The following is a 106,854-nucleotide window of genomic DNA, read 5'->3' as shown; positions in this document are numbered from 1 at the left end:
CATCGACCCGGCGGCCATTAGGCCAGCCGACATCAGCTGCAGGTTCGCCACGGACATGGTGCCGATGCCGGCGATGCCCATCGCCGTGACCTGCAGGCCAGCCAGGGCGCCCACGCCCGTAGCCATCAGCACTGCGCCGCCGATAATGGCGCCGGCCGTCTGCAGGGCCTTACCCATCGAGCGTCCTCCATGCGCAGTAGCCCAGGCCGTCGCGCGCAAAGCCCGTCGGCCCGGTCAGGACTTCGGCGTTCGGGCTGTGATCGGTGAAGGCCAGGTAGTTGCTGTTGCCCATCGCCACGGAGATGCAGCCGACGTCGTGGTCGGTCTCCAGCGCCACCAGATCGCCCGCCAGAGCGCGAGCCGGAGCGATCCGGGGGAAGCCCAGGCTGTCGATCGCTTCGGTCAGGTTGGCGAAACCCACCGCCTTGAGCGCGCGAAGGCCCTCGGCCTCGTTTCGCCACTTCAGGCCCTTGGCGAACGGCACCTTGATCCCGAGGCCATGCAGGACATGCAGTGCCATTCTCGGGCAGTCGCGTTTGCCCGGCTCGTAGGGCAGGCCCTGGAACCGTCGGCGGGTCGCCTGTGCCGCCTTCATCCGACGCTGCAGGTTCTTCACGCGGCGCGCGTGGTCGATGTCGCTCATACTTGGCTCGCCACAATGTTGGAGCTTCCGCCACCCCCGCCGCCGCCGTATCCCCCGCCGCCGCTGATCGACCCGCGCGGCTCGTTCTGCCGCCAGTAGACCTTGCGGCCGAGGCCGGTGACGTGGCTGAGCCCAAGCTCGCCGGGCCAGACGGATTGGTGGAAGGGATGGGAGAGGCGCCGGTCCTCGTTCGGCTCGTTCAGCCGGGCCTCTTCGGTCCCGCATTCGAGGATCAGTTCTTCGGTCTCGCCGATGATGAAGCGGGCGAAGTCGTACTCGCCCTGGAACAGCAGGTCGGGTTCGCCCCACAGCAGGCCCGTTTCCGGGTCGAGGGCGCAGTCGTAAATCTCGACCTTGGCGTCCTGATGCTTGCGGTCCGCCATGGCGACGAGAGCGTCATAGCTGGCCGGATAGAAGCCGATGTCCACGCGCGTGGTCTGACCGTCGACGCCGTCCTCGAAGGTCGGCAGGTCGCTGATGACACCGTAGGTGCGGTCGCGCTGGGTGAAGAGTTCGCCGTTCCAGACGAGGAAGCCGCCCGTCGTGAGCCGAAGGGTGAAGTCGGCCGTGGTCAGGCGCAGGATCTGCACCAGCCAGCGGGCCTTACCGGATCGCCCGGCGATGGCGGCAGGGTCCACTATTCACGCTCCTCGATGGTGAAGCGGAGGCGGACCAGACGGTCCACGGCGTCGATCGCGTGGGCGTCCTGTTCGAGGGTGGCCCACCCTTCCACCTTGGGCTGGGCGATCTCGATCACGGCGTTGTTGACTAGGGGGTAGCGGATCATCGTGCGCAGCGGGACGGCCAGATTGCCGGACCCATCGGCTGTCGCCGCGGCGCGCGACTTGTAGGCGTAGCGCTGATCCTGGCTGATCACCGACAGCCACTGGCCCTTGCGGAAGACGTAGCCTGGGGCCACGCCCTTGAGGTGCAGGGTGCGGCCGGACTGCATGGCGCCGTTGACCAAGGGCGAGCCGGGATCACCGATGGCGAGGCCCGGCTGCAGAATGTCCGCGACGATGGTCTCGTCCTCGGTCAGCAGATCGTCGAACGCCAGACTGTCGACGTACGACATGGGCGGGTACTCGAAATCCCACGCCCAGCGCGTGCCCGGGCGCAGGTTCCGACCGACAGGCCCGCCGTAGCCCGGCCGGGTCTCATTGCGCGCAAAGACGGGCCGAGGCGTCATCTTCGACGGCCTCGGGGAGGTCGGCAGTATCAAAGGCATGGAGCTTCCCTACGAACCGCGTCGCTGGCGTCCGACCGCCTGGCGCTGCTGCCGGGCCGTCTGGCTCATGGTGAGTTTGGGGGCGTCGTTCATGGCGCGGCCGTAGGCTCGGGCCTCACCGGCGGCGATCTCGCCTTGGATTTGTCGCCAGAACTCAGGCGTCATGAGGTTGCCGGAGAACTGGTAGGTGTTGCCGCCGGCCATTTGCGGCTGGCCGGACCCGCCCGACGACAGCGCGCCCAACGGCACCGCAAAGCCGTTCTGCGGCATGAGGATGTCCTCGGGGCCATGCTCCCCGACGCGATACCAGTTGCCGCCGGACATGGCGCCACCGGTCGCCCTGCCCCCGCCGAAGCCGAAGATGGAGCCGATGCCCGACCAGAAGCCGCCGCCTTCTTTGCCGAGCCCTTTTGCGGCTTCGCTCAGGAGGTCGAACAAGTCGTCCGCCAGATTGTCCAGCATCCGCGTCGTGAAGCGGTCGGCCAGGTTGTCGAAGAAGCCGCCCAGGTCGCCGTCGATGGCGGCCTTGATCCCATCGGTGAAGGCGTAGCGGAACTCGTCACGCATCCGGCCCGTCTGGTCGGCTGTGTCCAGGCGCTGCCATTCGTTCTCGGCTTGGGCGCGGCGCGCTTCCGCCGTCAGTTCGGGCCGCAGCGACAGCAGGTCGTTGATCCGCTGTTCGATCCAGAGTTCGCGCTCCCGCTCCTTGATGCGGTCGGGGTCGCCTTCCAGTCGAGCAATCTCGGCTTCAAAGCCCAGGCGGTCGAGGAGGAGGTCGTTCTGGTGCCTGGCCTGCTCTCCCAGCTCCTTCCAGAACTCGATGCTTTGCTTCTCCCAAGCGGCAATCTGTTCATTCTTCGCCAGCGCCTCATTCATCGCAGCGACCTGCGCGGTCGCCCTGAACTCGGCGTCTTCGTAACCGGCCCGCTCGAACGCAGCCGTCAGGCGGGCGATGTCGAGCTTTTCCTCCGCAGCGCGGATGCTCGCCCTGTCGCCCTTGGCCCGAGCGAGATCCAGTTGGTTACGAAGCTCCAGTTCTTCACGAATGCGGGCTTGGTCGCGGGTCCGGTCGGCTCGCTCAGCAACACGGCGCGGGGCCGTTGGCGGAAGGGTGATGTTGCCGCCGTCCGAGCGGTCGGTACGCGCAGGCGTCGCCCTGTTCCCGCGATCCATCAACTCCCGGCCATAGGCCAGACGCCGAGCGTTTAGAGCGTCGAAGTGCTCCTTCGCGTCGATGTACTCCGGAGGGTTGAGAGGGTTGATCCGCGACGACGAGGGCAGGTTCGGCGCCCCTCGGGCCAGCACGCTTCCCGTCTCGCGGGCCGACAGCGAACGGTACGACGCGCCTTCGACCTGTCGAGCCCGGACAATCTGGCCCGTCATCTTGTCCGGTGAGCCGTAGCGGCTGATGAGAGCGGCCTGCTCCTCGGCAAGCTGCTGATCTTCTCGGCGGATGCCCCGGGAGGTCTTGTTCTCTAGATCGCGCCAAGCATCCATGGCGTCGGCAAGCGTGCGAGCCAACTCAGCCACCAAGCTGATCGCAGTCAGGATGACCGGCGCCAGATCAATGAAGGCACTCTTCAGGTTCACGTCGATGACCTGGGCCAGCGTATCGAACTGGCCTTGGGCTTCGCTGGCGCGCTTGACCATCTCCTGGTCCATCACGATGCCAAGCTGGCGGGCTTCGTCGCGCAGGGCGGCCACATCGACGGCGTTGTCGCGTAGCGCGGCAGACAGGGAGCCAAGGCCCAAGGCTTCAGCGACGGCCGCGCGCTCCGCTTCAGTCTTCAAGCCCTTGATGCGATCTATGACGGTGTCGAGCGCCTCCTCAGTCGATTTGAACGACTTCAGTTGCTCAGGGCCGATCTTGATGAGGTCAAACGCCTTGTCGGCCTCTTTCGACGTGCCAGCCGTCGCCTGAGACAGCTTCTTCGCGAAGGACTCAAGCGCCCGATCAGCAGCGCTCGCGTCTTCGCCCGCCTGCTTGGCGACGTAGCGCCACTCCTGAAGGGCGTCCGTTCCGATCCCTATGCGCTTGGCCGCGTCGGAAATGTCGTTGGCCATCTTCTGGCCCGCAAGGCCCAAGTTGAAGGCGCCCGCCACAGCGAGGCCCAACACCGTCACGAGCGCGGTCACTGCGGTGGCAGCAGCGGCGGCCATGCGACCAATCCCAGCTCCGATCCGCGAGGATGAGCCGCGGATGTCCTGTTCGGCCTTCTCGCCAAAGCCTTTGAGGTCGGCCTCCGCCTGGCGAAGGTCGTCCTTCATCTTCTGGCGGGTCGCGCGCAGTTCAAACTCTGCGCTGCCGACGACATTGCCTTCAGCCATGGAGCCTCCAAAGAAAAAGGCCCGCCGGAGCGAGCCTCGGGGCAAAGAAAAAGGCCCGCCGGAGCGAGCCTTTTTTTGGATAGAGATCACGCAGCTACTGCCGCGCTGCGGACCTACTTGGAGCTGGATGGCATATCGTAGCTCACCCTGCCCTCAAGGAAGAATTCTAGAAGCCGCTTTCCTCGTCGAAAGACGGAAAGTGTAACCTTAGCCGCAATGAGGGCATTCCCGCCCGCCATCTTCAGGATACCCGGATACGGATAGGCTTCCATTGCGTCGGAAAGGGCTTTGGTGCTGATCTGGATCTTATCAGACAGCGGGCCCGTCGAGGGGAAACGATCTGAAGGCATACGCAGCAGATTGTGCTGCCTGAGGAGATCATACAACGCTTTGTAGCGCTCCTCGATCTCCCCGAGGTTCTGCTCCAGATGCCCTACAAGTTCTCTCACCTCTGAGAGAGGTTTAGTTTGACCTTTGACTTTGACGTAACCCGGCGAATGATACTGTATGCCTTGAACGTCCAAGCGGACGCTACGCGGTTGCGTCGCCGTCAACGATTTGTACAGACTGACGTAACTGCCCCCACCCTCGAAGGGCTTAAGGAACGCCTCCTGGATTGCTCGCCGCTTATCTAGAGAGGCTTGCTGGTCGAGGAACGCATCGACGCTGCTAAAAACCGCGTAAAGATCAGTAACTTGGCCGTATAGTTTGGAAAACTCTTCGAGATCCCACTTCCCATCAATGCCGAACGTTTCCTCAGAGCGCCCGGACAAAGAAGGAAGCTTCACGGGCTCCGTGTGTTCTCGCGCAAAAAGACCAGCGTCAGGGAACAGATCTTCGTGTTCTTCTGGCGTGGGCTTGTGCCGGGAAAGCTTTACTTCTCCAGAAGCCAAGGTAGCCATATCGAAGATGAAGTGACGCTTCATGTCAGGCTTCATCAACAGGTAGCGTAAATCGAACCGCTCCCTTATGTAATCGACGAACTGTTCATCGGTCACCAGCGCCCCGAAGAACGGAAGCTCCATATTCTCTCTGTCGATTGCAACGCCCACCACTTTCGACCCAGCCGGCCCCGAAAGCAGGACGACTTGTGGCTCGCCGGCAAAGAGCAGCACTTGCTCGAACTTGGCCTTTAGAGTTTTTCCCTTCAAAGCCATCTTAAATGCTCACGATGGTATGGGAGGTCGCCGCAGGGACGAAGTCGGCGTACGGCCAGAAGTCGATGTGGTTACCACTTGTCTTCTTTGATTTTCCGGCCCCTTCTGGGATCGAAATCCGCACTGCCCATTTGCACTTTTTGAATTTGGGCAACTTCTTCATCGGCTTCACGTCCAGCACGAGCGAGCAGGAAGCCCAACGGCATGGATCAACATCGGGCCGGCACGGCTTTCCCTTGGCCGCGTGAGACGCGAAGGCTGGCGGGGCCAGCGAGGGACCGTCGAGCAGACGATAGACCTCAATCCACTCCACATCTTTGGCATCCGTCGGAGGACATTGCGCGGGCAGATCTTCGGCGAAAATAGTCAGGCCCCCCTCTATCATGCCGCTTCATATCCAACGGTGAGGATTGGTGCAACCGACGTTATCTCGGCGGCGAGGTTCCGAAGTCCGTTCCCTTTCAGTGAGTCTCCCTCGCCTCTTCCTCGGTCATGGTGATCTCCTGAGCACCTGATAGTCTCCTGCCATGGCCATCGACCCCGACGACCGCTTCGCCGATCTGAACAAACGCATCAGCCGCCTAGAGCGGCCGCCGTCGCCGCCCCCACGCAAACTCGGACCGCGAGAACTGTTCGCCCGGCGATGGTTTCGACGCGCGGTGCTCGCGTGGTGCCTGCTGCTCTGGGCCCTAATGGTCCTGCAAGGAAAGGGCGAGATGTCGGTCGTGACGATGATCCTGACCTTAGCCCTTTGCATCGCCGTCGGCCTGGGCATCAACGTGCTCTATTGGGACTATTGGGAGTTCGGGAGAGGCATCGTCAGTCGCATTCTAAGGCGGAAGAGGGATGCTCCGTGAGATCGACCGCAGTGAAGGTGATCGCCTGGGGCTCAACGATCAGTCAGGATTGAGTGGCGAACCCTGTACCACCAGAAGGAAACGGCTCCGACTACAGCTCCGCCTGACGTGTAGCCCAGGAGAACCAGCAAACCTGAGCCAGGAAGGAAAAACAGGCTGGCGCAGGCGCCCATGAGCGCACCGTGGCCCGCTGCCAGGCTGATCATAGCCCTCTGCGTTACAAAGCCGCTCAGGATGATCTCGAACACGAGGATCATGCATAGGCAGAAAAGAGCGCCAACACCGAAGAGTGGATAGACCCTTTCGCCTACGAACATGCCGCCTGCACCTGCAAAGGCCACGGCCAGCACCGCAAGGACGACAACGGTTGGGCCAATGAAGCGGGGGATGGGCTTGGTCATGCCGAAGCGAGGCTAGGCGGCATCGGGGGCTCGCTCAACCTCAATCCCCCATCGACGCCGCCATGCGATGGAGCTTAGCCCGCGCCGTGGTCATCTCCTAGGGGCGGTTGCCGGTGCGGCCGTTAGCCTTGTAGCCTGCGGGCGCCGGCGGAGGGAATCATGGCGGGGCTTCTCGTGATCATCATCTGGATGGGATGCGTGTATCTCGTCCTCAAGGGCATCTCGATCCTTCAGATCGGCATGGCCTCGAACAACGCCAGCCGCGGCGGGCTGATAGCGATCGGTTTCGCCGCGCTCACCGTTTCAATCATCGCAGCGCTCTTCTTCCTCAGAGCGTCGGGCGAGCAAGCCTCTGCGCTTTCAAGCCTCGGTGGATTCTGAGGCATCGTCTTCGACGCCCAGGCCGTGCATCATGGCGAAGCTGGCGATCAAGGCGTCCCCATCCGAAATGGCCTCTTCGACGGGGTCCAGATAATGCTTGAGAGAAGACAGCCGCTGCTCTCGGGCGAAGCGTTCACTCCACCACCCCATCGCCATTGCCCTCTCCATGGCTTGCCGGTGCGCCTCATGGACGAGGGTCCGCGCCACAAAGGGGGTGCAGCGCCAAAACCTGTCTTCGGTGATCCCCGCTCCTAGCGCCGCGAGAAGAAACGCCTCCACCACGTCACGCGGCGCTTCTGAGGGTTTTCGGGAGCCTCTTCGGCAGACCTCCCATCCGGGCCGTACTGAGCCAACTCCCAGGCCCGCCAGAGAGCCTTCATCGTGTCGGCCATCGGATAGGCCGCCACCGGCGCGCGGGCCACCTCTTCGGCCGTGATCGCGCCGCTGGTCAGCGCCTCCAGAAGCTCGGCGCGCGCGGTCGCTGAAGCTTTCTTGCCCTTCTGGAGCGCCCGAAACTGCGTGATGAACCAATCGTGCCCGTGTGCGTCGAGCACCGCGAACGTCAACTGGAGGGCTACCGCCCGCCCGCCCGGCAGGGGAAGGCGGACGATCCCTTCGCGAAGGTCGGAGGCGTCGCTCATCAGACAGCAGCACCGCGAACCGGCGCCGCCTTCGGCATGATGCTGCAATCGCACATCATCTTGCCGTCAACGCTGTGGCTCTCGCCGATGACGACGCGGCCGACGAAGACGGTGGCCTTGGTCAGTCCCTTCAGGCGCACCTTCACGTCCTCGGCCGAGGCGTAGGCCGCGAATAGCAGCTCCTGAGTCGCGTCGCCGGGCTGGAGGTGCATCTGGAAGGTCAGGGGCGGGTTGGTGCGGGCGCCGTACAGCGTTTCTGTCTCGCCAACCGGCGTGTCAAAATCGGTGGCGTCGGTCTCGCGCGGCGTGCCGCCCGTGTACGAGGCCGTGGTGACGCCGGGGATCACCTCCCAATCGGGCGTTTGGGTCGTCGAAGTGTCGATCTCGACCTTCACAGCGCCTTGGACAAGAGTTGCCATTGCTCAGTTCCTTTGCAGGCATGGAAAAGGCCGCGCACAGCCTGCCCTGGGCGCGTTGGGGATGGACTCGCGACACATTGTTCGGCGAAATACTCGCCTCTCAAATCAAAGCCGGAGGTTGTGGTGGGGGTTTATGCGGTCAGCTTCGAGCTCAAGTCCGACAGCGACTACAGCGAGCGATACGATAGCTTGATGGAGCAGCTGAAGCTGAAGGGGAAAATGTGGGACGAAACCACGTCGTTCGCCCTCGTCGAGACGGATGAGAGTTTGGACAGCTTCGAGAACCGGCTCTACTTCAAGTCCAAACTGAGCAACACGAGGGACAAGCTGTTTGTCGTTGATGTGACCGACAGACCATGCATCGCCAGGGGCGCATTCGTAATGCCGTTCACCCTGAAATCGATCATGCCAAAGGTGGTTCAGAAGTAGCGCTGATGCACTTGGATCGGCACACGGAACAGCTGCGTGCCGATCCACATTACGATGCGCAGGCGCATGCTCTTGGTGCGCGATAGAGCCATTTCGATCTCCAGTTCGGGGTTCAGGTGTTGACGAGATCCAGGCGGATCGTGACCCGGCGGCCGGTGTAGGCCTCGTCCGTCGTCGGGGCTTTGACCGGGCCGGTGACGCGGGCCACGTCGCAGCGACCGCCGGTGACGACGGGGCTTTCCGGCGAGTTGTGGAAGAGGTCCCTCACCTGCCGCATCAGCGTGTCCAGTTGGGCGGCCGAGCCGGTGCGCCGCTGATAGCCGCGCACGTCCTGCACGATCAGGCGCCCGGTCTCGCTGAAAGTCTCCAGCGCCACGTCAGAGGTCGGCACGGCGATGATCAGGAACGGCTTCGAGGGCTTCGGCTCCTGGTCGAGGAAGTCGTCGGGCGCCGTCTCGTTGAAGATGGCCGGCTGACCGTTCCAGGTGGCCAGCGACGGGGCGACGGCGGCGAGGCGGGCGAAGATCGTAGCGGTGGAGTTCAATCCCTCGCTCCCTCGATAAAAGCCTGCCGCAGGTCGTCGGTATGGTCGGTCGCCAGCAGCCCGAGGAATGGGCGCGGCGCCATGCGCTCGGTGCCCTTCTCCAGCGCTTCGGCATATCCAGCGTTGGCTACGACTCGCCCCACCAGATCGTCGCCCTCCTCACGGATGTTCGGATCGGCGTTGGTGTTGGATCGCAGGTTGTTGGTGTCAGGCGCGGGCGGCTCGCCTGGAGCCGAGGCTTGGTGCTTGCCGTAGATCTTGCCGGAGCCGGGCCGGCGCAAGATGTCTTCCTTCAGGATCGTCTCAGCCTTGCCGAGCGCGCCTCGCAGACCCCGTTCCCCTGCATCCGCTGCGATCCGGGCGAGAACGCCGTCGTAGAGCGTGACCTTGGCCATCAGCTGGCCTGCAACTTGTAGAGAGCGCTGGCCGGGTCGCCGGTCTTGGCGATAACGTCGAAGGTGCGCATGGCCCCGCCGTTGGAAGGGTCCGGCGCGGTGATCTTGTGCCCCTTGGCCGGGATCACGCCTGCAGGGAGACTCCCGCCGAGAACCAGCACCTGCCGATCTGTCGCGGGGATGCCGAGGCTGATGCGGCGATAGTCGCTGTAGTCGGTGACCAATGCCTTGCAATCATGCGTCACCGGAGCGCCCGGCACCCACCCGCCCTGACCGTCGGAAGTCGCCTCCCCTGGCACGGTCAGGACGCCGTCTTCAAAGTCCTCCGCGAAGTCCTCATAAGCGGCTTCGGCTTCACCGGTGATGATGCTCATGCCGCCCTCTTGATCGAAATGCTCTCGTCGCAGCGGCAGGCCACGATCTCGTCAGTCCCCGCCCCAAGGGATGCATCCCCCGGATACATCATCAGGGCGCCGCTCGGGCTCTGGAATGGCGCCGTCAGGCCGCGCACCATCTGACCGCCCATGGCGTCGTGCGTGTCCCGGACACGGCGGTCTCCGGCGTTGTGCCAGGCCCGCTCGATCTCGGCTTCGGTGATACGGCCGCTGTCGACCAGTTGCTGATAGGCTTCCTTCTTGGCCGCCCGGATGGCCGGAATGCCTTCGGTTCGCGCGATGATCTCGCCGCGCAGTTGAAGCAGCCGCCGCTCATAGGCGGTGATCGCCTTGGCTGCGATCTCGGGGTCCACGGCCCGTCCTTCCCGGATGGCCTTGGTGATGGAGCGGTCGAAGCGCCGATCCCGGCGCCCCCGGCTCAGATAGTTCTTCAGAAGCCCCGGATCGGCCGAAGCCAACTCGGCGCGCGCTGTGGCAACATAGGCCCGCTGCGGGGCCGAGAGCCCCATGAGGCCGCCCTCCCGCTTTCCGGTCACTCGGCTGATGCGGCCGACCAGATCGAGCCCCACCGCCCGCGGATGCGCCCCGCGCGCCATGCCCTCGGCGATGAACTGTCGGGCCTGCTCGCGTTCGGTCTCCAGCAGGCCGGTGATGAGACGCCCCGCGGTCGCACGGATGATGGCGGAGGCGCGCTGGTTGCCGGGGTCGAAGCGGAAGCCGACGGCGACGCTGGCGGGCATCGACGACGTCGCCGCCTGCCCCCCGGCAATGAAGGCCTCGTTGATCTTGGCTTCCAGGGCGTGGAAGGCGGCTCGGTCGAGGTGCAACGCCTCTATCGCTTCATTCAAGTTGCCCTGCTTGATTGCAAGCTGAAGGCGCTGGAACTCAACGCCCGCCTTCAGCTCAGACACCACAGCGGCGAACGCCTCTGCGACCTCCACGCCAAACTTCGCCGCCAGCTCCGCGAAGAGCTGTCGTTGGGTCGGTCGTTTTGCCATGGGCTTAGGGCCTCAGCTGCCCTGCGTGGTGCGCGGCCTCTGCCATGAGGTCGAGGTAGGATTCAAACTGCGCCTTAGCGAGATCACGATAGTGCTGGACTTCGCTCTGAGGCTGACCGTGAGCGATGGCCTGATGCATCTGACCGGCCGTCGAGGCGCAGTCCATGATCGTCTCCGTCGCTAGCGCCATCGGCATGCGATGGGCAGTCAAGCGCGGATCATCTGCGTCGATGCGGCGGGTCACGATCTGGACAGTCGCACAGGTCATGTCAGACCACAAACACAGCGATCTGCGGGGCGGAGAAGTACGGCGCGAGCAGGCCCTCGACGGCGCTCAAGCGCAGCGTGTTGTCGGCCACGGCGTCGCCGCTGCCTTCGAAATATTCCTTCTCGATGACGTCGATCTTCTTACGCTTCAGGGCGCCGGCGCTCGTCGCTGTAACCGATAGGGAGCCAGGCTTTAGCGCTTCCTGGAAGGCGGCCGCATAGGCCGCATGCTCAACGGCCACGGGAATGATGTTTGAGGGGATCGGCTGACCATGCGCGCATGCGCCAACACGAGGCCAAGCGCGATCCTGGGTAACCCCCCCGGTCGGCTGGCCGGAGAAGCGGGAGCCGTACAATCCGTCGATGTACTGGCTCCCGCGCTGCCGAAGGATGGCGGGCGCAGGCGCGCTCTCGGGCAGGACATGGCCGTTCATGGCCAGCCATTCCGCAAAGCCCTGGTCAGTGCCATAGCCCGCCATCGTTCAGCCCTCGGCCTTCGGGGCAGCAGCGCCGCCCTTCTTGCCGTCACCGTCGTGATCCAGGGGATCGCGCGCCTTGGCCTTCTTTTCGGCTACCTTCACCCCATCACGGGCGAAGGCGTCGATCTGCTCTTCGGTCAGGGGCCGCGCATTGGCGACCTCAGCCTCGGAGTTGGCCGCGACGACATGGAAGCCGCCGCGCACCTTGAAGGCCTTGTCGAGGGCCGAGCCGTTCTTCACGGCGTAGGTGGTGAAGTCAGCCATCACTTCACCCCCTTACGCAGGACGTCCGGACGTTGGCAGAAATACAGCGGGTAGCTGTACAGCTCGCCGCGGGTCCACGCCTGACGGTCCCGGTCAGGGATGTTCATGGCGTAAGTGTCCTGGCCCAGCGTGTTGACGTACGGCCCGAACTCGGCCGGAGCCATCGCCTTCTTGAAGACGTCCTTGGCGCCGACCGGGAAGAACTTGGCCTCGTCCGGATCGATGGCGACGGTCGAATTGTCGTCCGTGCCTCGGTAGTTGTGCCAGGTGATCCCGCCGTAGGTGAACGCCTGCCAGGTGCGGTCCTGACGCAGGTCCGCAGCAGCCGCCCAGTTCTGGTACGTCTTCTCGACTTCCGGGTTGGTGACCAGGGAGTCGTAGAAGCCGTCGCCGGTCAGGGCGTGGATGGTGGTGCCGGGCGTGAAGGCGCCGCCAGCCGAACGCGACATGGAGCGGGTGACCTCGGCCGTCTTGAGCCGGATCGCGCCAGTGGCGGGACTGGCGTTGTCCAGGTCGAAGTCGATGGCCGGGGCTTCCGTGACGCCGAACTCGGTGAAGTAGTTGTAGATCACCGTGGTGCCGTCCGCGTCCAGCAGGAGGCCCTGCAGGGCGCCCAAGCGGTGGAACTCGTGCGTCAGGTCCATGTCGTCGCGCACGGAAGCCATGCGCTTCAGATACTCGGCTTGAACCTGGGCGAACTCCGTCTCGGAGCCGAAGGCGCGGATGCCCTGGATCTCCTCGGCGTAGAGGGTGAAGCCCTCGGCCAGGCGGGTGGTCTTCAGCGGCACCGCGTTGCGCGGGTCCACGACCAGCTCCTTGGGCGGAGCACCGACAGGACTCGACGGGATCAGCGTCAGCTTGCCCTCGCGGCGGTCCACGAAGACCGTGCGGGTGCGAACCGGCATAGGCTCGAAGATGTTCAGCGAGCCCAGCAGCTGGGGCTTGTAGCCGACCTTGTTGACCGCGCCGGTGAGCGAAGTCATCGAGAAGGCCGACGAGTTGAAGATGTCCATGGACGCCATGGGTTCAGCCCTCCTTAGCGGACGATGATGCCGAGAGCCTTCAGCGCCGCGTTGGCCGTAGCCTTCGCAGCGTCGTTCGCCCCGTTCTGGTAGATGAGATGCGCGCCGTTCACTTCGGCATCGCGCACGACGATGGTCTTCTTGACCGTGCCGACAGCCGCCTCGAACAGGATGCCGGCGACCGTTTCAGCCCCAGTCGACGCGGCCGGGTCGTAGCGGACGAAGTTGCCGCCCGCGGTCAGCTTGCCGAGGATGGTGCCCGGAAGCAGGCCCGGCGCGGCGCCCGCAGCCACAGTGCCGACGTCACGCGAGCGGTACATGCCGTTGGCTTCCGACACGATGAAGTTGGCCGTGCCGCGGTTCTCGTTGAGTTGAGCCATGGCTTAGGCCCCCTTCTTGATCAGATCGACGCCGGCGCGATCGAAGACCGCGTCGTTCCAGGCGTCGTTGGCGTTGATGGAGTGGTCCTGCGACTGGATGGCGTGACGCACCGTGTCGTCCTTGGCGTCCACGATCTTCAGGTCCCAGGCGGCGTCGACGTAGGCCTCGGACTTGTCCTTCACCGTATCGCCCAGGACCGCGCGCTTGATCTCGGCGATGGACTTGCCGTCGGTGACGACCTTCGGATCCAGAGCCTTGGCCTTGGTGACGACGGCGGCGCGGTCAGCGACCAGCGCGTCCAGAGCGGCGTCCTCGACGACCTTCTTCTTGGTCTCTTCGAGTTCGACGTCCTTCTTGGCCAGTTCGGCGTCCTTGTCCGCGATGGCCTTGGCGTGGTTGGCGTTCGCGGTTTCGAGGGCCTTGGCGGACTGATCCAGCAGCCCCTTCAGCTTGTTGATCGCGGCCTCGCCCGCGTCCGTGGTCTCGACCGGGAGGCCGTCCACGATAATGGTCTTGAGCGTCATGCGACGGTCTCCATGGTGGCTGGGCGCTTTGGTGGAGCCGGTCTCGGGGGCGCCCTGGTCCCCGATGCGGCATTCCGATCCGGCCCGGCCTCGCGCCACGATGGCGAGGTGGTTGCCGCGGATGTCTGTTTGGATGGCGTCGTAGGCCTCGCCCTGGGGCGTCGTGCCGGCGTCGAAGACGATCTTGCTCTGGTAGCCGCAGGACAGTTCGCGCTTGCCCGCCTTCACGTCCTCAATGGCAGCCTGATCCATCACGACCATGGGGACGCGGATGAAATCGCCGTCGCGGGCGATCTCATTGCCCGTCATGCCGACGCTGTGCGCCTTCCAGTTGGTGGCGGAGACGGCCTCGGCGGGGTGATCGTTCGTCACCGGCCGATGGGCGAAGCTGGCCAGGGCGTCGGACGAGAAGACCTCGTTCTCAGGACGGAACACCCGCACGATGGCCTTGTCGCGGAACCCGGCCTTGTTCTCCGGATCCACTTCCTTGCCCGTGTAGAGCTGGATGCCGGTGCGGGCGATCTTGGCGTCAGCCACGAGGTATCCATCCCGCGTGAGCCGAGGCTCGCCGAGGGTTACGGCGTCGAAAAGTTGCATCGTGGCCCTCGTTTCGCTGTCCAAGCCTTGAAGCTTGGCGGAACTGCGTTCAGTGTGATCTCGGGAGGACGTTCAATGGCTAAAGAACCAAAAAAACCTGGTCACTCGGAGTCTATCGAGACCTTGGCCGGCAAGACCCTGCAGGATCCTAAAGCGAATGCTCGCGAGAAGAAGCTGGCAGCAGCGGTGCTGGCTCACTCCGACGGAAAGCCGAACAAACCCGCGCCCAAACCTGCTCCAAAGCCCGCCGCCAAGCCGAAGGCGAAGCCGAAGGCGAAGCCGAAGACGTAAGGCGCCGACGGCGGTAACCGACCCGAAGCCAAAATCAGAGACCGAGAAATGACCGAGACGCAGGGCTGGATCGTCATAATCTTGTTGGCGGTCATCGCGACAGCGCTCTATCCGCTGACAAAGCAAATCGAGCGCTTTATCCGCGTGGTCGTACATCAGCGAGAGCTACTCGTGCAGGCGCTCACCCACTTCGACGACGACAGCCTCCGCTTCGAGCTCAAAGTGTTTCTGGAGGAGGCGAACAAACCGGCGCATGAAGCAACCCGCCGCTCCCTCGAAGAGCGCGGCATCACTCTTCCTGACCGGTAAAGCGAAGCTAGGCGTCCTTGGCATCAATGCGGTTTAGCTGCTGGCGGTCGGCAGAAGGTAGGCTAACCGCGGCAGCTTCCCCGTCCCCGTCATCGTCCTGCTCCCCGAGCTTGCCGTACTCCTCGATGGCGGCTTCCAGACCGGCCAGCGAGCCATCCTCGACCAGCTCGTTGACCAGGGCGTCCGACAGCGCCTCGATGGGCATGAGCGGCTCTGACGTGCCGCCGTTGCCCGCGATGGTGCGCGCCGCGTCCGACTTGGTCTTGAAGATGTCGGCCTTGTCCTTCTCGGACAGTTGCCAGAGCGGGTTCCAGTCGTAGTGGATGGCCGGGTCGCGCGTGCCCGTGGCCGAGCGGATCAGGGCCTCGTCCAGTCGCGTCAGAGCCGGTCCCATCTCCAGCGTCTGCCCGGCGGCGATGCGGTCGTAGTAGTTGCGCAGATCGCTCTCGCCTGCGCTGTTCAGCCCGCCTGGCGACATGCCCATGAAGCGGGTCATCGGAATGTCTGCGGCACCCGCGGCGTGCTGGTCGTAGCGGTCGAGCAAGTCAGGCAGAGAGGCGAAGCTGACGGCCTTGCGGGCGTAGGTGTTCTTGGCGTCCAGAACGAGGGCGCGCAGGTTCGACTTGGCGTCCAGGTTCAGCTTCAGCAGATCGCGGACCTTGTCCTCACCGCCGGACATCTTGAGGATTTCGGCCAAACCCTCGATCGACACGACGTCGACGTTGGCCTCGAAGATCAGGCTGTTGATGTTGGCCGAGGCGCTCTCAGCCTGCTTCACCGCGGACATGACCGACACAAGCACGCTGTCGCCCCAGCCGAAGGCGCTGGAAGCAATGTCACGGTCAGGCAGTTCGGCGCCGTAGAAGGTCGTCAGCCGCGAAGGGTGGATGCGGGCCTGCCCCGTGGCGCCGCCCGCGACGGTGAACTCCTTCGGCATCCCGAAGAATTCGGACATCGGGTCCGTCTCGATGTCGCCCGGCACAAGCTGGCGCGGCGTGAACACCGTAAGGAACCGGATGCCGCCCTTCTTGACCCGCTCCAGGTCCAGCGGTTGGGAAGCATCATCCCCGAAGTCCGCATAAACGGCAGCGCCGCCGAACAGGCGAGCCTTCTTGCGCGCCTCCAGCACCTTGGCCTGAACGTTGAGACGCTTCTCCTCGGCCTCGATCAGTTCGATCTGGCCATCTGCAGCCTGCCATGCGCGCCATTCGCGGCAGCTATCCAGCGCCGGGATGTCCACGATCTTCCGGGCCATCCAGGAGCCGCGATAGGCGTTGACCAACTCCTGCGGGTCGATGGTCGGCTCGGCGTAGTAGGTCGACGCCGCCTTGTCGCGCTCCGTGCCGAGACCGGACAAGGCATTGGCGAGGCCGTCGCCGATGGTGATCACTTCACCCATGGGTCTGACCTCACACTAGCGCCGAGATATCGAGTACCGGGCGATCGACAATCCGCAATTCGGTCACGGCCCACACCAGCGCATCCATGCGGTTCGGCGAGTCGTCGCCTTGGTATCCGGCCGGGGTGGTCATCAGCATCTCAGCCTCCATCAGCGAGAACTGCTCGCGGTGCCTGATCCGCTTCTGATCGTAGAGAGCAGCTACCGGCTCGGCGCGGACCTGCTTGCCCCGACTGGCGGTCACCATCACGACACGAGTTCGGACGCCGCCAGCGCGCAGGGTGCTCTCCACCATGTCGCCGCCGAAGTTCTTCTCAGCCACCACGCAGTCGGCGCCCCAGCGATCCACAGCCTTCGCTACAGCGGTCGCCCAGGCCATCGGTGAGGTCGCCGGACAGGTCGCGTCTTCCAGGACAATCGCGCCGTCGCCATACTCAGCCGCCACGACAATCCCGACGTCATCGCCGCCACCGGAGGGGTCGACCCCCACGACCACGCGACCCCAGCTTCCTTCCGGGGCGTTGCGGCCCTCACGCCAGGCTTCGTCTAGCCCTTCGCGATTCCAGATCGCGCCCTGCACCGAGGGCATGTACGCGCCGAGCCAGATCCATGCCGCCCGAAGCTTGTCCTTCGCGAAGTCCAGCTCCATCAGCTCGCGCAGAGCGTCAGGGAAGTGAGGGTTCTGGTCGTAGTTGATCTTGCGGACGATGGCGCGCTTCGGCCTCACCGCGCCGCGAAAGAAGACGTCGATCGGATCAGTCTCGAGGCGTGGGTTCCAGATGGCCCACAGCTCGGAAATGGCGGTCCGCAGCACAGTGGGGATCAGCACGTCCAGCGACGCCTGCCGAACCTCCTGAGCCTCCTCAAGGATCGTCAGGCCCGCGCCTTCCAGCGACTTGATCCCTTCCGGCTTTCCGCCCTTCCAGAGGCCGATGAACATGATCTTCTGGCCGCCGAGGCCGACGAATGTCCCGTCCACCTCTCGGAAGTAGGTGCCCAGCAGGCCGAAGTGCTCCAGCCGAGAGCGGACCAGTTCGAGCGACGACTCCTTCAGGTTCGCCATCACCTCACGAAGGAAGATGACCCGGAGCCGGACGGTCGTGACCGTGTGAAAGATCGCGGCGTCAACGACCGACCAGGACTTGGCCGAACCCCGCCCCCCATGCGCAGCCCGAAAGCGATAGGAGCCCAGCGGCTTTTCGGTCAGGTACCGGAACGCCGGAATGGGTTCGTAGATCACTCGCCTGTCTCGTAGTCCTCCGGGCTGGCCGGGGCCTGGGTTTCAGCGGGGGTGACGTAGGTCACGGACAACCCGACGTGCTTGTGCTGGTGCTCGCCCTTCTCAACGACGAGGCCGTTCAGCTTCGCGGCGCCCATGAGGCTGGCGCGGGCGGCTTGCAGCATCGGTGCATCCCCGCTCTTCTCGGCCTTGGTCGCAATGGCCAGGAGCCGCTCAGTGATGCTGGCGACGGTGATTTCGGTACGGACGGCGGCGCGCTCTTGCAGTTCCGCGACACGCTCTTGCACCTTGTCATTACTTGTCAGGCGAGAGGCGTTGGGCTCGCTCGGTTTGTAGCCAGCGTCGGCGTACGCCTCGGCTTGGGTCATCCCTTTGGCCAGCGCCTGGGCGAACCGTTCGTGCCTGGGGTTGGAGAGAGCGGGCATATGGTGCAACCCTTGCTGCTCTGAGGGAGGCATTCGATGGACATCGCAACAGGACTGGCCGCGGCGACGGCCGCCTTGACCACGGTCAAGCAACTCGCCGAACTCGACAAAGCCCTTAGTCAGGCCGAGCTGAAGCTAAAGATGGCGTCGCTCTATTCGGACCTGGCCGATGTGCGCATGGCGCTGACCGATGCCAAGGAGACCATCGCTTCGCTTCAATCGTGGAGCACCGATGCCAGCGCATACGTCCTTACGGCTCCTGAACCGGGAGCCTACGTCTATGCTCCAGTCCAACCGTCTGAGACTATCCCCCCGCACTGGCTATGTGCACCGTGCTTCGAGCGGAAGACCAAGTCCTACCTTCAGTCCCAGGGGCATGTCGGGCCAAGGGGAGAGCGCTTGGAGAAGGCAACGTGGGGCTGCTCAACCTGCAAGGCTACGATCAAGGTATTCTACAGCCGCAAGCCCGCTTATCCGACCGCTTGATCTAGCCATCCCGTAGGGCCGAACATGGTCGGAGGGCAAAGAAAAAGGCCCGCCGGTTTCCCGTGGGCCATGTTTCCGGACGCGCGAAGCGACCTTGTCTTTTCGTACCCTGCTTCGACCGGTCGGGCAATGACTGCTCCTAACCGAAGTCCGCGCCCCTGAACCACGTCAGCGGCTTCTGGTGCGGTTCGAGCGGAACGGCGTCGTTCGCCACCTCCTTCGGCTTGGCCGTGGCGACGCCGCGGGCGTGGATGAGGTTGTCGCCCAGCGCCCGGATACGAGCCGTCTGTCCCTCGTCGGCCGTCTCCCCGGTTTCAGCCTGGACCGTGGCGCGCCAGTTCTTCGCCAGAGCGCGATCACCCGTCATCAGCGCAGTGAGAAGGCGAGCATCCGAGGGGCTTAGCCCTTGGAGGGTCTTCTTGACCCGCGTGGCGCCGTCGATGGCCTCCTGCGTGATGTTCTGTCCGGGCGCGCCATCGGACGTGGCGCGGATGTAGTCCGGCCTGCGTTCGCCGCCCGTCGCGCCGGCGGAGATGTGGATGTCCAACTCATGGGCGCGGAACGCTTCATAGGCCCGTTGCGAGAGCGAGGGCTTGCCCTTGGGGTAGCCCTCTGACGGCTTGCCATAGCGAGTGCGCAGGATCGTGAAGACGTCCCGACGCCACGCAGCCAGGATCACCCCGGACCGTTTGTCTGCGTTGACCTCAGCCCCTTGAGCTTTCAGACGAGCGATCTCGGCCCGGCGATCGCGCAACTGATCATTCGAGATGACCGGAGCCTCGGCCGTCTCGACGCTGGCGACTTTGCGGAGCGTGATCTTCTGTTTCCTCTTCCTGCTCATGTCGCTGTTCCTTCTAAAACGTGTTGCTGGTTGGAGAGAGCCTGAGCGGAAGGCATAGGACGACTAGCCCGGGCGTCAGTCGACGACCCGAGCTAGTCCCTATGCCTCCGCGATCTTGCTGGCCGGAGCCGAGCCGTCGCATTGGCCGATCCAGTGGAGTGACCATCCCCGGATCGTTGAGAGCTACTTGCGACACGTCATCGTCACCGTGCCGGGGATCGCGCTTCTCTCTTTCGGACTGCGCTTCGCCTGTGATCCCGCCCCGTGGTAGGCTTCCGGTGTCTGGCGCCACTGTCTTCAAACCGTCCGCCAGCCCGGCCCTGCGTTCCTCGAGAGCGCAGGGTCTCTCAATCATCCCATCGCCTCCCTGAGGCGCAGGGCGACGGCCCTCAGGCCCTCCCGCTGGTGCATGTCGTTGAAATCGTCACCGAGAGCCGGAGGCATGACCCATGTCCGGCCGGAGCGGCGCGCGTAGAACTCGCCGGCACCGAGCCCCTCGAGACTCTCCACCGGCTTGTCGTGGTCAGCAGCGATCCTCGAGCCAGCGATGGCTTCAGCCACCTGACCGACGTTGGATGCCGAGAAGGCCGAGAGGACCGTCGCAGAGACGCCTAGGAGGCGCAGCGCAGCCCGCACGGTCATCGCCGTGGCGATCCCCTCGCAGACCCATGTGTCGCGCCCTGTCGCGATCCTGTGTGAAGCGCCGGACATGACGCCCCTCAGGATGTTCTTCTTCGTGCCGTCCGGTGCAATGAACTGGAGCGTGGTGATCATCTTGCCGACGCGGCCGGGGATGATCAGGAGCGGTCCCTGGGCGTCGGGCAAAGCGTTGGCCAGCATTTCGCCGAGCCGTCCTGACGGGAAGAAATCTCGCGGGTCGTCGCAGACGAGGCCCCTCTCCTCAGGGAAACCTTTCGCCTTCAGGTAGGGATGCACGTCCGTCCGGCAGCCCCGCACTATGTCGACGCAGATGCGTTCGACCTGGCGACGCTCCGCCTCGCGCTCGGCTTCTCGGGCCCGCCGCTGGGCATCGATCTTGGGGTCGGCTGGGCGGTTGTCATTGGCGCCGTCGATGCGGAACTTCTGCCCCTGAGCCGTCTGGTAGTTGTAGACGAAACCGCCCTTCTGATCGTCATCGATCTTTACGGCTGCATCGTTCTTGCCGTTCTTCCCGAGCGAGTCCGTACGGGTCCATCGACCCGGCGAGCATCGACGTTTGGGAGGAGCAACCTTCACGGCGTCACAGGCCCGGCGCATCGCCTCGTCCAAGGAAAGAGCGATCATGCGGCCCTCCGCAGATTGCTCTGCTTGCGGAAGCGCTTCACCTCGCGCTCGATAAGCGCATAGGCATTCGGGTCGACAACGGCGGGGACCGCCATGTCGTACCAGCCAAAGGGCAGCTTCGCGCTTGGGTAGATGCCGCGCCAGGATCCGTAGGCCCATCGGCGGGCGTGATCTTCGCCCTTTCGCGTGGACTGCGCGCAGTAGTGGAGCGCAGCTTTCCAGACCTCTCGCGGGCTCTTCAGGCACTCTGCCCGAAGGCCGGCGCGCGCCTCGATCCCCAGCGTTGTGGGGTCGAACTCCTTCAGCTCGCCTTCCACGGCGTGGATATGCGAGCGGGCTGGTCGCTCCCACCCGCAGGACATGCAGGTGTTGCCGCTCAGGCCGCCCGAGCATTCCGGGCAGACGACCTTCTCTCGTATCTGAGGATCGCGCTCGCGGGCCATGCTGTCGCGCTTCTCAGCCTTATCCAGCTCGCCTGGGCCATTCTCCCAGACGTCGTACATGTCGAGGGCGAAGCGTTCGAAGTTGCCGCTATGGTCGAGCCACAGCGCCTTCTTCTCCTCGCCGGGGATCGTGCGCATGACGCGGCCGATCTCCTGCATGTGGCTGGACAGGCTCTTGCGGTAGGGCTTGCAGGAGACGCCGATCCGAACGTCAGGAACGTCAAAGCCTTTCGTCAGAACGCCGCAGGACACCAGGCCGTGAATGATGCTGTCCGGGCGCCGGAACTCCGCGATCTTTTCGGCGCGAGCGTCGTCGTCCTTGTCGAGGTAGCTGATCTGCTGGAAGTTGTATCCTGCTGCGGCAAACGCCGCGCAAAGTTCCCGCCCATGCTCGACGGTGGGGCTGAACACGATGGTCTTGGCAGGCCCGCCGAAGTGCTCCTGCGTCTTGACCTCCCACTCCTTGACCACATCACCGACAATCTTGATCCCGGCCGAGGCGGCGCTCTCGTCAGAAAACTCGCCGAAGCTGTTGCGGGTCAACTCGCTCTCATCGGGGCTTCGCGCGATGTAGATCTTGGGCTCGACCAGATAGCCCCCCGCGATGAGCTGGCGTGTGGGTATGACGTTGACCATCCCGTCCCAGTGGTTGCCCATGCCTTTGGTGAAGGGGGTCGCCGTCAGCCCGATCTTCACGGCGTCCGGATAGCGGGCCATCAGGTCGAGGGTGGACTGATACTGAGCGTGGCATTCATCCACGATGATCAGGTCGGGCTCCCGAGGAAGACCGCGGCGAGCCAGCGTCTGGGCAGAGCAAATCTGGACGTGCTCGCGCGGCGACCAGCGCCGATTAATCCCCTGGATGACGCCATGCTCGACGCCGTACTCGTCCATGACCTCAGACGTCTGATTCACCAGAGCGACACGGTCGACGATGAAGAGGGCATAGCTCCCCTTGCGGCTGGCCTCCTTTAGGAGATGAGCAGCGCAGATTGTCTTCCCTGCCCCGGTGCCGGCGCACAGGATCAGCCGCCGGATGTGTGCGCGGATGTTCTCTCGCAGCGACTCAATGGCGCCGTCCTGATAGGGGCGCAGAACGATCTCTTTGCTCTCGAAGAGGTTCAGCATGCCGCGACCTCCGCGTAGGCGGCGCGCTCGGCGTCGGCTCGCGAAAGCCCGCCGTCGAATTCCATAATGGCCGCGCGCTCTTCCCACAGGTCGAACAGCGGCCAGACCTCACGGCACACGTCGGCCCAGCGCGCGCGGACCCAGGCAACCGCCTCTTGGGTCAGGCGGCCGCGACGGAGAGCGAAACGCCACTCATGACGGACCACGTCGCCGCCGTTGGCGCGAATGCGAGCGAGGATGGAGGTCATGCTGGCACGACCTCCATTTCCTCCAGTTCCTTGACCCGGGCCTCGGCCTTCCTAAGGCGGTATTCCAGCCGCTTCACTTGGGCCATGTACTCGTTCATCCGGCCGGTAGCGGTGTCAGCCCGGCGCTGCGCATTGCCCAGGGCGCGCCCCAGATCAGCCGACGTGGCTTCCTTCAGCTTGGCCCTCAGGTCGTCCCGCTCGCGCGTAACCGCGTCGGCCTTCGCCTTGGCGTCGTCGAGGTCGGCTCGAAGTCCAATCACCTCATCGATCAGGCCGTCCGTGGTCAGCCGCGCCAGTTCGCGCCGCATCTTGGCGTCGGGGCCATCGGCGGCCGTCTCTTGCTCGATATTTGACGCAGGCGGGCCCTCCGCTTGGCCTGCGGATTCTACAGGTCCAGCCTCCGGAGTTTCAGGCGCGCGCGTAGCTTGATCGGCTTTTGACGATGCGCCGATGTTGGACGTCTGCATCGTCGCGGTGGAGCCGTGCTTCGTCGTGTAGGTGCGCTCATTCCTCACTGTGTCCGAACCACAGTGAGCCTTTCTCACGTCACCGACGAAACGGTTTCCAACCCCTACTTGACGAGCAATCTCTCGATCTGACCATGCCGACCACTCCGGATCGTTCAGCAGGGTCTGGACGGCGCGGCGCTTGTCGTCGTTCGTGCGGCGCAGGCCGTGCGAGGCGTTGGCCCCGACGCTGAACAGGATGGCGTCGCGCTGCGTCCCCTGCCGAATATCTGCCGGGGCGTCATAGACTTGGGCCAGCGCATAGGCCTCGTAGCGGTGGAAGCCGTCCGCGAGCCAGTAGGATACTCCGTCGAAATAGACGGTGATCGGCGGGAACGTGGCGCCGCGCCTGATGGCGTCGGCATATTCCGAGACGACCCCGCGATCGATGGCAGCGCGAGACTGCGTTCCACCGTTCACCCGGACATCGGCGATGTTGATCGTGCTCACGCCATGCCCTCCAGCTCGTCGGCCAAGGCGCGCAGGCTCTGTGCCGTCTCAAGCGGTTGGAGCCAACCGGCATAGAGCGCGGCTTGGCGGGTGAAGAGACGGGCGACTCTGATGCTGTCTTTGCGATCGGTCGCCAGACTGGCGATCTCGCCGGTGACGACGTCGGAGATGCGGGCGACCTGCTCGGATGGCGCGAGAGCTGCGCAACGCTGAGGGTTCAGGGGGATGATCTGGGCGCTCATGCTGCCACCTCGACCAGACGTGCGAGAATGGCAGAGCGGCCGGGCTCAGGGATGGCATACCCGGCGCGATCTCGGTCTCCGGCCGTGACGACGAGACCACCAAGACCGACATCGTCCATCGTCTCCCGAAGCAGGCAGATACGGGTCTTGATGACGTTTCGTGTGTCCGTGATGGCGCGATCCATCCACGGACGCGCCTCGGCCAAATGCTCGACGGTGACGGTCCGGCCGCCTGCGTCGAGTAAGGCGCACAGCGTCGCAGCCTTCATTCGGCTCCCGAGGAGCTGGAACGCAGCGACCTCCAGGCCCAATCGCTCCAACGGCGTCATGCTGCCCGCCCCTGCTTGATCAGGTTGCTGATGTAGGCCTTGTCCCGAAGGAAGATGCCCTCGAGCTGGATCAACGTCAGGCTCGGAAAAGCCGCCCGCACGGTGGCGACGCAGGCTCGCAAGGCGCGCATGTTGCTGACGCCCTCGCGCTGCCCATTGGCAGGGTTCGGGCGAAGCGCCTTTGGCGTGACGCCGTGCTGGCGGCAGACGGTTTCGATCAGGCTGCGAACGGGCGCGTCACAGGCGCCCAACGGCCAAGCGGGCGCGACGTCGTTCGCGGGCTTCGTTTGAAACAGCGCGCGGATTTCAATCTCTGACCGGCCGTAGCGGATGGCCAGGGCCTGCCACGGAGTCGGCCGGTCTTTGGCTCGGTGAGCTTCGATCTCGCGGATTTCCTCGTGGGTGAGCCCGCCCCGGCGACAGGTGGCGAAGACGCCTGCATTGCCTTGGGCCCCGGCGTTGGTGGTGCGGGTCATCCGATCACCTTGCCGTCGCGCACACGCACGTCGGTCCCCGGCTGGACGAACTTCGGGGAAAGGGCGGAATAGACCGACGACCCGACCCGGTACGTGACCAGATGCTGGCCGTCCCGGCGCAGGGTACAGGTCTGGACGTTGACGCGCTGGGTCATTGCGCCACTCCAGCATTGGGGCGACGGCGCAGGCTGGCGACGTCCATCTCTGCGCGCATCTGAGCATTCCGCGCTGCCCGCAGGTTGGCGCCAGCAATGCCCATGCGACGGGTGTCCTGGCGCTGATACGCCTCGTTCCACTCGTCTTTGCAGCGGAGGAAGTCGGCCTCAGCGACGGCGAGGCGATAGCGAGCCCTTAGGGTGCGAAAACCAAACATCAGCAGGCCTCCCGAAGGCGCGTGACGTTCGTGGCGACAGCGCGCAGTTCGCGGGCCTCGTGCTTCACGCGGTCGAGTCCGTCCATCAGGGCGTCGATGGCGGCCAGATCACCCGCCTGAATCGCCGAGGCGATGGGGAGGATGGCGGCCGCAGCCTGAACAACGTCGTGGGATTCCTTGATCGGACACGCAGTCGTGGCGACGGCGGGTGGCTCGATCTCCGCGGCGAAGGCTCCGAAGATCACCGACTGGCCGCAAGCGTCCTCCAGGGTCCACACCTGTTCCCACGTCGGGATATCGCGGGCGTGTTCGGGATTGGCGCTGCACAGTTGCGAAACGCGCTGGCGGCTGATGCCAAGGCGCGCCGCAGCCGCATCTTGTCGGCCGACCTTCACGACCAGCTTAGCGAAGAGGGCCTTGAGCCTAGCGTGGTCGAATGTTCTGTCTTCGTTCATTGCGCTTATCCAGCAGCTTGCAAGGTGACGCTTCCTCGGGCGGGGCCTATTCAGGCCGCATGCAGTGGAGGCTCGGGGTCGGAATCGTTGGCGGGTTGGGGAGGAGGTTCAGGCGACGGGCGCAGGACGCTCGGATGCAGCGTCTGCACGAGGACGCCGTGAACGATCTCCGCAATGCGGGCGTATTCGGCGTCGGTCATGAGGGTGCCCGCCGGAGGCTAGCGGGGGGACGGTGCCCCCGGCGGGCTGTCATCGCGTGGGAGGGACGCGATTTCGGAGAGGCGCGCATGGTCTACGCAGCCTCCGTCCGGGCGAGCAGGCTCAAGGCGAGAGCGGCTGCACACAGCAGATTGAACAGCGAAATGACCAGCCAGCGACGCTTGCGGGTCTGCAGGGCATTCCCGAAGCAACCGCCAGCGAGGAACGCATTGATCACGAGCAGCACGGCCGAGAGCATCTATGCAGCCTCCGATGCGGGAGACGTGTCGTTGGCAGGCGAAACCCAACGCGCCGGAGCAATGCCCAGCACTTGTTCAATTTTGACGGCCAGCCGGAGTGAAGGCGTCCGTTGGCCGTGGGCAATTTCGTGAGCGTAGCTTGTGCTAATTCCGACGCGATCTTTCAGCGCTTTGGCGAGCGTCGACTTTTCGCAAATCTCGGTCTGGGTCATGCGAGATATTTCGCACATAGCGAAAATCTTCGCAAGGTCGATTTCGCTATGTGCGTAGGGACGCCGCCCCGCATTCTATCGCAGACTGCGAATATGTCGGACGTTCAATGGTTTGCTCGGGATTGGCGCAAGGAGCGAGGCCGCACGCTCGAGAGCGTTGCGGAAGAACTTGGCACGTCGGTGGGCTATCTCAGCGACATGGAGAAGGGGAAGCGTCGCCATAATAGCGACTGGGCCGAACGCCTTGCCCGCGTCTATGCCATCACTGCACAGGACCTTTATCGGCATCCCGATCGCGCGGTCGCGGGTGTTACGACCGATTCTGTCCCAGTCGTTGGCTTAGTGGGCGCGGGGTCTGTCGCGACCCTGTTTGCTGAAGGCCAGGGACCGTTGGACTATGTCGAGCCGCCGCAAAACGCGACGCCACACACTGTCGCTCTCCACGTCAAAGGCACGAGCCTTGGTCCTGCTTGGGATGAGTCGATCATCTATTATGATGACGTCCGGTCGCCAGTTACGCCTGACCTTCACGGTCGTCTCTGCGTGGTCGGACTTCCTGATGGGCGGGTGCTTGTCAAAATATTGAAAGCCGCCGGTGATGGGACATTCCACCTTCTGTCGAACTCGCTCGAAGAACCGCTTCTGAATGAGGAAGTGCTTTGGGCGGCTAGAGTGAAAGCGGCCCACCCTCGTTGATTGACTTCCCTCCCGCCCCCTGAAAAGAACAGCGTCATATATGCTGCAAACTCGGGGGCGAGATGAGCGAAGAAAGACAGCGCGAGATCGCAGAGCTTGAGGCGCGCTTAGCAAAACTCAAAGAGCAGGGGGACCCACCCACTAAGGCCTCCGGACGCCAGTCGGCTCAGAAGTCTGATAACCGGGTCTTATTTGCCGTCGCAGTCGCTGTAGGTCTGATATGCGTCGTGGGGTTCGCAGTGTCTTCGCGTTCGCCCAGCTCCCTGAGCGCGGTGCCAGTCCCGTCCAGCGAAAACGCACCGGCATCCTCGCAAATGACGCCTGAAGAATGGGCCGAGATTGACAAGAGGCGCCAAGAGAATGAAGCGGCGCGTCTTGCGGCGATGACTCCTTGGACATACCGAGATGACGTAGATCCGATGACGGACAAGCTCACGCGCTGGGCCTGCACCACTTCAACGAACCGCGCACTCCTAGAGCGGCCCTATGAGCCGGTCACCGCTGATCTATGCTTGCGCCAATCGCCGCGTTACGGGCTAGACGCCATTGTGCAATTGAATGGATCGGGGCAAATTCTATGCCGGTCCTATGACGGCTGCACCCTCAAAATTCGCTTCGGCGATGGAGCTCAGCAGAGCTTCAGCGGAGCCTCGGCCGCCGATGGGTCGAGCAACGTCGTGTTCATCACGAATGCCTCTAGGTTCATCACCGCCACGAAGAATGCCCCGACGACCAAAATCCAGATGACCTTCTACCGGGCTGGAGACCAGGTTCTAGAGTTCAACACCCAAAAGCTGGAATGGCCGAGACCGGCCAACTGACGGGCGCTCAACATGCGAAAAAGAACTATCGCAGCCATCGGCGCCGCAGCCGTCATCGGCGGCGCCTTCGCGGCTAGCGCCATTCTCAGTCCGGAACCGACGGTCCCAGCTTCAACACAGGCAATGCATGAAGTGGGGCCCGGCTTCTTCGTTGTCGCGGTTCAGCCCAATGCCGATCCAGCAACGTTCGAGGATCTCGCCAGCCTGAAATGCCTGGACGTCGACAACTGCATGGTCGGGTTCTGGAAGCGGGGCGAGGAGCCCACGGCCCTCCCCTTCACCGAGGCGCAGATCAAGGCCCAGCTCTTTGCCTATGCGGTCAACCGCGAGACGGGGTTCCGGCGGGTGGCTTGGGATTGTGCGGCCTACCCGGCGACGCCCCGCAAGGACTGCATGGCTAAGGCTGGGTGAGAGAACCTGAAGATTGTTTGTAAGCGGGCGTTTGGACAGCGCAAAAACTAATCCGTGGGGAGGAAATGGAGTTCAACGCCAGTTCAACTGCGTACCCAATCACTAATGGCCGCACAGATGCGAGGACCTTCAGCGCCTTCGGTGAGATATATGCTCGCGCACAAAGCTCAAGCATCGGGCCCTATTCACTCGACTGCACCAACTTGATGTTTTGTAATAGCAATTTGGCAGCCGCCCTAATGGCGATCCATCGACAATTGGGCCAAACGGGACGCGGCCTGTCGTTTCTAAACTTGCGGCCACGAGTTAGTAGCATCTTGAACGATTCTGGGCTTTTCGGCGTCGCCACTCAAAGACCTCGACCCAGTGTTGTACCATTGACGCCCTTCAATCACAGCGAAGGCGACAGGTTCGACCTATATGTGCGCCGAGGTTTAGCCAACAAAGGCCTCCCGGACATGTCGCCGGGGCTGGAAAACGAGTTTTTTACCGGCATCCACGAGCTCTTCACGAACTTCGAAATTCACTCCCAGAGTTCCCTGGGAGCCTGGGCGGCGGGCCAGCTTTTTCCAGTGAATGGCCGCGTAGAAATGACTTTGGTGGATGCTGGAGTGGGAATCCCCTCTCGCATCATGCAGAGGGGCTTTGCGCAATCCCCACATGCCGCCATTGACTGGGCGATGACAGGTTCAAATACGACCCGAGAGCTAGATGTACCGGGCGGACTGGGCCTAAAGGTGCTAAGAGAGTTTATTAGATTGAATCAGGGAGAGTTGACGATCGCATCACACGGCGGGTTCTGGCGAGAAGCGGGCGGGCGAGTTGATATGCGCCCCTTAACGCATCCATTCCCGGGAACCGCAGTTACGGTTGTCGTTAATACGCAGGATAACCGCTCGTATCAGTTGGCGCGCGAAGTTAGGCCAGGAGACATCTTTTGATGAACCAGCCAGTTAGGGTCAGCATAACCGAGATCGTTGGAAGCAGCATATGCGTCTCGATTGATGATGGAAATAGGCTCCACGAGCAGATCATCGAGCACATTCACAAGCATCGGCCAGTAGCACTATCCTTCTACGGCGTTAACCGTCTTACAACCGCGTTTTTAAACGCCGCGGTGGGTCAGCTCTACAACGAGTTCACCGAAGATGAAGTGAGGGCGCGTCTCGCTCCGCCTCAGGACGCTTCCCCCGAGCAGCTAGCTCTACTGAAACGCGTGGTGGATAATGCCAAGCGGTTTTTCCAAGAGCGTCAACGGATCGCGGACGTCATGGGGACCGTTCGGGGAGATGGCTGATCGCTACTATCTGGCCGGCCCGAACAAGAATCTTCACAAGTGTTCGAACACTGCGTTCTTGTTTGACGCCAACGTCTGGCTCTCCATCAGCGGCCCGTACGAAGACCGGATTTCTCAAAGAGCTAGCGCTTATAGCAACTTCTACAAGCGCGTCCTCGCATCCGGTGGACGAGTGGTGCTTCCGAAGGTCGTCATCTCGGAGTTCGTCAACAAAGCCGTTCACATGCAGGCGATGGTGGCAAAATTTGAAAAGGCTCGTGGTGTGAAAATCCACGACGCTGCCGCATACGACGAGTGGATCAAAGAGGCATGCGATCTCACATTTCACATCGTCAACGACAATATTCGAGTTCCTGACGGTTTCGACAGCCTCGATATCTCAGCGTGCATCAATAGAGCCGAGGCTGGCGGGATCGAGTTCAACGATGTTTTGATTGCAGAGCTCTGTAGGAGAGACGGATACGTTCTAGTAACTGACGATGCAGACTACTCTGGATATGATATCGACATTGTCACGTTCAACCAACGCCTAGCCTGAAGTCCTCCACCAGGCGTGATTTTGCTCTCAGACTAGCTCTAGCTGCTGCTTCAGCACCTCAACAGCTTCCGCCGTCAGGTGGAACGGCATCTGATGCGAAATGCCCTCGATCAGGAACGAGATGACGACGCCGCCCATGTCGTCGCCCAGCAGGTCGAAGCCGTCGATCTCCAGGGCGGTGACGTTTCGCTCTTCCGATGTGCCGGGCGTCTGCTTAGTGGCGTAGGCTATAGCGAGACCGGCAAGGCCTGGGAGCTTCTCGCGCGGAATCGCCAGCGCGATCCGGCCAGCCTCTTTCGTCTCGAACCGGAATAGCCCCTGGTCTTCATCCACAGTTGGAGCGGCTGCGAGCGAAGTGACGATATGTGCGTCCATGAGCGGCAGACTAACACCAGCAGCGGAATTGGAAACGGCGGCCCCGGATGGAGCCGCCGTTCTTCGTTTGCGGTGCCTGAGATTAGACCGTGCACTGCTTCGTGCGCTGGGCCTCTTGGATGCCCTGGATCCGCGCACGGATAGCCTTGTCGGCATCGGACTTCGCCATGGCATTGCCGATGCCGTAGTCGCCCAGGAAGCCAGCAACCGAGCGCCAGTCGAAGTCGGCAGTCTCAGCCACTTGGGTCTGGATTTGGTTCGCGCGGATCAACTCAAGGCGCAGGTCGTTGCAGTCCATGGCTTCAGCCTCAGCCGACGACCATTGCGTGGCGATGGGATAGCGCTTCGTTGCGCAGGCAGACGTGACGGATGCGGCGACGACCAGCGCCGCCACGATGGCGATCTTCTTCATTCGGGATGCCCCAGAGATATGCGTCCAAGCCCCCTGCCCGGACATAACGCCGTCATATCACGTTGTTTTCATCCGTCTAGATAACGGAGGTCAGTAACGGGCGTTTTCCATCGATACCGATGGCTTCCCCACCCGGAACAGAACGCGTGCGAGAACAGATTTTCGCACATTGCGAAAATAATGCTTGACGACAAACTTCGCTATCTGCGAAATATCTCCCATCACCGGGAGACGAACGATGTCACTCAAGAATGAAATCACCCACGATCCGAAGGCGGCAGCTTGGTCAGCACTGAGCGCCTTTCGCGCCACCTTCCCCGCTCCGACCGCAGAGAACCGCGCGATCGAAGCGCGCTTGGAAGCCGACCTCACTGCCCTGCGCGAAGCGGATGGTTCGCTGTTCGATGATCGTGCCGACGAGTTGATCCGATGGGCGGACAAGAACGAGGCGCTGGCCGATCAATACCCGTCGGCCGCGAAGGACTATCGCCACACGGCGTCGCTCTTCCGTTCCGAGGCTGCTGAACTGCGCCGCAAGGCCATTGTGGTTCGGGCCGCCACCTTCGGGATGGCCGCGTGATGAACCGGGACGCCATCATCGCCGCAGAAGACCTCTGCATCGACATGGACGCTGATCTGGCTCGCGCCCGCTCTGCACTGTCGCTGTCGAACACGGTCAAGGCCGAGCGCCACGTCGCTGACGCTCTGACGGCCGCCAAGCGGATCATCGCCCTGCTGGAAGGCGCCCCGTCGCCCCAGCCCGCGATCCGCATCCCCGCCAACGATCCTTTCCGGGAGATTGCAGCGTGAACAAGCGCCAGCAAGGCAAGGCCGCTACGCGCGCCAAACTGATCGCCGCCGCCAGAAAGCTCTGGGCCGAGCCCGGCACGTATGAGCGCATGGGCATCCGGGAGATTTCGACCGAAGCCGGAATGTCGACCGGCGCGGTGTTCGCTAACTGGAAGAGCAAGGCTGACCTGTGGCGAGACGCTATGGGCTACGAGCCTCCGGTCGACTGCGCCGAGGTTCGCGCTGTCCTGCAGGCATCCGCAGCGACCCTCTACCCGAGGGCTGCTTGATGGGCGCCGTGATCCCCTTTCCCCGTCAGCCTCACGCGCAGTCGCTGATCAAGCACACGGCGACGCTCAACTGGCTGGACCGCCACGGCGCGGCGCATCGCGAGCGTCATGCGGCTTGGACCGCCCGTGAAGCCGCGCGCATGGCCTGGAACCGCGCCCGCTCCATGCGGGAAACCGGAGAGGCCCTGACCTTCCGCATCGATCACCGCTCGCAGGTGATCGGATGACCAACGCCCATCCCGAAGCCAGAGACGAGGCGAGCGCCAACAACGCCCCCTCGATGGCTCCCGCTCTCACTGAGGCGCACATGCCCCCGCTGACCATCGAACCCAACTACGGCCTGATCTGGGAAGGTGAACGCCCGCCCATCGCCAAGGCATACGTCGCCGCGCAGAAGGCCATGGACGCCATCAAGAAGGCGGCGCGCAACGATCACTTCCGGACCAAGTACGCCGATCTGGCCGAGGTGGTCGAAGCGGTTGTGCCCGCGCTCAACGAGCATGGCATCGGCGTCATCCAGAACGCGGTGAATGACGGAGACTGGGTATCGATCACCACGACCCTGCTCCACGAGAGCGGATCGTCTGTCAGCAGCACCCTGCGCCTGCGCCCCTCCAAAACCGACCCTCAGGGCGTTGGCTCGGCGATCACCTATGGCCGTCGCTACTCCCTGCTGGCGATGACTGGCGCCGCTCCCGAGGACGACGACGGCAACGCCGCCAGCGGCCCGCGTCAGGACCGCCGCGAGCCGACCGGTCCGTCAGCCGCCGCTCAATACGCGGCCGACCAGCTACGCCAAGCGCGGACGAAGGACGAGTTCACCCACTTCTGGAACAGCGAGAAGGAAGGTCTGCGGCAGTCGCTGAGCGACGGCGACTACGCGCACGTCGTCAAGGTCATGCAGTCCGAGGCCAAGCGCTTCGCACCGGCTGAGGCCGCCAATGCTTCGACGCCCTTCGACGAGAAGGACGCGGCCTGATGACCAAGATGTACGTCAACTCCAAGGGCCAGGACGTCGAGATCGCATCGATGGCCTATCCCCACCTGCGTTCGGCCCACGCGAAGTTGGTCCGAGAGCAGCGTGACGGCCTGCGCCAGGCGGAAATCGACGCCATGGCGGCCGAGATCGCCACACGGGACGAAGCGCATGCATCCGCACAAGCCGCCGAGGCGGAGGGCACAGCATGACGGCCGAGCTTATTCACCTCACGAACGCCACCCCCTTCGACCTCATCGCCGAGGACGCGGAGACCTGGCTGGAGGAAGCCCGCAACTGGGCTGACGGCCAGCCTGTCGAGAACCAGAAGCAGGCGGACACCGTCTCCATGATCATCGACGCTCTGCGGAAGTCCGCAGATGCGGCGGAGAAACAGCGCAAGGCCGAGGTCAAGCCGTTCGATGACGCCAAGGCCGCTGTGCAGGAGCGGTATGCGCCACTCTTTGCTCCGGCGACCAACAAGTCACCGGGCAAGGTGCAAAAGGCCGTAGCCGCGCTGAAGGCTGTACTCGCTCCCTACCTGCGTAAGTTGGAGGAGGAGAAGCGCGCCGCAGAGGCCCAGGCCCGTGAAGAGGCGGAACGCACCGCCCGCGAGGCTGCAGAAGCCCTGCGCGCCGCCAATGCCGCAGACCTCGCGGCTCGAGAAGCGGCTGAAGAGAAGGTTCGTCAGGCTGAGGCTGCGGACAAGGCGGCCAAGCTGGCGGCCAATGATCGCGCCCATGCCAACGGCGGCGAGCGCGCCATCGGCCTACGAACCAAGCACGTCGGGATGATCCTCGATCTGAACGAGGCCGTGAAGTTCTACTGGCGCCAGGACGACAAGCCGTTCCGCGAACTTATCCAGCGCCTGGTCGATGCCGATATCCGCGCCGGCCGTCGCGGCTCCGCCATCCCCGGCGTCGAGATCCGAGAGGAGAAGGTGCTTTGACCCGCCACCTCCTCAAGCTCACGCCTAGCCAGCGCGATACCGCCCATGCCTGGGTGGAGAAGGCTCTCCGTCTGTGGCAGCCCGGCGCAGCCTGGATGCTGGAGGTCCGCGAGGCCACACGCTCGGACGAACAGAACCGCGCCCTCTGGTCGCTGCTGGGGCAAATCCAGAAGGCTCGCCCCGTCCACAACGGCGTCCAGATGGATACCGAAACGTGGAAGTGCCTGTTCATGCATGCGCTCGGCCGCGAGGTCCGCTTCGTCCCGACGCTGGACGGCTCGTCCATGCTTCCGCTGGACCTGCGTTCCTCAAAACTGACCAAGCGCGAGTTCTCGGACCTGATTGAGCTGATCCTCGCCTGGTGCGCGGAGAACGGCATCGAGGTCGAGCACTTCGACGCGGCCAACGACGACTGTGTCTCTGCAGATCGCGAGGCAGCATGACCGTCTTCACCTACGAAGAGCGTCACGTTATCGCCGCCGCCGCGAAGCTCCGGCGCGAAGCTAGAAAAGCTGCCACCAAGGCCCGCGCGAAAAGCCCGAAGGCAGACCGTGGCCGCGAGCGCGACAACGGCTTCCTCCAGTATATCCGGCGCCAGCCCTGCGAAGCCCGTCACCTCGGCGGCTGCTTCGGGCCAGTTCAGCATGCCCACGTCAGCTATCGGGTGCACGGCATCGCGAACAGCTTTGGCCGCGGCGTGAAGAACCACGACCGCCACGGCAACCCGCTCTGCGCCGGTCACCACAAGATGCAGCACGACATGGGCGACGAGCGCGCCTTTTGGTCCCTGCTCGGCAAGGACGCCTACGCAACCGCCGCCGCTCACTACGCGGCCTATCAGAAGGCCCACGACCATGGCTGAAGTCATCACTATCGCCCGCCGCTGGTTCTCCAGCCTCCCTCCGCTCCAGATCGAAATCGAGTGCGCTGCTGAACTGGCGCCCGGCGTGAAGCTGGGGATGGCGGTAAAGGCAGCATTCGCCAGCGGTACCGTCCTGCGCGGTGCCGACCTGCGCGGTGCCGACCTGAGCGATGCCGACCTGCGCGGTGCCGACCTGAGCGGTGCCGTCCTGAGCGGTGCCGTCCTGCCGAAAGCAGTTCAGGCCATGCGGCCAGCCGACGAGGCCGAGCAGCGCCAGCGCATTGCTGCCGTCGCCGCGCTAGCACTCAAGGACGACGACGCCCTGAACATGGGCGACTGGCACACCTGCGAGACGACCCACTGCATCGCAGGCTGGGCGGTCCATCAGGCGGGACCGGCTGGCTACCTGCTGGAGGAAATGATGGGGCCTCACGCGGCTGGAGCGATCCTGCTGGGCGACGAGGCGGCCAAGCACTTCTATGACAGCGGCGATCAGGCCCGCGCGTGGCTTGAGACGTTCCTGCCCGATCCGGTTCAGCCGGAGGCTCCCTATGCCTGAATCAACCAAGAGCCCGGCAGAGGTGCTGGAGGCTGATCGATCACCGGTCGAGCAAGGCCTGATCTACCTGATCGGACGCGACATTGACCGCTCTATCGCCAATCTCGGCTACCCGGTCGGAATGGGCATCGGCGTCGGCCCTGAACTCGCCGAGCGAGCGGCCTCGCGCATACTCGACAAGCTGACCGACAAGGCTCTGCGTGACCTGTTGGAAGTCCGCCAAGTCTCCATCCGTGGGGGTGAGGCATGACGCTATACAACATGCTTTTTGGCGTTGATGCCGACTACAAGGCGGTGCTCAGCGCTCTCGGCCTGAATATTGGCGATGTGCCGCGCTTCCGCGATGCCTACGTTGATAGGGAAAATAACCGGCTCGTCATTTACACCCGAACAGGAGGCGGCAATCGAGATTACTACGAGAGCGCAGATTCCTGCAGGGATCACTATCCGGAACACTTCGGAGGTGAAAACCAGCCGACGGGGCCGTGGAATAGCGACCTGAGGAAGGTTTCTGGCTTCCTATACGACGAAGACGACGATTTCGACTGCACTTACGCGTCGTTTTACTACGCCATACCAGCCGCTGCCGAGAAGAATGGGGCCGAGGCATGAGCGGGGTGAAGCATACGCCGGGGCCTTGGGTCGCCGAACGCTCTGTTGAAGAGTGGGGCGTCAGCGTCATCGCCAGCAACGAAACAGGCCACATCAGCAACCCGACAAGGGGGCAGGTCTGTCATGTCAGCGTTGTCGCTGGGGCATCGGGTGATGATCCTGAACTTGCCGTAGCAAATGCCCGCCTGATAGCCTCCGCGCCTGATCTGCTGGAGGCGCTGATTGCGCTTGTTGACCGCGATCTGACTTACCACGGCCCCTGCATCGTCATCCCTGCCAAGAATCACGGCGACGCCATTTCCATCGTTCGCCGCGCCAGGAATGCCATCGCCCGCGCCCGTGGTGAGCAGTCCCCTGATCCTTCCGACACTGGAGCGCAGCCGTGAAGAACAAGCTCTCTGACCTAAACAACCACCTGTTCGCCCAGCTGGAGCGGCTTGGCGAGGAAGACTTGACCGCCGAGCAGATCGACAAAGAGGTCGAGCGCTCCAAGGCCATCATCGGCGTTGCGGCGCAGATCGTCAGCGCGCAAAACCTGAACCTGAAGGCGGTCGAACTGATCGCCGAGCATGGCGAGCGCTTCCACGACAAGCTGACGATGATCGAGGCTCCGCGATGAGGGGCGCCAGGATCATCTACAGCGAAGCCGAAATGGCGTGGCTGGAAGCCAACCGGGCGATGGTCATCAGCGACTATCACCGGGCGTTCCAAGCCGCCTTCTCCCGACCGGACGTGTCGGCCATGAACCTGCATGGTCTGCGCAAGCGCAAGGGCTGGAAAACCGGGCGAGAGGGCGACCGCTACAAGGGCCGTCATCGCAAGTTCACCCCGGCGGAAATGGCATGGCTTGAAGCCAATCGCCTGCTCCCGATCTCGGACTATCACCGCGCCTTCATCGCAGAGTTCCCGCGCGAAGACGTCAACCCGAAGAATCTCCACGGCCTCCGTAAGCGGATGGGCTGGAAGACGGGCCGCACCGGGCAGTTCGAGAGGGGACAGGCGCCCGCGAACAAGGGCAAGCGCTGCCCTGAAGGCGTCGGCGGCCGCCACCCGAACGCGCGCCGCACACAGTTCAAGAAGGGCCAGGAGCCGCACAACACCAAGCACCTGGGACATGAGCGCCTGTCGAAGGACGGCTATGTCGAGATCAGCGTCGCCGAGGTGAACCCGCACACCGGCTACGGGCGCCGCTACGTCCACAAGCACGTCCATCTATGGGAGGCCGCGAACGGGCCGGTCCCTGAGGGCTGCTGCCTAAAGAGCCTGGACGGCGACAAGACGAATACGGACCCGTCCAACTGGACCGCCATTCCGCGCGGCGTCCTGCCCCGCCTGAACGGCGGACGGGCCACGCGGGTCATGGCTTACGACAGCGCGCCGGACGACCTGAAGCCCGCCCTACTCACCATCGCCAAGATCGATCACCGCGCCCGCGAACTGCGGCGCCAGCGGAAGGATGCAGCATGACCACCTCTCGCGTTACCGTGCCGGTTCGTGGCCCAGGCCATTGTGAAGATGACGCCGCTTGGGCTGAGTTCGTTCGCCAGTATGACGGCCAGCCGCGCTCCCGTCCCGATCTGACCGATTTTGCTTTGGCGAACCGGGTGTTCATGGCGGACCGGAATGACCTCGATCTGATCGTTTGGCAGACCGCCGCGAAAGAGCGCATCCGCTGGCTTTCGATTGAACTCGCCAAGGCCCAGTCCGCCATGCTCTCCGCAGCCCCCGCGCCGGAAGGCGAGGCGGTGAAGGGGCCGTGGTCGTGGCTGACCGCATACGTTGAAGGCGACGGCGATCCGGCTGACCGCGAATACAACTGCGACGACATGGTTGCCGCTTGGCGTGCGGGATACACCGCCCTCGCCACCCGCGAGGAAGCCCCTGCAGAGGCGGGGGAGCGGGAAACGCTGCGGGTCCTGCTCGACAATCTGGTGATCGCTCAAAGCTTGTCGAAAGAGTTGCGCCAGCGCGCCACAGACGAGGCGAGATCATACCTCTATGCTCTCCGCGCCCAGCCGCCAGCCCGCGAGGATGCGCGGCCGGTGGCTTGGGATCATGAGGGACTGGCGAAAACCCTTTGCGAAATGGACGCCGCACACGGCGGCGCCACTTGGTCGCGGCGCACGGCTGAACAGAAGGCGCATTACCGCGCCTTGGCCCGAACCATTGTAGAACGCCACACCCATCCCGCCCCCGACGCGCTGCGGGTCAGGGAAGCGCTGTCGGCCTTGGTCATAGCGGACGATCATCGCCCGCGCGGCCTCGGCACCCCCTCCGACTGGATCAGGAACAGCTACGCCCCGGCAATCGCGTTGGCCCGCAAAGCCCTCGCCGCCCTGCAAGCCGAACAGAAAGGCGGTGCGTGATGGCGGGGCCTTGGATTTGCGAACGAGACGACGGGGATGGGGCCTATGTGTATTACGACGAGAGCCCGGATGAGACTGCGCCGGAGGGGCATCCTACCGAACTCGACGCTTGGGAATATGCGCTCGATTGCCTTTTGGCTCGGAGGGAGGGCTTGAGCCTTGCCGTGCGAACTGCCCGGAAAGAGGTCGGGCGGTGCCGAAAGGCCACCCCGCAAGCCGAACAGGGGGCGAAGTGATGCTGGAGGTTAGTCGAGATCGTTTCTACGCCACGGTCGGGCAAATGAATGTCCACCCCCGCGCCGAAAAAGACGCCAGCTATTGGGAGACTCCATCGCGTCAACTGATGGGCCGAACTGAACCTGGATACATGCGATGGGCCTAAGCGTTTCTTCATTTCGCCATCCGCCGCCACCCCCTCGGACAAGGAGGGCGGGGAGTGAGCATCGAGCTTGTAGACATCGATGACGACGGCCCGCTGAATGATCTGCTGGACGAGGGTTTCGGCGATAACGGCCCCACGCTCATGACGCTCGGCAAGGCGGTCCAGTGTTGGTCGATAACCAACCTCGAAGCTCGAACGCGAGAGGTCGGCTGGCGCAATGTCGTAGGTCCCACGCTCGGGGAGGCTGCGCTGGCGTTCGCCCTGCCAATCGACCGCATCAAGGCGGCTGTCGAGAACCACTACTGGATGTTCCTGACTGGCGACGGCCCTGAGGCTGATCTGGTCATCGAGCATGAGGGAGAATGACATGACCCACCCCCTCACCCCGCGCGAGAAGGTGGCGCCACCTGCTATGAGCTTGACCATGACCACGCACACGAACCTCCGCGCCGCCAACATCGCTCGCCAGAACGAGTGGGATCAGGACAACCAGATCACAGCCTCCTATCGCGGCAATGAGCTGGCGGGCGAGGTCGGAGAGGCCTGCAACATCATCAAGAAGCTGGAGCGGGAGCGCCTGGGCATCCGCGGCTCAAGAGCAACTGCAGAAGAACTGGCGGACGAACTCGCTGACGTCGTGATCTGTGTTGATCTGATCGCCATGCACTACGGCATCGACCTCGAGGCGGCGATCGCTCGCAAATTCAATGCAACGAGCGAGAAGGTCGGCTTGGAGACGCGATTGGCCTCGACGGGTAAAGCATGAGCGCCCTGGTCCTCATCTGCGTCACCCTCGCGATGTCAGACGGTGACTCTGGCCGGTGTGTCACCGAGGACGGCGAGCGCCACCGCGTCCGGCTGGCCGGGATCGATGCCGGAGAGGTCGCGCCCTTCACCCGCTGCCGCCAGCGGCCAAACGTTTGGGCCTGCTCGCCCGAGGCCAAGGCCAGCGGACCGGCAGCAACCACCCGAGCCCGGCAGCTCGCGGCCAACGGCGCCCGCTGCACCGTCCAGTCCCGCGACCGCTATCAGCGCATCGTGGCCACCTGCACGGTCAACGGCCGGGACTTGGGCGCCATCCTCGTTCGGGAAGGCTTGGCGATCTCTGAGACCAACTACGGCGATCCCTACCGCCAGCAAGAGAACGAAGCCCGAGAGAGAGGAAGGGGGGTGTGGCAGTGAACGATGATCAAGCAAACGACCGGCTGGATGGTGCAAGCGCAATCGCCCGGTATCTCGGTAAGAAAGAGCGCTGGGTCTACTTGGCCCGCGAACAAGGCTGGGCCGTCCCAATCCGCAAGCGCGAGGGTTTCGGCCTCTATGCCTTCCGGTCCGAACTGGACGCCTATCTGCGCGGCGATGACTCATTGCCCTCGCACGCCGCCTGACGGCGAGAGATGACGTAGCGCCCTGACCGTGCATCATGAGGCGCTCTTTGGAAGGCGCGCTCCATGGCCCACGTGAGAAAAGTCATCTACCCACCGCGAGCCGACGGCAGTCGCAAGACGAGCTGGCGCGCTACGTGGGCGGGCCCAGATGGTGACCGGCAGTCGAAGACCTTTGAGACCCAAAGAGACGCGAAAGCGTGGCTGGTCAGCGTAGCGTCCGGACTCGTCGGAGGCTCGTCCCAGATGACGGTCGTTCAGATGGCCGAGGAGCACATTGCATATTTCCACGGCCTAGTACGCTCAGGTGACCGGCGCGCCACCACGGTCAACGGCTATCAGTCGATTCTAGACACTCACGTAAAGCCTCATCCGATCGCCAGGAAGCGCCTTTCAGAACTGCGCGCGCCGATGATCCAGGGATTGTTGGACGACATCGTCAAGCTGACTGGATCAACTTCGACCGCTCGGCGGGTTCGACGTTCCTTTGTGCAGTGGTGCCGCTTCGCTGTACGACGCGGCTGGTTGCTGGCGAACCCGGCCCAGGCCTGCGCTGTGGACGGTGCAGCCTCCACGCCCGAGGAAGAGCCGTTCGAACTGCCTCCGAAGCAGCACCTGAGCGCAATTGTGGCTGCAGCTGCGCAAGGCGACCACCCGGAACGCGATACTGCTGTCGTGCGGATACTCATGTTTGGGGGGCTCCGAAGCTCAGAGCTTCTCGGCCTGGCCGACGAGGCAGCTGTGCTCAAACCTATAGGCGGGCGCCTAAAGGTCAGGGAGCGGCTGGAGTATCAGCACAAGACGCTGGATCCGCCGAAGACTGGCAAGGGGCGCCGCGATGTCCCGATAGGGAAGGAAACATCACTCGCAATCCGCGCTTGGCGTCTGAAGCGTGGCGGCGTCAGGCCGTTCGGCCACATCAACGGAAAGCGTGAAAAAGTCGTCGCCACCGGCCGGCTCTTTCCTAACCCAGCGACCGGCTCGGACGTATGGGGCTACCACGACTTCATCCGGGATTGCTGGATGCCCCTGATGCGTCGCGCTGGCCTTGTGGTCATGGTTCCTGACAGCAAGGGCAAGAACCGACCCCAGGCAGCGTTCAAACCTCACATGCTGCGCCATGTTGCTGTCAGCTTGTGGCTGGCTCAGCGACCACAGCCGACGCCGAAGAAGGTGCAGGAGCTTGTCGGCCACGCCACACTCAAAATGACGATGGACACCTACGGCCACCTTTGGCGTGACGAAGACGAAGACGATGCCATCGCGCAGGCCAGCGAACGAATCATCAGCCAGGTGAACGTCTGAAGAACTTTGCGGCGCTCTCGCGGCGCTCGGAGCATGCGGGAATAATCTGAAAATGTCGGAAAGTCGTGACAAATCAATGGGGTGGCGAAAAGAGCCCCAAAGACCCCTTTCGACCGCCCCAACGGGCCTAACCCGTTGAAAACATTGATGGTGCGAGCGGCGGGAATCGAACCCGCACGACCGAGGTCGAGCGATTTTAAGTCGCTTGCGTCTACCAGTTCCGCCACGCTCGCAGGGCGCGCCTCAGCGCTTCGCCTCCTGTGCCGCACGAGCGGCCCGGAAGTCCACATCTGAATCAGCGATCAGGCGCACCAAGGCCGCCCAGGCGGCGACGTTCTGGGTCATCTGGGCCGGGTCAATCTTGTCCAGCGTATCGTCGGCGGTGTGGTGCAGGTCGAAATAGCGCGTGCCGTCCTGGCGCAGGCCGAAGACCGGAACGCCCGCCTTGGCCAACGGGCCGATATCGACGCCGCCATACAGTTCCGGCTCGCCCGACAGCACGCCCAGCGGGCGCAGGATCCGCTCGGCGATGCGGGCGAAGTCGGATCCCTGCGAGCCGGGCGGCAGACCCAGGGCGTAGACGCGGTCGGCGCCGAAGTCGCTTTCGCCGGCGATGACGTGCTTCTCGACGCCCGCGCCGATGTTGCGGACATAGGCGCCGCCGCCGTTGCCGTGATCGGTCGGCTGGGCGACCTCTTCGGAGCCGTACAGGACCACGCGGACGGTGCGCGCCGGACGGCCCTGTTCGGCGATCAGCTTGGCCGCCGCCAGGGTGATGGCGCCGCCCGCTGCATCGTCGATGGCGCCCGTGCCCAGGTCCCAGCTATCCATGTGCGAACCCAGGACGATGATCTCGTTCGGACGCGAGGCGCCGACGATGTCGCCGATGACGTTCTGGCTGACCGTCTCATAGGTATGGGCGGTGGATTTCAGGCGCAGACGCACCGTCTCGCCCATGCCGACCAGACGCGCCACCTGATCGGCGTCCGGCGCGCTGAGGGCGAAGGACGGCAGCGGCACCTTGCCGTCGACATAGCGGGTGGTGCCGGTGTGCGGCATCCGGTGTTCATCCGACCCGGCCGAGCGCATGACGAAGGCGACCGCGCCGCGCTTGGCCGCCTCGGTCGGCCCTTGGCTGCGCAGCCGCGACAGGGGGCCATAGCCCGAGCCGTCCTGCATCCGCACCATCTGGCCGCCGTCGACCACGGCGATCTTGCCGGTCAGCGACCCGGCGGGCGCGGCCGCCAACGCGTCCAGGCCGTCGAAGAAGACGATGTCCGCTTCAACGCCCTCGGCGGGGGTGGCGATGGAGTGGCCGAGCGCCGCCACGACCAGCTTCTGCGGACGGGCGCCCAGAATCTCGGCGCTTTCCTCGCCCCGCTCCCAGCCGATCAGGGGGAAGGTCTCGATGCGGACGTTCTGGAAACCGTGGGCGCGCATGTAGTCGGCGGCCCAGGCGGCGGCGTCCTGCTCGGCGCGCGAGCCCGCCGGGCGCGGGCCGAAACGGGTGGTGATCTGGGTGACGTAGTCTAGGGCGATATTGCCCCTCAGCGCCTGATCGCGCACCTGCTCAGCGGCGCGGATGGTGCGGGCGTCCTGCGCCAGGACCGGCGTGACGATCAGGCCGAGCGCCACAGCGCTGGCGGCCATAAGACGAGCATTGAACGACAAGTGCGCCTCCCCAACTCAACAATGAGGCGCGGACCCTAGCGGGCGAAGCCTGCGACCGAAAGTCTCAGCTTCGCCGCCAGAGCGGAAATCGAAGGCTCTCGATCACTCGCCCTTGATGAAGGGCTCGACCGGGCCTTGCAGTTTGACGGTCAGGGCCTTGCCGCGGCGGTCGACGCGGTTGCCGACGGCCAGACGGACCCAGCCTTCCGAGACGCAGTATTCCTCGACATTGGTTTTTTCCTCGCCCTTGAAGCGAATACCCACGCCGCGCGCCAGCAGGTCGGCGTCGTGGAAGGGGCTGTCGGGATCGACCGAAAGGCGGTCAGGCAGGGCGTCGGACATGGCAGGTCTCATCAGAAGGCGAAGCGGGCTGAATAGCCGCGCGGACGGGTCGCGACAACCATTCTCCCCCTCCCCTCAATAGCGGAGGAGCCAGACCGCTTACTGCACCGACTGGCGCGGACCGGTCGGGGCGTCGGCCGCCGCCGCATAGGGGCGCGGACCAGTTTCGGCGGGCGCAGCCGCCTTTTGTGCAGGCGGGGTGGCGGGCCGGGCCGCTGGGCGACGCGGCGTCGTCTGGGTCGCCTGAGCGGGCGCAGGCGCGGCTGCGGCGGGTTGAGCGGCTGGGGTCGGAGCCGGAACGGCAGCGGCGGGCGCGGCCACGGCGGCGGCGCGGGCGGCGTACTGCTCGGCCTGGAAGCGTTTGGCCAGCTTCTCGGTCAATTCACGCGCGGCGGCGGGCGGCATCTGAGCCATGATGGCGGCCAAGGTCCGGGGGCGCATGGCCGAGGCGACCGGCAGGCGAACCCCGTCGTCCAGGGTGGCGAAGACCGCCGCCGCCTCCTTGGGACGCATGGCCGAGTAGACGGCGACCAGACGGTCCTCTTCCGCCTTTTCCTTTTCGTCGACCTGGCCGACCAGGGCGCCGATCTCGCTCTTGAGCGCCTCCAGAGCCTGCAGTTTGGCGTCCAGCTTCTGCTCTGCGGCCACCATCAGCGGCAGGGTGGTGGCGAAGTCGGCGTCGCGCGCGTCCAGAGCGTCGCGGCGTTTGGACAGGGACTGGATGATGCGCAGCTCGGCCGGAGAAATCCCCGCCTGCTGGGCCAGTTGTTCAGGCGTCAGAGCGCAGACAGCGGCGGGCTTGGGCTCGGGCCTGGCCCCCTCGCCTTCCTTGACGACGGCTTCCTGAGCCCATGCGGTCGCGCCCTGAAACAGATCCGGCGCCACGCCCGCAGCGCGCACGGCCACGACGCCGCCGATGGCGACGGCGATCAGGGGCAGAAGGCGGGGCAGCTTGCTCATCGGTCAAACTCAGGAAAAAAGCGCATCATCATTGCCCCTCAAGTCGTCCGAGGCCGCGCCTCGGACATAGGGGCCAACATCAAGCAGCGAACAGGTCGTCATCCAGACTACGGCGGGCGCGGTTTAGGCTCTGTTGCGCAGCATGGTTAGCGGCCAGGGCCTGCATCACCGGCGAGGCGCGCTCAGGCGCAGGCGCGGGCTTGGGGGACGACTTGGGCGATGGGGCCTTCATGACCGCGCGAGCGCCTTCGATGCGTTCCATCAGGGCCGCCATTCGGCGGGCGCGGGTCTCGTCGTCCAGCAGGGGCGAGACCGCAGAGGCGCGGGCCGGTTCGGCCTCGGCCGCCGCCTCGATCTCGGCCAGAGCCCTGGCGGCGGCGCGACGTTCGTCCTCGCGCGTTTCGATGCGGCTGTCGGCCGGGCGGGCCGGGGCGCGGGCGATCAGCACCTCCAGCTCCTGCTTCACCGCGCGGGCCTTGATGATGCGGTCGTGCAGCAGGTCCGTCTCCTGGCCCGAGGCGCGCAGGGTGGCCAGGGCCTGTTCGGCGCGTCCGGCGGCGCTGTTCAGCTCGGTCACGGCGGAGGCGAAGGCCAGTTGGCCCTCGCGCAGCGTCTTCAGCTTGCGCTCCAGCTTGATGCCGTAGCCGATGGCCGCGACCAGCAGGAGCATGAGGATGGAGTCGAGAATGATGCCGGTCATGTCAGCTGTTCTCCCTAGCGAGGCGGGCGGCGGCGGCGGTGCTGATGGGGCCTTCGACGCGGACGGCGATGTGCTGGCCCTTGCGGCCCATCTTGCCTGTCGTCAGCGGGATGGATCCCGCGCGCACCGAGACTTCGGACTCAGGCGTCACGTTCAGCATCAGGGTGTCGCCGACCTTCAGGTCCAGCACCTTGGACAAGGGCATCTGCTGCTCGTCCAGCACGCAGCGCACCTCGGTTTCGGTGGTCCAGAGTTCGGTGGCCAGGTGGCCTTCCCAGATGTTGTCGCGGCCGAACTTCTCGCCCATGAACTGCTGCAGCAGCATCTTGCGGATCGGCTCCAGCGTCGAATAGGGCAGCAGCAGTTCGACCCGGCCGCCGCGATCTTCCATGTCGATGCGCAGCTTGACCAGAATGGCGGCGTTGGCGGGGCGTGCGATGGCGGCGAAACGGGGGTTGGTCTCCAGCCGGTCCAGATTGAAGTGGACGGGAGTCAGCGGCTCGAACGCCTGACGCGCGTCGTTCAGGATGACCTCGACCATCCGCTGCACCAGCACCCGTTCGATGGTGGTGTAGGGCCGCCCCTCGATCCGCAGGGCCGCCGTGCCGCGACGCCCGCCCAGCAGGACGTCGACGATGGAGTAGATCAGGTTACTGTCGACCGTCAGCAGGCCGTAGTTGTCCAGTTCCTCCGCCCGGAACACCGCCAGAATGGCCGGCAGCGGGATGGAGTTCAGATAGTCGCCGAAGCGGATGGAGCTGATGGTGTCGAGGCTGACCTCGACGTTGTCGGAGGTGAAGTTGCGAAGGCTGGTCGTCATCAGCCGCACCAGGCGGTCGAAGACGATTTCGAGCATCGGCAGGCGCTCATAGGAGACCAGGGCCGAGTTGATGATGGCGCGGATGCCGCTGCGCTCATCATCGTCGCCGCCGCCCATGTCGAAGCCCAGCAGGCTGTCGATCTCATCCTGGTTCAGCACACGCTCGGACAGACCCGCGCCCAGGTCGGCGCCCAAGTCCGCGCCCAAGTCGGCTTCGCCGCCGAAGGGATCCAGTTCGTTCTCGGGGGCCAGGGTGTCGCTCATTACTGCACGAGCATTTCTTCGATCAGCACAGCGTCGACCTTGCCGGGAGCGGCGATCAGGTTGACCCGGCGCAGGATCTCGGCGCGCAGCTGATACGACCCGGCCGACCCGGCCAGATCCTCGGGGCGCAGTTCGCGCAGGAAGCCCTGGAACATGTCCTGCATTCGCGGCGCCTCGGCCTGAAGGTGCGAGGCGACCGAGGCGTCCTTCATCTCGAGCGTCAGCCGCAGCTTCAGATAGGTCGGGCGCCCGTCCACGGACTGAATGTTCACGATCATGTCCGGCAGGGTGTAGAAGGTCACGCCGTCAGGACCGGCCGCCACCTTGCCGGCGCCGGCGGGCGCCTCGCCCTCCTTGCCGCCGCCGTGACCGCCGCCCTTCTTCTCTTCCTTGGCCGGAGCCGCGTGCCCGCCCGCCGCCTCGGCGGACTTGGGCTTCATCAGCATGAAGGCGGTCGCGCCGCCTCCGCCCAGCACCACCAGCGCGGCAGGAATGATGATGAACAGCAGCGGGATCTTCTTCTTGCCCGAGGCCTCGGCGGCGCCGTCTTCGCCCTCGGCGCCGGGCGCGGCCTCGCTTACGGCGGGCAGGTTGGCGTCGTCGCCGACCGGCGCCTCGCTCTTCTTCTTGCCCAGCTTCAGTTTCAGCATGCCCAAGCCGCCCCGATCCTCACATGCCGGGTGTGGCCTGTTTTGGTTAACGAGGCGTTTACGATCGGCAAATCCTGCCGGGCGCCACGGGGGCTGAAACCCCTCAAACCCCCATTCTACGGGCGTTAACCCTGTTGGCACGGTCGTTGCGACGGGAAGGGGCGAAAGGAGTCCGCTCGTGGAAAACGCCGCCTATATCGGATTGTCACGCCAGATGACGCTTCGCCGCGAACTGGACATCGTGGCAAACAACGTCGCCAACGCCGACACCACCGGCTTCAAGGTCGAGCAGTTGATGGTCGGGACCGAGATCGGCGAGCGCGCGCGCAATGACGCCATCCGCCCCTCGGCCAGCTTCGTCCTGGACAAGGGCGTCGGCCGCGACTTCGGCCAGGGCGCGCTGAAGCAGACCGGCCGCGACCTGGACTTCGCCATCGAGGGCGAAGGCGCCTTCTTCACGGTGCAGACTCCGACCGGCCCCGCCTATACCCGCGACGGCTCCTTCGTCACCGATCCTGAGGGGCGGCTGACGACCAAACAGGGGCTGCTGGTCATGGCCGACGGCGCCGAGCTGGACCTGGACCCGCAGCGCGGCCCCGTCAGCGTCGCCCACGACGGCACGGTCAGCCAGCAGGGCCAGCCGATCGGCCGCCTGACCGTGGTGCGTTTCGACGACCTGTCGGTGCTGCAGAAATCGGGCGACGGCCTTTACCGCAACACGTCCGGCGCCGAGCCGATGGAGGCGACCGACGCCCAGGTCCGTCAGGGGACGCTGGAAGGGTCGAACGTCAACACCCTGATGGAAATCACCAACCTCATCGAGATCAACCGCGCCTATGAGCGCGTGACCAAGATGATCGAAAACACCAACGACCTGTCGCGCCGCTCGATCGAGCGGCTGGGCCGGGTTTCGTAAGGGAGAGCTGAGACATGCGCGCGCTTCGCACCGCCGCCACCGGCATGGCCGCCCAGCAGCTGAACGTGGAGGTCATCTCCAACAACATCGCCAACATGAACACGGTTGGCTTCAAGCGTCAGCGGGCCGAGTTCCAGGACCTGCTGTACCAGAACGTCGAGCGTATGGGGGCCCAGTCCTCGTCGCAGGGAACCGTGGTGCCGACCGGCATCCAGATCGGTTCGGGCGTGAAGGCGGGCAGCGTCTACCGCATCACCGAACAGGGCAGCCCCAACCGCACCGGCAACACCTACGACATCGCCATTCAGGGCAAGGGCTATTTCCAGATCACCCTGCCCTCGGGCGAGCTGGCCTATACCCGCGCGGGGAACTTCACTATCAACGGCGAAGGCCAGCTGGTGACGGACGACGGCTATGCCGTCGAGCCCGCCATCGCCATTCCGCAGGATGCGCTGGACGTCACCATTTCCAAGTCGGGCCAGGTCCAGGTGACCACCCAGGGCGAGCCTGAGCCGCAGGTCGTGGGCCAGCTGGAGCTGGCGACCTTCTTCAACGAAGCGGGTCTGGAAGCCATCGGCGACAACCTGCTGCTGGAGACGGCGGCCTCGGGCCCCGCCACGGTCGGCGTGCCGGGAGAGGTCGGCTACGGCAATCTGCTGCAGCACTATACCGAAGCCTCCAACGTCGACGCGGTCAGCGAAATCACGGCGCTTATCGTGGCCCAGCGGGCCTATGAGATGAACTCCAAGGTCATCACCACCGCCGACGACATGCTGGCCGTCACAGCCCAGGTGAAGAGCTAAGCCATGAAGCGCGCCCTGATCCTCGCCCCCGTCCTGACAATCGCCGTCGCCGCACTGGCTGCCCCCGCATGGGCCGGGCCGGTCAGCCTTCTGCCCGATCCGGTCGACGATGACGGCCGCATCACCCTGGGCGAGTTGTTCGACAACGCGGGCGAGGCGGCCAGTGTCGTGGTCGGCCGCCGCGTCGGCCCCACCGCCGTGCTGGAAGCCTCTCAGGTACAGATCGCGGCGCGCCGCGCCGGGCTGGAATGGAGCAACCCCAACGGCCTGCGTCGCATCGTGGTGCGTGAAGGCGGCGCCGCTGCGGCCGAAACCTCTGCCCGTCCCGCCATCGCCAGCGTCGGCGCATCCTCGCGAGCGAGCGCCAGCGTCGAGGTCCTGACTTACGCCCGCAGCCTGGCCGCCGGCGAGGTGGTGCAGCCCGAAGACGTGATCTGGGCCTCGGTCCAGTCGCACCTGGCCCCGGCGGGCGCGCCCCAAGACGCCGAAGTCGTGATCGGGCTTCAGGCCAAACGCGCCCTGCGCGCCGGTTCGCCCGTGGCCCAGCGCGACCTGGCCTCGCCCCAGGTCATCGCGCGCAACGACATGGTCGAAGTGGCCTATCTGAGCGACGGCGTCGAACTGACCGTCACAGGCAAGGCGACGCGCAACGCCTCGGCGGGCGAGGCCGTGCCGATCCTGAACGTCCAGTCCAACCGCACCATCGACGCCGTGGCCGTAGCGCCTGGTCGGGCCATCGCCGGTCCCGCCGCCCAGATGGCCCGCCGTAACCCGCAACAGTTCGCCTCCCGTTGAGCGAGAGAGACATCATGCGCACCCTGCCCCTCATCGCCCTGTCCGTGTCCGCCCTTTCGCTGGCCGCCTGCTCCACCGCCATCGAGGCGGTGAAGGGCCCGGAGCTGGCGCCCATCGGCTATCCGGCCGCCCTGGTTCCGGTCGAGCAGGCCTATCTGCCCGAACCGACCTCGGCCAGCGCCAACAGCCTGTGGCGCACCGGCGCGCGCAGCTTCTTCGGCGACCAGCGGGCCCGCCGCGTCGGCGACATCCTGACCGTCGCCATCGACATCAACGACCGCGCCCAGACCCAGAACTCGACCCAGCGCAACCGCACCAACAGCGCCTCGGGCGGCGTCACCAACTTCTTCGGGCTGGAGAACAGCCTAGGCCGCGCCTTCCCCGGCGGCTTCGACGCCGCCAACATGATCGGCACGCAGGGCGCGGCGAACGCCAACGGCTCGGGCAGCGTCAACCGCTCGGAGCGGGTCAACCTGACGGTGGCCGCCGTGGTCACCGCCGTCATGCCGAACGGCAATCTGGTCATCCAGGGTCGGCAAGAAGTGCGCACCAACCGTGAAGTGCGCGAACTGACCGTCGCCGGCATCGTCCGGCCCGAGGACATCTCCAGCGCCAACACCATCCGCCACAGCCAGATCGCCGAGGCGCGCATCAGCTATGGCGGGCGCGGCGACATCAGCCGGATGCAGGCGACGCCCGCCGCCCAGTCCCTGGTCGAGCGTCTCAGCCCGTTCTGACCTGCGTTCACCGAAACGTGTGATTCCAGCCGCACCGCATCACTGAATCGCGCGCGGCCCAGCGGAGCCGTGAACTCTTAACAAGCGACCCGCGTTTGCTCTGTCGAACGCGAGTGAGCTTGTCATGCGTAAGAGCCTCTTTCCGATCCTGGCCGCCGTGTGCCTGGCCGCCGTTGCGGCCCATGCGGCGACCCATGCGCCTTCGGCGCCGCGCGGCGGAACCGAGCCCGCGGCCGGCTGGCATATGCTGCGCGAGGGCTCGATGGCGAAACTGGCCTATGGCCTGCCGGATTCGGACCAGCTGGCCCTGATGCTGACCTGTGCGCCGGGCGAGAACTCGGCCGTGGTCTACGGCGACGTTCAGCCGCGAAGCGCAGGCCTGATCCTGGCGTCGCACGGGCCTCAGCCCGTCGATCCCCTGTCGAACGGAGAGGCCTTTGAAGCGCGCCTGCCGCTGGGCGATGCGGCCCTGACGGGACTGGCGCGCGGCGGGCGTATGGCCGTGCAGACCGAGGCCGGCGACCGTCAGCTGACCGCCACTCGCGCCGAGCGGCGTCTGGTTCAGGGGTTTCTTAGCTATTGCGCTTCGGGACACGCGTGATCACAGTCCCCCGGTTTTCCTCAGCGGGGGCTGAAACATGACCTCACTGCTCGGCCTGTCCCAGGCCATGCTCTTCGCCCTGGCCGTACAGACGGCGCCTCAGAGCGGAGCCCAGCCGCCGGCCGAACGGCCTCAGGCCGCGACGCCCGCGCGAACGCCGCGCCCGTCGGAGGGGTGGACTTGGACCCTCTACAGCGGCGACGGACCGCTGGTTCTGGCCAATGAGATCCCGGACACGCCGCGTCTGCGCACGACGCTGGAATGCGCGCCGGGCTCAAGCATCGTGCGGCTGGCCTTCCATGACACGCCGGGCGCCGACGGTTTCGCGGTCATCCGCTCAGGCGCCGCTTCGGCCGAGGTCGAGGCCCGCGCGCGACGCGGCCGACTGGAGGCGGTGCTGCGCGCCGATCACCCGGTCTTCGCCGCCTTCCTGGCCTCCGGGCGGCTGACGCTCACGCTGGGCGATCAAGCCGAGGCCATAGAGATCGATCGGGCGAATCTGCCCAAACTGCGCCGCTTCGCCGAACTGTGCACCGGATAGGGATCAGGATGCGCCTCTCTTTCTGGCTGACCGCCGCAGCCGTCGCCGCCGTGTCCGCCCTCGGCGCCTGCGCGCCCACAGTCGCGCCTATGGCGACCAGTGCCGCACCCCTGCCTGTGGACGGGTAAGACTGGTTCCTGAACGAGGATCCGGACGAGCCCCGCCTGTCCTATGGACTGGCCCAGTCCGACGACGTGCCGCTCAGCCTCATGTGCGCCCCCGGATCGGGCAAGATCGGCCTGTCGCTGGCCGCCGACCGGACGCCGCAGCGCCTCGCCGTGACGCTGGAATCGGGCGGCGACACCGAGACCTTCCCCGCCCGCGTCGAAGAAGCGGTCATCCACGACGGCGTTCATCTGGTCGCTACGGCGCCCGCATCCCATCCGGTGTTTCAGCGCTTTTATCGCCTCGGATGGCTGGCCGTATGGAACGGCGACCAGCGGTCGATGATGGCCGCCCAGCCGGGATCGGAAGGACGCGCCGCCCGCTTTCTGGAGCGGTGCCGCTAAAGACTTGACCGCAGCGGCGTCGTCCGCTCCCTTCCCCGCCTGCTCGTGGGAGGGCTTCAAGTCATGCGTCATCTTCTTCTCGTCGCCGGTATCGGCCTGTCCGGCCTTGCAGCCGCAACCGCCCTGCCTGCGCAGGCGGCCGTTGCTCAAAGCCAGTCCAGCGCCGCCGCGCTCGACGCCCTGCTGGTCGATTACGAGGCCTACCTGCGCCAGAACGACCCGATCGGCTCGGGCATGGACGGCGACCGCCCCGCCCTGTCGCGCCTGCCCGACGCCAGCCGCGCGGGCGAACTGGCCCGCCGCGCCCCGCTGAACGCCCTAAAGGCGCGGCTGGACGCCATCGACCCGGCCTCGCTGGACGAAGCCCACCGCCTGAACCACGCCTTCGTCGGCTATCTGATCGGCCGCGAGCTGGAACAGATCGAACTGGATCTGCACCGTCTGGCCTTCGATTCCGAAGGCGGCCCCGGCCAGCTCATGGCCTATCTGGCCCCCGCTGCGCGCATCGCCACGGCCGCCGATGCCGAGGCCTGGCTGAAGCGTCTTGAAGCAGCGCCCGCCTATTACGACGCCGGGATCGCCAACACCCGACGCGGGCTGGAGACCGGCCTGATCCAGGCCCGTTCGGTCGTCGACAGCGCCCTGGCCCAGGCCGAGCGCGACCTGACGCCGGGCGAGGCGGGCGACGTCCTGCTGCGCCCGTTCAACGCCCTGCCCGCCTCCATCCCCACCGCGCAGCAGGACCAGTTCCGCGCCCGCGCCCGCGCCCTGGTCGAGGGACCGATCACCGCCCGCCGCACCGCCTGGCGCGACCTGCTGCGCGACGAATATGCGCCCAAGGCTCCTCAGGAGCCGGGTCTGGTCCACCGCCCCGGCGGCCGAGACATCTACGCCTTCCTGGTACGCAGCAATACGACCACCGACCTGACGCCCGATCAGGTGCACCAGATCGGCGTTGAGGAAGTCGCCCGCATCCGCGCCCGCATGGAGACTGAGATGCGCGCCGCGGGTTGGACCGGCGACTTCGCCAGCTTCCTGAACTTCCTGCGCACTGACCCGCAATTCTACGCCCAGTCGCGCGAGGAACTGCTGGAGAAGGCGTCGGAGATCGCCAAACGCTCGGACGACCGCCTGCCGTCCCTGTTCGCGACCCTGCCGCGCCTGCCTTACGGCGTGCGTCCGGTCCCGGTCGAGATGGAGGAGACCTACACCACCGGCCGCTACAACGCCGGTTCGATGGCGATGGGCGTCGCGGGCGGCTACATCGTCAACACCGGCAAGCTGGACCAGCGGCCCCTGTATGAACTGCCCGCCCTGACGGTGCACGAGGCCGTGCCGGGCCATCACCTGCAGATCGCCCTGCAGCAGGAAGCCGCCGACCAGCCCTATTACCGCCGCGACGCCTCGGTCACCGCCTTCAGCGAAGGATGGGGCCTGTATTCCGAATTCCTGGGCGAGGAAATGGGCATCTATCGCACGCCCTATGAGCGGTTCGGCCGCCTCAGCTATGAGATGTGGCGCGCCTGCCGCCTGGTGGCCGACACCGGCCTGCACTGGCTGGGCTGGAGCGAGGAACAGGCCCGCGCCTGCTTCCGCGACAACTCCGCCCTGTCGCCGCACAACATCGAAACCGAACTGCAGCGCTACATCGGCGATCCCGGTCAGGCCACGGCCTATAAAATCGGCGAGATCCGCCTGCGCGAGATCCGCAGCCGGGCCGAGCGCGAATTGGGCGATCGCTTCAACGTGCGGACCTTCCACGACGCCCTGCTGGTCGACGGCGCCCTGCCGCTGGCCCTGCTGGACGTCCGCATGGACCGCTGGATCGCCGAACAGAAGGCGAAGTAACGCCCGCCTCTCCTCCCCATCACATGGGGAGGAGAAGACCCAACTCTGCTCGGGCCTTCTTCGTCAGCCTGGCGGCGATCAGGGCGTGGGCCGATTTCAGATGGTCGGCAAGCTCGTCGTCCGGCCAGTCGCCCGGATCGGCCAGATGCACCCATTTCGCCCGCGCCAGATAGGGCGCCGGCGCTGCCCGCCCCTCCTCGGTCAACACCTCATAGGCGATGTCGGAGACCTTGAACGACAGCCCGCCTTCGGCCCCGATCAGGGCGAACATCTTGCCGCCGACCTTATAGGCGTCATGACCCGGCCCGAACGGATGATCCATCGTCGCCCCCCGGCATCGCCAGGCAGACCTTGCCGACGCCCGCGCGGTCCATCCTAGGCCCCGACGCCTAGGCCGATGGGACAAACCACGCCCGTCCCGCCGATGCCGCAATAGCCCGCCGGATTCTTGGCCAGATAGCCCTGATGGTAATCCTCGGCGAAATAATACGGCCCTGCCGGTTCGATCTCGGTCGTGATGGCGCCGCGCCCCGCCGCGCTGAGCGCCGCCTGATAGGCGTCACGCGAAGCTTCCGCCTCCGCCTGCTGCTCATCATTCAGCGTATAGATGGCCGAGCGATACTGGGTGCCCAGGTCATTGCCCTGACGCATGCCCTGCGTCGGGTCGTGGTTCTCCCAGAAGGCCTTCAGCAGATCGCCGTAGGTGATCTTGGTCGGATCGAAGACCACCTGCACCACCTCCGTATGGCCGGTGCGGCCCGAACAGACCTCTTCATAGGTCGGATTGGGCGTGATGCCGCCCGCATAGCCCGCCGACGTGACCCATACGCCCGGCAACTGCCAGAACACCCGCTCCACGCCCCAGAAACAGCCCATGCCGAACACGGCCGTCTGCATCCCCGCGGGGTGCGGCCCCTTCAGCGCGTGGCCGAGAACGAAGTGAGTCTCATCCGTCGTCAGCGCCTCAGCCCGGCCCGGCAAAGCGGTCTCAGGCGTGGGCAGTTCAGCATTCTTCTTCAACAACATGGCGAGAACTCCGCGAAAACATCGTCTGCGCCTATATGGAGGCTTCAAGAGCGCTTGCCCATGGGGTCGTCATGCTCTAATCAGCCCCTCCCGTCGGTCCGCTCCCGACGGTTCCGCCCCGGACGCATCCGGGCTTCAGGTGGAATGGACAGGTGGCCGAGTGGTTGAAGGCGCACGCCTGGAACGCGTGTATAGGGGCAACTCTATCGAGGGTTCGAATCCCTCTCTGTCCGCCACCACCATAATAATTCCCTTTGTTTTCAATCAGTTACGCGTTGATTTGGCTATTTTCCCGTTCGGGTTAGCCAAGTTTTGTTCGCCTTGTGTGCCGCCGATCATGGCGAAAGCCGCTGTCGCCAGCAGACCCAGGCACAGTGCGGGAGGCGCCGATCTCGACCTTGGTCGTCACGCCGTTCGCCGCCGCCTCATACTCCGCGGCGAACTGCGCGGAGCTCAGCAAGCCGTGAAGATAGACCGGGCGCCGACCGGCCTTGCGATATCATATCTGAGAGTACCCTTGCCGGTCGCGAAAGGCGCTCTCATGCGGAAAGCCGATTACCTTATTCGCCTGCCGCCTTTGTCCACGTTTGCGCCTAAGGGCCATTTCCAGAAGCGCCTCGGGGGTTCCAATGCCTCCTCCTCACAGAAAGGCAACGACCGCGCACATACGGGACAGGTTGATGATTATCAATCAAACGAACGGCCTCGGACGAGGCTAGCCTCAATGTAGGCCGTCGCTGAGAACGTCAAATTGACTACCCTATCTCGTCAGATAGTTTGACAAAATATCCAACTACTGCGCCAATCCCCTCATCTCGCATTCAGAACGAGAACAACGGAGGGATAGGATGAAATTCTCACACTGGCTCAAGTGCGGCGCGGCCCTGGCCATCGTCGGCGCATCGCCCGTCATGGCGCAGGAGGCCCCGGCCTCCGAACCCCAGGCCGCCGCCGTCGCCGACATCGTCGTCACGGCTCAGCGCCGGGAACAGCGGCTGCAGGACGTGCCCCTGGCGGTCAGCGCCTTCAGCATGGAATCGCTTGAGGACGGCAAGGTCGAGAGCCTGCTGAACCTGGACGGCAAGGTGCCCAACGTGGTCCTGGCCCCGGTCGGCGCCTATCCCTTCGCCAGCGCCTTCTACATCCGCGGCCTCGGCTACGCCGACGTCGAATCCAGCTTCGAACCGTCGGTCGGCGTGGAGTTGGATGGCGTCTATCTGTCGCGCAACGTCGGCGCGGTGCAGGACTTCTTCGACATCGGCGGCGTGACCATACTGCGCGGGCCGCAGGGAACCCTGTACGGCCGCAACACAATCGGCGGCGTGGTCAGCGTCCAGTCGCGACGCCCCTCCTTCGACTTCGGCGCCCGCGCCCAGGCGACGTTCGGCTCCAACGGCCGCCAGGAACTGCGCGCCGGCGTGGAAGGCGCCCTGGTCGAGGACAAGCTGGCCGGGAAATTCTCGTTCCTGACCAAGACCTACGACGGCTACATCAAGAATTACGACGGCCGCGACATGGGCGCCCAGGACGTCACCTCGATGCGCGGCGCCCTGTTGTGGACCCCGACGGCGAGCTTCGACGCCACCCTGATTGTCGACTACACCAAGGACAAGGGCACCGGCACGGCGTTCGAGAACGCCAGTCTGCCGTCCATGGTCCTGCCGGGGTTTGGCGAGCCGGCCGATACGGACGGCGATCCCTTCCTCAGCCACGTCGGCGACGACATCTTCTCGGACCTGGAGGCCCTGGGCGTCACCCTGAACGCCAATTGGGATCTCGGCCCGGTCAAGCTGACCTCCATCACCGGCTATCGCAAGACCGACACCGAGGTGCTGAGCGACTTCGACGGCACGCCTACGCCGTTCATGACCGTCCACCGTGACGAGACGCACGACCAGTTCAGCCAGGAACTGCGCCTCGCGTCCAACACCGACGGTCCCCTGACCTATGTGGTCGGCGCCTATTACATGACCCAGGAATACGACATCGCCACGGGTCAGTTCGGCACGGTGTTCGGTTCGCCGACCGCCGGATCGACCATCTACACCCAGCAGAAGGCCGATTCCTGGGCCGTGTTCGGCCAGGCCGACTATGAGGTTCTGCCCGGCCTGACCGTGACGGCCGGCGGCCGCTACAGCAAGGAAGAGAAGACCTTCACCACCCAGCCGCTGTTCTATCCGAACGCGGAGACGTTCGAAGCCAGCTTCGACGATTTCTCGCCCAAGGTCGGGGTCAGCTACAAGTGGTCTGACACCCTGATGACCTACGCCCAGTATTCGCGCGGCTTCCGCGCCGGGGGCTTCAACGGTCGGGCCGGGTCCTTCCTGGCGGTCGGTCCCTATGACTCCGAAACGGTCGACTCCTACGAAGTCGGCGTGAAGAGCGATCTGTTCAACCGCCGTCTGCGCCTGAACGCCGCCGTCTTCACCAGCGACTACCAGGACATGCAGCAAAGCGTGCAGCAGTTGATCCCCGGCACGCTGATCAACCAGACGCTGGTCTCCAACGTGGGCGCGGCCACCATCTCGGGCTTCGAGGCCGAGGCCACGGCGTTGCTGACCGACGTCTTCACCATCTCGGCCAGCGTCGGCTATCTGGACGCCAGCTATGATGAGTTCATGGCCGATCTGGGCGACGGTCTGGGCGTCATCGACCGCACCTATCTGCCGATGCCCTACGCTCCCAAATGGAGCAACAGCGTCACCTTCAACTACAAGGACGACTTCGACTTCGGCCGGGTCACGGCTCAGGCCAGCGTGCGGCACATGACCGACATGTACACCAGCTTCAGCACCCTGAACGCCACCACTGACCTGACCATGCGTCAGTCGAACACCGTGGTGGACGGCAGCCTGTCGCTGGAACTGCCGGACGGCCGCTGGCGCGTCAGCCTGTGGGGCAAGAACCTGACGGACGAACTGGTGATCAACAACACCTTCGGCGTCGGCAACCTGCTGGCCTCGCGAGTCTATCAGCCGCCGCGCGAGATCGGCGTCGATCTCAGCCTGACGTTCTGATCATCGGGGGCCGACGTCGCCAAGGCGTCGGCCCCTTCGACCTCAACTTCGTTCTTCGAGCCGCCATGACTTCCTCCTCCGAACTGATCGGACGGGCGCACGATCTGCTGCCCACGCTCAAGGCCCGCGCGGCCGAGACCGAGGTCCTGCGCCGTCCGCACGACGACACCATTCGCGACCTAATCGATGCAAGCATCGTGCAGATGCTGGTCCCCAAGCGTTGGGGCGGCGCCGAAACCGATCTGAAGACGGTCTATGAAGTCGTCGACGTCCTGGCGCAGGGCTGCATCTCGACCGCCTGGATCGCCTCCTTCTACATCGGCCACAACCTTTACGCCGCCAAGCTGACGCCCCAGGCGCAGGATGAGCTGTTCAGTCCGCGCGGCTTCGTCCTGCTGCCGGCCGCCACCGCTCCGACCATGAAGGCCGAACCCGTCAAGGGCGGTTGGATCATCTCCGGCCGCGCGCCCTGGGGCTCGGGCGTGATGCACGCCGACTGGGTCATGGTCTCTGGGATGACGCACGAGAAGACGCCGCGCAGCTTCGTCATGCCGGTCGCGGACGTCGCCGTCGTGGACACCTGGCGCTTCACGGGCATGGCCGGAACGGGCTCCAACGACATCGTCGCCGAAAACGTCTTCGTGCCCGACCACCGCTCCATCGACGGCGTCGCCCTGCGCAAGGGGGCGACGGAGGGCACGGCGCTTTACGACAATCCGCTATACGCCATCCCCCTGGTGCCCATGTCCTACACGACGATCATTCCGGTGCTGACCGGCGGGCTGAAAGGCGCCCTGAGCGCCTTTGAAGCCATCGTCGACCGGCGCGTGCGCAACTTCTCGGGCGACGTGGTCAAGGATCAGCAGCACGCCCACATCGTCATGGGCGAGATGCAGATCGCGACGCGCGCAGTGGATGTTCTGGGCCGCGCCCACATCGACCGCACCGAGGCCCTGGTACAGAGTGGATTCACCACCGAGGACCGCATCGCCCTGAAGGGATCGGCCGCCTATCTGGCGCGCACCGGCCGCGAGGTCATACAGGCGATGATGGCCGCCGCCGGCTCGTCCAACTATCACCACGACCAGCCGATCCAGCGCTTCTGGAGAGATCTCGCGACCGTCACGTCCCACGCCTTCTGGGACTGGGACATCGCCCGCGAACAGGTCGGCCGACGCCATTTCGGCCTGCCGATCAGCCACCCGATCGTCTGACCTGGAGCCGATCCCGATGACCGCACCCGACGATGACCGCATCTTCGCCCTGGCCGATCGTTTCATCGCGGCCATCCAGGCCGGCGATATCGAGGCGGTGAAGGCCTGCTATCATTCCGAAGCCGAAGTCTGGCTGAACACCGCAGGCGTCGCTGTGAACCGCGAGGCCAATCTGGCCGTCCTCGCCGCCTTCGCCGCCAAGACTTCAGAGCGTCGTTATGAGGACCGCCGCGTCCGCATCCTGCCCGACGGCCCGAACCGCCCAGGCGGTTACGTGCAGCAGCACGTGCTGCACGCCACGCACAAGGCGGGACCGGTTCTCATCCTGCCCGCCGTTCTGGTCTGCCAGATTCAAGACGACCGCATCATCCGGCTGGAGGAGTATTTCGACTCAGCCCCGCTTATCGCCTGGCGCGCCCAGGCCGACGCGGCCGCCGCCTGATGCGCCCGCCCCCCTTCCCGCCCCAGTATCCAGGAGTTCGCGGATGACCACCGCCCCGCCCCCTTCCGCCGCGTCGCCCGCCGTGCCCGCGCGTCCGCGTTACGCCATCTACGTCGTCCTCGTGCTGATGGTCGCCTATATGTTGTCCTTCATGGACCGGGTGCTGATCAGCCTGATGATCGACCCGATCCGCAGCGAACTGGGCCTGGGCGACACCCAGGTCGGCCTCCTGGTCGGTTTCGGCTTCGTGCTGCTGTATTCGATCATGGGCGTGCCGTTCGGCTCGATCGCCGACAACGGCAACCGTCGCAACCTGATGGTCGGCGGCGTCCTGGGCTGGAGCGCGGCCACCGCCCTCAGCGGCTTCGCCGGCGGCTTCCTCAGCCTTCTGGCCGCCCGCGCCATGGTCGGCATCGGCGAAGCCACCCTGTCTCCCGCCGCCTATTCCACCATCGCCGACCGCTTCGAGAAGCGAAAGCTGGGCTTCGCCGTCAGCCTCTACAACATGGGGGTCTCGCTGGGCGGAGGCGCGGCCATGCTGTTCGGGGGCGTGCTGGTCGCCTGGGCGATGGCCACGGTCATCCCCATGCCCTGGGGCGAACTGACAGGCTGGCGCCTGGCCTTCGTCGCCGTGGGCCTGCTGGGCGTTCCCCTCGCCGTCGTCATGCTGCTGACCGTGCGGGAGGCGCCGCGCCGTCAGGGCGCCGCCAAGGCTCCGCCGCTGAGCGCCCTGTGGGCCCTGGCGATGAGGCACAAGGCTGCTTTCGGCGCGGTGGTCATCGGCTACTCCATCATCGTCATCGCCGCCTATGGCGCCATGCTGTGGGCGCCCGTCCACTTCGCCCGCGCCCATGGCATGAGCCCGGCCCAACTCGGCCTGGCCTTCGGCGTCATCATCGGCCTGTTCGGCACCATCGGCCTGGCGGTGGGCGGCCTTCTGTCCGACCGCCTAGCCAAGCGCGGCCACGTCGACGCCCCGGTGCGTGTGGTCCTAGCGGCGGCCGTGATCCAGTTCCCGTTGATGATGGGGGCCTATCTGGTCAGCGACACGACCGTCGCCCTGATCCTGGCGGCCGCGGGCATGGCCACGGTCTCAACCATCGGCGGGCTGCAGGCCGGCACGCTGCAGATCCTGACGCCCGCCACCATGCGCGGGCGAATGACCGCCATCTATCTGCTGGTGGCCAACATGGCCGGCATGGGGCTGGGCCCGCTGCTCACCGGCTTCGTCAGCGAGCACCTGTTCGACGGCCCGACCAGCCTGGGCAAGGCCCTGGCCCTGGTGACGGCCCTGTCGCTGACGATCGGGATCTGCCTGCTGCTGCTCGCCCGCAAGGCCATCATCGCCGCCGTACAGGACAACGACCGCGCCGAGGCGGAGGCGGTCTGACGTTCCGGCCTATCCGGTCGATGAAAAACCCCCGCTGGGTCGTTCCGGCGGGGGTTTCGTCTTCAAGCGCCGGGAACCGGCTCAAGGCCGATCGTTGCCTTGGCGCACCGCCGACAGCATCCTGTCTCCGAACAACACGGACCACTGCTCGGCCGTCAGCGTCATGTGACGCGCCGCAGCGGGATGATCGGCGGCGACCGCGCCTGCGGTCTTCACGGCGTCACGGGCGCCGACCCGGTCGAACCAGGCCTTGAGACGGGGCCATTCGGCGATGTCCATGTCGATGGCGCGGCTGGCGCGCACCCAGGGCCAGCAGGCCATGTCGGCGATCGAATATTCCTCGGCCAGATAGTCCGCCTGCGACAGCCGCGTCTCCAGCACGTCGAACAGGCGTCGCGCCTCGCGCGTGTAACGCTGGACCGGATAGTCGTCGGGCTCGGGACAATAGCGCAGAAAATGGTGGGCCTGACCATGCTGCGGCCCCAGGCTGGCCATCTGCCACATCAACCAGCTCACCGCCGTATGCCGTCGGCGCGGGGCGTCTGGCAGAAAGCGCCCGGACTTCTCGGCGAGATACAGAAGAATGGCGCCCGACTCGAACAGGGCCAGCGGCTCGCCGCCTCCGATCGGCATGTGATCCACTAGGGCCGGCAGGCGACGGTTGGGGTTGATGGCGCCGAACTCGGAAGTCAGGTGCCGTCCTTCGAACAGGTTGTATTGTACTACGCGGTGCTCAAGCCCCGTCTCGGCGAGCATGATCGCCACCTTGTGCCCGTTGGGCGTGTCGCATCCGTGCAGGTCGATCAAAGCCGGCCTCCGTGAGATTGGGGTGTGTGAGTGCGTAAGGGCCGATCGTCAGGCCGTCTTCGCGTCTTTCCAGTACTCGTCGCGGATCAGCCGCTTGTAGAGCTTGCCCGTATCGTGGCGGGGCAGTTCGCGCATGAAGTCGAACTGGCGCGGCAGCTTGATCCCCGACAGCGACTGCCGCGCCCAGGCGGACAGTTCCTCGGCGAAGGCCGGCGTGGCGTCGGCCCAGTCGGCCGGCTGGATCACCGCCACCACCCGCTCGCCCATCTCGGGACAAGGCGCGCCGATCACGGCGGCGTCGGCCACCCTGGGGTGCTGGATCAGCAGGTTCTCGATCTCTTGCGGATAGATGTTCACCCCGCCCGAGATGATCATGAAGCTCTTGCGGTCGGTCAGGAACAGATAGCCGTCCTCGTCCAGCCGCCCCACGTCGCCCAGGGTCGTCCAGCCGCGCGCGTCATAGGCGGTGGCCGTCTTGTCCGGATCGTTGTGGTATTCGAACGGGTGGTCGCCCTCGAAATAGATATTGCCGACCTCGCCGGGCGGCAGTTCATTCCCCTCATCGTCGCAGATATGGACCACGCAGAAATTGGCCTTGCCCACCGAGCCGGGCTTCTGCAGCCACTCCTGCGAGTTGATGATGGTCATGCCGTTGCCTTCGGTCCCGGCGTAGTATTCCACTAGGATCGGGCCGAACCAGTCGATCATCGCCTGCTTGACCGGCATGGGGCACGGGGCCGAGGCGTGGATGGCCAGCTTCAGCGTCGAGACGTCATATTTCGCGCGCACCTCATCCGGCAGTTTCAGAATGCGGATGAAGTGGGTCGGCACCCATTGGCTGTGTGTGATCCCATGCTGGTCGATGGCCGCCAGGGCCAATTCGGCGTCGAACTTATCCATCAGCACCACCGTGCCGCCCAGATGCTGCACTCCCATCGACCAGCGCAGCGGCGCAGCGTGATACAGCGGCGCCGGGCACAGATAGACGCTGGCCTCGTCCACGCCAAAGCGGGTCTTGGCCACCACCGTCGTCATCGGCATGGCGGCGATGTCGCCATCCACGGGCAGTTCCGGCCGGATGCCCTTGGGCCGTCCCGTCGTGCCCGAGGAATAGAGCATCTCACCGCCCGCCACCTCATCGGCGATGCGGGTCGAAGGCTGGCCCGCGACCTCATCCTCCCAGACCCGAAAACCCGTCATGGCCCCGCCCAGCGAGAACAGCACCAGGTCGGACAGGCTGGTCGGCAGCGCAGCGGTGTTCGGCAGGTCGGCTCCGGCGATCAGCACCTTGGCCCCGCAGTCGCGGGCGATGTAGTCGATCTCGGCCAGAGTCAGGCGCGACGACAGGGCGACGAAGTAGAGTCCCGACCGCTGGGCCGCCCAGGCGAGGGCGAAATAGTCCGGCGTATTGTCGAGACAGACGGCCACGGCGTCGCCAGGCCGGAGCCCCAGCGATCGCAGCAGATGCGCCGCCCGGTTGGAGTCGTCCTCCATCTGACGGAAGGTCGTGACAGCCCCTGTCTGCGCCATGATGACGGCGGGCTTGTCGGGCGTGGCGGCGGCGAAATGGCTGGGGTGCATGATGTGGCTCAGAAAGCGCGAGCGGCGGCGTCCGCCTGAGCGTCGAAGCTGCGGACATAGGCTTCGCGCGCCTCCGCCCCCGGCCGGGTCGTCGCGGGAACGACCAGGGCGCGGATGTCGCGGATGCCGATGGTCTCGAAGATGTGCTTCAGATAGGGCAGCTGGAAATCGACATAGTCGCCGGCCATCGTCGACGATCGCGTCAGGATCATCTGCATGGGCCGGTTACGCAGCAGGCCGACGTGGCGCATCTCCTCGACGTTGTAGCCAAAGGTCACGCGCGGCTGGACGATGATGTCGAGATAGAGCTTCAACGCCCAGGGGATGCTGTAATTCCACATGGGGCAGGACAGCAGGATGCGGTCGGCGCGATCCAGCCGCGCCACGGCGTCGGTGACGATGCGCCAGGCGTCATCGGCCTCGGGCGAGACCGCCTCGCCGAAGATGGGCGCGAACTTGCGGAAGGCGTGCTCGGCCTCGAAGCGCGGCAGGTCCTCTTCGAACAGGGCCAGGGTGTCGATCTCCTCATCCGGGTTCTGTTCCCGCCAGGTCGCGATGAAGCGATCCGCCAGCGAACGCGACGCCGACCTTTCCCCCTTCGGGCTGGCCACGATATGAAGCAGCATGATGTCTCCCGATGCGTCGGCTGCAGCTGATCTCTCGCTGATCTGGCGAAGAGTTTTGTCAATTTATTTGGCGATCACAAGCCCTGAAGCCGCCGTTGACTTTCGACCGTCACCTCGCCAGTGATTGTAAGATTAATTGACGTTATGGAGAATGCCCTCGTGACCAGCCAACCGGTGAACGGCCCTCTGCATGGGCTGAAGGTCGTCGAGATGGGCCAACTGATCGCCGGTCCCTTCTGCGGCCAGTTGCTGGGCGACATGGGCGCCGAGGTGATCAAGCTGGAAGCGCCGGGCGTCGGCGACCCGATGCGGCACTGGGGCCAGGGGAAGACGCCGACCTGGTGGCGCGTCATCGCTCGCAACAAATACTCCGTCGCGGTCGACCTGCGTGCGGCCGAGGGCCAGCAGACGGCGCGCGACCTGATCGCCCAGGCCGATATCCTGATCGAGAACTTCCGTCCCGGCACGCTGGAGAAATGGGGCCTGGCCCCGGCCGATCTGATGGAGGCCAACCCGCGTCTGATCGTGGTGCGGGTCTCCGGCTATGGCCAGTCTGGTCCCTATTCCTCGCGCGCCGGCTTCGGCGGCATCGGCGAGGCCATGGGCGGCTGGCGCGGCATCGTCGGCGAACCGGATCGCGCCCCGTCGCGCATGGGGGTGTCGATCGGCGACACTCTGGCCGCCACCTACGGCTGCATGGGCGCCCTGGCGGCGCTGCAGCACCGCGAGCGCACCGGCCAGGGTCAGGTGGTCGACAGTTCCCTGTATGAAAGCGTGCTGCAGGTCATGGAGAGCATGATCCCTGAATACGCCGTCAACGGGCACAAACGCACGCGCACCGGCTCGGTCCTGCCCAAGATCGCGCCGTCGAACGTCTATCCCTGCGCCGACGGCGAATATCTGATCGGCGCCAATCAGGACGCGGTCTTCGCCCGCCTGTGCGTCGCCATGGGCCGCGCTGAACTGGCGACCGACGCCCGCTACGCCACCCATCTGGCGCGCGGCGAGCATCAGAGCGAGCTGGACGCGCTGATCGGCGAATGGACCGCGACCCTGACGGTGCAGGCCCTGGAAGACCTGATGATCGAACACGCCGTTCCGGCCGGCCGCGTCTTCGACGCCGAGGACATGATGGCCGATCCGCATTTCGCGGCTCGCGAAGCCATCATCGAGGTCGAGGATCCCGTCCTGGGCAAGGTGCCGATGCAGGGCGTCTTCCCCAAGCTGTCGGCCACGCCGGGCTCCGTGCGCCGCCCCGCCCCGCTGGAGGTCGGTCAGGACACGGCGGACGTCTTGCAACGCTGGCTCGGCGTCTGACACGCAGCGCCGGTCCGGCGGATAGTTCTAGACAGCGCCCAGATGCGGCGCCGCATAGCCGATGCGCGCCTCAAAGCGCTCGATCTCAGCCATCCGCGCCAGGGCGACATCAATCTCGTCCTTGCCTTCCAGCAGCTTGACCTTGTCGGCCGCGCCGATGTCGAACGACCAGACTCGCCCGCCCGCCGTCACCGTCTGATCCGGCAGGCTGATGCTGAAAAGCGCCGTCGCCGGATGGCGCGCCAGGTCCATCAGCGCCAGGCAGTCGGCCTCCGGCAGGATCAGCGGCAGAATGCCGTTCTTCAGGCAGTTGTTGCGGAAGATGTCGGCGAAGCTGGGGGCGATGACGCAGCGGATGCCGAAATCCGCCAAGGCCCAGGGCGCGTGCTCGCGGCTGGAGCCGCAGCCGAAATTATCCAGCGCGATCAGCACCCCCGCCCGGTCCCACGGCGACTGATTCAGAACGAAGTCCGAACGCGGCCGATCATCCGCGTCGAACCGCAAGGGATGCAGCAGGATGCGCCCCAGCCCGGCCCGCGTCACGCCCTTCAGAAAGCGGCCGGGGACCAGTTTATCGGTGTCGATATTGGCGATGGGCAGGGCCGCCGCGACGGCGTCCAGGGTGACGAAAGGCTGCATCAGACAAGGCTCCGGACATCGACCAGCCGTCCCGCCACAGCCGCAGCGGCGGCCATCGACGGCGACACCAGATGGGTACGGCCGCCCGGTCCTTGGCGGCCCTCGAAATTGCGGTTGGAGGTCGAGGCGCAACGCTCGCCCGGCGACAGCCTGTCGGGGTTCATGCCCAGGCACATGGAGCAACCCGGTTCGCGCCACTCGAAACCTGCATCGATGAACACCCGATCCAGCCCCTCGGCCTCGGCCGCCGCCTTGACGTGACCGGAGCCCGGCACGACCAGGGCGCGCACGCCCTCGGCGACATGACGGCCGCGCGCGACGGCGGCGGCGGCGCGCAGATCCTCAAGTCGGCCGTTGGTGCAGCTGCCGATAAAGACGGTGTCGACGGGCAGGCCGTCCAGAGGCTGATCCGGCGACAGCCCCATATAGGCCAGCATCTGCTCGACCTGGGCGCGCCGCCCGACGTCGCTCAGGGCGCTCAGGTCGGGGGTCCGGCCGCCAATGGTCGTCACCGCCTCGGGACTGCTGCCCCATGTGACCATCGGCTCGACGGCGGCGGCGTCGATGCGCACCACCTGATCGTAGGTCGCGCCCGGATCGCTGGCCAGGGTACGCCAGTCGGCGACCGCCGCCTCGAAGGCCGCGCCTCGCGGCGCATGGGGGCGGCCGTTCAGCCAGGCGAAGGTCGTCTCGTCCGGGGCGATCAGGCCGGCGCGGGCGCCCGCCTCGATCGACATGTTGCAGACGGTCATCCGCCCCGCCATGTCCAGGTCGCGGATGGCCTGACCGGCGTATTCGATGATGAAGCCGGTCGCCCCATTGGCGCCGATCCGGCCGATGATCGCCAGAACCAGATCCTTGGACGTGACCCCGAAACCGAGCGCCCCCTCCACCTCGATCAGCATCGATCTGGCGCGCTTCTGCACCAGGGTCTGGGTCGCCAGAACATGTTCGACCTCGGAGGTGCCGATGCCGAAGGCCAGGGCGCCGAAGGCTCCGTGGGTGGCGGTGTGGCTGTCGCCGCAGACGATGGTCATGCCCGGCAGGGTCAGCCCCTGTTCCGGCCCGACGACGTGAACGATGCCCTGGTCGATGCTATCCAACGGAATCCACGGCAGGCCGAACTCGGCGGCGTTGGTCTGCAACTGCTCGATCTGCGCCCGGCTTTCGGGATCGAGGATTCCGGCAGCCCGGTTCAGGGTCGGAACATTGTGGTCGGCCATGGTCAGGGTTTGGTATGGCGCATGAACGCCGATGCCGCGCTGACGCAGGCCCTCGAAGGCCTGGGGGCTGGTGACTTCGTGGACCAGATGGAAGTCGACATACATCAGCATGTCGCCGCCGCCGAGGTCGGCGACCTGGTGCCGGTCGTATATCTTGTCCAGCAGGGTGCGGGGCTGGGTCATCGCGATCTCCTCAGCGGCCGGTGAACTGGGCCGGACGTCGGGCGATGAAGGCGGCGGCGCCTTCGCGGAAATCGGCGGTGCGGCCCGCCTGGCCCTGCGCCTGCCGCTCGACGTCGAGGGCCCGGGCGAAATCGAGGTCCAGCGCCGCGCGCGCGGTGCGGCGGAGGGCAGCGTAGGCCAGGGTCGGTCCAGCCGCCAGCCGCTCCAGCAGGGCCTCGGCCTCGCCCTCCAGCGCCTCAGGCTCAACCGCCTTCCAGGCCAGACCCCAGTCAACGGCCTGATCCGCCGTGATGCGCTCGCCCGTCATCATCAGGCTCATCGCCCGGTGCCAGCCCAGGGTGCGCGGCAACAGCCAGCTGGCCCCGCCGTCGGGGGCCAGCCCCACCTGCGCGAAGGCATAGGCCAGGAAGGCCGAGCGCGACATGACGATCATGTCGGCGGCCAGGGCGATCGACGCCCCCGCCCCGATCGCCGGCCCGTTCACCGCCGCGACGACGGGCATCGGCAGATCCGCCAACTTGAGCAACAGGGGGTTGATGTGGCTCTCCAGGATCGCCCCGGCGTCCTCGGGCAAAGGCTCAGACAAGGTTCCGCCGGCGCAGAAGGCCCGTCCCGTTCCGGTGATCATCAAGGCGCGCGCGCCGGAGGCGACGGCGGCGTCCACAGCGGCGTCCAGAGCCTCGATCATCGGCTCGTTCAGGGAATTCATCCGCTGGGGCTGGTCCAGCCGGATCACCGCTCCCGCGCCCCTGCATTCAAAACCGATCATCGCACACCTCGCCAGCGCCGCCCCATCCGCGCAACCAGCGGACGGATGACGGAAAAACGCCTGAACATGAGTTGACAGACATGGTGCGGGGCGGGATTAGATGTCAATAGATTTGACATTCTTTCCGCCTCTCGGGGCGACCGGAGCACCCCTTTCGATGCGAGTCACCCAGGGCCTCGTCCGCGCCGTCGTCACGGCCGCGGGCCGCACCGCCACCATCGACGGCGAGCGTCGCCGCACCTGGCGCGAGGTCGGCGATCGCGTCGCCCGCCTGGCTGGCGGCCTGCACGAACAGGCCGGGCTGAAGACCCGCGACCGGGTCGCCATCCTGGCCCACAACTGCGACCTCTATTTCGAAACCTATTTCGCCGTGCTGTGGGCCGGAGGCGTGCTGACGCCGCTGAACACCCGCCTGGCCACGCCCGAACTGGCCTTCCAGTTGAGGGACGCCGGGGTCGAGACCCTGTGCTTCGGCGAGGAGTTCGCCGCCGTCGCCGAACAGCTTCTGGCCGAGGGCGCGGTCCAGCGCCTGATCGCCCTGGACGGGACGCCGGGCGCGTCCCCGCACCTGACGCATGAGGGTCTGATCCAGACTTCCGAACCGGCCGAGGAGCACCTGGCCGCCGACGGCGACCTGGCGGGCATCTTCTACACCGGCGGCACCACGGGTCTGCCCAAGGGGGTGATGCTCAGCCACGGCAACCTGCACGCCATCGCCTCGAACCTGCTGATGACCATCCCGTTCGACGAGACGGGGGTCAATTTCCACGCCGCGCCCATGTTCCATCTGGCGGACATCGGCATCCTGTTCGCCACCATGACCGGGGCGACCCACGTCTTTCGCCGCAGCTACAACGCCGAAACCATGCTGGAGGCCATCGCCGAGCACGGCGTGACGCACTGCTTCACCGTGCCCGCCGTCATCGACCGCATGGCCAAGTATGATCGGCTGGATCAACTGGATTTGTCGCAACTGAAGATGCTGGGCTACGGCGGCTCTTCCCTGCCCGCCGCCACCCTGGCCCTGGCGCGCGAGAAGTTTCCGCACGTCGGCTTCATCCAGGGCTTCGGCCAGACCGAAATGGCCTCCGTCACGGTGCTGACGCCCCAGGACCACCAGTGCGCCGACGACCACCCGCGCCTGCGCTCCTGCGGCAAGGTGGCGCCGGGCTTTGAAATCCGCATCGTCGACGAGGCCGGAAACGAGGTCCCGCGCGGCCAGATCGGCGAGATCGTCGGCCGAGGCGACAATGTCATGATGGGATACTGGAACCGCCCCGAGGAAACCGCCGAGGTCATGCGCGACGGCTGGCTGCACACCCGCGACGCGGGGTGGATGGACGAGGACGGCTACATCTACATCACCGACCGGCTGAAAGACATGATCGTGTCCGGGGCCGAGAACGTCTATTCGATCGAGGTCGAGAACGCCCTGTCCTGGCACCCGGCGGTCGAGGAAAGCGCCGTCATCGGCATCCCCGATCCGGTCTGGGGCGAGCGGGTCCACGCCGTGGTGGTGTGCAAGGTCGGCGCCTCCCAGCCCAGCTTCGAGGAGTTGTCCGCCTTCTGCCGCCAGCGCATCGCCGGCTACAAGACGCCCAAGAGCGTCAGCTTCAGCGAAACCCGCCTTCCCCGCAGCGCTGCCGGCAAGATCCAGAAAAACCCGGTGCGCGAAGCGGTGCTGAAGGATCTGAACCTGACCTGAAATCAGCGTCAGCGAAGAGGGAAGAGGCGGACGAGGGGTTGTCCGCCTTTTTTCTTTATTCTGAAATCCAGAGATCGTTCGTCCGACATGAAAAAGGCGGGACGCTTGCGCCCCGCCTTTCCTGTTCACGTATCCGCCAAGGCGATCAGGCCGCCAGCGGCTTGGGCGCCGGATAGAAACGCTCCCCCATCTCGGCCATGGTCTTCAGCAGGGCCGGCGGCGCGAACCGCTCGCCGTACTGCGCGGCCAGAGCCTCGCAGGCGGCAGTGAACCCGGCCACGCCGACGCTGTCGATCAGGCTGATCGGGCCGCCCGTCCAGGGCGCGAAACCCCAGCCCAGGATGGCGCCGACATCGGCGTCGCGGGCGGCGGTGACGACGTTCTCGTCCATGCAGCGCGCGGCCTCGACGGCCTGGCGATACAGCAGACGCTGCTTCAGATGCTCGACCAGTTCCGGCGAAGACTCGCTGATCTTGACCGGATACATCTCGGCCAGACCGGCCCACAGGCGCTTGGGCTCGCCTTGCGGATAGTCATAGACGCCCTTGCCGTTCTTACGGCCCCAGCGATCCTGCCCGACCATGTCGATCAGGAATTTGTCGGTGTCGCCCGCCACGGGCGCCGGCAGGTTCAGGTCGATGCGGCGCTGGCCCGCCACCCGGTCCACCAGATCGATGGCCACGTCGTCCAGCAGCTCCAGCGGGCCGCGCGGCATGCCGGTCATGCGGCCGACATTGTCGATGATGGCCGGGGCGATCCCCTCGATCAGCATCTCCAGACCTTCGCGGATGTAGGTGTCGAACACTCGGCTGGTGAAGAAGCCGCGGCTGTCGTTGACGACGATCGGCACCTTCTTCAACTGCTTGCAGTAGTCCAGCGCCTTGGCCAGGGTCTCCTGCGAGGTGGTCTTGCCGACGATGATCTCGACCAGCTCCATCCGGTCGACCGGCGAGAAGAAGTGGATGCCGATGAAGTTGGCCGGGCGCTCGGCGGCTTCCGACAGGCCGGTGATCGGCAGAGTCGAGGTGTTCGAGGCGAACACTGCGTCCGGCCCGATCTGGGCCTCGGCGCGCTTGGTGACGTCGGCCTTGAGGGCGCGGTCCTCGAACACGGCCTCGACCACCAGGTCGGCGCCCTTGATGGCGTCATAGTCGGTAGTGGCGGTGATGCGGCCGACCAGTTCGTCGGCGGCGGCCTGGCTCATCGCGCCCTTGGCCACGGCCTTGGCGACCAGAGTTTCGGAATAGCCCTTGCCCTTGTCGGCGCCGGCCTGGGCCACGTCGATCAGGACGGTGTCGATGCCGACCCGCGCCTGGGCATAGGCGATGCCCGCGCCCATCATGCCGGCGCCGAGAACCGCGGCCTTCTTGACGGTGTAGGTCGGCACGTCCTTGGGACGGGCGCCGCCCTTGGCCAGGGCCTGTTTCGACAGAAACAGCGAGCGGATCATGGCCCGCGCCTGGGGCGACTGCTGGGTGTCCAGGAACAGCCGCGCCTCGACCCGCAGGGCGGAATCCATCGGCAGGTTGAAGCCTTCATAGACGCAGCGGGCGATGTTCTTCTGGGCCGGATAGTTGCCGTAGCTCTTGGCCATGATCTTGGCCGGCGTCAGGATGAAGCCCGCCGAACCGGCGTCCGAATAGGGGCCGTCCGGCATGGCATAGCCCTTGCGGTCCCAAGGCTGGACGCCTTCGCCGCCGTTCATGATCCACGCCTTGGCGGCGGCCAGGGCTTGGCCCGGCTCGACCACTTCATCGACGATGCCGATGGCCTTGGCTTTGGCGGCGTCGACCGGCGCTCCGGTCAGCATCAGGTCAAGCGCAGCCGACACGCCCGCCAGACGCGGCACGCGCTGGGTGCCGCCGGCGCCAGGCAGCAGGCCGATGGTCACTTCCGGCAGGCCGACCTTGGCCTTGGTCGAGGCGACGCGATAGTGGGCCGCCAGCGCGAACTCGAAACCGCCGCCCAGCGCGATGCCCTCGATGGCCGCCGCGACCGGCTTGCCGACGGTCTCCAGCGCCCGAAGCGCCCGGCTCATGCGAGAGGTGGCGGGCAGCGCGGCTTCGCGCGCCGGGTCCTCGGCCTGACCGCCGGCGGTTTCCCCCAGCTCGCCCAGGTCGGCGCCGGCGCAGAAGCCGTTCGACTTGCCCGAGGCCAGGATGGCGCCCTTGATCGAGGCGTCGTCGCGGATGGCGGCGACGATGGCGTCGATGTCGGCCACGGCGCTGTCGGTGAAGGTGTTCATCGTGCGCCCCGGCACGTCGAACAGGAAGGTGGCGACGCCGTCGGCGTCCACCGAAACGGTGAAGTTGTTCATGTCGTTGTCCTGACTGTCAGATCGCGATCAGACGCGCTCGATGATGGTGGCGGTGCCCATTCCGGCGCCGACGCAGAGGGTGGCCAGGCCAGTCGCCTTGTCGGTGCGCTCCAGCTCGTCCAGCAGGGTGCCCAGGATCATGCCGCCGGTGGCGCCCAGCGGGTGGCCCATGGCGATGGCGCCGCCGTTCACGTTCATCCGGTCGTGCGACACCTTCAGCTGCTGCATGAAGTACATGACCACCGAGGCGAAGGCCTCGTTCAGTTCGAACAGGTCGATATCGCCGATGCCCATGCCCGCGCGGGCCAGGGCCTTCTGCGTCACGGCGACCGGGCCGGTCAGCATGATGGTCGGCTCCGAACCGATCGAGGCCGAGCCGACGATGCGGGCGCGCGGCTTCAGCCCCATCTTCTCGCCCATCTCCCTGGTGCCGATCAGGACGCCGGAGGCGCCGTCGACGATGCCGGAGGAGTTGCCCGCATGGTGGACGTGATCGATCGCCTCGATCTCGGGATAACGCTGCCGCATGACTGAATCAAAGCCCGCCGCGCCCAGACCCGCGAACGAGGGCTTCAGGGCGCTCAACGTCTCGACCGTGGTTTCCGGGCGGATGAATTCGTCGTGGTCCAGCACCGTCACGCCCGCGTGCTTGACCGGGACGATCGAATTCTTGAAGCGACCCGCGGCCCAGGCGGCGGCGGCGCGCTTCTGGCTCTCGGCGGCGAAGGCGTCGACGTCGGTGCGGCTGAAGCCGGCCAGGGTGGCGATGGCGTCGGCGCCGATGCCCTGGGGCGCAAAGCCGGTGGTGAAGGCCACGTCCGGGTCCGCCGACCAGGCGCCGCCGTCCGAGCCCATCTTGACCCGGCTCATGCTCTCGACGCCGCCGCCGATAGCCGCGTCGGCCTCGCCGAAGACGACCTTGGCCGCCGCCGTATTCACGGCTTCCAGCCCCGAGGCGCAGAAGCGGTTCATCTGCACGCCCGCCACCGTCTGGGCCAGGCCGGCGTTGAGGGCGGCGACACGGGCGATGTTGGCGCCCTGCTCGCCGATCGGCGCCACGCAGCCGAGGATCACGTCGTCGATCAGGCTGGTGTCGAGCGCATTGCGGTCGCGCAGGGCCTGAAGCACCTGGGTCGCCAGGGAGATGGCGGTCACTTCATGCAGGCTGCCCTTGGCGTTGCCCCGGCCGCGCGGCGTGCGTACGGCGTCATAGATGTAGGCTTGTCTCACAGGTCGGTTCCTCGTGCAGGGATCAGGCGTCGCCGGGCGCGCGCGGCTGCGGCGCAGGCGTCAGGGAGAAGCGGGGGGCCGGGGCCGGCTGCACCACCCCGTTCAGGGTGATGAAGGCTTCCCGGACCTTGTTGTGCGGATGGTCGGGCGCCTCGACGAAAGACAGGACAGGCGCGAAGCAGGCGTCGGTCCCCTCCATCAGGGCGCGCCAGTCCTCGCGGGTCTTGCGGCGGAAGATATCGGTCAGGCGGGCGCGGCGTTCCTCGATCCCGTCCGGGCCGTTCTGATCCAGGAACAGGGGATCGTCCGACAGGCCGGTCGCCTCCAGCAGCCGGGCGTAGAAGGGCGGCTCGATCGAACCGATGGCGATGAACAGGCCATCAGCCGTCTCATAGGTGTCGTAATAGGGCGCGCCTGTGTCCAGATAGTTTGCGCCCCGCGCGTCGGACCAGATGCCCTGGCCGCGAAAGCCCCAGATCATGCCCATCAGCAGGGAGGCGCCGTCCGTCATGGCGCAGTCAATCACCTGCCCCTGCCCCGTCGTGCGCGCCGACAGAATCCCCGCCAACATGCCAAAGGCCAGCATCATGCCGCCGCCGCCGAAGTCGCCGACCATATTGATCGGCGGGGTCGGCTTTTCGCCCGCCCGACCAAAGGCGTTCAGCGCGCCGGTGATGGCGATGTAGTTGATGTCGTGGCCGGCCGCCTTGGCCAGCGGCCCTTCCTGGCCCCAGCCCGTCATGCGGCCGTAAACCAGGCGCGGATTGTCGGCCAGAAGCAGCTCCGGCCCCAGGCCCAGCCGCTCCATGACGCCGGGGCGATAGCCCTCGATCAGGCCGTCGGCCTCTCGGATCAAAGCGCGGGCGGCCGCCCTGCCGGCGTCCGATTTCAGGTCCAGTTCGACCCTGCGGCGCGAGCGCGCCAGCACGTCCGACGGATCAATGCGGACGCCGGGACGAGCGATGCGGATGACCTCGGCGCCGTGGTCGGCCAGCATCATGCCGGCGAACGGGCCAGGGCCGATGCCCTCCATCTCGATGATCTTCACGCCGGCCAAGGCCCCACTGGAATGGCCGCCGCCGGTTTGGGCCGCCGCGCTCATCGGGGCGACGCCCCGCCGATGTGATCCGCCATGACCATTCCTCCCGCTGATCCCCTGTTCGGAGCTTCATGCGGTGATCGGACGGGCGACCAATCTTGTCAAGAAATTTGACTTAAGGGATTTTCGATCGCGGCTCGATAGAGGGCTCCGAACCGCCCAGGAAATTACGCAGGCCCTGGCGCAAGGCCTCCAGATTCTCACTTCCCACGGCGTTTTCCAGCTCGCTCTCCAGTTCGCGCAGCACCTTTTGGGCGTCGTCGCGAATGGCTTGGGATTCCGGCGCGAAGCGGACGATGCGCGCCCGCTTGTCGTGCGGGTCCGGCGCCAGCTCCAGCAACTTGCGGTCGACCATTTCGGTCAGGAACTGGCTCATCGCCTGGCGCGACACGCCCAGGTTCTCGGCCATGCGCGCGGCCCGCGTCTCGCCGTTGGCGACGTTGACCAGGATCAGCGACTGGGACCGGCCCAGCCGACTCCACCCCCGCGCGTCGAGGCGGGCCTGAAGCTGCTCGTCGAACCAGTAGAGGGTCCGCACTAGGTCGAGCATGAGCAAGGAACGATTCATGCCTCAGTCTCGCCGTCCCCCGACCGTCGGGGAAGCCCAAAACATCGTCATGTCGATTTTTAGTCAACTTACTTGACATTTAGATTGGTCCGACGCGAACCTGCCCCTCCCAGAAAGGGAGGAGTATGAACATGACGAGCGACAAGCTCGCGGACCGGCGCATTCCAGCCGGCAATGATTTTCTGGCCCCCGAGGCCGTCGCTGCGATGAGCCCGACCGAACTGGTCGCGCGGGTCACGGCGCTGAAACCCATGATCGCCGCCGCCTCGCAAGAGGCCGAGCGCCTGCGCCGCCCGGTCGACGCCGTGTGGGACGCCCTGCGCGCCACCGGCTATTTCTACATGTATGTGCCGCGCAAATTCGGCGGGCTGGAGTTCGATCCCCAGACCTATATCGACGCCACCCTGGCCATCTGCGAGGCCTGCCCTTCCACCGGCTGGACCGCCAGCTTCGCCGCCGAGCACAACTGGCTGATCGCCCAGTTCCCCAAGCAGACCCAGGCCGAGGTCTGGGGCCGCACCCCCTATGTCATCGCGCCCAGCGTCGCCGCCCCTCCGGGCAAGGCGGTGCGCGTCGATGGCGGTTTCCGCATCAGCGGCCGCTGGAAGTTCGGCACCGTGGTCATGCACGCCGACTGGGTCATGCTGAACGCCATGGAAAGCATGGGCGAAGGCAAGCCGCCCGTCGTGCGCATGGTGCTGGTCCGCGCCGAGGACGTGAAGGTGCTCGACACCTGGTTCATGAGCGGCATGGCCGCCACCGGGTCCAACGACATCGTGGCCGAGGACCTGTTCGTGCCTGAGGCCTACACCTTCGTGGTGTCCGAGGTCCGCACCGGACGCGGCAACGGCTCGCGCATCCATGACAACCCGCTCTATAGCGCGCCGATGCTGCCACAACTCTGCGTCACGGCGGCCCTGCCGTCGGTCGGCGCCGCTCGGGCGGCAGTCGAACTGAGCCGCCAGCGGCTGACAGTGCACACCAAGATGGGCGGCCAATCGACCCAGGTGGACAAGCCCGCCGCCCAGATGCGCCTGGCCCGCGCCGACCTGATGGTGCGCTCGGCCGAACTGTCGATCCGCCAGGCGGCCGACGAGAACCTGACGCTCTCTACTCTCAGCGACGAGGAGCAACTGCCGCACCGCCTGCGGCTGCGCGCCCAGATCGCCTATGCCGTCAGTCAGTGTCTGGAGGCGGTCCGCACCTGCTGCGATTCCTCGGGCTCGGGCCTCTATGCGCTCGACAATCCGATGCAGCGCATCCTGCGCGACATCGAGGTTATGGCCAGCCACATCGTCTACGACATGGACGTGTCCACCGAACTGCACGGCCGGTCGATGGTCGGCCTGGCGCCGAACTCGCTCCTGACCTGAGCGGTTATCTGATCCCTCACTCGGGGGCCGTTCGCGGCCCCTTTTTTTTTTTTGGGCCGAGATCCGCTGCCCCTCGCCCGGCGGGAGAGGGGCTGGGACCATCAATCCACGTGCTGGGCGTCGTCGATCTTGATGACCGCGCCGGTGGTGTAGGCCGCCGCGTCCGAGGTCAGGAAGCTGATGGTCGGCGACAGGGCGTCGATGGGCATCAGACGCTTGCGCGGCAGCTTGGCGATCATCTTTTCGCCGGCCGGGCTGGTGAACCATTCCTCGTTGATGTCGGTCAGCATATAGCCGGGGCAGACGACGTTGACGCTGATGCGCGCCCGCGACCACTCATTGGCCAGGCCGCGTCCCAGCATGACCGCCGACGCCTTGGAGGCGCAGTAGGCCACCAGGCCGGTCAGGGCGTGCAGGCCGCCCATCGAGGCCAGGATGACGACGCGGCCACGCTCGGACCGGCCGCTGGCCAGCAGGCGACGCCCGCCTTCGCGCGCGGTCAGGAAGACGCCCCGGCTGTTGACCGCCTGGATCTGGTCGAACTCTTCAATGGACAGATCCGTGGCCGGGCCGTCGGCGTTGACGCCGGCGTTGGCGATGACGGTGTCGACCAGGCCGAAGCGCGCTTCGGCGGCGTCATAGCCGGCGATGACCGAGGCCTCGTCGGACACGTCCATTGACACCGCCAGGGCCTTGCCTCCCGCCGCCTCGATCTCAGCGACCAGAGCGGCCAGGCGGTCGGCGCGACGTGCGGCCAGAACCACCTTGGCCCCGCCCCTAGACAGGACGCGAGCGAACTCGGCGCCGATGCCCGAAGAGGCGCCGGTGATCAGGGCCACGCGACCGTCATGGCTCAGTTGGGTCATGCTTGTTTCCTCTCGCCTTGTTCTTTTTGGGAGGCGGACAGCCAGGCGCGCGTCATGGCGCTGGTCCGGGTCCGCTGCAGTTTCTCGTTGAGCCAGACCGCCGCCGCGCACAGGGCGTCGACATCGACCGCCATGCGCCCGTTCAGGGCGTAGGCCACGTCCTCGGAGGCGACATTGCCCGCCGCGCCGGGCGCGAAGGGGCAGCCGCCCGTGCCGCCGATGGAGGCGTCCACCGTCACGGCGCCCGCCGCCACGGCCGCGACGGCGTTGGCGACGCCCGTGCCGCGCGTGTCATGGAAATGCACGCGCACCGGCAGGGGCCGCACGGTCTCGACCACCGCAGCGACCAGGGGCGACACCTCGTCCGGCCGCGCCACGCCGATGGTGTCGGCCAAAGCGATCTCCAGCGGACCGAAGGCGGCCAGGCGCCGCGCCATGTCCACGACCCGCGCCGGATCGACGGCGCCCGACAGGGGGCAGCCGAAGGCGACCGAAATCGTGACCTGGGCGTCGCGCCCTGCGGCGCGCGCCTGTTCGATCACACGCCCAGCCATGGCGAGGCTCGCGTCCACGTCCAGGCCCTGATTGGCCGTCCCGAACACATCCGAGGCGGCGACCACGATCCCCAGCTCATCCACGCTCGTCGCCAGGGCGCGCCCGGCTCCGCGCTCGTTCAGCACCAGGCCGATGGTCCGCACGTCGTCGCGACGCGGCAAGGCGGCGATCACCGCCTCGGCGTCGGCCATCTGCGGCACGAGCCTGGGATTGACGAAGCTGGCGACCTCCAGCCGCCGCGCGCCAGCCGCGATGGCCTTCTCGATCAGCAGCACCTTGTCGGCGGTGGACAGGAGGGTCTTTTCGTTCTGAAGGCCGTCGCGGGCCGAGACCTCGACCAGTTCGATCATGCTCCGGTCTCCTTCGGCGCCGCCAGTTCGTGACGATAGCGCGGCTGGTCGACCGCCAGCATGTCCAGCGCCGTGCGGCGCAGATGGTCGAACACCACTGCATCGTCGGCGCTGACCGTCCCGTCGCGCAGCGCCTCGGCCAAGGCGAGGTTCAACGCGGCGTAATCGCCGTCGCGGCCCAGGATGGCCTGCATCCGGGCCACGGCGGCGGCCGCGGCGGCGGGCCATTGCGTCAGTTCGCGGGTGACGATGCCCAGCGCATTGGCCGCCACCTTGCGGTGAAAGCCCTCGGCCGGAGAGGCGGCGTCGTTCAGCCAGGCGGCCGTCGCCTCCAGCAGTTCGTCCTTGCGCGGTCCTTCGATCATCGCGAGGCCTCCATCAGAGCCAGAAGGTCGACTTCGCATTCGCTGAGGCGGCGCCCGATCACGGCCCGCTCGACCGAGCGCGAGGCGCCGGTGGCGAAGGTGCGGTACATCATCATCGTCACCACCGCCCATTTGAACGTGCCCACCGCCTGCCAGAAGCGCACACGTTCGACCGACAGCGGTTCGCCCCCCGCCACACGATAGGCCTCCAGCAGGGTCTCCAGATCGGCGAAGCCGCCGACCGCGCGATGCGTCACGCCGAAGCGCCAACTGTTGACGCACAGCCAGCCCAGGTCCTCGGCCGGATCGCCCAGGTGGGCCAGCTCCCAGTCCAGAACGGCGGTCAGGCCGGTCTCGGGATCGACCATCAGATTACCGTTGCGGAAGTCGCCGTGCACCAGACGCGGCGCGATGGGCTCGGGCAGGCGCGCCTCCATCCAGCGCAGCGCCGCCTCCATGACCGGACGCGGGCCGCTGCTCTTGCGATAGATGTCGGCGTAGCGCGCCAGAACGGCCCGCGCGTCCTGCGTCTCCAGCGGCGGCAGGGCGGACAGGTCGATGGCGTGGATGCGGGCCAGGGTCTCGCCGCACTGGCGGCCCAGGACCGCGCGCGCCGGGGCGAAGGCGGGATCGGCGGCGATGCGGCGACCCAGCGTCTCGCCCGCCACCCGTTCGACCACATAGGCCTCGCCCAGCCCGTCGGCCTCGATGCAATCGCGCACCAGCCGGGCGACGGGCGCCCCGGCGGCCTCGGCGGCCTGCAGCAACTTCGCCTCGATAGGCAGCGGCAGGGAGGTCTCGAACACCTCGGCCTCGCGGCCCCCGCCGCGACGGCGCAGGATCAGCGGACGGCCAGCCCCCTCGCCTTCCCCCGCGCCCCGCACGTCGAAGGCCCAGGTTTCGAGGCTGGCGCCCCCGGTCAGGCGGCGCAGGCCTGTGGCGCGTTCGCCGCCAGGAGCCAGCAAGGGAGCCAGGGCGTTCAGCCGCGCCAGGACGAAATCGGTCGCGTCGGCGGCGCTGGAAGGATCGGATGCGGACATGGCTCGATTGATGGCCGCACAGGCCGATCTTTGTCAAATAGATTGACGTTTATTGCACGCACGGCACAGGATGCGTCAAACGACCTTCCCCTAGTTTGAGAGCCTCCGATGAGCGTCCACCCCGGCCCCGCCGCCTACACCCAGGAAGACATCGACCTGTTCCGCGAGGGCCTTTGCAAATTCCTCGACGCTGAATGCGCGCCGGAGAAGATCGAAGCCTGGAACCGCAACAAGATCGTCGAGCGCGAGATGTGGACCAAGGGCGCCGAGTTCGGCCTGTTGGGCCTGTCAGTTCCTGAAGAATACGGCGGCATGGGCGCTGACTTCCGCCACGAGCGCGTGCTGATCGAGGAGTTCGGCGCGCGCGGCATGGAGGGCTGGGGCGTGCCGCTGCACAACATGATCGTGGCCCCCTACATCATCGCCTTCGGCACCGAGGAGCAGAAGCAGGCTTGGCTGCCCAAGGTCGTCTCGGGCGGGATCGTCCTGGCCATCGCCATGACCGAGCCGGGGACGGGATCGGACCTGCAGGGCATCCGCACCCGCGCCCGGCTTGAGGGCGACGAATGGGTGCTGAACGGCCAGAAGACCTTCATCTCCAACGGCCAGACGGCGGACCTGATCCTGGTGGTGTGCCGCACCTCGGACAACGGCTCGCGCGGCATCTCCCTGATTGCGGTGGAGGGCGACCGCCCCGGCTTCACCCGGGGCCGGAACCTCGACAAGATGGGCCGCGACGCGCAGGACACCTCCGAGTTGTTCTTTGAGGACGTGCGCGTCCCGGCGTCGAACCTGATCGGCGGAGCCGAGGGCAAGGGCTTCGGCCAGTTGATGGCCATGCTGCCGCAAGAGCGTCTGGGCATCGCCGCCATGGGGCTGGCCATCCTGGAACGGGCGCTGAGGCTGACGGTCGACTACACGCGCGAGCGCCACGCCTTCGGCAAGGCGCTGATGGAGTTCCAGAACACCCAGTTCACCCTGGCCGACATCAAGGCCAAGGCGGTGATCGCCCGCAGCTTCATCGACACCTGCACCGAAAAACTGATCCGGGGCGAACTGGACGCGGCCACCGCCTCCATCGCCAAACTGTGGATCACCGAGACCGAGCTGGAGGGCGTCAACAAATGCCTGCAATTGTTCGGCGGCTATGGCTACATGAACGAATATCCCATCGCCCAGCTCTACAAGGACGCCCGAATCGACACCATTCACGGCGGCACGTCCGAGGTCATGAAGCTGCTGATCGCCCGCACGCTCTGAACACAGGGGCCGCCAAGCGTCAGTTTACACTTGGCGGCTCAGCCGGAGCAGCGGCATAAGTCGATCCTGGGAGAATGCGATGATCTTGAACTCCGACTATCTGATCGTGCCGCTGCTGGCAGGATTCGAGTGGTTCGACGAAAGCCTGCAGATGAGCCTACGCGAGGCTGGCTGGCCGCACCTGACCCGGCCGGAGTCCATGGTGATGATGCACGTCCAGCTAAACATCGTGCGCCCGGCCGACATCGCCCGCAGCCTGCGCCTGACCCGTCAGGCGGTGCATTCGACCATCAACTCCCTGGTCGAGCGCGGCGTCTTCGAACTAGTAGATGATCCCACCGACGGCCGCATCCGCATCGTCCAGCTGACCGCCATGGGTCGAGCCATGCGCCAGGACGCCCAGAAGATCGTCGATCAGTTGTCCGGCGAACTGGGGCGGCGCATCGGGCCCAAACAGGTCAAGGCCCTGCGCGAGGCATTCGCCTCTGACTGGGGCGCGCCCTACCTGTGCAGCCTGGGCGAACCGGGCCAGCGCGGCGCCGATTTTCTTAAGGACGCCAATAAAGATTAGTAAAGTAGCTTGACGATCAACCCAGATCGAGTTTGTCTAATTTCTTGACAAGCGGCTCGCCAAGAGGCCGCAGTCAGGAGGAAGGAAACCACGGTCGGATCGCGGCCGCACGCCTCCTCGTCACAAATATCGCTCCGGCCTTTTCAGGCAGGAGCCGCATGGGGAGGAAACGCATGCGCTACCGTTACGTCATGCTGCTCGCATCGAGCAGCCTCGTTCTCAGCTCGGCCGCCATGGCGCAATCCGAAGCGCCCGTGGCGCCGACGGACCAAGCCAACGCCACCACCGTCGCCGATATCCTGGTCATGGCGCGCAAGCGCACCGAACGCCTGCAGGACGTGCCGATCTCGGTCAACGTCACCAGCGGCGAGGAACTCGCCAGCCAGGACATGCGCAACCTGGAAGCCCTGTCGGGCTCGGTGCCGAACCTGCACATCCAGGCCACGCCGGGCAACAACGCCATCTACATCCGCGGCATCGGCTCTTCGCCGGGCAACCTGGCCTTTGAGCAGTCGGTCGGCTTGTTCGTCGACGGCGCCTACGCCGGTCGCGGCCGCCAGTTCGCCGCCCCCTTCCTGGACGTGGCCAGCGTCGAAGTACTGCGCGGCGCGCAAGGCGCCCTGTTCGGCAAGAACACCGCCGCCGGCGCCATCAACATCACCTCCAATGGCCCGCGCGCCGAGCGTGAGCTCGCGACCACTATCACCGGCACGGTCGACGGCGACAACGGCTTCGAGATCACCCAGATCGTCTCCGGTCCGATCACGGACAAGCTGCTGGTCCGCCTGGCCGGCAAATACAGCGACAACGAGGGCTGGCTCGAGAACACGACCACCGGCGACCACAATCCGGGCCGCGAGGATCTGATCGGCCGCGCCGTCATCGACTATCTGGCCAGCGACACCCTCTCCTTCCGGCTGAAGCTGGAAGGCGCCCGCCAGGAGTTGACCGGCCAGCCGATGAGCACCGTCGCCCCCGGCGGCTCCAAGTCCTTCACGCGCACGACCACACAGGGCGCGCCGGACTATGACGACACCAACAGCTTCAACGGCGTGCTGACGATCAACAAGGATTTCGCCAACGGCGTGACCCTGACCTCGATCACCGCCTATTCGGCCTTCGACTACGACAAGCAGATCGACAGCGACTTCACCACCACGCCGCTGCTGCGCTCCATCTTCCAGGAGGAGTTCAACCAGATCTCGCAGGAAGTGCGCCTGACCTCGTCCAACGAAGGCGCCCTGACCTGGATTGTCGGCGCCTATGCGCACAGGAACGAGATCGACATGGACCAGAGGTCCTACATCCTGATGGGGCCGTTCGACGGCGGCACCGATCGCCGGTTCGAGCAGACCAACGAGAGCTACTCCCTCTACGGCCAGGCCACCTACGCCTTCAACGACCACTGGAAGCTGACCGCCGGCCTGCGCCAGACCTGGGAAGACAAGTCCGCCAACCAGACCCGCGCCGTCATGGGCGCCGTGCCGCCGACGTGGCTGAACACCCCGCTGAGCGGCCAGCGCAGCGAAAGCCAGCTCGATCCGTCGGTGCAGGTCCAATATGTGGTCGATCGCGACCTGATGTTCTACGCCTCCTACGCCAAGGGCTCGAAGGCCGGCGGCTTCGTCGGCGCCCAGTCGACCGGCGGCCAGGACACCTTCGAGTTCGAGGGCGAAACCTCGCAGTCGGTCGAGATCGGCACCAAGCTGACGCTGCTGGATGGCCGGGCGACGCTGAACCTGGCGGCCTATACGTCCAAGTTCGACGACCTGCAGGTGTCGGGCTACAATGCCGCGATCGACGCCTTCATCACCACCAACGCCGCCAACGCCAAGAGCCAGGGCGTCGAGGCCGAAGGCACGTTGCGCCTGACGCCGTCCGTCAGCCTGTCGGGCTCGCTGGCCTATAACGACGCCAAATACGACTCCTACCCGACCGCACCGTGCATCTATCACAACGGCGTCGCCCCGGTGGCCGGCTGTGTTGAGGACATCGGGGGCACCCGTCTGCCGCGCGCGCCGAAATGGTCGGGGGCGATGACGCTGAACGTCGACCATCCGCTGGACAACGGCATGCGCCTGCTGGCCGACGCCACCGTGCGCGGCCGCAGCGGAACCTACCTGGAAGAGAACCTCAGCCCCAACTCCTATCAGGAAGGCTTCTCGAAGGTGGACCTGCGCTTGGGCGTCGCCTCGGCCGACGACCGCTGGACCCTGGCGGTGATCGGCCGCAACCTGACCAATGAATGGACCGCGTCCCACGCCTTCGGCACGCCCTTCCTGGCCGGGTCCCAGACCTATGTGGTCGATCCCGGCCGGGTCGTCTCGATCCAGCTGGGCCTGCGCTACTAGGCGAGGGCCGCCGTTTCGTCGTCCTGACCAGACCGGGCCGTCGCAAGACGGTCCGGTCTTCACTTCCTCCCCCGCTTGAGGCGCCTCTCGCATGAAACGCTTGCTGACCTTCCTTCTGGCCGCGGCGATCGCACCCGCGTCCGCCGCCGCCCAGGCCCCAGACCAGACCGCCTATCCCGACGCCCAGGCGTCCGATCCCGTCGCCATGGGCTGGATGGTCGGCGCCCCGCCCCCGCCCGAACGGCTGATCCAGCGCGATGACATGAGCTTCATGAGCTTCCCCCAGCTTCGGTGGAGCTTCTCGCACTGGCGCCACTTCATGCCGACCGCCGAGATTTCTCGCGGCGACGAAGCGGCTAGCGTCCTGCCGCGGCGCCTTCGGGACGATCTGGACGAGGTCCGGTTCACACCCCTGGGCGGCGACGCCCCGATGACCTGGGCCCAGTCGCTGGACGCCAACTACACCGACGGCGTCATCGTCATGCACAGGGGCGAGATCGTCTATGAGCGCTATTTCGGCGCCCTTACGCCGAATGGCCAGCATATCGTCCATTCGGTGAGCAAGTCCTTCACCGGTACGGCGGCGGCCATGCTGATCGCCGAGGGCAAGCTCGACCGCGACGCGCCGGTGGCGCGCTACATCCCCGAATTGGCCGACAGCGCCTTTGGCGACGCCACCGTGGGCCAGGTGATGGATATGACCACGGGCCTTGCCTATTCCGAGGTCTATACCGACCCGAACTCCGACGTCATCGCCTTCCTGCGGGCCGGGGGCACGGTGCCGCGTGCGGCGGACTACGACGGCCCCAGAACTACCTTCGACTACCTCAGGACCCTGACCAAGGCCGGCGAGCACGGACAGGCCTTCGCCTATAAGTCGGTCAACACCGAGGTCTTGGGCTGGCTGGTCGCACGCGTCAGCGGCCAGACGCTGGCCCAGGTGTTCAGCGAACGTTTCTGGAAGCCGATGGGGATGGAGCGCGACGCCTATATCCAGGTCGATTCCTCCGGCGCCGGCTTCGCCGCAGGCGGACTCAACATGCAGTTGCGCGACCTCGGCCGCTTCTGCGAAATGATGCGCAACGAGGGGGTCTTCAACGGCCGCCGGATCGTGCCGTCCGCCGTGGTTCGCGACATCGCGACCGGCGCCAGCCCGACCGCCTTCGCCAGCGCCGGCTACGCCACTCTGCCGGGCTGGAGCTACCACAACCAGTGGTGGGTGTCGCACAATGACCATGGGGCCTATATGGCGCGCGGGGTCCACGGTCAGGCCTGCTACGTCGACCCCAAGGCCGAGATGACCATCGTGCGGTTCGCCTCAAGCCCCCTAGCGAGCAACGCCCTGCTCGACCCCTTGTCCCTGCCCGCCTATCAGGCGATCGCCGAGCATCTGATCGCTGCCGCGCAGGACTGAGCCTCGTCCCGCCGGGGAGACACTCGAAACAGAAACGGCCGACCCTGCGAAGGATCGGCCGTTTTTTAGGCCGAAGCCTCTTCCTCTACGGGCATCAGAACGTCGTCTTTATCCACTCCACGAAGACCGTCGCCCCCTCGGCCGCCTTGTCGGGCTGGCCCGAGTAGTAGTGGTTGGCGCCCTTGATCACCGCGTGGGTCTGCGGCGCGTTGACCGCCGCCGCCATCAGGCGGGCGGCGTGGCTGGGGGTGCAGGCGTCATCGGCGCTGTTCTCGATGACCAGCATGGGCACGCTGATCCGCGCCGCGCATTTCAGGCCGTCGGCGTTGGAGTCGTCATAGGACCACTGCGACAGCCACGACCGCAGGGTCGAGAAGCGCGCCAGGCCGACCGGGCCGTCGTTGACCACGACGGGGTCGCCCAACATGCAGTAGTTGGGACGACGGTCGCTGGGCTCCAGGGTCGCGTCGATGAAGCGCGGGTCAGCCATCGTCCCCTGCACGACGAAGCCGCGCTCGTGATTGTGCAGGCCCTGCGCCTTCAACTCCGCCAGCTGGGCCTTCACCCAGGCGGTGATGCGGCGGTTGCGGGCGATCTGGGCGTCGCGATAGCGGGCTACGTACTCCGGCGAATAGGGCGCCTGGTTCGTGTTGGCCGGGTCGTAGATGTTCAGTTCGGGATCGCGGTCGAACGGGCGGCTCTCGTCGGTGATCGAAGGGTCGATCCATTCGGTCAGGGTCAGGTTGCGCGACAGGTGCGCCGCCAGCAGGGCGATGCCGTCCGCCGGGATCAGGTTCGCCTTCGTCAGGTCGATCGGATCGCCCGCCGGGGTCTGTGTCACGGTCGGGTTCTCGGCTTCCGCCTGATAGAAGAGCGACAGGGCGCCGCCGCCGGACCAGCCGCCGAGGATCACCTTCTCATAGCCCAGCCGCTCCTTCGCATCCCGGACGCAGGCGCCCAAGTCCAGGGCGCACTTCTCCATGATCAGGGCGTTGTCGATGCCCCGATAGCGGCTGTTGCAATAGATGACGTGGACGCCCTGCTTGGCCAGGGCCGCCGGCAGGGGCAGCCAGGCGCCCCCGCCGATCGGGTGCATCATGATGACGACGGTGTCGGACGGCGTGTCCGGCTTCAGCAGGTGGGCCTCCAGCACCACCGAACCCTCGGCGCCGCCATAGGTGTCCTTGAACGCCGCCTGCTCCTGGAAGACGATCAGATAGGGGGTGCGCTGGTACTTCTTCTTCGTGGAGGCGCCGCTCATCCCTTGAGCTCCGACTGCGGTTTGCCGCGACGGTCCAGGACCTCGGCGCCGAACTTGGCTTCCTTCTCGGCGCGCGTCTGTGCGGTCCAGGCCTTCAGCACCTGCGGCAGGGCTGCGCCCTCTTCGGCCAGGATGCGGTCGTGGTCGGCGGTGCGGGTGGTGATCTCCACCTGGATGCCGTTGGGGTCGTACATGTAGACCGAGCGGACGAAGTGGTGCTCGACCGGGCCGAGGCAGCTGACGCCGTGCGAGCGGATGCGCTGCTGCATCTCCAGCATGTGCGCCTCGTCGCGCGCCTGGATGGCGATATGCATGTCGAAACTGTCCTTGCGCTTGAACCAGGCCGGATCGGCGGTCGAAGGCGCATCGAAGAAGGCGACGAAGTTGGTGTCGCCCATCTCGAAGAAGATATGCATGTAGGGCACGGGATCGTTCGTGCCCGGCACCTCGTCCAGCACGATGCCCGCCGAGGCCTTCATGCCCAGCACATCCTCATAGAACCAGCGCGTCTGTTCGGCGTCGCGGCAGCGGAACGCCGCGTGGTGCAGCGAGCGCAGCCCGCTTTCAGTGGTGATCGGCGTGGTCATGAGACTGAACCTTCCTGTCGTTTCCTGTGTGGGATCGACTCCATACCGGCCGTCGATGTTTGTCAAATTGCTTTACGTTATTCACCCTCCGGCCTAGGCTCGCTTCAAACAGAAGGAGGAGCGCGCATGGACTTCGAACTGCCCGCCGAGATCACCGACTATCTGGCGGAATTGGACGCCTTCATCGCAGCCGAGATCGTCCCGCTGCAGGCGCAGGACGACAACGAGCGCTTCTTCGATCACCGCCGTGAATGGGCCCGCACCGACTTCGACAACGGCGGCCTGCCGCGCCACGAGTGGGAGGCCCTGCTGGGCGAGGCCAAGCGCCGCGCCGACAAGGCCGGCCACCTGCGCTTCGCCCTGCCGGCCGAGTTCGGCGGCAAGGACGGGTCGAACCTGGCCATGGCCGTGATCCGCGAGCATTTCGCCGCCAAGGGCCTGGGCCTGCACAACGACCTGCAGAACGAGCATTCGATCGTCGCCAACTATCCGCAGGTGCTGATGTTCCGCGACTTCGGCACGCAGGCGCAGAAGGACGAGTTCATCGCCGGGATGCTGGACGGCGGCCGTTCGGTCTGCTTCGGCCTGACCGAGCCCGAGCACGGCTCGGACGCCACCCACATGGACACCATCGCCGAGCCCCAGACCCGCGATGGCCAGCCGGGCTGGCGCATCCACGGCGAGAAGATGTGGACCACGGGCATGCACGTGGCGACCCACGTCATGGTCTTCGCCCGCACCTCGGGCGAGGCGGGCGACGCGCGCGGCATCAGCTGCTTCCTAGTCCCGGCCGAGGCGCCGGGGGTCAAGGTCGAGGAATACCTCTGGACCTTCAACATGCCGACCGACCACCCGCGCGTCAGCTTCACCGATGTCTGGGTCGCCGAAGACGCCCTGTTCGGCCCCTTGGGCGGAGGGTTGGAGCTGGCCCAGCATTTCGTCCACGAGAACCGCATCCGCCAGGCCGCCTCCTCGCTGGGCGCCGCCGATTTCTGCGTGCGCGAGGCGGTGAAATATGCGCGTGAACGCAAGCCCTTCGGCAAGCCGCTGGCGGTCAACCAGGCGATCCAGTTCCCGCTGGTCGAACTGGCCACCCAGGTCGAGATGCTGCGCCTGATGATCCGCAAGACGGCGTGGGAGATGGACCGCATGTCCAAGCCCGAGGTGGCCTCCAAGCTCTCGGACCGCGTCTCCATGTGCAACTACTGGGCGAACCGCCTGGTCTGCCAGGCCGCCGACACGGCCATGCAGGTGCACGGCGGCATGGGCTATTCGCGTCACAAGCCGTTCGAGCACATCTATCGTCACCACCGCCGCTATCGCATCACCGAGGGCGCCGAAGAGATCCAGATGCGCAAGATCGCCGCCTGGATGTTCGGCTTCGCCGGGCCGAACAAGGTCGCCCGCGCGCCGAATCCGGACGCCTCATCTGGCGCCAAGGCATGAGCGAGCCGCTGATTGTCGCCTACGCCGACCTGCCCGGTCTGGCGGGACGCGACCTCGGCGTGTCCGACTGGCTGAGCCTCGACCAGGCCCGCATCGCCCGCTTCGCCGACGCCACCGAAGACCATCAGTGGATCCACGTCGACGTCGAGCGGGCCTCGCGCGAGATGGGCGGCCCCATCGCCCACGGCTTCCTGACCCTGTCGCTGCTGCCGCGCCTGCAGGACGACCTGCTGCGCATCGAGGGCGCCGACAAGGTGCTGAACGTCGGCGTCAACAAGGTGCGCTTCGTCAGCCCCGCCCCCAGCGGCGCCCGCCTGCGTCTGCGTCAGACGGTGGCGGCGGTCGAAGCACGCGCCGGCGGCTGGCAGATCGTCAGCGACTGCGTGATCGAAGGCGAAGGCCTGGTGAAGCCCCTGTGCGTGGTTCAGAGCGTGATGCTGGCCCTTCCGGCTGCGAGATCGGAAGCGGTTGCGGCCTAGATAGTAAAGTAACTTGACATATTATTCTGCCGTCGCACTATGAACCTCGTCATGTTCGGCAACGGACCAGACGTAGGGAGGACATCGCCATGGACGACGACATGCTGGCTCCGGCGCTGAAGAGCGCCTTGCGTAATCTGGTCCGCTCGGTCGTGGTGGTCACGGCCCAGCACGAGGGCCGCCCCTACGCCATGGCGGCCACGGCCGTCAGCGAGGTCAGCATGCACCCGCCGTCCATGCTGGTCTGCATCAACCGCAACGCCGCCATCTTCCAGGCCATCGACGCCGGGTCGGACCTGGTGCTCAACGTGCTCGGCTCGGACCATGAAGCGGTCTCGCGCGCCTGCGGCGGCGGGGTGCGCGGCGGCGAACGCTTCGCCATCGGCGCCTGGGACGACGGCGAGGACGGCCGCCCGCCGGCCCTGCGCGACGCCTGCGCCGTCATTCACCTGAAGCAGGCCCATGTGGTCGACCACGGCAGCCACCGCATCGTCATCGGCGACGTTCTGCGGGTGGACCTGCCCTCGCCTACGCCTCCCCTCGCCTATTTCGCCGGCCGCTATGTACAGGTGGCGGCCGCCTGAACCATCTTCGCCCCAAGGCCGCGCAGACGGCTGGGCTTTATAGTGGAGTGAGACATGCCCCGGATCGACCGTCGTTCCCTTCTGGCCGGTATGGCCGGCGTCAGCGCCGCAGGCGTCGCCCCGCCGGTGCGCGCCCGGCCCCGCGCCCCGCGTGACCCGAACCAGCCGCTGAACGTCCTCTTCATCGTCACCGATCAGGAGTTCGGCCTGCAGTCCTATCCCGACGGCCTGCTGGACTATCTGCCCGGGCACAAGGCGCTGCTGGAACGCAGCCTGCACCTGCCCAACTACCATGTGCACACCACGCCCTGCACGCCGTCGCGCGCCGTCATCTACACCGGACAGCACACCCAGAAGACCAAGGTCTATTCCAACGCCGAACAGGGCGCCGTCCTGACGCCCGAGATCGACACTCTGGGCGACATGATGCGGGCCGCCGGCTACTATTCGACCTACAAGGGCAAGTGGCATCTGTCGAAGCTGCCGACCGCCGCGCCGGGCTTCCAGCGCGAGTTCCCCGACACCACCGACGCCATGGAGCCCTTCGGCTTCTCCGACTACAATTTCTACGGTGAAGAGATCGGTCTGACCTGGGCCGGCTATCGCACCGATCGCGCCGTGACCGGCGACGCCGCCATGCTGATCCAGGACCTGGCCAGGGACCCGAAGAAGCGCGAGGGCAAGCCCTGGTTCATGGCCGTGAACCTGGTCAATCCGCACGACATCATGTTCTACGACGCCACCGGCGAACAGGCCGAGACGCGCGCCGTATGGAACCTGGCCGGGGTCATGCGCGCCGAGCCGGGCGATGAACTCTATCAGACGGACCTGGGCTTCCCCCTGCCCCGCAGCTTCTATCTGGACGACCTATCGACCAAGCCCGAGGCGCACAGCGGCATCGCGGCGCTGGACGTCAAGACCTATGGGGCCATGCCGAGCGATGACGAGGCCGCCTGGCTGCGCTTCGTCAACTACTACTGCAACTGCATCCGCGACGTGGATCAGAACATCCTGACCCTGCTGTGGGCGCTCGAGAAGTCGGGCCAGATGGATGACACCATCATCGTCTACACCTCGGACCACGGCGAGCGGGCCGCCGCCCACGGCATGCGCCAGAAGGGCGGCACCATCTACAAGGAAGAGACCAACGTCCCGATGTTCATCGCCCACCCGGACGGCGCGCGCGGCGTGACCAGCCAGGCGGTGATGAGTTCGGTCGACATCGCCCCGACCCTGCTGGGCTTCGCGGGCAAGGACGAGGCCTGGGCCAGGGCCAGCTTCCCCCAACTGGTGGGCCACGACCTGTCGGGCCTGACGCGGACGCCCGACGCCCGCACCCGGCGCGACGAGGAAGGGCATCTGTTCAACTACGGCGTGCTGCTGTCGTGGGAGCGGACAAACAAGAACTATCTGGACCGCCCGGTCTTCGATCTGTCGAAGCGCCGCGTGCACCGCGGCGTGTTCGACGGCCGCTATAAGTTCGCCCGCTATTTCGCGCCCAGCCAACACCACACGCCGACCACCTGGGAACAGTTGATCGCCTACAACGACCTGGAGCTCTACGACACGCGCACCGACCCAGACGAGATCATCAATCTGGCCACGCAACCCGAGCGCCACAAGGATCTGATCCTGCGCCTGAACGCCATGACCAACGCCCTGATCGCCCGTGAGGTCGGCGAGGATCGCGGCGGCGAATACCCTGGCCCGGTTGAACAGTACAACACGCTGACGTTGAGCTAATGAGTTTGTCAGCCCAAGCATGCCGCTTAGAACAACGACGAATTGGGCCCTTGCGATTTGCACCGACCATGCCCAGCAGCGGCCCAATGTAATAGTTGTATCGCCGCTCCTTTGGCCGGACGAACGTCGGCCGCATCAATTGTCCGAATTCATCGAAAACCTTCCTCCTAAGAGGCGCGCGCTCAAGGTCGGGCTTGCGAGACTTCCACGTTGCGCTTCTCTGGAGAAGCAGCGCCCGGACGGTGTCAAATATCTGTCTATCCACAATGGCCTCATGTCGGCCTTGGTAGGTCACGCTTTTGTGGCAGATCAACCCGAGATAGATCGGGTTCTTGTCAGGCATCGCATCCTCCTGAAAAGACGAAAGCGACGACTAAAATCACATAAGCCCCATAATATTGGGCCCACCGCCAACACCACAATAATTTCTTTATTTTTAATTAGTTATTGTCTTATCTGATCATTCCCTCGCCAGGTTGGCCAAGCTTCTTCCCCTTGCGCCCCACCGATCATGGCGACAGCATCTGCACCGACGGAACCGTTTCGAGCGGGTTCTTGAGCCGTGTTGAATCGGCACTTCCAGAAGTGTCGCGCAGCGACGACTCGCCCGTCCTCCAAACATCCCGATCGCAGCGCGATATAGAGGAGCCGCTCGAAAGTCAGACGCCCCGATAGCGACGACCAGTGCGCTTGAAATCAGGGGGTTCCAGACCTGACGCGCCCGTGGAACCGGAGATGGTCGCAGCATTCCAAAGGAAATCTCCCGAGGCTTGCTCGATCGGCTGGGGTCGACCAGGCGGTCCGGCACGCGTCGAACAGCTCCCCGGCAGAATCCGGTGTGAACGGCGTCTGTGCTTGCTGTCCGTCTTTCGGCCTTAACCCTTTCCGCTGCCTTCCTGTCGCCAGGAGCAGGGACGGGCCTGTTGAGGATGGGAGAATTGCCTCCCCTTTCATTGAAAAGCCCTGCCACATGAATGGATAAAGCGCCGCTTTATCAGCTAAGCCCACAGGCCTTCAACGCTATGGACGCCTTCGTTTAAATACATCACGCACGCCCACTAAAGGCGCACCCCCGCTCCACACGCCAAGTTTCAGGTGCAAATTCGGAGTGATTGACACAGCGCTCGAGTTATGGCGACATCGCTCGTATTCATAAAGATACATGTTCAGCGATAAGAACATGAAAGGGGAGTGACAGTGAGACATCGTACCCATGCCTTGGCCATGACCGCGATCGCGGCCGGCTTTTCCGTCCTGGCGGGCGCCGCCGCCGCTCAGGACGCCGTCCAGGTCGATGAGATCATCGTCACGGCCCGTAAGACAAGCGAGCGCCTGCAAGAGGTGCCGCTGTCGATCACAGCGCTGAACGCCGAGGACATGCAGCGTCGCGGCATCCGCGAAGTCACGGACCTTTCCTCGATCGCCCCGGGCCTCAACATCGAGAAGGACCAGGGCCGCCGCTTCGAGCGCCCGGTCATTCGCGGCCAGGCCAACGTCTTCGGCGCGCCCAACGCCGCCTCCTTCATCGACGGCGTCTATATCCCGGACAGCCTGTTCGCCACCGAAATGGCCTTCGTCGACCAGGTCGAGGTGATCAAGGGACCCCAGTCGGCCCTGTACGGCCGCCAGACCTTCTCGGGCGCGATCAGCTATACGACACGCAAGCCGTCGCAGGACGTCGAGGCGCTGATCCGCGCCACCGCGGCCGAGCATGACGAATACAACTTCCTGATGGGCCTCAGCGGGCCGCTGGTGAAGGACGTGCTGTCGGCCCAGGCGTCCGTCAACTACTACACCTATGGCGGCGAGTACCGGAACAACGCGCCCGGCACGCCCAGCGACGGCAAGACCATCGGTCAGGAAAAGACTGTCGGCGGCACCCTGGCGCTGATGTACACGCCGACGTCGGAACTCAGCTTCATCCTGCGCGGCTCATACGCTCACAACAACGACGGCCACGAGCCGATGGCGATCCAACGCTCGACCGCCAACAACTGCTATCTGGACACCCGCACCCAATATTATTGCGGCGCCATCAACGTCACGCCTGACATGATTGGCCTGAATCTGGATGAAATCGGCGGCGGCGGCGTTGAACGCAAGACAGGCCGTCTGAGCCTGACCGCCGAATACGATCACGGCGGCTACACCCTGACCTCGATCAGCGCCTATAACGACTCCGAAGAGCACCGAAAGGCCGACCTTGATTACCTGCCCCAGCGCCTGCTGGGCGGTTCGCTGCATGTCGACGACCGGGTGAACATCAAGGGCTTCAGCCAGGAATTCCGCATCGCTTCGCCGCGCGGCGAACGCCTGCACTGGATGGCCGGGGCCTATTATTTCAACAGCGACCGCTGGGACGGGCGTTATCGCTATGTCTCACGCGCCCTGCAGGACAACGGCACGATCGAGACGGAAAACCTGGCCGCCTTCGGCCTGGTCGGCTTCGACTTCACCGACAAGCTGTCGGGCACGGCCGAAGTGCGCGTCGCCGAAGAAAAGCTGCACCTGACCGGCGGGGATTCCAACTTCGATTACGAAGCGACCTATCGCTCGACCAACCCGCGTTTCACCATGTCGTACAAGGCCACTGACGACCTGATGTTCTATGGGCTGGTGGCGCGCGGCAACAAGCCGGGCGGCTTCAACACCGACGTGCGCCTGAGCCCCGCCGATCGCTCCTACGGCGAAGAGACAGCCTGGAACTATGAACTGGGCTTCAAGAGCGACCTGTTCGACCGCCGCGTCCGCCTGAACGTCGCCGGCTACTATATCGACTGGTCGAACCAGCAGATGACCCAGGTGGCCAATCTGTCCTCGACCGAAACCGTCTCCTTCATCCGCAACGTCGGCGAGGTCGAGGTCAAGGGCGTCGAGGTCGAGGCCCAGGCCAAGATCACCTCCGACTGGTCCGTGCGCGGCACCTTCGCCTATGCGGATTCCGAATACACCAACGCGACCGACCCGGACTTCGCCACCCTGACCGGCGGCGACGGCGACGTCAGCGGCAAGGCGATCCCCAACGCGCCCAAGATCCAGTACTCCCTGGGCAGCAACTACGCCTGGTACGTCGGCGAGAACCGCTTCTTCGTCGACGGCACCTATTCCTTCCGCTCCAAGAAGTATGATCAGGTCGCCAACCTGGCCTGGGTGGACGGCCGCGATACCGCCAACGTGCAACTGGGATGGGAACGCGGCCCGCACCGGGTGATCCTGTTCGGCCGCAACATCTTCGACAACATCGATCCTGTCGGCATCGTCCGCTACTCGGACTTCACCACCAACCGTCGCGGCTTTGTGGGCTCCCTGCCGCGCGGTCGTCAGATCGGCCTGACCTACGAAGCCAACTTCTGACCTGCCTCCCGGAAGCTGGTTGGGCCCGCAGTTCACGCTGCGGGCCCTTTTTTCTTTGAGGCCCCGGCCTCGGCCAGCCTCTGCTCCAGAAAGCAGAAAGGCCCCGGACGGCGATGCGTCCGGGGCCTTTTCCATCATTTGACCGTCGGGTCGATCAGCCGGTGAGAGCCGTGCCGCGACGCCCCTCAGCGTCGGGCTTCTCGCCCAGCACGATATACCAGGCGCGCGGGCCGTCCCGCATCCGCACCGTCGTCTCCAGCACTTCGTCAGGCGCGAAACCCGCTTCAAGCATGACGTCCGGCGCCTGTGTCGCCAGGAACTCGTCCCAGAAGGGTTCATCGTTGTTCTTGGTCTGCCAGGCGAAGATGAACTTCTCGAAGGCGCTGAAATCGGCGCCCTTCATCGGCACGTCCTGGTGCACGACCACGCCGCCGGGGCGCAGCACGCGGCGCGCCTCGCTGAAAATGCGGCCGAGCGAAGCGCGCGAGACCTCGTGCATCATGTTGTGCGACACGACCAGATCAAAGCTTTCGTCCTCGAACGGCATGGCGCCCGCATCCATCTGACGGAAGTGCGCCTTCAGCCCCATCGCCTCGGCCCGGATATGGGCGTAGCGCAGCAGGCCCGGCGCCACGTCGACGCCATAGACCTCGGCCTCGGGAAAGGCGGCCGCATACCCGACCGTGGCGCCGCCCGAGGAACAGGCCAGATCCAGAATGCGACGCGGCTTGAAGCCGGGATAGCGCTCAGCCAGGAATTCGATGACGGCCGCAGACTTGGAGTCGCGCGTGCCGATGCCGACGCCCAGAGAGTAGGCGTTTCCGCCGCTCTCATAGAAGGCCCCGGCCGTGAAGTCGTCGGCCGAACCCTCGCCCAGCATATAGCCGCCGGGCTGGCCGTGGATGTGGCCGGCATAGGCGTCGGCCGGGGCCGCAAAGTCGGGGCTGGTTTCGCAGCTGCCGCCCGCCGGCGCCTGGGCCAGACCGGCGGCGACCTCCTTCATGCGCGGCAGTTCGCGATGAATGGTCTCGCCCACCGAGTTCCACATGACGTCCTGAGCGCTGCGGCTGAAGGCGCTCCAGATTTGATAGAAGGGATCACGGATCATGGCCGCCGTGATGTCCTCGACGGTTTCGGGCGTCTTGCCCGATGCGGCTTCGAAGGCCGGACCGGCGCGGGCGTCCAGGGCGACCTTGTTGGCGTCCTCATAGCGGCGCAGCCGGTTCTTCAACTGCACGATGTACTGGGTGCGCGCCGCCTCATCATGAAGCGGCCGGGCCAGAAGTTCATGGGTGGCCGTACGGTCGATGATCATGCGCTCTCCTCCATGTTCGACTGGCGTTCAGTCTTTCATGATGTATTATCTCAAATACCTCTTATGCGGAAGTGTCTTCGTCGGATCGGACCATGCCTTCAATCTCGCCGCCCCCTCTTCGCCCTGCATCCGGTGTGGAGCGCGACCGGCCCGATCTGGGCGCGCGCGGCGTGGTCGCCCTGCTGACCCCGGCCGAAAATCCGACCGCCGAGCCTGAGCTGTCGCTGCTGATGCCGCCGGACGTGAACCTGCTGACCGCGCGCATGTATGCGCCCGCTTCCGAGATGAGCGCCAGACTCAAGGCCTATGAGACGCGGCTTGAGGAGTGGCTGGCCCCTTTCGGCGACGCGCCTCTGGACGCCGTTGCATTCGCCTGCACCGGCTCGACCTATCTGCTGGGCCCTTCGCGGCGTCGGCCGGAAGCGCTGGAGCGTCGCCACGGGCCCTGCCCCGTCGTCTGCGCCGCCGATGCGCTGAAGGATGGCCTGCAATCGCTGAGGGCGCAGCGCATCACCCTGGTCAGCCCTTACCCTTCAGCCTTGACCGAGGCCGCTCAGGACCACTGGCGCGGGGCGGGATATGATGTGGCCGCTGTCATCCAGTCGCCCCTCGCGCATGGCGCGGCCCACCCGATTTACGGCCAGACGGCCGCCACCCTGCTGACAGGGCTGCGCCAGGGCCTGAAGGCGGGCGTCGCCGACGCCGTGATCGTCATGGGAACGGGCGCGCCAAGCCTGGCCGCCCTGGCCGTCGCCAGCGAGGAAACGGATATCCCGATCCTGTCCTCCAACCTGGCCACAGCCTGGTCCGTCGCGCATCAACTGGGACTGGAAGAGCGGCCGCTGATCACGGAATGGCTGGCGCCCGACGCCCCCTGGCGCGAACGGTTATGGAGCCGTTTCCCCGCCGTTCGCGCCCGTCTGAAGAGCACCTGACGCCCTATTCTGATTTCGTTTCGAGGAGTTTCCTGATGTCTACGCCCAAGCCGCCCCGCCCGACCTTCTTCGAGGACACCGCCAACGACCGGCTCACCGCCATCATCACCGCCCTGGTGACTGAGGTGGCCGGGTTGAGCGACCGGGTGGCGACGTTGGAAAACCTGCTGGCCGCCCAGGGCGTGCTGTCGCCGGACGCGGTCGATCATCATGTCCTGACCGAGCAGGAACAGGCTGCGCGCCGCGCGCGCCACGCGGCGCTGACCGACCGCGTGTTCTACGTGCTTCAGGAAGAGGTCGACGCCCTCAAGGGACAGTTGGGCGCCTGATGCGAAAACGGGCCGGGACGCCCTGCGCCCGGCCCGTCGCCCCTCGCCCCGCTCCGCTTTCGCCGATGCTCCCTCAAGCAGCGACGTGCGGAGGAGCTCGCCTCAGGCCAGCGTCGCCGCCTTGCGCAGGCCGTCGATCATGGATGACCGCATCACATAGTCCTTGTGCCGCACAGGATCGGCCAGCATGGCCTGCATCTCGGCCATCATGACCTTGCGGCGTTCCGGGTCGCGCTCCTGCATCCGCCCACGGTTGCGATCCGCCTGGGCCAGGATCTCCTGCTCGGCGATAGGGCGGCGCTGGCGGGTGTAGAGATCCAGCAGCCTCTCGTCGGCGCCTTCCAGCACGGCCTTCAGCTTCTCGGTCAGGTTGAAGGCGTCATGGACGCCGCCGTTCATGCCCATCCCGCCGGACGGGCTGTTGATGTGGGCGGCGTCGCCCGCCAGCACGACCCGTCCGCTGCGGTAATCAGGCGCGATCCGCATGTGCACGCGATAGGGTCGGATCTCCAGCACCTTGTATGGTTCGTCCCTTGCGACGATGGCCTGAAGCTTGCGCTCGATGCTGGCGGGGTCCAGCGCGTCCTCGATGGACTCTTCGCCGCGCGGATAGAGGCTGCAGCGCCAGAAATCCTTCAGCTTGAGCAGGGAGAAGGTGCCGCCGTCCGTCCAGCAGTAGTTGACGTTCGACAACCCCTCCAGATGGTCTTCAAAGGGGAAGTCCGTGATCGCGAGGATGGTCGTCTCAGGATAGGTCTTGCCGTCAAGCTCCCACCCCAGCAGGGTCCGCACCGCGCTACGGGCGCCGTCCGCCCCGATCAGATAGCGACAGCGCAGAGTCTGCGCCTGACCGCCCTGCTCATAGGTGACGTTGACGCCGTCTCCGTCCTGATCCACGGCGCACACCGTTGCGCCCATGCGGATTTCGACATGACGCGCATCCGACAGGTGGTCGGCCAGGATACGGCACAGACGAAATTGCTCGCACTGCAGTCGGAAGGGATGCTGGGTCTCGCCCTCAAGATAGGACAGGTCGAATACGGCGCGTTCGCCGGTTTCATGATGCCGGATCTGCCACTGTTCGCACTTCAGCCCCTGAGCGATCAGCGGCTCGGCCAGTCCGTACTGCGCCAGCATGTCCAGCGTCGGGGGATGAAAAGTCGACGCCCGCAGGTCTTCAGGCAACTCCGTTTCGGCCTCAAGCACGATGGCTGAAATCCCGAAAGCTTCCAGCCTCAAGGCCGCGCTCAACCCGACCGGGCCGGCGCCGACGATGACCACTTGGGCGTCCCATTGCTGCATATTGGCGACCTCATGCCTACTTGTATCTGACTTAATACATTTGTTCGGCATTCCGGCAAGGGAAGAGTCGCAGACTTCCCTGCAGCCTCGCGCATTTAAGGAAACTTCGACGCCTCAAAGGGCCAATGAAGCAGCTTTTGCCTCACCGCGCCCTCTCGCCTTGCGATCCGCATCGATCACGTATTAGCTTAAACACAACACAAGTCGCCACAGTATCAGGATGACCGCTCATGTCCCTCCCCGCCTCCCCGTTCGACTGGGCTCCCAAAACGGTCACCAGCCTGATTGACGGCGCCTATGTCGCAGAGCGCGGCGGCCATCGCCTGCCCGCCTATTATCCGGGCAACGGCGAAGTCATCTCCGAACTGCAGGAAGCCGACGCCGAGGAAGTCGATCGTGCGGTCCGGTCAGCCCGCCGGGCCTTCAACGATCCCGCATGGCGCGAAATGTCGGTAGAGGCCCGACAGGCCATCCTTTATCGGATCGCGGACGCCATCGACGCCCACGCCGTGGAACTGGCGACGCTGGAAACACTGAACGCCGGCATCGTCCTGCGCGACGTTCTCAGCCGCCAGGTCGTGCGCGCAGGCTATAATTTCCGCTTCTTCGCCGAAGCGATCAGCCAGCAGCCTGGCCAGGTCTGGCAGCAGATCAAGGATCACCTGACATTCGTCACGCGCCACCCCGTGGGCGTGGCCGCTCTGATCGCGCCGTGGAATTCGCCTCTGGCGCTGGCGTCGATGAAGGTCGCCTCGGCCATCGCCTTCGGCAACACCTGCGTGCTGAAGCCGTCGGAGCAGACTCCGCTGTCGCTGGCCCGCATGGTCGAGATCATCAACACCATCACCCCGCCGGGCGTGGTCAACCTGGTGAACGGGCGCGGGACGGTGACGGGCGCGGCCCTGGTGGATCACCCCGAGGTCGATCTGATCGCCTTCACCGGCGGGACCGAGACGGGCCGCCACATCATGCAGGCGGCCGGGCGGCGACTGAAACCGGCGGCGATGGAGCTGGGCGGCAAGTCGGCCAACATCATCTTCGCCGACGCCGATCAGGAGCGGGCCCTGGACGGCGCCCTGATCTCCATCTTCTCGAACAACGGGCAACAGTGCCTGGCCGGTTCGCGCATCCTGGTCCAGGATTCCATCTTCGACGAGTTCGTCGATCGCTTCGTCGAGCGGGCGCGAAAGATCCGCGTCGGCGACCCGCTGGACGACGCCACCGAGATCGGCCCCATCGCCTCGGCCCGCCACCGTCAGCACATCCTGTCCTATGTCGACATCGCCAAAAGTCAGGGCGCGACCCTGTTGACCGGGGGCAAGGCGCTGGACCGACCGGGCTATTTCATCGAGCCGACCGCCGTCCTGGCGCCCAGCAACAGCGACCGCGTCTGTCAGGAGGAAATCTTCGGCCCCTTCGCCGCCTTCGTGAAGTTCAGCGACATGGAGGACGCCGTCCGCATGGCCAATGAAAGCCAGTTCGGTCTGGTCGGCTATTGCTGGACGCAGAACGTGGACAAGGCCCTGCGGGTCAGTCAGGCCGTTCGCACGGGTCTTATGTGGGTCAACACCCCGATGGTGCGTGAACTGCGCGCGCCGTTCGGCGGGGTGAAGGATTCGGGTCTGGGCCGCGACGGCGCCGCCGCCTCCATGGCCTTCTTCACCGAAGAGAAGACGACGACCATTCCTCTGGCCGACGTGCCGCTGCGCAAGTTCGGCGCCTGATCCCGACAGGGTTGCGGCGGGCCTGTCCCGCCGCGCTTCGCCTCAACCGATGTGACGCCACTGCGGACGGGCCGAGCTGTTATCGCGCGTCAGCAGCATGTGGTACTCATACTGATCGGGATTATAGAGGCCGACCTGGTGCTCGAACGGGCGGCCGTCGCCGTCGAACACCGTCCGGCGCAGGCGCAGCAGCGGCGCCCCGATAGCCACATTCAGCTTATTGGCCGCCGCGTCGTCGGCTGGAATGGCGCTGATGGTCTGTTCAGCGCGCTGGGCGCGTATCCCGCCGCTTTCCAGGATACGCATGATCGGCCGGTCGTCGATGACGCTCCGAGGCGCCAGGGAGGCGACGGAACGAGGCAGCCACACCGTCGTCACCGACAAGGGCTTGTCCTTGAAGAAACGCAGGCGCTCGATCCGCAGCGCTCGCTCGTCGGCGGGAAGGCCCAACGCCTGAAGCACGGCGGCCGGCGTCTGCGCCTCGGGTTCGTAGGCCAGCAGCCGCGCCGTCGTCTCAAGCCCCAGGGTGATGAGGTTCTCGACCAGGCCCGACACCCGGCTTTCCTCTCTTTGCGCCTCATCAGCGCGCGGGGCGACGAAAGTGCCGACGCCATGCTTGCGTCGAATCCAGCCTTCGCGTTCCAGCAGATCCAGCGCGCGCCGCACCGTCACGCGCGACACGTCATAGGCCGCCGCCAGCTGCATTTCGGACGGCAGCGGCTGCTCCGGCGCAAAGGCGCTGTCCTTGATCTGCTGACGCAGAATGGTGGTCAGCTGGTGGTAGATCGGCAGGCTGCTGGAACCGCCGTCCGCCTTGAGGCTGCGCCGACCGATATCGGTCCCTGCCTCAGCGCCCTGTCTGGCCAAGCTCATCCTCCACACGCTGGCGTCTGGGCCTGCGTCGTCAATTAGCGAACTTGTGCTTATTATCAGACCTTAGCCGCTTGACCACTCCGGCTTGTCTCCGTCGCCGCCGCAAGCCACACAAGGCGGCATGACATCATCTCCGCCGACAGACGACGCCCTGGACCTCCATCCCGAGCTTCTGGACGACCGGCTGCCGATCCCCCTGTATCATCAGGTTCGGCTGCTGCTCGCCGAGCGGATCCGGCGCGGCGTGTTTCCGCCCGGCTCCCTGTTGCCTGGCGAGCATCAGATTGCAGAACTGCTGGGCGCGTCGCGAATAACGATCAAGCGCGCCATGAATGAACTGGCCGATGCGGGCCTGGTCACGCGCCATCGGGGCCGCGGCACGGTGGTGGCGCCGCAGGTCGAACTGCCTGTGGTGACAGGGTCCTTCTCCACCCTGATGGATTCGCTCAAGACCATGGGGCACGAAACCCAGGTCGAGTTGCTGGAAAGCCGGTCTGTCGCAGCCGATAGCGACGTCGCGCACGCGCTGGCGGTCATCCCCGGCGCCCCTGTGCGGCGCATCACCCGCCTGCGTCGGTTGGGCGAGACGCCGTTTTCCTATCTTGTGTCGTGGTTGCCGGAGTTCGTCGCCAGCGGATGTGACGACGCCGCCTTCGCTGAACAGTCCATGCTGGACCTGCTGGAGCGAGCCGGAGCGACGCCGCATGAGGCTGAACTGTGGATATCGTCAGTCGGAGCCGACACCGCTGCGGCCTCGGCGCTCCAGGTGGCGATCGGGTCGCCCCTGCTCCGGATCGAGCGGATCATGCGCCGGGCCGACGGCGAACCGGTTCAGTATATTCACGCCCATTATCACGCCGACCGCTTCCGCTATCATCTGCTCAGCCGCCGCGAAGAAGGAAACTGGCAGGACGGCGCCTGATTTCCGCTGCTCCGCCTCAGGATCGGCTGGCGCCCGCCGCAGGACGGTCTATAGTTGGCCTATCTTTATACCATTAAGGACGGACCGACCGTGAGCGACCTTGTCTTCGAACCGACCATGATCTGCGAGAACAAGACGGCGCGCGAGTTGTTCGAGGCGGTCAAGGCCAATCCCGCCCGCGCCCGTTTCGGCTTTGGCGAGAAACTGGCCGTGGTCAACGTCGATTTCCAGCAATCCTACACCCGCCCCGATCTGTTTCCGAAGACGGCCTATGTGACCCACCCTGACCAGATCGGATTCACCAATCGCATCTCGGCCGCCGCGCGCGCCAAGGGGATGCCGGTGATCTGGAGCCATGTCGCCTACAAGGCCGACGCGGGCGACGCCGGGGTCTGGGGCACGCGCACCGATACGCCGGACAGCCTGCAGAACATCAAATACGGGTCCGAGCGCCACGCCCTCGATCCGCGCTGCCGGATCGATGAGGCTGTGGACCTGATCTACACCAAGCGGATGCCCTCGGCCTTCTTCGAGACGCCGCTGAACTCCTACCTTCGCTGGCACAAGGTGGATACGGTGCTGGTGACGGGCGGCTCGACCTCGGGCTGCGTGCGCGCGACGGCGGTGGACAGCCTGTCCTATGGCTTCCGCACCATCGTCGCCGAGGAGTGCGTGGCGGACAAGCACGAGAGCTACCACTACGCCAATCTGACCGACCTTCAGCTGAAGTACGCCGACGTGGTGTCGGCGCAGGAAGTGCTGAACTGGCTGGCCGCGCGCTGAGCTGACGGCAGCCTGAAAAATCGAAGGGCGGCGGACCGAAATCCGCCGCCCTTCTTTTTACGCTTTTACGCTTCCCGGCCGAAGGTTGGGGGCGACGGCCGAGTCTGGAGCCGGGACGACGGCGGCCTCAGCCGCGCGCCGCCTCGACAATCTCTGACACGCCGGCGGTCCATACGGCGTCGTCCTTCGCCAGACCGTCCAGCACGCGACGGACAGACTTCATCCGGAACGGCAGGCCGCTGACGTAGGGTGTCAGGGTGAAGCCGACGACCTGGCCGCCGAAACGGTCGGCCTCGGCCTTGTGCAGGCGGATCGCCTCCAGCACCTGATCGGCCCATTCGTCCTCGGTCTGAAGGCGCACGGTCAGCAGGGTGCGGTCATCCAGTTCATTCGACAAAGGGGCCGCCCAGACCACGCCCTTGTCGGTCTGCATCGGCACGGGAACCGTGTCCTGCTCCCAGTCCAAGCAGATGTCGAAACCCGCCTCGGCGATCAACTCCAGCGTCTGGAACGACTGTTGCCGCGCCGGGCTCATCCAGGCGCGCGGCTTCAGCCCCGCCCTGTCGAAGGCGTCGCGCGTGCGGCCGATCCATTCGACCTCGACACCCGGCTCAAGCCCGCTCCAGTGGATGCAGTCCGCTTCCCAGCCATAGGCGGCGATCTCGTGCCCGTCGGCGAGGATGGCCTCGACCAGCGGCCGAACGCGTTCCAGCAGGACCGCATTGATCGGAAACACCGCCTTCAGCCCTCTCGCCTTCAGCGCATCCAGAATGCGGAACACCCCGACCCGATTGCCGTAGTCGCGGGTCGTAAAGTGGCGCAGATCCGGATAGGTCGTCTGCATGGCGCCGGGATGCTTGAACGGCTTGCCTTGCGGGTTCAGGCGATGGAACTCCAGCGGGACCACGATCATGGCGGCGGCAGCCTTGCCGTCCGGCCAGGCCATCTTCGGCCGCTCGGTCGCCGGACGCCACGGATACAGCGTCTGATCCATGCCGTAGGAGCGGTGCGGATAGGTCAGATAGTCCTCAGGCAGCGCCATGGCCGAACCCCTTTCCTCCGGTCGCGCAGCCTCTTGCCGCGATATCGGCCTGCGTCTGGTCCCAGCAGTGGTCGCGATAGTAGCCCGCGATCTCGGCGCCGGTGGCGAACCACACGTCGTCGGCGTGGCCCATGATGTGTTTCAGCGCCTCTTCGAACGGGCCGAGGCGGTGCGGCTGGCTGACCAGATAGGCGTGCAGGGGAATGCACATGACCGTGCCGCTCTGCTCGCCCTCTTCCAGCAACTGGTCGAAGTGCCGCTTCAGGATGTCGGTGTAGCGCGCCGGGCTCATCCCCAGGGCGCCGTAGGTGATGACGTCGTTCACCTCCAGCGAATAGGGCAGCGAAATCAGCTTGCCCGACGCCGTCTTCACCGGCTGCGGCTGGTCGTCCTGAAACAGGTCGCAGGTGTACCAGAAGTCGTTCTCGGCGATCAGGTCCAGCGTCCGTTCGGTGTGCGTCAGAGCCGGAGCCAGATAGCCGCGAATACGCTGGCCGCTGGCCTTCTCGACCGTGCGGATGGCGTCGTCGATGATGGCGCGCTCCTGCGCCTCGTCCATGCCGTAGGAATAGCGGGTATTGTAGATGCCGTGCGAAAAGAACTCCCAGTTCCGCTCGACGCAGGCCTCGATGATCTCAGGATGGTGGTCGCAAAGGGCGACGTTCAGCGACACCGAGCCGCGCAGGCCGTATTTGTCCAGCAGCTCCATCAGCCGCCAGTGGCCGACGCGGTTGCCCCAGTCGCGCTGGGAATAGGCGACGACATCGGGCGCAGGCTTGGGCCAACCGGCGCGGCCGGGGTTCTTCGCGGGGTCGAACTCATAGAACTCGATGTTCGGAGCGACCCAGAAGGCCAGTTTCTTGCCGCCGGGCCAGACGATCTTCGGCCGGTCCCGATAGGGCCAGTAGTCGTAGAGGTTGGGGTCTGCGACGGTCATGCCTTCTCCTCTTCCTGCGCTTCGTATCGCTGTCCCAGCGCCATCATCTCATCCAGGCCGATGCGGGCGTTGACCCCCATCAGGTCGGTCATGTGCGCCCGGTGCGCCGCCGTGCCGCCATCGCGCTTCAGCACCGACAGGAAGGCTTCGACAGCCGGAATGACGGCGCGCACCATCGCGCCCGGCGCGATCACCAGACGATAGCCCAGTGCCGACAGACTGTCGGCCGAACTCAGCGGCGTGTCCCCGCCCTCGACCATATTGGCCAGCAGGGGAACGCGGGCGGCGAAGCGTTCGGCTACCGCCCGCATCTGGTCCAGATCGCGCGGCGCCTCGACGAACAGGACGTCGGCCCCCGCCTCCAGGAACAGTTCGGCTCGATCCATCGCCGCTTCAAAGCCTTCGACCGCGATAGCGTCGGTGCGGGCGATGATCAGGGTGTCGTCGTCGTGGCGCGCATCGACGGCGGCGCGAACCTTGCCCGCCATCTCCTGCGCCGAAATCACCCCCTTGCCGCGCAGATGGCCGCACCGCTTGGGGAAGGTCTGGTCCTCGATCTGGATCGCGCGGGCGCCCGCGCGCTCGAACAGCCGCACCGTCCGGCCCATGTTCAGGGCGTTGCCGAAGCCGGTATCGGCGTCGACGATCAGAGGGATGTCGATCCGCTCGGTGATGCGCGCCGCCACGTCAACGACGTGATCCAGACTGACCAGACCGATATCGGGCCGCCCCAGCTGGGTATAGGCGACCGAGGCGCCCGACAGATAGGCCGCCTCGAATCCGGCCTGCTGGATCAGCAGGCCGGACAGGGCGTCATAACAGCCCGGCGCCAGCAGGGCGGGCGACTGCTTGAGCCGACGACGCAGGTTCAGACGCTCGCTCATGCGGCGCCCGCCAGCTTCTTCTTCAGGTGCGGCATCAGCCCCCCGTCATCCATCATGGCCATAAGGTGCGGCGGCAGGGGCGTGAAATCATAGCCCCGCCCCGTTGTCAGATTCGTCAGACGCCCGACCGCCAGATCGACCTCCAGCCGGTCGCCTGCGGAAATCTCGCCCGCCTGTTCAAGGGTGATGCACGGCACCCCCAGATTGATCGCATTGCGCCAGAAGATGCGGGCGAAAGAGCGCGCGATCACGGCGCGCACGCCCAGCAGGCTCAAGGACACCGCCGCCTGTTCGCGCGACGAGCCGATGCCGAAGCTGCGACCGCCGACGACGAAGTCGCCCTTGGCCACCGTAAGAGCGAAGTCAGGATCGACAGCGGCCAGACAATGCTGCGCCAGTTCCTCAGGCGGCAGCTTCATCAGCGTGCCCGGCGCCATGACGTCGGTGTCGATATTGTCGCCGAAGACGAAGGCCCGACCGCTCATACCGCCTCTCCCAGGAACTGACGCGGATCGGCGATGCGGCCTTCAATGGCAGCGGCGGCCACGGAATAGGGCGAGCCGAGATAGACCTGCGCCTCCTTGGATCCCATGCGTCCCTTGAAGTTGCGGTTGGTCGAAGAGATGCAGACCTCGCCGTCCGCCAGCACCCCGGCGCCATAGCCAGCGCAGGCGCCGCAACCGGACGGCAGCAGGACCGCCCCCGCCTCCATCAGCGTCTGCAAGGTGCCGTCCTGCGTCGCTGTCGTCGTGGTTTTCTGAGACGCCGGAGCGATCAGCAGGCGGGTGTCCGGCGACACCTTGCGGCCCTTCAACACGGCGGCGGCCATGCGGAGGTCTTCGATCTTGGCCCCGACGCAGGCGCCGATATAGCACTGATCCACCTTGATCCCGGCGTGTTCGGTCACGTCCTGAGTGCGTGACGGATCATGCGGCGCGGCGATCTGCGGCTGCAGCGTCGCCGCATTGAAACGATGAACGGCGGCATAGACAGCATCGCGGTCCGACGCCAGCGCCAGGGCCGCCGCCTCATCCTCGACCGGACGCCCGGCCGCGCGCAGATAGTCGAACGTGGTCCGGTCCGGCGCCACGACCCCGGCTTCGCAGCCCAGTTCCGCAGCCATGTTGCACAGGACCATGCGCTCAGCCATCGACAGGCCCTCGACCGTGTCGCCGCCGTATTCAATGGCCTTGAAGGCGTTGTCCATGCCCAGTTCGCGGCACAGGAACAGCATGATGTCCTTGGCCGCAACGCCCGCGCCGAACCGGCCCGACCACTCGACGCGGATCGTCTCGGGCACGGCCAGCCAGGTTTCGCCGGTGGCGACGATGGCGGCCATGTCGGTGGCGCCATAGCCTGCCGCATAGGCGCCGAAGGCCCCCGCCGTCGGCGAGTGACTGTCGCCCCCCGCCACGAAGGCGCCCGGCCGGATCAGCCCGTGCTCGGGCAGGACCAGATGGCAGATGCCCACCATGTCGAAGAAGGCGCCCACCTGGTGTTCGGCCGCAAATTCTCGCGCCAGCTTCAGGATACGGGCGGATTCAGCGTCCACCGCCGGGACATAATGATCCGAGACGATGGCGACCTTCTGCGGATCCCAAAGGCCCACGCCCAGTTCTCGCAGCATCGGCGCCCAGCGGCGCGGTCCCGAACTGTCGTGCGCGAAGGCCAGATCGACCTGAGCCGTCACCAGTTGGCCGGGCGCGACCCGGTCCACGCCGGCCGCCCGGGCGATGATCTTTTCAACGAGGGTGGAGCCCCGGCCCATGCCTTCTCCCGATGATGCGCCGCACAAGGGCATTGCTGGACCAAATGATATAGTTTTATATCATCTAAACGCGCAGCCTTGGCAAGCGCATTCCCGCATCTTCCAGTCCATCAGGAACGCTCATCATGTCGAACCCCGCCACTTCTTCCGCCCCAAAACCC

At 65.6% G+C, this 106,854-nt stretch carries 134 protein-coding genes, 2 tRNA genes and 1 pseudogene (1 of these 137 only partly in view); 64 read left to right on the top strand and 73 right to left on the bottom strand.

Translation table 11 applies throughout. The features are described 5' to 3' along the window. The 7 genes from D1604_RS12825 to D1604_RS15670 all read right to left on the bottom strand — a co-directional run. Positions 1–177, bottom strand: partial view of a coiled-coil domain-containing protein gene (locus D1604_RS12825; RefSeq protein WP_119413614.1) — the start only. The gene continues 4,800 nt to the left of window position 1, outside the view; the window shows 177 of its 4,977 coding nt (coding positions 1–177); it begins with the start codon at positions 175–177; its stop codon lies off the left edge, out of view. After that, entirely contained in the window at positions 170–643 is a 474-nt protein-coding gene (locus D1604_RS12820; RefSeq protein ID WP_119413613.1) for a DUF6950 family protein, read from the bottom strand. The genes D1604_RS12825 and D1604_RS12820 overlap by 8 nt, the downstream gene beginning before the upstream one ends. Then, positions 640–1,281 carry a hypothetical protein gene (locus tag D1604_RS12815; RefSeq protein WP_119413612.1) on the bottom strand — a complete coding sequence of 214 codons (642 nt, stop codon included), beginning with the start codon at positions 1,279–1,281 and terminating at the stop codon, positions 640–642. Before D1604_RS12815 ends, D1604_RS12820 begins: the two co-directional genes overlap by 4 nt. Then, positions 1,281–1,832 carry a hypothetical protein gene (locus tag D1604_RS12810; RefSeq protein WP_119413611.1) on the bottom strand — a complete coding sequence of 184 codons (552 nt, stop codon included), beginning with the start codon at positions 1,830–1,832 and terminating at the stop codon, positions 1,281–1,283. Before D1604_RS12810 ends, D1604_RS12815 begins: the two co-directional genes overlap by 1 nt. A gap of 48 nt (positions 1,833–1,880) precedes the next feature. After that, positions 1,881–4,199, bottom strand: a complete 2,319-nt coding sequence (locus D1604_RS12805) for a hypothetical protein (protein WP_119413610.1) — start codon at positions 4,197–4,199, stop codon at positions 1,881–1,883. A gap of 113 nt (positions 4,200–4,312) precedes the next feature. After that, complete coding sequence (locus D1604_RS12800; protein WP_119413609.1) at positions 4,313–5,356, bottom strand: hypothetical protein; 1,044 nt, start codon at positions 5,354–5,356, stop codon at positions 4,313–4,315. Position 5,357: 1 nt separating this feature from the next. Next, positions 5,358–5,741, bottom strand: coding sequence for a hypothetical protein (locus D1604_RS15670; protein WP_147399924.1), 384 nt, complete (start codon positions 5,739–5,741; stop codon positions 5,358–5,360). A gap of 142 nt (positions 5,742–5,883) precedes the next feature. Between D1604_RS15670 and D1604_RS12790 the strand changes: the two genes are divergently transcribed. Continuing rightward, positions 5,884–6,213, top strand: coding sequence for a hypothetical protein (locus D1604_RS12790; protein ID WP_119413607.1), 330 nt, complete (start codon positions 5,884–5,886; stop codon positions 6,211–6,213). Positions 6,214–6,245: 32 nt separating this feature from the next. Here D1604_RS12790 and D1604_RS12785 read toward each other — a convergent pair whose 3' ends face one another. Beyond that, positions 6,246–6,614, bottom strand: a complete 369-nt coding sequence (locus D1604_RS12785) for a hypothetical protein (RefSeq protein WP_119413606.1) — start codon at positions 6,612–6,614, stop codon at positions 6,246–6,248. 159 nt (positions 6,615–6,773) lie between these two features. Between D1604_RS12785 and D1604_RS12780 the strand changes: the two genes are divergently transcribed. Continuing rightward, positions 6,774–6,995, top strand: a complete 222-nt coding sequence (locus D1604_RS12780; RefSeq protein WP_119413605.1) for a hypothetical protein — start codon at positions 6,774–6,776, stop codon at positions 6,993–6,995. Here D1604_RS12780 and D1604_RS15755 read toward each other — a convergent pair. The 3 genes from D1604_RS15755 to D1604_RS12765 form a co-directional block, all read right to left on the bottom strand. Next, positions 6,975–7,151 carry a hypothetical protein gene (locus D1604_RS15755; protein WP_158584940.1) on the bottom strand — a complete coding sequence of 59 codons (177 nt, stop codon included), beginning with the start codon at positions 7,149–7,151 and terminating at the stop codon, positions 6,975–6,977. The two genes, D1604_RS12780 and D1604_RS15755, sit on opposite strands and share 21 nt — an antisense overlap. Before the next feature lie 95 nt (positions 7,152–7,246). After that, positions 7,247–7,636: a hypothetical protein gene (locus D1604_RS12770; protein ID WP_119413603.1), complete on the bottom strand. Its 390-nt coding sequence runs from the start codon at positions 7,634–7,636 to the stop codon at positions 7,247–7,249. Then, positions 7,636–8,055, bottom strand: coding sequence for a hypothetical protein (locus D1604_RS12765; protein ID WP_147399923.1), 420 nt, complete (start codon positions 8,053–8,055; stop codon positions 7,636–7,638). The genes D1604_RS12770 and D1604_RS12765 overlap by 1 nt, the downstream gene beginning before the upstream one ends. 123 nt (positions 8,056–8,178) lie before the next feature. On the opposite strand from D1604_RS12765, the gene D1604_RS12760 reads away from it, so the two are divergent. Next, a complete protein-coding gene (locus tag D1604_RS12760) occupies positions 8,179–8,484 on the top strand; it encodes a hypothetical protein (protein ID WP_147399922.1) in 306 nt (101 codons plus the stop codon). 112 nt (positions 8,485–8,596) lie between these two features. Here D1604_RS12760 and D1604_RS12755 read toward each other — a convergent pair whose 3' ends face one another. The 10 genes from D1604_RS12755 to D1604_RS12710 form a co-directional block, all read right to left on the bottom strand. Further along, positions 8,597–9,028: a hypothetical protein gene (locus D1604_RS12755; RefSeq protein ID WP_119413601.1), complete on the bottom strand. Its 432-nt coding sequence runs from the start codon at positions 9,026–9,028 to the stop codon at positions 8,597–8,599. Beyond that, positions 9,025–9,423 carry a hypothetical protein gene (locus D1604_RS12750; protein ID WP_119413600.1) on the bottom strand — a complete coding sequence of 133 codons (399 nt, stop codon included), beginning with the start codon at positions 9,421–9,423 and terminating at the stop codon, positions 9,025–9,027. Before D1604_RS12750 ends, D1604_RS12755 begins: the two co-directional genes overlap by 4 nt. Beyond that, entirely contained in the window at positions 9,423–9,797 is a 375-nt protein-coding gene (locus D1604_RS12745; RefSeq protein WP_119413599.1) for a hypothetical protein, read from the bottom strand. Before D1604_RS12745 ends, D1604_RS12750 begins: the two co-directional genes overlap by 1 nt. Continuing rightward, positions 9,794–10,759 carry a head morphogenesis protein gene (locus D1604_RS12740; protein WP_158584939.1) on the bottom strand — a complete coding sequence of 322 codons (966 nt, stop codon included), beginning with the start codon at positions 10,757–10,759 and terminating at the stop codon, positions 9,794–9,796. The genes D1604_RS12745 and D1604_RS12740 overlap by 4 nt, the downstream gene beginning before the upstream one ends. A 61-nt stretch (positions 10,760–10,820) precedes the next feature. After that, positions 10,821–11,027 carry a hypothetical protein gene (locus D1604_RS12735; RefSeq protein WP_147399921.1) on the bottom strand — a complete coding sequence of 69 codons (207 nt, stop codon included), beginning with the start codon at positions 11,025–11,027 and terminating at the stop codon, positions 10,821–10,823. Between the two features lie 58 nt (positions 11,028–11,085). Beyond that, on the bottom strand, positions 11,086–11,562 hold the full coding sequence (locus tag D1604_RS12730) for a DnaT-like ssDNA-binding protein (protein WP_119413596.1): 477 nt from the start codon (positions 11,560–11,562) through the stop codon (positions 11,086–11,088). Between the two features lie 3 nt (positions 11,563–11,565). Further along, positions 11,566–11,826, bottom strand: a complete 261-nt coding sequence (locus D1604_RS12725; RefSeq protein WP_119413595.1) for a hypothetical protein — start codon at positions 11,824–11,826, stop codon at positions 11,566–11,568. Further along, positions 11,826–12,848, bottom strand: coding sequence for a major capsid protein (locus tag D1604_RS12720; RefSeq protein ID WP_119413594.1), 1,023 nt, complete (start codon positions 12,846–12,848; stop codon positions 11,826–11,828). Before D1604_RS12720 ends, D1604_RS12725 begins: the two co-directional genes overlap by 1 nt. Positions 12,849–12,862: 14 nt before the next feature. Then, positions 12,863–13,228: a head decoration protein gene (locus D1604_RS12715; RefSeq protein WP_119413593.1), complete on the bottom strand. Its 366-nt coding sequence runs from the start codon at positions 13,226–13,228 to the stop codon at positions 12,863–12,865. Between the two features lie 3 nt (positions 13,229–13,231). Then, a complete protein-coding gene (locus D1604_RS12710) occupies positions 13,232–14,350 on the bottom strand; it encodes a DUF2213 domain-containing protein (RefSeq protein WP_119413592.1) in 1,119 nt (372 codons plus the stop codon). Positions 14,351–14,425: 75 nt separating this feature from the next. Here D1604_RS12710 and D1604_RS15665 point away from each other — a divergent pair, with 75 nt between their 5' ends. After that, positions 14,426–14,641, top strand: a complete 216-nt coding sequence (locus D1604_RS15665; protein WP_147399920.1) for a hypothetical protein — start codon at positions 14,426–14,428, stop codon at positions 14,639–14,641. 48 nt (positions 14,642–14,689) lie between these two features. Continuing rightward, a complete protein-coding gene (locus tag D1604_RS12705) occupies positions 14,690–14,950 on the top strand; it encodes a hypothetical protein (protein WP_119413591.1) in 261 nt (86 codons plus the stop codon). Positions 14,951–14,957: 7 nt separating this feature from the next. On the opposite strand, the gene D1604_RS12700 is transcribed toward D1604_RS12705, so the two are convergent. Genes D1604_RS12700 through D1604_RS12690 form a run of 3 tightly spaced genes read right to left on the bottom strand, consistent with a single transcriptional unit; the run spans position 14,958 to position 18,014 of the window. Then, a complete protein-coding gene (locus D1604_RS12700; RefSeq protein WP_119413590.1) occupies positions 14,958–16,349 on the bottom strand; it encodes a DUF1073 domain-containing protein in 1,392 nt (463 codons plus the stop codon). Between the two features lie 10 nt (positions 16,350–16,359). Then, a complete protein-coding gene (locus tag D1604_RS12695; protein WP_119413589.1) occupies positions 16,360–17,589 on the bottom strand; it encodes a phage terminase large subunit in 1,230 nt (409 codons plus the stop codon). Continuing rightward, complete coding sequence (locus D1604_RS12690) at positions 17,586–18,014, bottom strand: terminase small subunit (RefSeq protein WP_119413588.1); 429 nt, start codon at positions 18,012–18,014, stop codon at positions 17,586–17,588. The genes D1604_RS12695 and D1604_RS12690 overlap by 4 nt, the downstream gene beginning before the upstream one ends. Positions 18,015–18,050: 36 nt before the next feature. On the opposite strand from D1604_RS12690, the gene D1604_RS12685 reads away from it, so the two are divergent. Continuing rightward, on the top strand, positions 18,051–18,500 hold the full coding sequence (locus tag D1604_RS12685; protein WP_119413587.1) for a hypothetical protein: 450 nt from the start codon (positions 18,051–18,053) through the stop codon (positions 18,498–18,500). Positions 18,501–18,639: 139 nt separating this feature from the next. On the opposite strand, the gene D1604_RS12680 is transcribed toward D1604_RS12685, so the two are convergent. The 14 genes from D1604_RS12680 to D1604_RS12630 form a co-directional block, all read right to left on the bottom strand. Beyond that, positions 18,640–19,341 (bottom strand): hypothetical protein, encoded by a 702-nt coding sequence (locus tag D1604_RS12680; protein WP_119413586.1) that lies wholly within the window; start codon positions 19,339–19,341, stop codon positions 18,640–18,642. Positions 19,342–19,692: 351 nt separating this feature from the next. After that, positions 19,693–20,625, bottom strand: coding sequence for a toprim domain-containing protein (locus tag D1604_RS12675; RefSeq protein ID WP_119413585.1), 933 nt, complete (start codon positions 20,623–20,625; stop codon positions 19,693–19,695). Further along, the gene (locus D1604_RS12670; RefSeq protein ID WP_119413584.1) at positions 20,622–22,196 is read right to left on the bottom strand and encodes a DEAD/DEAH box helicase; all 1,575 of its coding nucleotides are present in this window, start codon (positions 22,194–22,196) and stop codon (positions 20,622–20,624) included. Before D1604_RS12670 ends, D1604_RS12675 begins: the two co-directional genes overlap by 4 nt. Next, positions 22,190–22,444 carry a hypothetical protein gene (locus tag D1604_RS12665; protein WP_119413583.1) on the bottom strand — a complete coding sequence of 85 codons (255 nt, stop codon included), beginning with the start codon at positions 22,442–22,444 and terminating at the stop codon, positions 22,190–22,192. The genes D1604_RS12670 and D1604_RS12665 overlap by 7 nt, the downstream gene beginning before the upstream one ends. Next, positions 22,441–23,400, bottom strand: a complete 960-nt coding sequence (locus D1604_RS12660) for a ParB N-terminal domain-containing protein (protein ID WP_199683783.1) — start codon at positions 23,398–23,400, stop codon at positions 22,441–22,443. The genes D1604_RS12665 and D1604_RS12660 overlap by 4 nt, the downstream gene beginning before the upstream one ends. Next, positions 23,397–23,642 carry a hypothetical protein gene (locus D1604_RS12655; protein ID WP_087139076.1) on the bottom strand — a complete coding sequence of 82 codons (246 nt, stop codon included), beginning with the start codon at positions 23,640–23,642 and terminating at the stop codon, positions 23,397–23,399. Before D1604_RS12655 ends, D1604_RS12660 begins: the two co-directional genes overlap by 4 nt. Further along, complete coding sequence (locus D1604_RS12650; RefSeq protein WP_119413582.1) at positions 23,639–23,971, bottom strand: hypothetical protein; 333 nt, start codon at positions 23,969–23,971, stop codon at positions 23,639–23,641. The genes D1604_RS12655 and D1604_RS12650 overlap by 4 nt, the downstream gene beginning before the upstream one ends. Beyond that, positions 23,968–24,447 carry a hypothetical protein gene (locus tag D1604_RS12645; protein ID WP_119413581.1) on the bottom strand — a complete coding sequence of 160 codons (480 nt, stop codon included), beginning with the start codon at positions 24,445–24,447 and terminating at the stop codon, positions 23,968–23,970. The genes D1604_RS12650 and D1604_RS12645 overlap by 4 nt, the downstream gene beginning before the upstream one ends. Then, on the bottom strand, positions 24,444–24,602 hold the full coding sequence (locus D1604_RS15750; RefSeq protein WP_158584938.1) for a hypothetical protein: 159 nt from the start codon (positions 24,600–24,602) through the stop codon (positions 24,444–24,446). The genes D1604_RS12645 and D1604_RS15750 overlap by 4 nt, the downstream gene beginning before the upstream one ends. Next, entirely contained in the window at positions 24,599–24,820 is a 222-nt protein-coding gene (locus D1604_RS12640) for a hypothetical protein (RefSeq protein WP_119413580.1), read from the bottom strand. The genes D1604_RS15750 and D1604_RS12640 overlap by 4 nt, the downstream gene beginning before the upstream one ends. Beyond that, positions 24,820–25,275, bottom strand: coding sequence for a hypothetical protein (locus D1604_RS12635; protein ID WP_119413579.1), 456 nt, complete (start codon positions 25,273–25,275; stop codon positions 24,820–24,822). Before D1604_RS12635 ends, D1604_RS12640 begins: the two co-directional genes overlap by 1 nt. A gap of 50 nt (positions 25,276–25,325) precedes the next feature. Then, positions 25,326–25,475 carry a hypothetical protein gene (locus D1604_RS15745; RefSeq protein WP_158584937.1) on the bottom strand — a complete coding sequence of 50 codons (150 nt, stop codon included), beginning with the start codon at positions 25,473–25,475 and terminating at the stop codon, positions 25,326–25,328. Positions 25,476–25,567: 92 nt separating this feature from the next. Continuing rightward, complete coding sequence (locus D1604_RS15740; RefSeq protein ID WP_158584936.1) at positions 25,568–25,732, bottom strand: hypothetical protein; 165 nt, start codon at positions 25,730–25,732, stop codon at positions 25,568–25,570. Beyond that, positions 25,733–25,945: a helix-turn-helix domain-containing protein gene (locus D1604_RS12630; protein ID WP_158584935.1), complete on the bottom strand. Its 213-nt coding sequence runs from the start codon at positions 25,943–25,945 to the stop codon at positions 25,733–25,735. Positions 25,946–26,038: 93 nt separating this feature from the next. On the opposite strand from D1604_RS12630, the gene D1604_RS12625 reads away from it, so the two are divergent. The 7 genes and pseudogenes from D1604_RS12625 (at position 26,039) to D1604_RS12600 (ending at position 29,708) form a co-directional block, all read left to right on the top strand. Next, positions 26,039–26,641: an XRE family transcriptional regulator gene (locus D1604_RS12625; protein ID WP_158584934.1), complete on the top strand. Its 603-nt coding sequence runs from the start codon at positions 26,039–26,041 to the stop codon at positions 26,639–26,641. 314 nt (positions 26,642–26,955) lie between these two features. After that, positions 26,956–27,462 carry a hypothetical protein gene (locus D1604_RS12620; RefSeq protein WP_119413576.1) on the top strand — a complete coding sequence of 169 codons (507 nt, stop codon included), beginning with the start codon at positions 26,956–26,958 and terminating at the stop codon, positions 27,460–27,462. Between the two features lie 12 nt (positions 27,463–27,474). Then, positions 27,475–27,873, top strand: a complete 399-nt coding sequence (locus D1604_RS12615; RefSeq protein WP_147399919.1) for a hypothetical protein — start codon at positions 27,475–27,477, stop codon at positions 27,871–27,873. Between the two features lie 65 nt (positions 27,874–27,938). Continuing rightward, positions 27,939–28,196, top strand: a pseudogene (locus D1604_RS16095) (STAS domain-containing protein); the annotation flags it as partial. Positions 28,197–28,331: 135 nt separating this feature from the next. Then, complete coding sequence (locus tag D1604_RS15950) at positions 28,332–28,814, top strand: hypothetical protein (RefSeq protein WP_233552084.1); 483 nt, start codon at positions 28,332–28,334, stop codon at positions 28,812–28,814. Further along, entirely contained in the window at positions 28,814–29,170 is a 357-nt protein-coding gene (locus D1604_RS12605; RefSeq protein WP_119413573.1) for an STAS-like domain-containing protein, read from the top strand. Before D1604_RS15950 ends, D1604_RS12605 begins: the two co-directional genes overlap by 1 nt. Further along, a complete protein-coding gene (locus D1604_RS12600) occupies positions 29,163–29,708 on the top strand; it encodes a PIN domain-containing protein (RefSeq protein WP_158584933.1) in 546 nt (181 codons plus the stop codon). The genes D1604_RS12605 and D1604_RS12600 overlap by 8 nt, the downstream gene beginning before the upstream one ends. Before the next feature lie 27 nt (positions 29,709–29,735). Here the strand turns inward: D1604_RS12600 and D1604_RS12595 are convergent, their stop codons facing one another. Beyond that, positions 29,736–30,083, bottom strand: a complete 348-nt coding sequence (locus D1604_RS12595) for a hypothetical protein (protein ID WP_147399918.1) — start codon at positions 30,081–30,083, stop codon at positions 29,736–29,738. An 82-nt stretch (positions 30,084–30,165) separates the two neighbouring features. Continuing rightward, positions 30,166–30,495, bottom strand: a complete 330-nt coding sequence (locus D1604_RS12590) for a hypothetical protein (RefSeq protein ID WP_119413570.1) — start codon at positions 30,493–30,495, stop codon at positions 30,166–30,168. 238 nt (positions 30,496–30,733) lie between these two features. Between D1604_RS12590 and D1604_RS12585 the strand changes: the two genes are divergently transcribed. The 21 genes from D1604_RS12585 (at position 30,734) to D1604_RS12485 (ending at position 40,970) form a co-directional block, all read left to right on the top strand. Continuing rightward, complete coding sequence (locus D1604_RS12585; RefSeq protein ID WP_119413569.1) at positions 30,734–31,075, top strand: hypothetical protein; 342 nt, start codon at positions 30,734–30,736, stop codon at positions 31,073–31,075. Continuing rightward, the gene (locus D1604_RS12580) at positions 31,075–31,305 is read left to right on the top strand and encodes a hypothetical protein (protein ID WP_119413568.1); all 231 of its coding nucleotides are present in this window, start codon (positions 31,075–31,077) and stop codon (positions 31,303–31,305) included. Before D1604_RS12585 ends, D1604_RS12580 begins: the two co-directional genes overlap by 1 nt. Further along, entirely contained in the window at positions 31,302–31,574 is a 273-nt protein-coding gene (locus D1604_RS12575; protein ID WP_119413567.1) for a TetR/AcrR family transcriptional regulator, read from the top strand. The genes D1604_RS12580 and D1604_RS12575 overlap by 4 nt, the downstream gene beginning before the upstream one ends. Before the next feature lie 8 nt (positions 31,575–31,582). After that, positions 31,583–31,801 (top strand): hypothetical protein, encoded by a 219-nt coding sequence (locus D1604_RS12570; protein WP_147399916.1) that lies wholly within the window; start codon positions 31,583–31,585, stop codon positions 31,799–31,801. Next, a complete protein-coding gene (locus tag D1604_RS12565) occupies positions 31,798–32,553 on the top strand; it encodes an ERF family protein (protein ID WP_119413565.1) in 756 nt (251 codons plus the stop codon). The genes D1604_RS12570 and D1604_RS12565 overlap by 4 nt, the downstream gene beginning before the upstream one ends. Then, entirely contained in the window at positions 32,553–32,762 is a 210-nt protein-coding gene (locus D1604_RS12560) for a hypothetical protein (RefSeq protein WP_119413564.1), read from the top strand. The genes D1604_RS12565 and D1604_RS12560 overlap by 1 nt, the downstream gene beginning before the upstream one ends. Further along, complete coding sequence (locus D1604_RS12555) at positions 32,759–33,499, top strand: hypothetical protein (protein ID WP_119413563.1); 741 nt, start codon at positions 32,759–32,761, stop codon at positions 33,497–33,499. Before D1604_RS12560 ends, D1604_RS12555 begins: the two co-directional genes overlap by 4 nt. Next, complete coding sequence (locus tag D1604_RS12550) at positions 33,496–33,942, top strand: recombination protein NinB (RefSeq protein ID WP_147399915.1); 447 nt, start codon at positions 33,496–33,498, stop codon at positions 33,940–33,942. Before D1604_RS12555 ends, D1604_RS12550 begins: the two co-directional genes overlap by 4 nt. Continuing rightward, positions 33,939–34,361 carry a hypothetical protein gene (locus D1604_RS12545; RefSeq protein WP_119413561.1) on the top strand — a complete coding sequence of 141 codons (423 nt, stop codon included), beginning with the start codon at positions 33,939–33,941 and terminating at the stop codon, positions 34,359–34,361. Before D1604_RS12550 ends, D1604_RS12545 begins: the two co-directional genes overlap by 4 nt. Continuing rightward, positions 34,354–34,920 (top strand): pentapeptide repeat-containing protein, encoded by a 567-nt coding sequence (locus tag D1604_RS16060; RefSeq protein WP_199683781.1) that lies wholly within the window; start codon positions 34,354–34,356, stop codon positions 34,918–34,920. The genes D1604_RS12545 and D1604_RS16060 overlap by 8 nt, the downstream gene beginning before the upstream one ends. Beyond that, the gene (locus D1604_RS12535; protein ID WP_119413560.1) at positions 34,913–35,170 is read left to right on the top strand and encodes a hypothetical protein; all 258 of its coding nucleotides are present in this window, start codon (positions 34,913–34,915) and stop codon (positions 35,168–35,170) included. Before D1604_RS16060 ends, D1604_RS12535 begins: the two co-directional genes overlap by 8 nt. Continuing rightward, positions 35,167–35,532 carry a hypothetical protein gene (locus D1604_RS12530; RefSeq protein ID WP_119413559.1) on the top strand — a complete coding sequence of 122 codons (366 nt, stop codon included), beginning with the start codon at positions 35,167–35,169 and terminating at the stop codon, positions 35,530–35,532. The genes D1604_RS12535 and D1604_RS12530 overlap by 4 nt, the downstream gene beginning before the upstream one ends. Then, the gene (locus tag D1604_RS12525; RefSeq protein WP_119413558.1) at positions 35,529–35,918 is read left to right on the top strand and encodes a hypothetical protein; all 390 of its coding nucleotides are present in this window, start codon (positions 35,529–35,531) and stop codon (positions 35,916–35,918) included. The genes D1604_RS12530 and D1604_RS12525 overlap by 4 nt, the downstream gene beginning before the upstream one ends. Next, positions 35,915–36,151 (top strand): hypothetical protein, encoded by a 237-nt coding sequence (locus tag D1604_RS12520; RefSeq protein WP_119413557.1) that lies wholly within the window; start codon positions 35,915–35,917, stop codon positions 36,149–36,151. Before D1604_RS12525 ends, D1604_RS12520 begins: the two co-directional genes overlap by 4 nt. Next, positions 36,148–36,999: an HNH endonuclease gene (locus D1604_RS12515; protein ID WP_199683779.1), complete on the top strand. Its 852-nt coding sequence runs from the start codon at positions 36,148–36,150 to the stop codon at positions 36,997–36,999. The genes D1604_RS12520 and D1604_RS12515 overlap by 4 nt, the downstream gene beginning before the upstream one ends. After that, positions 36,996–37,898, top strand: a complete 903-nt coding sequence (locus D1604_RS12510; protein WP_119413556.1) for a hypothetical protein — start codon at positions 36,996–36,998, stop codon at positions 37,896–37,898. Before D1604_RS12515 ends, D1604_RS12510 begins: the two co-directional genes overlap by 4 nt. Positions 37,899–38,334: 436 nt before the next feature. Next, positions 38,335–38,646, top strand: a complete 312-nt coding sequence (locus D1604_RS12500) for a hypothetical protein (RefSeq protein ID WP_119413554.1) — start codon at positions 38,335–38,337, stop codon at positions 38,644–38,646. 1 nt (position 38,647) lies between these two features. Beyond that, entirely contained in the window at positions 38,648–39,046 is a 399-nt protein-coding gene (locus tag D1604_RS12495) for a MazG nucleotide pyrophosphohydrolase domain-containing protein (protein WP_199683777.1), read from the top strand. Further along, positions 39,043–39,462: a thermonuclease family protein gene (locus tag D1604_RS12490; protein ID WP_119413553.1), complete on the top strand. Its 420-nt coding sequence runs from the start codon at positions 39,043–39,045 to the stop codon at positions 39,460–39,462. Before D1604_RS12495 ends, D1604_RS12490 begins: the two co-directional genes overlap by 4 nt. Beyond that, the gene (locus D1604_RS15660; RefSeq protein WP_147399914.1) at positions 39,459–39,668 is read left to right on the top strand and encodes a hypothetical protein; all 210 of its coding nucleotides are present in this window, start codon (positions 39,459–39,461) and stop codon (positions 39,666–39,668) included. Before D1604_RS12490 ends, D1604_RS15660 begins: the two co-directional genes overlap by 4 nt. 243 nt (positions 39,669–39,911) lie before the next feature. Then, positions 39,912–40,970 carry a tyrosine-type recombinase/integrase gene (locus tag D1604_RS12485; RefSeq protein ID WP_158584932.1) on the top strand — a complete coding sequence of 353 codons (1,059 nt, stop codon included), beginning with the start codon at positions 39,912–39,914 and terminating at the stop codon, positions 40,968–40,970. A gap of 148 nt (positions 40,971–41,118) precedes the next feature. Here D1604_RS12485 and D1604_RS12480 read toward each other — a convergent pair. From D1604_RS12480 to D1604_RS12450, 7 genes are all read right to left on the bottom strand, one after another. After that, positions 41,119–41,203, bottom strand: a tRNA-Leu gene (locus tag D1604_RS12480). A gap of 10 nt (positions 41,204–41,213) precedes the next feature. Continuing rightward, the gene (locus D1604_RS12475) at positions 41,214–42,620 is read right to left on the bottom strand and encodes a M20/M25/M40 family metallo-hydrolase (RefSeq protein WP_119413551.1); all 1,407 of its coding nucleotides are present in this window, start codon (positions 42,618–42,620) and stop codon (positions 41,214–41,216) included. A gap of 123 nt (positions 42,621–42,743) precedes the next feature. Beyond that, entirely contained in the window at positions 42,744–42,983 is a 240-nt protein-coding gene (locus D1604_RS12470; protein ID WP_003169732.1) for a DUF3297 family protein, read from the bottom strand. A 99-nt stretch (positions 42,984–43,082) separates the two neighbouring features. After that, a complete protein-coding gene (locus D1604_RS12465; RefSeq protein ID WP_119413550.1) occupies positions 43,083–43,943 on the bottom strand; it encodes a MotE family protein in 861 nt (286 codons plus the stop codon). 79 nt (positions 43,944–44,022) lie between these two features. After that, a complete protein-coding gene (locus D1604_RS12460; RefSeq protein WP_119413549.1) occupies positions 44,023–44,643 on the bottom strand; it encodes a DUF6468 domain-containing protein in 621 nt (206 codons plus the stop codon). Position 44,644: 1 nt separating this feature from the next. Continuing rightward, positions 44,645–45,727 carry a flagellar motor switch protein FliM gene (gene fliM / locus D1604_RS12455; protein WP_119413548.1) on the bottom strand — a complete coding sequence of 361 codons (1,083 nt, stop codon included), beginning with the start codon at positions 45,725–45,727 and terminating at the stop codon, positions 44,645–44,647. Continuing rightward, positions 45,727–46,377, bottom strand: a complete 651-nt coding sequence (locus tag D1604_RS12450) for a flagellar basal body-associated FliL family protein (protein ID WP_119413547.1) — start codon at positions 46,375–46,377, stop codon at positions 45,727–45,729. Before D1604_RS12450 ends, fliM begins: the two co-directional genes overlap by 1 nt. Before the next feature lie 178 nt (positions 46,378–46,555). Here D1604_RS12450 and flgF point away from each other — a divergent pair, with 178 nt between their 5' ends. From flgF to D1604_RS12410, 8 genes are all read left to right on the top strand, one after another. After that, positions 46,556–47,293, top strand: a complete 738-nt coding sequence (flgF, locus tag D1604_RS12445) for a flagellar basal-body rod protein FlgF (protein WP_024354813.1) — start codon at positions 46,556–46,558, stop codon at positions 47,291–47,293. 14 nt (positions 47,294–47,307) lie between these two features. Beyond that, positions 47,308–48,096: a flagellar basal-body rod protein FlgG gene (gene flgG / locus D1604_RS12440; RefSeq protein ID WP_024354814.1), complete on the top strand. Its 789-nt coding sequence runs from the start codon at positions 47,308–47,310 to the stop codon at positions 48,094–48,096. Between the two features lie 3 nt (positions 48,097–48,099). Beyond that, positions 48,100–48,891: a flagellar basal body P-ring formation chaperone FlgA gene (flgA, locus tag D1604_RS12435; protein WP_119413546.1), complete on the top strand. Its 792-nt coding sequence runs from the start codon at positions 48,100–48,102 to the stop codon at positions 48,889–48,891. A gap of 14 nt (positions 48,892–48,905) precedes the next feature. Beyond that, positions 48,906–49,628 (top strand): flagellar basal body L-ring protein FlgH, encoded by a 723-nt coding sequence (flgH, locus tag D1604_RS12430; RefSeq protein WP_119413545.1) that lies wholly within the window; start codon positions 48,906–48,908, stop codon positions 49,626–49,628. A 124-nt stretch (positions 49,629–49,752) separates the two neighbouring features. Continuing rightward, positions 49,753–50,229 (top strand): hypothetical protein, encoded by a 477-nt coding sequence (locus D1604_RS12425; protein ID WP_119413544.1) that lies wholly within the window; start codon positions 49,753–49,755, stop codon positions 50,227–50,229. A gap of 37 nt (positions 50,230–50,266) precedes the next feature. Beyond that, on the top strand, positions 50,267–50,770 hold the full coding sequence (locus tag D1604_RS12420; RefSeq protein ID WP_119413543.1) for a hypothetical protein: 504 nt from the start codon (positions 50,267–50,269) through the stop codon (positions 50,768–50,770). A gap of 209 nt (positions 50,771–50,979) precedes the next feature. Then, positions 50,980–51,279, top strand: a complete 300-nt coding sequence (locus tag D1604_RS15940; protein ID WP_233552083.1) for a hypothetical protein — start codon at positions 50,980–50,982, stop codon at positions 51,277–51,279. A gap of 63 nt (positions 51,280–51,342) precedes the next feature. Continuing rightward, positions 51,343–53,127, top strand: a complete 1,785-nt coding sequence (locus D1604_RS12410) for a DUF885 domain-containing protein (protein WP_119413542.1) — start codon at positions 51,343–51,345, stop codon at positions 53,125–53,127. Positions 53,128–53,146: 19 nt separating this feature from the next. Here D1604_RS12410 and D1604_RS12405 read toward each other — a convergent pair whose 3' ends face one another. Both D1604_RS12405 and msrA read right to left on the bottom strand, forming a co-directional pair. Beyond that, complete coding sequence (locus D1604_RS12405; protein ID WP_199683775.1) at positions 53,147–53,449, bottom strand: MmcQ/YjbR family DNA-binding protein; 303 nt, start codon at positions 53,447–53,449, stop codon at positions 53,147–53,149. Positions 53,450–53,502: 53 nt separating this feature from the next. Continuing rightward, complete coding sequence (gene msrA, locus D1604_RS12400; protein ID WP_119413541.1) at positions 53,503–54,153, bottom strand: peptide-methionine (S)-S-oxide reductase MsrA; 651 nt, start codon at positions 54,151–54,153, stop codon at positions 53,503–53,505. Positions 54,154–54,299: 146 nt separating this feature from the next. Here msrA and D1604_RS12395 point away from each other — a divergent pair. The 5 genes from D1604_RS12395 (at position 54,300) to D1604_RS12375 (ending at position 60,216) form a co-directional block, all read left to right on the top strand. Beyond that, positions 54,300–54,389, top strand: a tRNA-Ser gene (locus tag D1604_RS12395). A gap of 612 nt (positions 54,390–55,001) precedes the next feature. Then, a complete protein-coding gene (locus D1604_RS12390) occupies positions 55,002–57,170 on the top strand; it encodes a TonB-dependent receptor (RefSeq protein WP_119413540.1) in 2,169 nt (722 codons plus the stop codon). 65 nt (positions 57,171–57,235) lie between these two features. Then, on the top strand, positions 57,236–58,384 hold the full coding sequence (locus D1604_RS12385; RefSeq protein ID WP_119413539.1) for a hypothetical protein: 1,149 nt from the start codon (positions 57,236–57,238) through the stop codon (positions 58,382–58,384). Positions 58,385–58,400: 16 nt separating this feature from the next. After that, on the top strand, positions 58,401–58,826 hold the full coding sequence (locus D1604_RS12380) for a nuclear transport factor 2 family protein (RefSeq protein ID WP_119413538.1): 426 nt from the start codon (positions 58,401–58,403) through the stop codon (positions 58,824–58,826). A gap of 43 nt (positions 58,827–58,869) precedes the next feature. Further along, the gene (locus D1604_RS12375) at positions 58,870–60,216 is read left to right on the top strand and encodes a spinster family MFS transporter (RefSeq protein WP_119413537.1); all 1,347 of its coding nucleotides are present in this window, start codon (positions 58,870–58,872) and stop codon (positions 60,214–60,216) included. Between the two features lie 81 nt (positions 60,217–60,297). Here the strand turns inward: D1604_RS12375 and D1604_RS12370 are convergent, their stop codons facing one another. Genes D1604_RS12370 through D1604_RS12360 form a run of 3 tightly spaced genes read right to left on the bottom strand, consistent with a single transcriptional unit; the run spans position 60,298 to position 63,230 of the window. Continuing rightward, entirely contained in the window at positions 60,298–61,023 is a 726-nt protein-coding gene (locus D1604_RS12370) for a glutathione S-transferase C-terminal domain-containing protein (RefSeq protein WP_119413536.1), read from the bottom strand. A 48-nt stretch (positions 61,024–61,071) separates the two neighbouring features. Next, positions 61,072–62,604 carry an acyl-CoA synthetase gene (locus tag D1604_RS12365; protein WP_119413535.1) on the bottom strand — a complete coding sequence of 511 codons (1,533 nt, stop codon included), beginning with the start codon at positions 62,602–62,604 and terminating at the stop codon, positions 61,072–61,074. A gap of 8 nt (positions 62,605–62,612) precedes the next feature. Beyond that, positions 62,613–63,230 carry an FMN-dependent NADH-azoreductase gene (locus D1604_RS12360; protein ID WP_119413534.1) on the bottom strand — a complete coding sequence of 206 codons (618 nt, stop codon included), beginning with the start codon at positions 63,228–63,230 and terminating at the stop codon, positions 62,613–62,615. A gap of 159 nt (positions 63,231–63,389) precedes the next feature. Between D1604_RS12360 and D1604_RS12355 the strand changes: the two genes are divergently transcribed. After that, positions 63,390–64,547, top strand: coding sequence for a CaiB/BaiF CoA transferase family protein (locus D1604_RS12355; RefSeq protein WP_233552082.1), 1,158 nt, complete (start codon positions 63,390–63,392; stop codon positions 64,545–64,547). A gap of 27 nt (positions 64,548–64,574) precedes the next feature. Here the strand turns inward: D1604_RS12355 and leuD are convergent, their stop codons facing one another. The 3 genes from leuD to D1604_RS12340 are packed head-to-tail and all read right to left on the bottom strand — an operon-like array spanning position 64,575 to position 67,361. Continuing rightward, complete coding sequence (gene leuD, locus D1604_RS12350; protein WP_119413532.1) at positions 64,575–65,186, bottom strand: 3-isopropylmalate dehydratase small subunit; 612 nt, start codon at positions 65,184–65,186, stop codon at positions 64,575–64,577. Continuing rightward, complete coding sequence (leuC, locus tag D1604_RS12345) at positions 65,186–66,592, bottom strand: 3-isopropylmalate dehydratase large subunit (protein ID WP_119413531.1); 1,407 nt, start codon at positions 66,590–66,592, stop codon at positions 65,186–65,188. The genes leuD and leuC overlap by 1 nt, the downstream gene beginning before the upstream one ends. Positions 66,593–66,602: 10 nt before the next feature. Then, the gene (locus D1604_RS12340) at positions 66,603–67,361 is read right to left on the bottom strand and encodes an enoyl-CoA hydratase-related protein (RefSeq protein ID WP_119413530.1); all 759 of its coding nucleotides are present in this window, start codon (positions 67,359–67,361) and stop codon (positions 66,603–66,605) included. A gap of 157 nt (positions 67,362–67,518) precedes the next feature. On the opposite strand from D1604_RS12340, the gene D1604_RS12335 reads away from it, so the two are divergent. After that, positions 67,519–69,066 (top strand): class I adenylate-forming enzyme family protein, encoded by a 1,548-nt coding sequence (locus D1604_RS12335; protein WP_158584931.1) that lies wholly within the window; start codon positions 67,519–67,521, stop codon positions 69,064–69,066. A 145-nt stretch (positions 69,067–69,211) separates the two neighbouring features. Here the strand turns inward: D1604_RS12335 and D1604_RS12330 are convergent, their stop codons facing one another. From D1604_RS12330 to D1604_RS12315, 4 genes are all read right to left on the bottom strand, one after another. Continuing rightward, positions 69,212–71,383, bottom strand: coding sequence for a 3-hydroxyacyl-CoA dehydrogenase NAD-binding domain-containing protein (locus D1604_RS12330; RefSeq protein ID WP_119413528.1), 2,172 nt, complete (start codon positions 71,381–71,383; stop codon positions 69,212–69,214). A gap of 27 nt (positions 71,384–71,410) precedes the next feature. Continuing rightward, positions 71,411–72,613, bottom strand: a complete 1,203-nt coding sequence (locus D1604_RS12325) for an acetyl-CoA C-acetyltransferase (protein WP_119413527.1) — start codon at positions 72,611–72,613, stop codon at positions 71,411–71,413. Positions 72,614–72,635: 22 nt separating this feature from the next. Continuing rightward, entirely contained in the window at positions 72,636–73,715 is a 1,080-nt protein-coding gene (locus D1604_RS12320; RefSeq protein WP_119413526.1) for a CaiB/BaiF CoA transferase family protein, read from the bottom strand. Positions 73,716–73,827: 112 nt separating this feature from the next. Then, complete coding sequence (locus tag D1604_RS12315; protein WP_119413525.1) at positions 73,828–74,280, bottom strand: MarR family winged helix-turn-helix transcriptional regulator; 453 nt, start codon at positions 74,278–74,280, stop codon at positions 73,828–73,830. A gap of 131 nt (positions 74,281–74,411) precedes the next feature. Here D1604_RS12315 and D1604_RS12310 point away from each other — a divergent pair, with 131 nt between their 5' ends. Beyond that, positions 74,412–75,653 (top strand): acyl-CoA dehydrogenase family protein, encoded by a 1,242-nt coding sequence (locus D1604_RS12310; protein WP_158584930.1) that lies wholly within the window; start codon positions 74,412–74,414, stop codon positions 75,651–75,653. Between the two features lie 101 nt (positions 75,654–75,754). On the opposite strand, the gene D1604_RS12305 is transcribed toward D1604_RS12310, so the two are convergent. The 4 genes from D1604_RS12305 to D1604_RS12290 are packed head-to-tail and all read right to left on the bottom strand — an operon-like array spanning position 75,755 to position 78,829. Continuing rightward, positions 75,755–76,519, bottom strand: a complete 765-nt coding sequence (locus tag D1604_RS12305) for an SDR family NAD(P)-dependent oxidoreductase (RefSeq protein ID WP_119413523.1) — start codon at positions 76,517–76,519, stop codon at positions 75,755–75,757. Further along, positions 76,516–77,424: a hydroxymethylglutaryl-CoA lyase gene (locus D1604_RS12300; RefSeq protein ID WP_119413522.1), complete on the bottom strand. Its 909-nt coding sequence runs from the start codon at positions 77,422–77,424 to the stop codon at positions 76,516–76,518. Before D1604_RS12300 ends, D1604_RS12305 begins: the two co-directional genes overlap by 4 nt. Continuing rightward, complete coding sequence (locus D1604_RS12295; RefSeq protein WP_119413521.1) at positions 77,421–77,789, bottom strand: DUF6285 domain-containing protein; 369 nt, start codon at positions 77,787–77,789, stop codon at positions 77,421–77,423. The genes D1604_RS12300 and D1604_RS12295 overlap by 4 nt, the downstream gene beginning before the upstream one ends. Continuing rightward, on the bottom strand, positions 77,786–78,829 hold the full coding sequence (locus D1604_RS12290; protein WP_119413520.1) for a phosphotransferase family protein: 1,044 nt from the start codon (positions 78,827–78,829) through the stop codon (positions 77,786–77,788). The genes D1604_RS12295 and D1604_RS12290 overlap by 4 nt, the downstream gene beginning before the upstream one ends. 108 nt (positions 78,830–78,937) lie before the next feature. Here D1604_RS12290 and D1604_RS12285 point away from each other — a divergent pair, with 108 nt between their 5' ends. The 4 genes from D1604_RS12285 to D1604_RS12270 all read left to right on the top strand — a co-directional run bounded on the left by D1604_RS12285 (position 78,938) and on the right by D1604_RS12270 (position 84,425). Next, on the top strand, positions 78,938–80,089 hold the full coding sequence (locus tag D1604_RS12285) for an acyl-CoA dehydrogenase family protein (protein WP_119413519.1): 1,152 nt from the start codon (positions 78,938–78,940) through the stop codon (positions 80,087–80,089). A gap of 79 nt (positions 80,090–80,168) precedes the next feature. After that, complete coding sequence (locus tag D1604_RS12280) at positions 80,169–80,660, top strand: MarR family winged helix-turn-helix transcriptional regulator (RefSeq protein ID WP_024354848.1); 492 nt, start codon at positions 80,169–80,171, stop codon at positions 80,658–80,660. 173 nt (positions 80,661–80,833) lie between these two features. Continuing rightward, positions 80,834–83,011 carry a TonB-dependent receptor gene (locus tag D1604_RS12275; protein WP_158584929.1) on the top strand — a complete coding sequence of 726 codons (2,178 nt, stop codon included), beginning with the start codon at positions 80,834–80,836 and terminating at the stop codon, positions 83,009–83,011. A 91-nt stretch (positions 83,012–83,102) separates the two neighbouring features. Then, positions 83,103–84,425: a serine hydrolase domain-containing protein gene (locus tag D1604_RS12270; protein WP_119413517.1), complete on the top strand. Its 1,323-nt coding sequence runs from the start codon at positions 83,103–83,105 to the stop codon at positions 84,423–84,425. Between the two features lie 94 nt (positions 84,426–84,519). On the opposite strand, the gene D1604_RS12265 is transcribed toward D1604_RS12270, so the two are convergent. Both D1604_RS12265 and D1604_RS12260 read right to left on the bottom strand, forming a co-directional pair. Further along, on the bottom strand, positions 84,520–85,686 hold the full coding sequence (locus D1604_RS12265) for an alpha/beta hydrolase family protein (RefSeq protein WP_119413516.1): 1,167 nt from the start codon (positions 85,684–85,686) through the stop codon (positions 84,520–84,522). Continuing rightward, positions 85,683–86,273 (bottom strand): VOC family protein, encoded by a 591-nt coding sequence (locus tag D1604_RS12260; RefSeq protein ID WP_024354852.1) that lies wholly within the window; start codon positions 86,271–86,273, stop codon positions 85,683–85,685. The genes D1604_RS12265 and D1604_RS12260 overlap by 4 nt, the downstream gene beginning before the upstream one ends. Positions 86,274–86,399: 126 nt before the next feature. On the opposite strand from D1604_RS12260, the gene D1604_RS12255 reads away from it, so the two are divergent. The 5 genes from D1604_RS12255 to D1604_RS12235 all read left to right on the top strand — a co-directional run bounded on the left by D1604_RS12255 (position 86,400) and on the right by D1604_RS12235 (position 93,879). Beyond that, the gene (locus D1604_RS12255) at positions 86,400–87,719 is read left to right on the top strand and encodes an acyl-CoA dehydrogenase family protein (protein WP_024354853.1); all 1,320 of its coding nucleotides are present in this window, start codon (positions 86,400–86,402) and stop codon (positions 87,717–87,719) included. After that, on the top strand, positions 87,716–88,198 hold the full coding sequence (locus tag D1604_RS12250; RefSeq protein ID WP_119413515.1) for a MaoC family dehydratase: 483 nt from the start codon (positions 87,716–87,718) through the stop codon (positions 88,196–88,198). The genes D1604_RS12255 and D1604_RS12250 overlap by 4 nt, the downstream gene beginning before the upstream one ends. A gap of 89 nt (positions 88,199–88,287) precedes the next feature. After that, positions 88,288–88,782 (top strand): flavin reductase family protein, encoded by a 495-nt coding sequence (locus tag D1604_RS12245; protein WP_024354855.1) that lies wholly within the window; start codon positions 88,288–88,290, stop codon positions 88,780–88,782. Between the two features lie 54 nt (positions 88,783–88,836). Further along, a complete protein-coding gene (locus D1604_RS12240; protein ID WP_119413514.1) occupies positions 88,837–90,525 on the top strand; it encodes a sulfatase-like hydrolase/transferase in 1,689 nt (562 codons plus the stop codon). 1,224 nt (positions 90,526–91,749) lie between these two features. Then, positions 91,750–93,879 (top strand): TonB-dependent receptor, encoded by a 2,130-nt coding sequence (locus tag D1604_RS12235; RefSeq protein ID WP_024354886.1) that lies wholly within the window; start codon positions 91,750–91,752, stop codon positions 93,877–93,879. 154 nt (positions 93,880–94,033) lie between these two features. Here D1604_RS12235 and D1604_RS12230 read toward each other — a convergent pair whose 3' ends face one another. Further along, positions 94,034–95,194 carry a class I SAM-dependent methyltransferase gene (locus D1604_RS12230; RefSeq protein ID WP_119413513.1) on the bottom strand — a complete coding sequence of 387 codons (1,161 nt, stop codon included), beginning with the start codon at positions 95,192–95,194 and terminating at the stop codon, positions 94,034–94,036. A gap of 92 nt (positions 95,195–95,286) precedes the next feature. Here D1604_RS12230 and D1604_RS12225 point away from each other — a divergent pair, with 92 nt between their 5' ends. Both D1604_RS12225 and D1604_RS12220 read left to right on the top strand, forming a co-directional pair. After that, the gene (locus D1604_RS12225; protein ID WP_147399913.1) at positions 95,287–96,129 is read left to right on the top strand and encodes a maleate cis-trans isomerase family protein; all 843 of its coding nucleotides are present in this window, start codon (positions 95,287–95,289) and stop codon (positions 96,127–96,129) included. Positions 96,130–96,164: 35 nt separating this feature from the next. Further along, the gene (locus tag D1604_RS12220; RefSeq protein ID WP_024354889.1) at positions 96,165–96,458 is read left to right on the top strand and encodes a hypothetical protein; all 294 of its coding nucleotides are present in this window, start codon (positions 96,165–96,167) and stop codon (positions 96,456–96,458) included. Between the two features lie 102 nt (positions 96,459–96,560). Here the strand turns inward: D1604_RS12220 and D1604_RS12215 are convergent, their stop codons facing one another. Continuing rightward, positions 96,561–97,760 (bottom strand): FAD-dependent oxidoreductase, encoded by a 1,200-nt coding sequence (locus D1604_RS12215; protein ID WP_119413511.1) that lies wholly within the window; start codon positions 97,758–97,760, stop codon positions 96,561–96,563. A gap of 230 nt (positions 97,761–97,990) precedes the next feature. On the opposite strand from D1604_RS12215, the gene D1604_RS12210 reads away from it, so the two are divergent. Further along, positions 97,991–99,484, top strand: coding sequence for an aldehyde dehydrogenase (locus tag D1604_RS12210; protein ID WP_119413510.1), 1,494 nt, complete (start codon positions 97,991–97,993; stop codon positions 99,482–99,484). Positions 99,485–99,526: 42 nt separating this feature from the next. Here D1604_RS12210 and D1604_RS12205 read toward each other — a convergent pair whose 3' ends face one another. Then, positions 99,527–100,357, bottom strand: a complete 831-nt coding sequence (locus D1604_RS12205; RefSeq protein WP_119413509.1) for a GntR family transcriptional regulator — start codon at positions 100,355–100,357, stop codon at positions 99,527–99,529. 121 nt (positions 100,358–100,478) lie between these two features. Between D1604_RS12205 and D1604_RS12200 the strand changes: the two genes are divergently transcribed. Further along, on the top strand, positions 100,479–101,279 hold the full coding sequence (locus tag D1604_RS12200) for a GntR family transcriptional regulator (protein WP_119413508.1): 801 nt from the start codon (positions 100,479–100,481) through the stop codon (positions 101,277–101,279). 90 nt (positions 101,280–101,369) lie between these two features. Beyond that, on the top strand, positions 101,370–102,062 hold the full coding sequence (locus D1604_RS12195) for an isochorismatase family protein (protein ID WP_233552080.1): 693 nt from the start codon (positions 101,370–101,372) through the stop codon (positions 102,060–102,062). Between the two features lie 127 nt (positions 102,063–102,189). On the opposite strand, the gene D1604_RS12190 is transcribed toward D1604_RS12195, so the two are convergent. Genes D1604_RS12190 through D1604_RS12170 form a run of 5 tightly spaced genes read right to left on the bottom strand, consistent with a single transcriptional unit; the run spans position 102,190 to position 106,693 of the window. Beyond that, the gene (locus tag D1604_RS12190; protein WP_119413507.1) at positions 102,190–103,104 is read right to left on the bottom strand and encodes a polysaccharide deacetylase family protein; all 915 of its coding nucleotides are present in this window, start codon (positions 103,102–103,104) and stop codon (positions 102,190–102,192) included. Then, positions 103,091–104,041 carry a polysaccharide deacetylase family protein gene (locus D1604_RS12185; protein ID WP_119413506.1) on the bottom strand — a complete coding sequence of 317 codons (951 nt, stop codon included), beginning with the start codon at positions 104,039–104,041 and terminating at the stop codon, positions 103,091–103,093. Before D1604_RS12185 ends, D1604_RS12190 begins: the two co-directional genes overlap by 14 nt. After that, on the bottom strand, positions 104,038–104,925 hold the full coding sequence (locus D1604_RS12180) for an isocitrate lyase/PEP mutase family protein (RefSeq protein ID WP_119413505.1): 888 nt from the start codon (positions 104,923–104,925) through the stop codon (positions 104,038–104,040). The genes D1604_RS12185 and D1604_RS12180 overlap by 4 nt, the downstream gene beginning before the upstream one ends. Continuing rightward, positions 104,922–105,410, bottom strand: a complete 489-nt coding sequence (locus D1604_RS12175) for a LeuD/DmdB family oxidoreductase small subunit (protein ID WP_119413504.1) — start codon at positions 105,408–105,410, stop codon at positions 104,922–104,924. The genes D1604_RS12180 and D1604_RS12175 overlap by 4 nt, the downstream gene beginning before the upstream one ends. Continuing rightward, the gene (locus D1604_RS12170) at positions 105,407–106,693 is read right to left on the bottom strand and encodes a 3-isopropylmalate dehydratase large subunit (protein WP_119413503.1); all 1,287 of its coding nucleotides are present in this window, start codon (positions 106,691–106,693) and stop codon (positions 105,407–105,409) included. The genes D1604_RS12175 and D1604_RS12170 overlap by 4 nt, the downstream gene beginning before the upstream one ends. Positions 106,694–106,854 lie beyond the last annotated feature (161 nt).

It is taken from the genome of Brevundimonas sp. LPMIX5 (assembly GCF_003576505.1).
GTDB classification, from domain to species: Bacteria; Pseudomonadota; Alphaproteobacteria; order Caulobacterales; family Caulobacteraceae; genus Brevundimonas; species Brevundimonas naejangsanensis.
This window is presented reverse-complemented; position numbering and strand designations above follow the sequence as displayed.

Coding starts and splice junctions, on each gene's coding strand:
- D1604_RS12305 (WP_119413523.1), bottom strand. CDS start 76,519: ATGACCCAACTGAGCCATGACGGTCGCGTGGCCCTGATCACCGGCGCC.
- D1604_RS12640 (WP_119413580.1), bottom strand. CDS start 24,820: ATGTTTGGTTTTCGCACCCTAAGGGCTCGCTATCGCCTCGCCGTCGCT.
- leuD (WP_119413532.1), bottom strand. CDS start 65,186: ATGCAGCCTTTCGTCACCCTGGACGCCGTCGCGGCGGCCCTGCCCATC.
- D1604_RS15745 (WP_158584937.1), bottom strand. CDS start 25,475: ATGACCGACGCCGAATACGCCCGCATTGCGGAGATCGTTCACGGCGTC.
- D1604_RS12615 (WP_147399919.1), top strand. CDS start 27,475: ATGCGAAAAAGAACTATCGCAGCCATCGGCGCCGCAGCCGTCATCGGC.
- D1604_RS12820 (WP_119413613.1), bottom strand. CDS start 643: ATGAGCGACATCGACCACGCGCGCCGCGTGAAGAACCTGCAGCGTCGG.
- D1604_RS15670 (WP_147399924.1), bottom strand. CDS start 5,741: ATGATAGAGGGGGGCCTGACTATTTTCGCCGAAGATCTGCCCGCGCAA.
- D1604_RS12485 (WP_158584932.1), top strand. CDS start 39,912: ATGACGGTCGTTCAGATGGCCGAGGAGCACATTGCATATTTCCACGGC.
- flgG (WP_024354814.1), top strand. CDS start 47,308: ATGCGCGCGCTTCGCACCGCCGCCACCGGCATGGCCGCCCAGCAGCTG.
- D1604_RS12250 (WP_119413515.1), top strand. CDS start 87,716: ATGAGCGAGCCGCTGATTGTCGCCTACGCCGACCTGCCCGGTCTGGCG.
- D1604_RS12175 (WP_119413504.1), bottom strand. CDS start 105,410: ATGAGCGGTCGGGCCTTCGTCTTCGGCGACAATATCGACACCGACGTC.
- D1604_RS15950 (WP_233552084.1), top strand. CDS start 28,332: ATGTCGCCGGGGCTGGAAAACGAGTTTTTTACCGGCATCCACGAGCTC.
- D1604_RS12790 (WP_119413607.1), top strand. CDS start 5,884: ATGGCCATCGACCCCGACGACCGCTTCGCCGATCTGAACAAACGCATC.
- D1604_RS12720 (WP_119413594.1), bottom strand. CDS start 12,848: ATGGCGTCCATGGACATCTTCAACTCGTCGGCCTTCTCGATGACTTCG.
- D1604_RS12530 (WP_119413559.1), top strand. CDS start 35,167: ATGACGCTATACAACATGCTTTTTGGCGTTGATGCCGACTACAAGGCG.
- D1604_RS12765 (WP_147399923.1), bottom strand. CDS start 8,055: ATGGCAACTCTTGTCCAAGGCGCTGTGAAGGTCGAGATCGACACTTCG.
- D1604_RS12655 (WP_087139076.1), bottom strand. CDS start 23,642: ATGAGCGCCCAGATCATCCCCCTGAACCCTCAGCGTTGCGCAGCTCTC.
- D1604_RS12600 (WP_158584933.1), top strand. CDS start 29,163: ATGGCTGATCGCTACTATCTGGCCGGCCCGAACAAGAATCTTCACAAG.
- D1604_RS12320 (WP_119413526.1), bottom strand. CDS start 73,715: ATGAGCGCGGCGGCCCAAACCGGCGGCGGCCATTCCAGTGGGGCCTTG.
- D1604_RS12265 (WP_119413516.1), bottom strand. CDS start 85,686: ATGAGCGGCGCCTCCACGAAGAAGAAGTACCAGCGCACCCCCTATCTG.
- D1604_RS12705 (WP_119413591.1), top strand. CDS start 14,690: ATGACCGAGACGCAGGGCTGGATCGTCATAATCTTGTTGGCGGTCATC.
- D1604_RS12310 (WP_158584930.1), top strand. CDS start 74,412: ATGACGAGCGACAAGCTCGCGGACCGGCGCATTCCAGCCGGCAATGAT.
- D1604_RS12800 (WP_119413609.1), bottom strand. CDS start 5,356: ATGGCTTTGAAGGGAAAAACTCTAAAGGCCAAGTTCGAGCAAGTGCTG.
- D1604_RS12225 (WP_147399913.1), top strand. CDS start 95,287: ATGCCTTCAATCTCGCCGCCCCCTCTTCGCCCTGCATCCGGTGTGGAG.
- D1604_RS12565 (WP_119413565.1), top strand. CDS start 31,798: ATGACCAACGCCCATCCCGAAGCCAGAGACGAGGCGAGCGCCAACAAC.
- D1604_RS12300 (WP_119413522.1), bottom strand. CDS start 77,424: ATGATCGAACTGGTCGAGGTCTCGGCCCGCGACGGCCTTCAGAACGAA.
- D1604_RS12490 (WP_119413553.1), top strand. CDS start 39,043: ATGAGCGCCCTGGTCCTCATCTGCGTCACCCTCGCGATGTCAGACGGT.
- D1604_RS15750 (WP_158584938.1), bottom strand. CDS start 24,602: ATGACCCAGCGCGTCAACGTCCAGACCTGTACCCTGCGCCGGGACGGC.
- D1604_RS12385 (WP_119413539.1), top strand. CDS start 57,236: ATGACTTCCTCCTCCGAACTGATCGGACGGGCGCACGATCTGCTGCCC.
- D1604_RS12285 (WP_119413519.1), top strand. CDS start 78,938: ATGAGCGTCCACCCCGGCCCCGCCGCCTACACCCAGGAAGACATCGAC.
- D1604_RS12545 (WP_119413561.1), top strand. CDS start 33,939: ATGACCGTCTTCACCTACGAAGAGCGTCACGTTATCGCCGCCGCCGCG.
- D1604_RS12745 (WP_119413599.1), bottom strand. CDS start 9,797: ATGAGCATCATCACCGGTGAAGCCGAAGCCGCTTATGAGGACTTCGCG.
- D1604_RS12535 (WP_119413560.1), top strand. CDS start 34,913: ATGCCTGAATCAACCAAGAGCCCGGCAGAGGTGCTGGAGGCTGATCGA.
- D1604_RS12460 (WP_119413549.1), bottom strand. CDS start 44,643: ATGACCGGCATCATTCTCGACTCCATCCTCATGCTCCTGCTGGTCGCG.
- D1604_RS12450 (WP_119413547.1), bottom strand. CDS start 46,377: ATGCTGAAACTGAAGCTGGGCAAGAAGAAGAGCGAGGCGCCGGTCGGC.
- D1604_RS12495 (WP_199683777.1), top strand. CDS start 38,648: ATGACCCACCCCCTCACCCCGCGCGAGAAGGTGGCGCCACCTGCTATG.
- D1604_RS12525 (WP_119413558.1), top strand. CDS start 35,529: ATGAGCGGGGTGAAGCATACGCCGGGGCCTTGGGTCGCCGAACGCTCT.
- D1604_RS12700 (WP_119413590.1), bottom strand. CDS start 16,349: ATGGGTGAAGTGATCACCATCGGCGACGGCCTCGCCAATGCCTTGTCC.
- D1604_RS12625 (WP_158584934.1), top strand. CDS start 26,039: ATGTCGGACGTTCAATGGTTTGCTCGGGATTGGCGCAAGGAGCGAGGC.
- msrA (WP_119413541.1), bottom strand. CDS start 54,153: ATGTTGTTGAAGAAGAATGCTGAACTGCCCACGCCTGAGACCGCTTTG.
- D1604_RS12715 (WP_119413593.1), bottom strand. CDS start 13,228: ATGGCTCAACTCAACGAGAACCGCGGCACGGCCAACTTCATCGTGTCG.
- D1604_RS12785 (WP_119413606.1), bottom strand. CDS start 6,614: ATGACCAAGCCCATCCCCCGCTTCATTGGCCCAACCGTTGTCGTCCTT.
- D1604_RS12620 (WP_119413576.1), top strand. CDS start 26,956: ATGACGCCTGAAGAATGGGCCGAGATTGACAAGAGGCGCCAAGAGAAT.
- D1604_RS12390 (WP_119413540.1), top strand. CDS start 55,002: ATGAAATTCTCACACTGGCTCAAGTGCGGCGCGGCCCTGGCCATCGTC.
- D1604_RS12215 (WP_119413511.1), bottom strand. CDS start 97,760: ATGCAGCAATGGGACGCCCAAGTGGTCATCGTCGGCGCCGGCCCGGTC.
- D1604_RS12780 (WP_119413605.1), top strand. CDS start 6,774: ATGGCGGGGCTTCTCGTGATCATCATCTGGATGGGATGCGTGTATCTC.
- D1604_RS12595 (WP_147399918.1), bottom strand. CDS start 30,083: ATGGACGCACATATCGTCACTTCGCTCGCAGCCGCTCCAACTGTGGAT.
- D1604_RS12810 (WP_119413611.1), bottom strand. CDS start 1,832: ATGACGCCTCGGCCCGTCTTTGCGCGCAATGAGACCCGGCCGGGCTAC.
- D1604_RS12260 (WP_024354852.1), bottom strand. CDS start 86,273: ATGACCACGCCGATCACCACTGAAAGCGGGCTGCGCTCGCTGCACCAC.
- D1604_RS12420 (WP_119413543.1), top strand. CDS start 50,267: ATGACCTCACTGCTCGGCCTGTCCCAGGCCATGCTCTTCGCCCTGGCC.
- D1604_RS12645 (WP_119413581.1), bottom strand. CDS start 24,447: ATGACCCGCACCACCAACGCCGGGGCCCAAGGCAATGCAGGCGTCTTC.
- D1604_RS12380 (WP_119413538.1), top strand. CDS start 58,401: ATGACCGCACCCGACGATGACCGCATCTTCGCCCTGGCCGATCGTTTC.
- D1604_RS12255 (WP_024354853.1), top strand. CDS start 86,400: ATGGACTTCGAACTGCCCGCCGAGATCACCGACTATCTGGCGGAATTG.
- D1604_RS12275 (WP_158584929.1), top strand. CDS start 80,834: ATGCGCTACCGTTACGTCATGCTGCTCGCATCGAGCAGCCTCGTTCTC.
- flgA (WP_119413546.1), top strand. CDS start 48,100: ATGAAGCGCGCCCTGATCCTCGCCCCCGTCCTGACAATCGCCGTCGCC.
- D1604_RS12340 (WP_119413530.1), bottom strand. CDS start 67,361: ATGATCGGTTTTGAATGCAGGGGCGCGGGAGCGGTGATCCGGCTGGAC.
- D1604_RS12560 (WP_119413564.1), top strand. CDS start 32,553: ATGACCAAGATGTACGTCAACTCCAAGGGCCAGGACGTCGAGATCGCA.
- D1604_RS15740 (WP_158584936.1), bottom strand. CDS start 25,732: ATGCTCTCGGCCGTGCTGCTCGTGATCAATGCGTTCCTCGCTGGCGGT.
- D1604_RS12335 (WP_158584931.1), top strand. CDS start 67,519: ATGCGAGTCACCCAGGGCCTCGTCCGCGCCGTCGTCACGGCCGCGGGC.
- D1604_RS12190 (WP_119413507.1), bottom strand. CDS start 103,104: ATGGCGCTGCCTGAGGACTATCTGACCTATCCGCACCGCTCCTACGGC.
- D1604_RS12770 (WP_119413603.1), bottom strand. CDS start 7,636: ATGAGCGACGCCTCCGACCTTCGCGAAGGGATCGTCCGCCTTCCCCTG.
- D1604_RS12245 (WP_024354855.1), top strand. CDS start 88,288: ATGGACGACGACATGCTGGCTCCGGCGCTGAAGAGCGCCTTGCGTAAT.
- D1604_RS12475 (WP_119413551.1), bottom strand. CDS start 42,620: ATGGCCGCCAGCGCTGTGGCGCTCGGCCTGATCGTCACGCCGGTCCTG.
- D1604_RS12585 (WP_119413569.1), top strand. CDS start 30,734: ATGTCACTCAAGAATGAAATCACCCACGATCCGAAGGCGGCAGCTTGG.
- D1604_RS12200 (WP_119413508.1), top strand. CDS start 100,479: ATGACATCATCTCCGCCGACAGACGACGCCCTGGACCTCCATCCCGAG.
- D1604_RS12180 (WP_119413505.1), bottom strand. CDS start 104,925: ATGAGCGAGCGTCTGAACCTGCGTCGTCGGCTCAAGCAGTCGCCCGCC.
- D1604_RS12315 (WP_119413525.1), bottom strand. CDS start 74,280: ATGAATCGTTCCTTGCTCATGCTCGACCTAGTGCGGACCCTCTACTGG.
- D1604_RS12725 (WP_119413595.1), bottom strand. CDS start 11,826: ATGGCTGACTTCACCACCTACGCCGTGAAGAACGGCTCGGCCCTCGAC.
- D1604_RS12375 (WP_119413537.1), top strand. CDS start 58,870: ATGACCACCGCCCCGCCCCCTTCCGCCGCGTCGCCCGCCGTGCCCGCG.
- D1604_RS12360 (WP_119413534.1), bottom strand. CDS start 63,230: ATGCTGCTTCATATCGTGGCCAGCCCGAAGGGGGAAAGGTCGGCGTCG.
- D1604_RS12365 (WP_119413535.1), bottom strand. CDS start 62,604: ATGCACCCCAGCCATTTCGCCGCCGCCACGCCCGACAAGCCCGCCGTC.
- D1604_RS15665 (WP_147399920.1), top strand. CDS start 14,426: ATGGCTAAAGAACCAAAAAAACCTGGTCACTCGGAGTCTATCGAGACC.
- D1604_RS12170 (WP_119413503.1), bottom strand. CDS start 106,693: ATGGGCCGGGGCTCCACCCTCGTTGAAAAGATCATCGCCCGGGCGGCC.
- D1604_RS12635 (WP_119413579.1), bottom strand. CDS start 25,275: ATGAACGAAGACAGAACATTCGACCACGCTAGGCTCAAGGCCCTCTTC.
- D1604_RS12680 (WP_119413586.1), bottom strand. CDS start 19,341: ATGAGCAGGAAGAGGAAACAGAAGATCACGCTCCGCAAAGTCGCCAGC.
- D1604_RS12515 (WP_199683779.1), top strand. CDS start 36,148: ATGAGGGGCGCCAGGATCATCTACAGCGAAGCCGAAATGGCGTGGCTG.
- D1604_RS12290 (WP_119413520.1), bottom strand. CDS start 78,829: ATGTCCGCATCCGATCCTTCCAGCGCCGCCGACGCGACCGATTTCGTC.
- D1604_RS12240 (WP_119413514.1), top strand. CDS start 88,837: ATGCCCCGGATCGACCGTCGTTCCCTTCTGGCCGGTATGGCCGGCGTC.
- D1604_RS12425 (WP_119413544.1), top strand. CDS start 49,753: ATGCGTAAGAGCCTCTTTCCGATCCTGGCCGCCGTGTGCCTGGCCGCC.
- D1604_RS12205 (WP_119413509.1), bottom strand. CDS start 100,357: ATGAGCTTGGCCAGACAGGGCGCTGAGGCAGGGACCGATATCGGTCGG.
- D1604_RS15940 (WP_233552083.1), top strand. CDS start 50,980: ATGTGCGCCCCCGGATCGGGCAAGATCGGCCTGTCGCTGGCCGCCGAC.
- D1604_RS12580 (WP_119413568.1), top strand. CDS start 31,075: ATGAACCGGGACGCCATCATCGCCGCAGAAGACCTCTGCATCGACATG.
- D1604_RS12675 (WP_119413585.1), bottom strand. CDS start 20,625: ATGATCGCTCTTTCCTTGGACGAGGCGATGCGCCGGGCCTGTGACGCC.
- D1604_RS12665 (WP_119413583.1), bottom strand. CDS start 22,444: ATGACCTCCATCCTCGCTCGCATTCGCGCCAACGGCGGCGACGTGGTC.
- D1604_RS12510 (WP_119413556.1), top strand. CDS start 36,996: ATGACCACCTCTCGCGTTACCGTGCCGGTTCGTGGCCCAGGCCATTGT.
- D1604_RS12410 (WP_119413542.1), top strand. CDS start 51,343: ATGCGTCATCTTCTTCTCGTCGCCGGTATCGGCCTGTCCGGCCTTGCA.
- D1604_RS12605 (WP_119413573.1), top strand. CDS start 28,814: ATGAACCAGCCAGTTAGGGTCAGCATAACCGAGATCGTTGGAAGCAGC.
- D1604_RS12685 (WP_119413587.1), top strand. CDS start 18,051: ATGGACATCGCAACAGGACTGGCCGCGGCGACGGCCGCCTTGACCACG.
- leuC (WP_119413531.1), bottom strand. CDS start 66,592: ATGACCCAGCCCCGCACCCTGCTGGACAAGATATACGACCGGCACCAG.
- D1604_RS12710 (WP_119413592.1), bottom strand. CDS start 14,350: ATGCAACTTTTCGACGCCGTAACCCTCGGCGAGCCTCGGCTCACGCGG.
- D1604_RS12185 (WP_119413506.1), bottom strand. CDS start 104,041: ATGACCGTCGCAGACCCCAACCTCTACGACTACTGGCCCTATCGGGAC.
- D1604_RS12805 (WP_119413610.1), bottom strand. CDS start 4,199: ATGGCTGAAGGCAATGTCGTCGGCAGCGCAGAGTTTGAACTGCGCGCG.
- D1604_RS12220 (WP_024354889.1), top strand. CDS start 96,165: ATGTCTACGCCCAAGCCGCCCCGCCCGACCTTCTTCGAGGACACCGCC.
- D1604_RS12405 (WP_199683775.1), bottom strand. CDS start 53,449: ATGGATCATCCGTTCGGGCCGGGTCATGACGCCTATAAGGTCGGCGGC.
- D1604_RS12280 (WP_024354848.1), top strand. CDS start 80,169: ATGATCTTGAACTCCGACTATCTGATCGTGCCGCTGCTGGCAGGATTC.
- D1604_RS12690 (WP_119413588.1), bottom strand. CDS start 18,014: ATGCCCGCTCTCTCCAACCCCAGGCACGAACGGTTCGCCCAGGCGCTG.
- D1604_RS12230 (WP_119413513.1), bottom strand. CDS start 95,194: ATGATCATCGACCGTACGGCCACCCATGAACTTCTGGCCCGGCCGCTT.
- D1604_RS12730 (WP_119413596.1), bottom strand. CDS start 11,562: ATGGCGGGCTATGGCACTGACCAGGGCTTTGCGGAATGGCTGGCCATG.
- D1604_RS15755 (WP_158584940.1), bottom strand. CDS start 7,151: ATGGCGATGGGGTGGTGGAGTGAACGCTTCGCCCGAGAGCAGCGGCTG.
- D1604_RS12330 (WP_119413528.1), bottom strand. CDS start 71,383: ATGAACAACTTCACCGTTTCGGTGGACGCCGACGGCGTCGCCACCTTC.
- D1604_RS12650 (WP_119413582.1), bottom strand. CDS start 23,971: ATGACGCCGTTGGAGCGATTGGGCCTGGAGGTCGCTGCGTTCCAGCTC.
- flgH (WP_119413545.1), top strand. CDS start 48,906: ATGCGCACCCTGCCCCTCATCGCCCTGTCCGTGTCCGCCCTTTCGCTG.
- D1604_RS12555 (WP_119413563.1), top strand. CDS start 32,759: ATGACGGCCGAGCTTATTCACCTCACGAACGCCACCCCCTTCGACCTC.
- D1604_RS16060 (WP_199683781.1), top strand. CDS start 34,354: ATGGCTGAAGTCATCACTATCGCCCGCCGCTGGTTCTCCAGCCTCCCT.
- D1604_RS12590 (WP_119413570.1), bottom strand. CDS start 30,495: ATGAAGAAGATCGCCATCGTGGCGGCGCTGGTCGTCGCCGCATCCGTC.
- fliM (WP_119413548.1), bottom strand. CDS start 45,727: ATGAGCGACACCCTGGCCCCCGAGAACGAACTGGATCCCTTCGGCGGC.
- D1604_RS12235 (WP_024354886.1), top strand. CDS start 91,750: ATGACCGCGATCGCGGCCGGCTTTTCCGTCCTGGCGGGCGCCGCCGCC.
- D1604_RS12630 (WP_158584935.1), bottom strand. CDS start 25,945: ATGACCCAGACCGAGATTTGCGAAAAGTCGACGCTCGCCAAAGCGCTG.
- D1604_RS12270 (WP_119413517.1), top strand. CDS start 83,103: ATGAAACGCTTGCTGACCTTCCTTCTGGCCGCGGCGATCGCACCCGCG.
- D1604_RS12465 (WP_119413550.1), bottom strand. CDS start 43,943: ATGAGCAAGCTGCCCCGCCTTCTGCCCCTGATCGCCGTCGCCATCGGC.
- D1604_RS12295 (WP_119413521.1), bottom strand. CDS start 77,789: ATGATCGAAGGACCGCGCAAGGACGAACTGCTGGAGGCGACGGCCGCC.
- D1604_RS12750 (WP_119413600.1), bottom strand. CDS start 9,423: ATGGCCAAGGTCACGCTCTACGACGGCGTTCTCGCCCGGATCGCAGCG.
- D1604_RS12670 (WP_119413584.1), bottom strand. CDS start 22,196: ATGCTGAACCTCTTCGAGAGCAAAGAGATCGTTCTGCGCCCCTATCAG.
- D1604_RS12470 (WP_003169732.1), bottom strand. CDS start 42,983: ATGTCCGACGCCCTGCCTGACCGCCTTTCGGTCGATCCCGACAGCCCC.
- D1604_RS12210 (WP_119413510.1), top strand. CDS start 97,991: ATGTCCCTCCCCGCCTCCCCGTTCGACTGGGCTCCCAAAACGGTCACC.